Genomic DNA, 109,252 nt, shown 5'->3' with positions numbered 1-109,252 from the left:
GAGGACGAGGCTGGTGCCTTCGCGGAGCGCCTCGCGCATCTCGAAGAAGGCGGGAATGGCGCGTTTGGTCTTGATCTTGAGGGGGCTCTGTGCGCCCGAGCCGCGAATGGCGCGGAAGCCCGCCCGTTCCACCACCGAGGCGACCACCGTCCCGTCGAAGTGCAGCGACGTCAGGATCGCGACCTCGGCCGCGCCGTCGAGCGCCGCGAGGCTCAGCATCTGCTGGCCGTGCCAGGTCAGGGCGATGAAGGGCTCGCGGCTGCGCTCCCACGGCCTGACGCCGGGGATCGCCGGCTTGAAGCGCGTCGTTCGCTGGACGAAGGCGAGATAGGCGTGCAGGGCGCGGCCGGCGAACGCCGCAGATTGCTCGTTGCCGAATCGCATGATTCGATCTCCACGGTGGTTCCCGTGGAGGGATCGGCGCGTCGGCTTGCTCCAACATTGCGCGGCCCTGCGGCCGCAGCGCGTGTTCCGTGCGATCGAGCGGAAAAAACGCGCGCAGCAGCGAAAAATGCCTCAGCGCATCATGAACTTGACGATGCGGGCGACGAATTCCTCGTCCTGCCCGGCGAAACCGTGATGCCCGCTGGCGCGGCAGGGATTGCCCTCGTCGGCCTGCCCGCCGCTCATCCATTCGACCTGGACGCGCCCGCCTGCCCAGGCCTGGAACGGAGCAACGCCGGCGGGTTGCGTCCAGCGGCAGCGATCCTCGCGATGATGCAGCGCGAGCGTGCGCGGCAGCCGGTTCGGCGTCCCCATGATGCTCTGGACGGTATCGTCGGGACCCGATGCCTTGCTCAGGAATCCCGAGGTCAGCACCAGCCGGTCCGGCATGGCGCCGCCCACGATTCCCTCTGCGGCGCGCTGTGTGCCCTTGCTGGTCGCGATCACGATGACCGGGCGCTTGATCGCTGCCATGTGGTCGACCGCAGCCGAGAGGTTGGTGCCGATCTCGGCGAGCAGCACATTGTAGCCCTGCGCGACGAAGGCATCCCGGTTGCGGATGAGGATGTTGTCGCCGGCCTTGCCGAAGCGCGCGCCGCTGCCGACCTCGAGACGGCCATCGCCGCCGGTCAGGAGGATTACGCTGCCCTTGGGATGCGGAGCGCGGATGAGGATGCTGCGGACACCGGCGATCGTGATGGTCTCGCCGCCCTTGACCGTGATCGGCGTCTCCGCCCGGCCAGGTGACGGGATCGCGAACGACCATAGGACCGCAAGCACGCCGAGGGCGCGCAGGACACGCTGCTGATATCCGATCATGTTGTTAAGTCACCCATTCACCTGAAAGCGGCGCAGAACTGCGCGCGCCACCGTCACCGTGTCGCGCCTGCGCCTGCCGCCTAGGATTCGGTGGCTACATTGCACGAGATGTGCAGCCGGTTTCATGGCCATTCGTCAGGGGAGCGGAGATTTGATCGCCCGGCGATAATCAGGGTTGCCCAACAGGATCCGACGGCCGAGGCCGGCGAGGAAGTCGACCTCCTCGGCCTTCAGTGTCAGCTTGTTGTGCAACTGCAGGATGCGGCTTCTTTCCGCTGGCGATTGAAGGTCGGACAGGGACAGGCGCACGATCGTGACTTGCAGCTGTCTGCACGGCGGCTGCGATGCCGCAAGGGCGCAGCGCCAGCGGACCAGCCGCTCTTGCCAGCTCGCAGCCTCGCGATCCAGCGCGTCGAGGCTGCCCCTGCTCGCATTGTCGATCATGGCGTCGACCGAGGCCGTGATCGTCTCCGGTGCGTCCGGACCGTCGATCGCCTGGGAGATCTCGCCGCCGACCCGCATCGACGCGTCGGCCACGATGACGACGACGCGGCGCAGCCGCTGTGCGGCCGTCGCCGACATGAGCGCTGGTGCCGGCCGGTTCATGGCCCGGATCAGGTTGCGCACTGCGAGATTGTCGACGAGGCCGCCATCGAGCAGCTTGAGATAATGCAGCTCCGGCTCGCGCGCATAGCGCGCCTGCGACGCGCCGAGATGCCGGGCGAAGGCGGAGCGCCCGGCCGATGGCGCGCGGTTGCCGCCGGCAGCCGGGCAGGTCGGATTGAAGTTCTCGAGCACGACCGGCGCGAACAGCACCGGCACCGCCGACGAGGCCACGACGGCATGGGCGAGCGGAAACGCGTCATAGTCGCTGCAGATCGCCTGGAAGCTGTCGCGATCGAAGGGAAAGGGCGCGCGATTGTAGAGTTCCGTCGCATGCAGCAGCAGCCTTGGCCGCCCGGCCTGATCGAGGTCGCCGAGCGTCGCGCCATGATAGAGATGTGCGTCGAGCCAGTCGGCGAGGCCCGAGAGATCGTTGATACCGCCGCGATAGCCGCGCAGCAGGTTTACCGGCGTGAAGCTGGTGCGCAGTGCGCCTTCCGGATCCTGGTCGAGGAAGTCGCGCCGGAAGGCCGGCAGGCCCTGCGGGCCATGCAGGGCAAAATGCGCGGCGAGGATGCCGCCGCCGGAGACGCCCGCGACCGCGACGATCTCGTCGGCGAGCGTACGGTCGGCATGGCCGGGAGCGCGCTGCTCCGCCAACGCCGACAGAACGCCATATCCGAAAGCGGCTGAGCGCGCGCCGCCGCCGGAAAGGGCGACCATGACGGCCGTGGAGCCACCTTCGTTCGCCGAGGCAAACGAGCGGGCAGCCGATGTCGTCAGGGGGCGACGCAGGTTCGAAGGCGGGTTGGCTGGGCTGGCGCAGGCGGCGAGATAGAGGCTTAGCAGCGCGAGAACGAACAGATTTGCCACCGCTTGCCGGGGCGGCGAGCCGATAGGGCTTGTCCTCTGCGTCGGGGCAACCGCCATGTCGCGCGCTTTCCGCCGCGCGACGCCGAATCGCCTGATGTCCCGCGAGCGCAGGACGTCTCGTCAATGCTCATTGTCCGAGCATTGCCTCTGCCGGTTCAGAAAACACGGGGATGCGGCCGATGCACAACGGCCGGCCCCGCGCATGATAGCGCAGCTTATTGCAGGACAGTTTTGGGGAAATGGTGGGCGGCACAGGGATCGAACCTGTGACCCCTCCCGTGTGAAGGGAGTGCTCTACCGCTGAGCTAGCCGCCCGGACCGCGCTGTTCCTAGTGGGGTGCGCCGCCGCCGTCAAGAATGAGTAGCGAGGGCTGGTTCGCCGCTGGCCAGCCGCCGCACCGCCTGTGGCAATTCGCTGAAGTGCTGGATCACCAGGTCGGGCGCGAGCGCCTCGACCGGCACGTCGGTATAGCCGAACGGCACACAGACCACCGGGATGCCGGCGGCGCGCGCCGTGTCCACGTCGGTGCGCGAATCGCCGATCATCACCGCGCGGGCCGGATCGGCGCCGGCCTGTGCGATCGTCTGCGTGAGATGGCGCGGGTCGGGCTTGCAGAAGGCGAAGCTGTCGCGCCCGGCAATCGCAGCGAAACGCCCGGTCAGGCCGACCGCATCGAGGAAGAGCTTCGTGTGCAGGATCGGCTTGTTGGTGCAGACGGCGAAGACGAAACCATCGGCAGCGAGCGCGTCGAGCGCGGCGACGACGCCGTCATGGACATAGCTATGGTTGGCGGTCCCGCCGGCATAGATCGTCAGGAACTCCTGGAACAACTGCTCCAGCTTCTCGGGATCGAGCGGCCGGCCGCTGACCTTGAAGCCGCGCTCGATCAGCGCCCGCGCCCCGGCGCCGACCAACTCGCGCGCCCGCTCGACCGGAAGGGCTGCCAGGCCCTCCTGCTCGAGGATGACGTTGAGCGTGCGCATGATGTCGGGGGCGGTCTCGGCGAGCGTGCCGTCGAGATCGAAGACGACGATCGGGGGAAGCGACATGATCCATCCTGTGACGTGGCCATCCGCATAAAGGCCGGCCGGCGCGGCTTGGCAAGGCCTACCGGCGGGGCGCTTGCGCAACAGCGATGTCATCTCGTCGTGACCCTGCCGCAATCGCGATGATACGGCTCGGCCGGCATGATAGGGTGCGGACGAATCGTCAAAGGGGATCGTAGCGGTGCCGAAACTGTCGAGCTGTTCCAGAAGCTCCATTGGCCGTTCCTTGGCCCGGGCGCTGGGCGCCGGCCTGTTCCTCTCGCCGGCTTTCGGCGCGGCGCTTGCCGCGCCCTTCGAGTTCGCGCCTGCACCGCAGACAGACCTCAACCGCGTCTATCGCATCGACAAGGCGACCGGCGAGGTCGGAGCCTGTCAGTTCCAGCTCAAGGAGGGCGGTGTCGGCGTCACCGTCTGCTTCCCGGCGGGCGAGGGGGCCGGCCCGCAGGCGCCGAGCGACTATGTACTCGTGCCCTCGCGCCATGAGCGTGAAGGCGGCATCTTCCGCGCCAATGTCCGTACCGGCGAGCTCAGTGTCTGCTACGTCTTCGACGACAAGGTCGTCTGCACGCCGATGGTGAAGTAGCGCCGCCGCCGGGCTGGTGGCGAAACGGTAACTGCAATTTATTCACGGCGGCGATGCGGCGTTTGCTATCGGCAAGCGCTTGCGCCGCGTGCTAGAGCCCCGGCGACCCGCTCATCACGCCGGAGGCTCGCATGCTGACGCTCAAGGATCCCACGCTGCTGCGCACGCAGTGCCATGTCGACGGCGCCTGGATCGGCGAGGGCGTCGATGTGGTCGACAATCCGGCGACCGGTGAGGTTCTGGCCAAGGTGCCGCGCTTCGGCGCTGACGAGACCACCGTTGCGGTCGAGGCCGCCTCGCGCGCCTTCAAGCCCTGGGCGAAGAAATCGGCCAAGGAGCGCTCGCTCATCCTGCGCAAATGGTTCGAGCTGATCATGGCGAACCAGGAGGACCTGGCGCAGATCATGACGGCCGAGCAGGGCAAGCCGCTGGCCGAGGCCCGCGGGGAGGTCGCCTATGCCGCCTCCTTCGTCGAGTTCTACGCCGAGGAAGCCAAGCGCATCTATGGCGAGACCATTCCCTCGCCCTTCCCGAATTCGCGTATCATCGTCGCCAAGCAGCCGGTCGGCGTCTGCGCCGCTATCACGCCCTGGAACTTCCCGGCGGCGATGATCACCCGCAAATGCGCGCCGGGCCTGGCCGTGGGCTGCACTTTCGTGGTCAAGCCGGCGCCGGACACCCCGCTGACCGCGCTGGCGCTGGTTGCGCTCGCCGAGCAGGCGGGCTTCCCCAAGGGCGTGATCAACATCGTCACCGGCGATGCCCAGGCGATCGGCGGCGTGATGACATCGCATCCGGCGGTGCGCTTCATCGGCTTCACCGGCTCGACCCCGGTCGGCAAGCTCTTGATGCAGCAGGCGGCCACGACGGTGAAGAAGGTCGGGCTCGAGCTCGGCGGCAATGCGCCTTTCATCGTCTTCGACGATGCCGATCTCGACAAGGCGGTCGAGGGCGCGATCATCGCCAAGTTCCGCAACATGGGCCAGACCTGCGTCTGCACCAACCGGCTCTTCGTCCAGGACGGCATCCATGACGACTTCGTCGCCAAGTTCGCCGGCGAGGTCGCCAAGATGAAGGTCGGCAACGGCGTCGAGGTCGGCGTCGTGCAGGGCCCACTGATCAACGAGCGCGCGATCGAGAAGGTCGAGCGCCATGTCGCCGATGCGGTCGCCAATGGCGCCAAGGTGATGGTCGGTGGCCGTCGCCATGCGCTCGGGCGCACCTTCTACGAGCCGACGGTGATCTCCGGCGTGACCACCAAGATGCTGGTCACCACCGAGGAGACCTTCGGGCCGATCGCGCCGATCTATCGCTTCAAGAGCGAGGACGAGGTCGTGGCCATGGCGAACGATACGCCTTTCGGTCTCGCCGCCTATTTCTACACCAGGGATCTCGGCCGGGCCTTCCGCGTCGCCGAGGAGCTCGAATACGGCATGGTCGGCATCAACTCGGCCATTCTCGGCACCGAGGTCGCGCCCTTCGGCGGCGTCAAGGAATCGGGCCTCGGCCGCGAGGGCTCCCTCCACGGCATCGAGGAGTTCGTCGAGATCAAGTACATGCTGATGGGTGGGCTCGGCGCGTGAGCGAGGATCTGAAGAAGGCCGCCGCGCTCGCGGCGCTGGAGCTGGTGCGTCCGGGCATGCGGCTCGGCCTCGGCACCGGCTCGACCGCCAAGCACTTCGTCGACGGCCTCGGCGCCAAGGTCGCGGCCGGGCTCCAGGTGATCTGCGTCGCGACCTCCGAAGTGACGCAGGCGCAGGCGCTGAGCCTGTCGATCCCGATGTCGACGCTCGACCAGACGCCCGAACTCGACCTCACCATCGACGGCGCCGACGAGCTCGACAGCGCCTTGCAGCTGATCAAGGGCGGCGGCGCTGCGCTGCTGCGCGAGAAGATCGTCGCTGCCGCCTCGAAGCGCATGATCGTGATCGCCGACACCGGCAAGCAGGTCGAGACGCTCGGCCGCTTCCCGCTGCCGATCGAGGTCGTGCCCTTCGGTTTGGAGGCGACGCGCCGGGCCGTCGCGGCCGCAATCGCCTCGTCGGGCGCGCATGGCGAGCTCAAGCTGCGCAAGCGTCCCGATGGTTCGACGCTGCTGACCGATGGCGGCCATTACATTCTTGACGCGCATCTTAGCCGGATCGAGCTTCCGGAGGTGTTGGCGCTGGCGCTGAACCAGGTCCCCGGCGTCGTCGAGCACGGCCTCTTTCTCGGCCTGGCCACCGCAGCTTTCCTCGCCGGCAGCGATGGCGTGCGCGTCCTCGGCGATCCGGCTGCGGAGCGTCGCTGACGGACCATATCGGGGTATGCTCCGACCGCAAAAGTGGTTTCCACTTTGGCTGCACATGTTCTAAGAGCGGCCGGCGGCTGCGCCCGGTCAGGGTCGTTGCCGCACCGGAACACAGGGACATCGCCGCCTGGCGTGCGATCGACGAAGGGGTAACCGCATGATCCGTCACAGCCTGGCAGGCGCGCTTTTGTCGCTGGCTTTGTTCGCCGTGCCCGTGCTGGCGCAGCAGGCGCCGACGCCGGAGCATATCAAGGCCGCCCGCGAGGTCGTGGTCTCCTCCGGCCTGTCGCAGTCGATCGAGTCGATCTATGGCGAGTTCGTCGCCGGCATTCGGCAGACCTATGCGACTCGCCCCGAGCTCAAGAAGGACATGGAAGAGGTCCTGACCGCGCTCAAGGCGGAGTCGGATTTGCGCCGCGACGAGATGGTCGACTCCTCCGCCCGGATCTTCGCCAGCAAGATGACGGAAGCCGATCTCAAGGAGGTCGCCGCCTTCTTCAACTCGCCGGTCGGCCAGCGCTACAACTCCTATCGTGCGCAGGCGCTCGGTGAGGTTTACGCGCTGCTGGAGCCTTGGAGCATGGCGACCAGCAACCGGCTCTTCGACCTGTTCAACGCCGAGATGCGCAAGCGCGGCCACCAGCTCTGAGCCTGGAAAGCTTCCTCATTGAAAAAAAAGGCTGCCGGTGAGAGCCGGCGGCCTTTTTTTTGTATCGGTCGGCGGCGTAGCCCTCAGTCCTCCGCCGCCTTGAACTTGTTCAGCCCATTCATCACGAAGGGCGCGACGAGGGCGATGAAGGCAATGCCGAGCAGGGTGGCCGAGATCGGGTTCTCCAGCAGGATCATCGGGTCGCCCAGGCTGATCTGCAGGGCGCGGCGCAATTGCTGTTCCGCCATCGGCCCGAGGATCAGCCCGACCACCATCGGCGCGACGGGATAGTCGTAGCGCCGCATCAGATAGCCGAGATAGCCGAAGGCGAAGAGCATCATGAGCTCGACCGGGGAGCCGTTGACCGCGAGCGTGCCCATGGTCGCGAAGACCAGGATGCCGGCATAGAGCCAGGGCTGCGGCACGGCGAGCAGCTTCACCCACAGCCCGATCAGCGGCAGGTTCAGGATCACCAGCAGGACGTTGGCGACGAAGAGCGAGGCGATCAGGCCCCAGACCAGGTCGGGTTTCTCGGCGAAGAGCAGCGGGCCGGGGTTGAGCCCGTATTGCTGGAAGCCGGCGAGCATGATCGCGGCGGTCGCCGAGGTCGGCAGGCCGAGCGTCAGGAGCGGCACCAGCGTGCCGGCGGCCGAGGCGTTGTTGGCGGCCTCGGGACCGGCGACGCCCTCGATCGCGCCCTTGCCGAACTCCTCCGGGTATTTGCACAGCCTCTTCTCGGTCGAATAGCTGAGGAAGGTCGGCACCTCGGCGCCGCCGGCCGGCAGGGCGCCGATCGGGAAGCCGAAGGCGGTGCCGCGCAGCCAGGGCGCCCAGGAGCGCTTCCAGTCCTCCTTGCTCATCCAGAGCGAACCCTTGATCGGGATGATCTCCTCAGGTTCGCGGAAGCGCTTGGAGGCGACGTAGAAGGCTTCGCCCACCGCGAACAGGCCGACGGCGAGCGTCGTCACCTCGATGCCGTTGAGCAGTTCCGGCACGCCGAAGGTCAGGCGCGCCTGGCCGGTCAGCTTGTCGATGCCGACCAGGCCGAGCGTGATGCCGAGGAACAGGCTGGTCAGGCCGCGCAGGGGCGAGTCGCCGAAGGTCGCCGACACCGTGACGAAGGCGACGATCATCAGCGCGAAATAGTCCCACGGCCCGAATTTGACCGCGACCTCGACCAGCCAGGGCGCCAGGAAGGCGAGGCCGATCGTGGCGATCAGGCCGGCGACGAAGGAGCCGATCGCCGACGTTGCGAGGGCCGGGCCGCCGCGGCCGGCCTTGGCCATTTTCGAGCCTTCGAGCGCGGTTGCGAGCGAGGCGCTCTCGCCCGGGGCATTGAGCAGGATCGCCGTGGTCGAGCCGCCATACATGCCGCCATAGTAGATGCCGGCGAACATGATCAGCGAGCCGGCGGGGTCGAGCTTGAAGGTGACCGGCAGCAGGAGTGCGACGGTCAGCGCCGGACCGATGCCGGGCAGCACGCCGACGGCAGTGCCGAGGAAGACGCCGACCAGGCAGAACAGCAGCTTCGAGGGCGCGAGAGCGACGGAGAAGCCGTTCAGCAGGGAAAGGAGAGTGTCCATGATTTACCCGCCTTCGGCGTCAGAGGAAGAGCTGCTCGAACGGACCCGACGGCAGGATCAGCGTCAGCAGCTTGGCGAAGACCAGGAAGATGATGAGCCCGAGCACGAAACCGATGACCGCATCGACGAGGAAGGCGCGGCGGCCGAAGCCGCGAGCGGTGCAGGCGAAGACCAGCGTGGTCGCCAGCACGAAGCCGCCGCCGAGGCCGATCGAGGCGATCAGCCCGACAAGGCCCGCCGCGATCCAGAGCAGGGCGCTCTTGTCGGCCGCTTCCGGCTTGGGCAGCCCCTCGCGGAAGGCGACGAACAGATGCGCCAGACCGAGAAGGACGAGCCCTCCGCAGATCACATAGGGCATCGCCGTCGGCCCGAGGCCGTAATTCGAGGTGATCGTCTGGGTCGAGGCGTCATGGCCGACGATCGCCGCGACGGCGAGCAGTAGCACGCCGACCAGGAGGGCCGGCTTGTCCGGTCGGTGCGCGAGAGGCTCCTGGCTCATCGGATGATCCGTCGTTGCCCGGCATGTCGGCAGCCGGGGAGGGCGAGTGGTAACGAGAGGTAAAAAGGGGCCGGTTTCCCGGCCCCGCATTCAGCTGTGCCGCGGCCGGCTCACTTGACCAGGCCGACCTCGGTCATGACCTTGGAGACGCGGCTGATTTCTTCCTTGAGGAAGCTGTCGAAAGCCGGGCCGGCGAGATAGGCGTCGTCCCAGCCGCGGGCCTTGAGAATGTCCTGCCACTCCTTCGACTTGACCATCTTGTCGGTGGCGTCGATCAGCGCCTTGGTCTGGTCGGCCGACAGGCCGGGAGGGGCCACGACCGAGCGCCAGTTGATCAGGTCGAGATCGATGCCTTGCTCCTTCAGCGTCGGCGCGTCCGGCGCGTTCTCGAGGCGCTTGGAGGAGGAGACGGCGAGCACGCGCAGTTTGCCGGCCTTGATCTGGCCTTCGAACTCGCCATAGCCGGAGACGCCGGCTGTGACGCGCCCGCCGAGCATCGCGGCCAGCGCCTCGCCGCCACCCGAGAACGGGATGTAGTTGATCTTCTTGGCGTCGGCGCCGACGGCCTGGGCGAACAGGGCCGCCAGGATGTGGTCGGTGCCGCCGGCCGAGCCACCGGCCCAGGTCACCTTGGCCGGGTCGGCCTTGAGGCGCTCGGCGAGGTCCTTGGCGGACTTCAGCGGGGAATCGGTCGGGACGACGATGACCTCGGCTTCAGCGGTCAGGCGCGCGATCGGGGTCACCTGGGTCAGGTTCACCGGCGACTTGTTGAGCAGGATGGCGCCGACCATGACGAAGCCGTTGACCATCAGCTGGTGACCGTCGCCCTTGGCGCCGATCAGCTGGGCGAGGCCGATCGTGCCGCCGGCGCCGGTGACGTTGTTGACCTGGACGCTCTTGGAGATGCCTGCAGCCATCAGCGCCTGCTGCATCGAGCGCGCCGTGCCGTCCCAGCCGCCGCCGGGCGCAGCCGGGGCCATGATCTTCAGTTCCATCTGCGCGAAGGCGGCCGTGGTGAGGCCGGCGAGAGCGACGGCGGCCACGGCCCCGCGCTTGAAGAAGGACGTGAGCATAGTTACCTCCCGAGTGGCGCGCTTGGCACGCCGATTATCGACGCTCGCCCTGTGGATCGCATCGGACCGCGGATCAATTGCGCCTGATTGCATAATCACAAGTCAAGATGTTTCGCTTCAGGGGCCTGTGCACGCAGGAAAATTCGATGACAGGCGGCTGGTGAGATCGCCAAAGGTCGTAGGTCCGATGGAGTTGGAGCGGCTTGGGCCGGGTGAGGACGATCTCGTCCAAGTTATGTCCGGCTGCCTCCTTCAGCCTCTAGAGACCGTTTTACCGATCAGGTTGATTCAACCTGATCGGATCCGGCTCTAGGCGACACTTCCCGCATCGCGTAAGCCGCAGCGCATGAGTCAAAACTCTCCGCCAGCCAGTTCGACTGCCTCGAATGCGCTGCCTGCTGCTCCGTCCGCGCGAGCAAGCGAGCCCGCGGCGGTTCGGGCCCTTCGCATCGCCGGTGCGGTCTGCTTGGTCTTGCTGCCGCTCGCCATGTGGTTGGCGAACCGCTCGGCCCCGCTCATGCTGGGCCTTGCCGCCGCCGCTTTCCTGGGGGCGGGGCTGCTGGCCGAGCCGGCGGCGGCGAGTATCGCCCGCCTGCGCCGCCTGCTGACGGCGCCCCTGGCTCTGGCGATCGCCGCATTCCTCGCCTGGGCGCTGGTCTCGATCGGCTGGAGCAACAAGGCCTCCGTCTCCCTGCAGGCCTGGGCGGAATTGGTCTTGCCGATCGTGTTCGCGCTGGCGATCGCGGCCTCCGGGCAATGGCGGCCGACGCCGCTGCTCCTGCGCGCGCTCGCCCTGATGATTCTCGCTGCGGCCATCCTCTCGATGATCGAGCTCGCCTCCGGCCTCTCCCAGCGTGCCGCGCTGGGCACCGGCAAGATGATGGCCTTCGTCTTCAATCGTCCGGCGATCACCTGCTTCCTCCTCGCGGTGCCGACGGTCTACGCGCTCTGGTCGCGACCGGGCGCTCATTGGGCTGACCGGCTGCTGGCCGTGCTGCTCATGCTCGTGGTCGCGGTCTTCGCCGTCCGCTCGGAGAGCGCCTCGGTACGGCTCGGCCTCGCGATCCTGGTGCTGTGCTGGGCTTGCGCCGCGCTCGCCCCGCGCCTTGCACTGACGGCGGCGGCGCTCGCCTTCGTCGCCACCATGGCGCTCGCCCCCGTGCTGGGCGTGACGGCGCAGCGCTGGTTGCCCTCCATCATTCTCGATCGCTTCAACAGCATGACCGGGCAGGCGCGCATCGATATCTGGCAGAGCTTTGGCGAGGTGGTGCGGGTCCGGCCGGTTGCCGGCGCCGGCTTCGGCACGTCCGCTATCATGCGTGACCACCCCGTCGCGGCTGAGGTTCCCGCTGCGGAGCGGGAGCTGCTGGGGGTCGGGCATCCCCACGACATGCCGCTGCAGGCCTGGGCCGAGACCGGCGTGATCGGCGCCGGCCTACTGACGCTTGCCGGGCTGCTGCTGCTTGCGCGACTGCGGCGCCTGCCGCCGGCTGAGCTGGCGCCGCGCCTCGCTTTGTTTGCGGCCGCCTTCTCGATTGCCACGGTCGGGCATGGCGCCTGGCAAGGCTGGTGGATCGCCGCGCTCGGCGCCGCCATTCTCTGGTTTGGAATAAATGCCGCCTCGCGGCAGGGAGAAAGCCATGGCTGAGTTCGACGTCGATCTCTTCGTCATCGGAGCGGGGTCGGGTGGCACGCGCGCCGCCCGCATCGCCGCAGGCCATGGCGCCCGCGTGATGATCGCCGAGGAGGACCGCATCGGCGGCACCTGCGTCATCCGCGGCTGCGTGCCCAAGAAGCTCTTCGTCTATGCCAGCCGCTTCGCCGACGAGTTCGAGGATGCCGCCGGCTTCGGCTGGAGCGTCGGCAAGCCGGAATTCGACTGGCCGACCCTGCGCGATGCCGTCGCCAGGGAGGTGACGCGGCTCTCCGGCCTCTATCGCAAGGGCCTCGACGGCGCCGGCGTCGAAATCCGCGAGGAGCGGGCCGTCGTCACCGGGCCGCACGAGGTCAAGCTGCTAAAGAGCGGGCAGACGATCCGGGCCCGCCATATCCTGGTCGCAACCGGCGGCCATCCCGCCTTCGATCCGCCGATCCCCGGCGGCGAGCTCGGCATCTCCTCGAACGAGGTCTTCCATCTGCCGAGCCTGCCCAGGCGCATGCTCGTCATCGGCGGCGGCTATATCGCGCTCGAATTCGCCAGCGTCTTCGCCCGGCTCGGCGTCGCCGTCACGCTGCTGCATCGCGGCGACAATGTCCTGCGCGGCTTCGACGAGGATCTGCGCACCCGCCTGCGCGATGCGCTCGGCCATGCCGGGATCAGCTTGCGCCTCGGCTGTACGGTCAATCGCATCGAACTGCTGCCGGACGGCACGCGCCGGGCTCATTGTGCCCATGGTGCGCCGATCGACGCCGATGTCGTGCTGGTCGCGACCGGCCGCCGCCCGAACACGGCCGGGCTCGGCCTCGAAGCCGCCGGCGTCAAGCTCGGCCCGGCCGGCCAGGTTCTGGTCGACGCCGCCTCGCTCTCCAATGTCCCGTCGATCGCCGCGGTCGGCGACGTCACCGATCGCGTCAACCTGACCCCGGTCGCGATCCGCGAAGGCCACGCCTTCGCCGACTCAACCTTCGGCGGCAAGCCGTGGACGGTCGATCACGCGCTCGTCGCCTCCGCCGTGTTCACCACACCGGAACTCGGCAGCGTCGGCCTCACCGAACAGCAGGCCCTTGCGACGGGCCGCGAACTGCGCATCTTCGAGACCGGCTTCCGGCCGATGAAGGCGACGATCTCCGGCCGCGACGAGCGCATCTACATGAAGCTCGTTGTCGACGCGCAGACCGATCGGGTGATCGGCGTCCACGTCCTCGGTCACGATGCCGGCGAGATCGTCCAGTCGGTCGCCATCGCCGTCACCATGGGTGCGACCAAGGCCGATTTCGACCGCACCGTCGCCTTGCATCCGAGCGCGGCCGAAGAGCTCGTCACCATGCGCACGCCGCGCAAGAGCGCGCTCTAACTGGCATCAGCTGCCGCGGTCGGCGCGGCGGCTGTCATAAGTCAGGCTTGCGTCACGGAGCCCGACGTCGCGCGCCATATGGGGGCTCAGGCCCTCCTGGTCGAGGCGGTTGTCGAGTGCGACCAGGCGATTGCGCCGGAACTGACGAATGCGGGCGAGAACGGCGCGCAGCGCTGGTATAAGGCTGACATATCCATTATTTCTGCTAACTTCGGCCGACATGATGCGGCTCCCGGGGTCAGTGTCGATTGCGCCAAGGGATGCTCTCGATCGGCTTCGCGGACAAACTGGATTTGACGCCCCATACATAAGGTCAGCTGATGAATGATCTGGCGACCGGCCTGCCGCCGCTCAGCGCGGTCCGCGCCTTCGAGGCGGCGGCGCGCCATGGCAACTTCACCCGCGCCGCGGCCGAACTCGGCATGACGCAGGCTGCGGTGAGCTATCAGGTCAAGCTGCTGGAGGAGCGGCTCGGTCTGCCGCTGTTCCAGCGCCAGGCGCGACGCGTCGCCCTGACCGAGGCGGGCGAGCGCCTTGCGTCGTCGGTGATGGATTCCTTTGACGGCCTACGCGCGGCCTTCGCCGCCGTAACCGAGACGGCCGAAGGCGTGCTCTCGATCCAGGCGCTGCCGACCATCGCCTCGAATTGGCTGGTGCCGCGCCTCGGTCTGTTCCAATGCGCCAATCCGGGGCTGGCGGTGCGAATGGTCACGCAGGTCGGCCCGCACGATCCGCAGCGCGACGATTGCGATGTCGCCATCCACCGAGGTGGCGGCCAGTGGCCGGGGCTCGAGGCGCACTGGCTGATGAAGAGCGAGTTCACGCCGCTATGCGGGCCGAACCTGTTCCGCGATCTTGGCCGGCCGCCGCAACCCTCGGACCTCTTGCACGTGAAGCGCATCGGCAAGACCGAGGCCTGGGATCGCTGGTTCGCCGCCGCGGGGGTCAATTCCGAGGCGACGCCGGTGGAGGCAGGCTTCGACCTCGCCGTGCAGCAGCTCGAAGTCACGGCCGCGCTGGCCAGCAACGGCGCGGCCATGTGCTCGCCGATCTTCTTCCTGCGCGAGCTCTGCGAAGGGCTGTTGGTCCAGCCCTTCGACCTGATGCTTCCCGGCGGCAACGACTACTGGCTGACCTACCCGGCAAGGCGCCGGACCGCGCGCAAGATCAGCCTGTTCCGCGACTGGCTGCTGGAGCAGGCGCGCGAGCCCGCGCCTATTTCGTCAGCCCCTTCTTCGCCAGCCAGTCCTGGATCAGCTGAGCGACAGCCAGATTATTCTTGTCCATCATGAGCATGTGCGAATTGCCGGTGATGCCGACGGCGGGCAGGTTGACCACATCGACAGAGCCGCCGGCCGCGGTGATCTTGTCGCCGAAATCGGTCGCGGTCTTGCGGATGGTCGGCCAGCGCGCGTCCTGCTCGATATAGTCGCCGAACACCATCAGCACCGGGATGTCCTTCAGTGCCGCCGCCTTGACCGGATCGCCGATGCCGGCGGGCTCGACCGCGATCAGCGCCTTGACCTTGTCGGGTCGCGCCTGCGCCACCTTGAAGCCGAACTGGCCGGACTGGCTGTGGAACGAGATCACGCAGGGGCAGACCTTGTCGACCTCGGCGATATAGGCGTCGATGATCATCTGGTCGGTCGAGGTCCAGCGCGGCACGATCTGCTTGACGAAATTGTCGTAGCCCTCGGCCGGGAACTGGCTGCCCGGCAGGTATTTGCGCTTGGCCGGGTCGGCGTCATAGCCGCCGCCGGCGCCGATGCGGAAGCGCTCGAACGGGTTCGCCGTGGTCAGGAACAGCGGCTCGCCGGGGATGACGTCGGGATACATCGCCCAGCTCGAGCGCCCGCGCTCGACCGCGTCGGAATTGTAGACCGACCAGCCCTTGCGCAGGAAGAATTCGAGCCAGCCCTGGCGGCCGTCCGGTGTCGACTCGTAGTTGACGCCGGTCATGCCGCCGCCATGCCAGAGCAGAAGCGGGACGGAGCCGCGCTCGTTCTGCGGCAGGAAATACTGCACATACATCTGCCCGGTCTGGTAGGTGCCGTTCGGGTCGACGCGGGCGGGCGTGCCGCCCGGCGTGAACACCACATCCTTCACCGGCCGGCCCGAGATCTCGACCAGCTTGCCGCCGACATGGAAGGAGCCCATGCCGCGCAGGGTGATCGGCTCCTGCGCCGGCTGGGCCTGCGCCGCCCCGAGGCCGCAGGCCAGGCCGAAAGCGGCCGCCAGAATGTGACGTCTCATGGTTCCTCCCGTCGCCGCGACCGGCGTTGTTGGTTGCGTGGCCATCTTCGGCCGCGCCGCGCGAGGGAGACAATGGCCTTTGCGGGCAGGTGTGAAATGCAAATGCCGGGGAGATTGATGCAGGCAGTGCATCAATACTCGAACTTCGCCGAGGAGCCGATGCGATGCGCGCGGCGCGGGGGTCCGCTCCCTTCACCGGCAAAGGTTTAATCCGGCCAGCGCCTCAGCGCTTCGATGCGGCGGCTGCGGCGCTGCTCGAGCGGTGTCGCGATGATTGCGTTCGAGCGGAGAGCCGTATCGAGCTCCTCCCCTAGTCGCTGTGCGACGATGGCCTCCTCGCCGGGATGGAGATTGCACGGATCCAGCTCGACATATCCGAAGTCGACCTCGTCATCCCTCACGATCACCGGCCTTTCGCCACGCGCCAACGCGTCGGCGAGATCCCAGGCCGTGATATGGGCCTCGTCGGGGCGGAGCGCGATGCGCAGGCGGTCGACGGGGTTTCCTGTCGGGTCGGGCTCGATCGTCGCGGTCACGCCGGGGCGGCCTTGCAACGCCTGTTGCCAGAGGGCGAGATGGCCCCGCTCGCGGGCGCGAATGCTGGCATGGTCGCGCCTCTCCCATGCTTCGAGCGCGGCGATCGCGCCGTGGATGCTTTCCTTGCCGGCCTTCATGCCGCGCCCGATGCCTCGGTTCTGCAGGAAGGCGGCGCGGACCAGATCCTTGCGCCCGGCAACGAGGCCGCCCGTCGGTCCGCCGAGGAATTTGTGCGCTGAGTAGATCGCGAGATCGGCGCCTTCGGCCAGGAAACCGCGCAAGTCGTATTCGGACGCCGCATCGACGATGACTGGTACATCGGCGGCATGGCAGGTCTCGCAGAAAGTCCGGAGCGATATCAGCCCATACTGAACTGTATGATGCGAGACGACGTAGAGCGCTGCCGCTGTCCGCTGACCCAGCATGGCTTCCAGCTGGTAGCGCTCGGCCGATGTGGCTTGACCGATCAGGACCGGCACTGCTCCGGCGAGACGTATGGCTTGCTCGACGGGCGCGCCGTAGTTGACGGCATGGCCCGTCATCAGTGCGACTTCGTTCTTCAGGCCTGCCGTATCGGGGAGGCGCTCGATCGTCGCGATATCCGGTCCCGTCATCGCGCCAGCGACCGCCAATGTCATTCCTGCAGCGCAAGAAGCAGTAACGAAGCCGGCCTCTCCGCCGGTCAGCCTTGCGATCACGCGGCTGGCCTGCCGTTGCAAGTCGTCGATCTCGACGAAATGCGGGAGGATGGCCGTCATCGCAGCGATGGCATCCGGCTCCACGCTCGCCGCACCGAGCGCCGTCATCGTGCCCGAGACATTGATGATTGGCCGCAATCCGGCGCCGGGCCGGAAATCGGGCGCCGTAGCAATAGGTCCAGCCATCAGGTAGTTCCTGAAACGAATGCAGGGAAGGGCTTCACATGCCGCTTTTTCGCATGATTCAAAATATCAGCCGGTTGAATCGATAGGCCAGCGTGTTGAATCGTGATGGCAAGCTGCTGAGTCCGGATCGTAGCCGACGGCGCGATCACTTTGATCGGACTCTCGTTTTTCGCTCGGTGGCCCGAACCGAGCCACATCAGTCTTGCCGTAACGGTGGCCAGCGGCCATCTGCAGGTGTATAGGCCCCCTTCGCGCCAAGATGAGGTTAACGCAGGCGCGATGCGTGAAATCAGGAGCAAGACCCATGTCCGAGCGGTGGACGCCCGAGAGCTGGAGGGCAAAGCCCGTCCAGCAGATGCCGGAATATCCGGATCAGGCAGCCTTGAAGGCGGTTGAGCAGCAGCTCGCCGGCTTTCCGCCGCTGGTTTTTGCAGGCGAGGCGCGCAAGCTCAAACGGGCGTTGAGCAAGGTCGCGGCCGGCGAGGCCTTCCTGCTTCAGGGTGGCGATTGCGCGGAGAGCTTCGCCGAGCACTCGGCCGACAATATCCGCGACTTCTTCCGGCTGTTCCTGCAGATGGCGGTGGTGCTGACCTTCGCCGGCGGCTCGCCGGTGGTGAAGGTCGGCCGTATCGCCGGCCAGTTCGCCAAGCCGCGCTCGGCGCCGAACGAGAAGATCGGCGATGTCGAGCTGCCGAGCTACAAGGGCGACATCATCAACGACAACGAGTTCACGGCAGAGTCGCGGATTCCCGACCCGCGCCGGCAGCTCGAGGCTTACCGGCAGTCGGCGGCGACGCTCAACCTGATCCGCGCCTTCGCCACCGGCGGCTATGCCAATCTCGACAACGCGCATCGCTGGATGCTCGGCTTCGTCAAGGATAGCCCGCAATCGCATCGCTACCAGGAGCTGGGCGACCGTATCACCGAGTCGCTCGACTTCATGCGCGCCATCGGCGTCGATCCCGAGACGCATCCCGAGATGCGTACGACGGATTTCTACACCAGCCACGAGGCGCTGCTGCTCGGCTACGAGCAGGCGATGACGCGCACCGACTCGACGACCGGCGACTGGTACGCCACCTCCGGTCACATGGTCTGGATCGGCGACCGCACCCGTCAGCTCGACCACGCCCATGTCGAGTACTTCCGCGGCATCAAGAACCCGATCGGCCTGAAATGCGGCCCGTCCCTGAAGCCGGACGAGCTGCTCAAGCTGATCGACGCGCTCGATCCGCAGAACCAGGCCGGTCGCCTCGTCCTGATCGGACGCTTCGGCGCCGACAAGGTCTTCGACCACCTGCCGGCTCTGGTGCGCGCCACCAAGCGGGAAGGGCGCAACGTTGTCTGGTCCTGCGACCCGATGCACGGTAACACGGTCAAGGCGGCGAGTGGCTACAAGACCCGGCCGTTCGACCTGATCCTGACCGAGGTGAAGAACTTCTTCGCCGTCCATCAGGCCGAAGGCACGCATGCCGGCGGCCTGCATCTCGAGATGACCGGCAAGAACGTCACCGAGTGCACCGGCGGCGCCCGCGGCATGACGGACGCCGATCTCAACGACCGCTACCACACGGTCTGCGATCCGCGCCTCAATGCCGAGCAGGCGCTGGAGCTGGCCTTCCTCGTCGCCGAACTGGTCAAGCGCGAGCGCTCCGGCCGCACCCGGCCTGAGGTCGAAGCGGCCGAGTGAACGATAGGGTGACGGGCCGGCTTCATCGGCCCGTCACCTTGACCGCCCAGCCCCCGCCTCCCATGGTCGATGCCGAGAGCGGCTGAAGCCGACGAGGCGTGGGGAGAGGGCGATGAAGCTCAAGGTTGCGGCGGCGCTGGCCGCCTGTCTGGTCGCAGCTCCGGTGGTGGCGCAGGAAGCTGCCAAGAAGCCGACGGCCCCGAGCGGCCGTTTTGTCGAGATCTCCCGGTTCAAGGCCCCGGCCGCCCGCCAGGCGGCTGCGGTCGATGCCGGTCATGTCTACGCGATCACCGATCGGGCCATCGCCAAGCACGACAAGACGACCGGTGCCCTGGTCAAGGAATGGAAGGGCGCCGAGGACGGCCCGATCATCCATCTCGACAGCGGCGCGGTGGTCGACGGCAAGCTCTACGCCGCCCATTCCAACTACCCGGCCTCGCCGATGACGAGCTCGGTCGAGATCTGGGACGCCCAGACGCTCGAACATATCGGTTCGCACAGCTTCGGCATCCTGCTGGGATCGCTGACCTGGCTCGACAAGCACGATGGCGCCTGGTGGGGCGTCTTCGCCAACTACAGCCGCGTCTTCGGCCAGAGCCAGCAACCCTATGGCAATTCCTACTGGACGACGCTGGTGAAGTTCGACGAGGCCTGGAAGCCGGTCCAGGGCTGGACCTTCCCGGCTTCGGTGATCAAGCGGGCCGAGCCGATGAGCATGTCGGGCGGTAGCTGGGGCAAGGACGGGCTGCTCTACGCCACCGGCCATGACCACAAGGAAGTCTACGCCCTGCGCCTGCCGAAGATGGGCTCGGTGCTGGAGCTGGTCGCGACCTATCCGATCGAGGGCGAGGGCCAGGGCATTGCCTGGGATCGCAGCGGCGGCGCCGAGACGCTGTGGATGATCAGCCGGGCCAAGACCGAGCTGATCGGCCAGCGCTTCGAGCGCTGATCAGAACTTCAGCGCGGCGGCGATGCGGCCGGTGTTGACCGTCGTCGTCGTGCCCTCGACCTCGGCGAAGCGGACGATCTGGTACTCGGCCCGCAGGAACAAATTGTCGGTCAGGGCCCAATCGACGCCGACGCCGCCGGAAAGGCCGAAGGCGTAGGTGTTCTTGCGGAGGCTCCCGACGCGCAGCGGATAGCCAGAGGCGCGGTTGCGGGTTTCACTGGCCTGGCCGGCATTGTTGACGATCAGGATATCGGCGTCGATCGTCGAGGTCGTGTTGAAGCGGCCGAGAGCCGCACCGATCGTGGCGAAAGGCATGATCCGGCCATAGGCCCAGCCCATGCGCAGCCGCAGCGTGGCGTAGTCGTTGAGCTTGGCCGCCTGGTCGGTCGCCATCGCCCAATCATAGACGCGGCCGCTCGACATGGTGCTGCGCCGGGCGATGTAGTCGGTCACCCGGTATTCGTGTCCCGAGCGGGTGTAGTCGGCCTCGAGACCGAGGACGACATCGTCGAAGAGATAATTGTAGCCGGCGATGCCGAAGAACTGCGTGCCGCTGTCGCGCTTGTCCGGCAGGTCGTTGATGAACGACCCCATGTCGCGTTCGGCGACGAGATCGGTGTTGCGGAAGGCGGAGTTGGCGAGAGCACGCAGGCCTTCGCCCGGCTTGAACTTGGTCTCGCTCACGCCCGCACCGCCGCCGAAATAGAAGCCGGACCAGTCGAAGCGTCCGCCGCCGAACATCGGCGGGGCCTCCACCGGCTGCTCGATCTGCGAGCCCCTGAGATAGTCGGCGCCCAGCGCCGCCTGCGGCAGAGCCAGCGTGCAGGCCATCGCGACGACGGGGGCGAGGGCGGCGATAGATGCAGCACGCATCGCGTGTCTCTCCGAGCAGCGGCCGAAGCAGCGGTTGCATCGGCCCGGAGACGATTCATGCGCGGTTAACCCTAATACGCGGTTAATGCGGTTGCCGATCGGGCATGTCTCTGAAAAGGGTGCCTTGCGATGGACCTGCCGATTCCGGCTCGGGGCCGGAGGAGGGCGGATGATCCGGCATATCGTGTTCTTCACGGCCAAGCGCGCCGAGGATGTCGGCATGATCCAGCGCCTTCTGAGCCGACTGGGCGAAATCCCGCATGCGCTCGCCTTCGAGGTCGCTGCCAACGCCAGGATCGATCCGATCGGCGATGCCGCCGATATCGTCGTCTACGGCGAGTTCGCCGATGAGGCCGCGCTCGCCGCCTGGAAGGCGCATCCGATCTATGACGAGACGACGCAGGTCGTGCGGCCTTTGCGCGAACTGCGCTGCTCCGCCGATTTCCGCTCGTCGCTGAGCTGATCTGACCTTGCGAAAACGCAGGGGCGAGCCGGGCGCGGCACCGTTGCTGGCGCGCGGGCCGCAAGCTACATCCAGATCATGACCGCGACCTCTCTCCGCCTGGCGCTCGCCCAGCTCAACCCGATCGTCGGCGATGTCGCCGGCAATGCCGAGAAGGTGCGCGCCGCCCGCCGCGAGGCGGCTGCCGGCGGCGCCGAGCTCGTGATGTTCCCAGAGCTCTTCCTCTCGGCCTATCCGCCGGAGGACCTGGTGTTGAAGCCGGCCTTTCAGGACGCCTGCCGCAAGGCCTGCGAGGACCTCGCCCGCGAGACCGCTGACGGCGGCCCGGCCGTGCTCGTCGGACTGCCCTGGCTCGAGGACGGCAAGCTCTACAACGCCTATGCGCTGCTCGACGGCGGCCTGATCCAGTCCGTGCGCTTCAAGGTCGACCTGCCCAATTACGGCGTCTTCGACGAGAAGCGTGTGTTCGAGCCCGGCCCGCTGCCCGGCCCGGTCGTCTTCCGCAACCATGTCCGCCTCGGCATTCCGATCTGCGAGGACATCTGGGGCGAGGAGGTCGTCGAATGCATCGCCGAGACCGGCGGCGAGATCCTGCTGGTGCCGAACGGCTCGCCCTTCCGCCGCGGCGTGATCGAGGAGCGGCTCAACGTCGCCGTCGCCCGCGTCGTCGAGAGCGGCCTGCCCATGGTCTATCTCAACCAGCTCGGCGGCCAGGACGAGCTCGTCTTCGAAGGCGCCTCCTTCGTCCTCAATGCCGACCGCAGCTTCGCCCATCAATTGCCGGCCTTTCGTGAGGCGATCACGATCACGCACTGGGAGCGTGGGCCCGATGGCTGGCGCTGCCTGCCGGGTGAGGTCACCGCCATCGAGAGCGGCGACGAGGCCGACTATGCCGCCTGCGTGCTCGGCCTGCGCGACTATGTTGAGAAGAATCGCTTCCCGGGCGTCGTGCTCGGCCTCTCCGGCGGCATCGACTCCGCCATCTGCGCCGCCATGGCGGTCGATGCGCTGGGCGCTGAGCGCGTGCGCTGCGTGATGATGCCTTATCGCTTCACCTCGCAGGAGAGCCTCGATGACGCCAAGAAATGCGCTGACGCGCTCGGCGTGCGCTATGAGATCGTGCCGATCGCCGAGCCGGTCGAGGGCTTCGAGCACGCTTTGGCCGAGCTCTTCGCCGGCACCAATCGCGGCATCACCGAGGAGAACCTGCAGAGCCGCGTGCGCGGCACGCTCTTGATGTCGATCTCGAACAAGTTCGGGCCGATGGTGGTGACGACCGGCAACAAGTCGGAGATGTCCTGCGGCTACGCCACGCTCTATGGCGACATGAACGGCGGCTACAACCCGATCAAGGACCTCTACAAGACCGAGGTCTTCCGCCTCTCGGCCCTGCGCAATCGCTGGAAGCCGGCCGGCGCGCTCGGGCCGGATGGCGAGGTGATCCCCGAGAACATCATCGTCAAGCCGCCTTCAGCCGAACTGCGCGAGAACCAGAAGGATCAGGATTCGCTGCCGGCCTATGAGGTGCTCGACGATATCCTCGCCTGCCTGATCGAGCACGAGATGCGCCTTTCCGACATCGTCGCCCGCGGCCATGACCTGGAGACCGTGCAGAAGGTCGAGCGGCTGCTCTATCTCGCCGAGTACAAGCGCCGGCAGGCGGCGCCGGGCGTCAAGGTCACCCGCAAGAACTTCGGCCGCGACCGGCGCTATCCGATCGTCAACCGCTTCCGCGATCCCGGCGAGCCGGCGCATGAGCCGGATCGATCACTGGTCAAGGGTGTCGGCAAGGCCGGTGGCGAGAGCTTCGATTTTTAGAGCGAGAACCTCGCTCGTCATTCCGGGGCGCCGCGCAGCGGCGAGCCCGGAACCCATGAACACCGCCTTTTCCGTCATGGTCGGGCTTGTCCCGGCCATCCACGTCTTTGCTGGTCGAAGGCGGTGTTCAAGACGTGGATGCTCGCCACAAGGGCGAGCATGACGGACTGGAGCAGTGTCGTGTTCATGGGTTCCGGGCTCAAGCCTGCGGCCTGCCCCGGAATGACGGCGGAGTGCCGCTACAGCCAGAACCCGCCGATCTGGTTCGCTGCCGGATTGGCGATGCAGGCAGTCATCCGGTCGAGCCAGATGCGCTGGTACTTGGCATTGGCGCCATGCTGGGTGTCGACGTCGTAGCGGCGCTGGATCAGTTTGACGCGGCGCTTGATGTGCAGGTCGACGAGGCTGGTGAGCTGCGTGATCAGCCCGCCGATCGTCGGAGCGCGCGCGATGGTGAGCTGGTGCGCCAGAGCGCGGCAGACCACGAAGCCGACATCGTAATGGAACTGCTCATGAGCGAGCAGGCCCGCATCCAGCGTCACGCCGATCCGGACCTGCGCGTTCGGCCAGACCTCGATGTCGTTGGGCACGCCGAAGGCATAGTCGGTCCCGACCATGCGGGCGCCCTTGTCGAAGATCTCGTACTCGAAGGCGGTGTAGGCGTCCTGAACCGTGCCGTCGGCCGGATCGATCACCACCGGCACCTGCAGGAAATCGCCGGCCTTGAGCTTGATCGGCAGGCGCGAGGCGCTGACCACGACGCCGGCAGGCGCCGGATTGTTGGCCATGTGCAGGAAGGTCTTGCCACCCGGGTCGACCTTGGAATCCGGGCTGGTCATCTTCAGGAAGACCTGCTGGTAGCGCTTGATCCCGCCTCGGGTCAGCGGCCCGCAATCGCCGTCGACATCGAGCAGATCGATGCCGAGCGCCGCCGTGTGCGGGTTGATCATCGCCTGGACCAGGCGCGTGTCGGGAACCGTGTTCTTGCCGCCAAGCCCGACTGAAGCCGTGATGCTCATCCTCGCCTCCCAGCGCAGATATCGACCGTCCCGTCGTCTCTAACCTTGCGTCAATCTGGGCGCTTGTCGATCTGCTTCCGCCAGTGCCGTGAGATGCCCTTGCCCTCGGGCTCGTCCCGCGCGACAAGCGGCCGGTCATGACCACACCCTTCGTCCGTACCGCCCCGTCGCCGACCGGCTATCTGCATATCGGCAATGCCCGCTCGCTGATGTTCAACTGGCTCTTTGCCAAGCGGCATGTCGGGCGTTTCCTGTTGCGCTATGACGACACCGACCAGGCGCGCTCGAAGCCGGAGTTCGCCGAGGCGATCGCAGAGGATCTCGCCTGGCTCGGTGTCGTCCCCGATGCCAGCATCAAGCAGTCTGAACGGATCGCGCTCTATGATGCCGCGGCAGACAAGCTGCGCGCCGCTGGCCGCCTCTATCCCTGTTATGAGAGCGCCGACGAGCTCGATCGCAAGCGCAAGCGCCAGCTCGCCCGCGGTCTGCCCCCCGTCTACGACCGCGCCGGCCTGAAGCTGACCGCCGAGGAGCGTGCCAGGCTGGAGGCCGAGGGCCGTAAAGCCCATTGGCGCTTCCTGCTCGATTGGGAGGAGGTCGGCTGGGACGATCTTGTCCGCGGCCCGTCCCATGTCGATTGCGCCTCGCTCTCCGATCCGGTGCTGGTGCGCGAGGACGGCACCTATCCCTATACGCTGCCCTCGGTCGTCGACGATCTCGACGTCGGGATAACCCATGTCATCCGCGGCGAAGACCACGTCACCAACACCGCCGTGCAGATCCAGATCATGCAGGCATTGGGCGGGACGCTGCCGGCCTTCGGCCACCACAACCTGCTGACCACCGCGAGCGGCGAGGGGCTGTCGAAGCGCCTCGGCCATCTCTCTTTGCGAGGCCTGCGCGAATCCGGGATCGAATCGCTGGCGGTGGCGGCGCTCGCCGTGCTCACGGGCTCGTCGGATGCGGTCCGCCCGGTGTCGAGCCTCGACGAGCTCGCCGGGCTGGTCGACCTCGCCCATGTCTCGCGCGCTCCGGCCAAGTTCGACGAGCATGAGCTGGAGACGCTCTCGGCCCGTACCCTGCACCAGCTCGACTTCTCAGCGGTCGAGGAACGGCTGAGAGAGCTCGGGATTCCCGCCAGCGAGCCGTTCTGGCTCGCCGTGCGCGGCAATCTCGGCCGGCTCTCGGCTGCCAAGGACTGGTGGAAGATCGTCGAGGGGCCGATCGAGACGGATATCGTCGACACGGGGTTCGCAGCCGCCGCGGCTGCGCTGCTGCCGGCCGAACCGTTCGATCAGACGACCTGGAAGAGCTGGACCCAAGCCGTGGCCGCCGCGACCGGCACTAAGGGCAAGGCGCTGTTCATGCCGCTGCGCCAGGCGTTGACCGGCCTCGACCATGGCCCCGAGCTGGCGGCGCTGCTGCCGCTGATCGGACGCGAGAAGGCGCTGAAGCGACTCGCCGGCGAAGCGGCGTAGGTCTCAAGAAAAACGCGCCGCCGGTCTGACCGGCGGCGCGTGCTCTCATACAGGCTCAGGCCGCGGCGTAGCCGACCGTGCCCTTGATTTCGAGGAACTCCTCGAGGCCGAAATCGGCGTATTCGCGGCCGTTGCCGGACTGCTTGTAGCCGCCGAAGGGCGCGCCGGCGTCCCAGGCCGGGTAGTTGATGTAGACATTGCCCGAGCGCATCTGCGCCGCGACCTTGCGCGCCCGCTCCAGCGAGCCGGACTGGATATAGGAGGCGAGGCCGTAGGGCGTGTCGTTCGCCCGCGCGATCACATCCGCTTCGCTGTCATAAGGCAGGATCGAGAGCACCGGACCGAAGATCTCTTCCCTGGCGATCGTCATCTCGTCAGTCACACCGCCGAACACCGTCGGGCGGACATAATAGCCGCGGTTGAGGTCCTCCGGCCGGCCCGGCCCGCCGGTGACGAGCGTTGCGCCTTCCTTGATGCCGCTCTCGATCAGGCGCTGGATCTTGTCGTATTGCACCTCGCTGACGACCGGGCCGAGGAAGACGCTCTCCGCCGAGGGCGCCCCGACCTTGAGCGGTTCCGCTGTCTCCCTGGCGATGGCGAGCGCGTCCTCGTGCAGCTCAGCCGGCACGAACATCCGCGTCGGCGCGTTGCAGGACTGGCCGGAGTTGCGCATCACGCTCTCGACGCCGAGCTTCACCGCCCGCTTCAGGTCGACATCGTCGAGCAGGATGTTGGCCGACTTGCCGCCGAGCTCCTGATGAACGCGCTTGACGGTGTCGGCCGCTGCCTTGGCGACGAGGATGCCGGCGCGCGTCGAGCCGGTGAAGGAGACCATGTCGACGCCGGGATGCCGGGCGATCGCCTCGCCGACCGTGGGCCCATCGCCATTGATGAGGTTGAACACGCCCTTGGGCACGCCGGCCTCGTGCATCGCCTCGGCGAAGATGATGGCGTTGAGCGGCGCGATTTCGGAGGGCTTCAGCACCATGGTGCAGCCGGCGGCGAGCGCGGGTGCGACCTTGCACATGATCTGGTTGATCGGCCAGTTCCACGGCGTGATCATGCCGACGACGCCGATCGCCTCCTTCGAGATCAGGGTCGAGCCGCGCAGCTCCTCGAACTCGAAATTCTCCAGCGTCTCGATCATCTTCGACAGATGGGCCGTGCCCATGCCCGCCTGCGCCCGGTGGGCCAGCTCCTTCGGCGCGCCCATCTCGCGCGATAGCGTATCAGCGACTTCGGCGTAGCGGGCCTTGTAGGCTTCGAGCAGGCGCCGCATCAACGCCAGGCGCTCTTCCTTCGAGGTCGCGGCGAAGGCGGGGAAGGCGGCGCGTGCTGCAGCGACCGCCCGGTCGACATCCGCCTGGCTGCCGAGCGCGATCTGCGCGAACGCCTCCTCGGTCGAGGGATCGATCACGTCGAGCGTCTTGAGCCCGCTGGCGGGGTCGACCCAGGCTCCGTCGATATAGAATTGAAGGGCGTGGGACATTGGCTTTTCCTCGCTGGCTGCGGGCAATCGCTTTGCGTGCGGGCGGACACCGACCCGTCTGGTTGCGATCGCTATGTCGAGAGGGATACAGCGTAGCAGTCCCGGACGACGAATGTCACCGCCCGGCTGGGAATAGGGGGAATGCGGGGCGCGGGGAGGCTGCGGTGGCAAATGCCTGCGGATCAGGGAGCGGTCTTCGCCTCCTGCTTGTCGGTCCATTCGGGCGGCGCACCGAACTTGCCGCCGATCACGCCCTTCAGCCCCGGCGCCCGGCCATAGGCTTCGCAGGTCGCATATTTGTGCTCGCCGCCGAACCAGGACTTGACGCTCTGGCGGGAGGGCAGGGAGAGGTCGATCCCATCCTGCTCCTCGCCCGCCACCAGGATGCGCGAGAACTCACTGCCGAATTTCGTGGCCAGGCCATAGGCATCGGCGACCTCGGATACCAGCGGCGTGTTCTGGATCGAGTTGGCGCCGCGCCCCCAGACCATCGCCGCGCGCTGGACTCCCTTGCGATCGATCGCCTCCGCTTCGACCGACAACCCGCCCAGCCCGACCGGAAGACGCGGAATGCTCACCGGCAAGGCGAAACCGCTTCCCAGGGTCACGGCAGTCGAGACTCCCGCCATCGTCTTGTCCGTCAGCACGATGTCGGTGATCACGGCCCGGACGGTGAGGTCGGCCGGCTGTGTCGGTGGCACCATCTCGTATTTGTCGCTCAGCGCGATGCAGAGCGCCCGGTCGAGTACATTGGTGACCAGCGCCCGGTCCGCCGGCATCTTCACGGCCTGGCGAGCGCTTGCGGAAAAGCTCGTCGGTACGATCCGGGCGGTCTTCGCCGCGACGAGGGCGAGGCCGTCGACATAGGCGCGGGATTTCGACAGCTTGCCCTTCTCCTCGCCGAGATTCCCATAGGTCGAGAGGGTGCCGGCCTGCTTCGGCGGGACGGAGGCGCAACCGGCGGCTGCCAGCGCCAGCGACAGGGAGAGGCATGGCGCCCTATGACCGAGGATCGCCGAGCGCCATGTAGCGCGAGGGAATGTGGCAACCGGCAAACAGCTCGTCACGGTCATCGACCTCGCCGTCAATATCTGTGCCGGCGAAGCTGGGGACGCGGCGTTGCCGCAGCATTGCGCCGCTATTGGCGGCCGATGCGATCCTGAAGGCGGAGCGTTGTAATCACTCGTGCCGATCCATCGCCGTCTCGTGCTTGGTGTCGCGCATGGTCGAATAGACCAGGAGCGAGATGAAGATCACGCCTGAGAGGTAGTAGTAGAACCACTGCTCGTGGCCCTGCTGCTTGAAGAACAGGGCGATCGCCGGGGCGGTGCCGCCGAAGATCGAGACGGTCAGCGCATAGGGCACGGCGACGCCGGTGGCGCGGATCGAGGTCGGGAACAGTTCCGCCTTCACCACCGCGTTGATCGAGGTGTAGCCGGCGACGAAGATCCAGGCGCCGGAGATCAGCAGGAAGGCGACGAAGGGCGACTTGGTCTGCGCCAGCGTCGTCAGGATCGGCACGGTCAGCAGCGTCCCGGCGACGCCGAAGAAGATCAGCAACGGCTTGCGGCCGATCCGGTCGGAGATCAGGCCGTAGATCGGCTGCAGGAGCGAGGCGAAGATCAGCGAGCCCGCGATCACATAGGTGGTGGTGATGTCGGAAAGGCCGACGGTCTGCTTCACGAAGGTCTGCATATAGGTGGTGAAGGTGTAGAAGGCGGCGGTGCCGCCGGCGGTCAGCCCGACCACGATCGCGACCTCACGCGGATATTTCAGCAGGCCGCGCAGCGAGCTTTCCTTCGCCGGGCCGGCTTTCTTGGCCTCGGCGAAGGCCTCTGTCTCATGCATATGCCGACGCATGAACATGGCGGTGACCGCCAGCATCGCGCCGATCACGAAGGGGATGCGCCAGCCCCAGTCGACCAGCTGCTCATGCGTCAGGAAGACGTTCTGCAGGAGCAGCAGCACCAGGATGGCGGTAAGCTGCCCGCCGATCAGCGTCACGTACTGGAAGCTCGAATAGAAGCCGCGATGATCGGGATGGGCGATCTCGGTCAGGTAAGTCGCGCTCGCCCCATATTCGCCGCCGAGGCTCAGGCCCTCGATGATCCGGGCCAGCGCCAGCAGCACCGGCGCGGCGAAGCCGATCGTCTCATAGGTCGGCGTCAGCGCGATGATCAGCGAGCCGAAGCACATCATCAGCACCGAGACCGTCAGCGACAGCCGCCGTCCGTAGCGATCGGCGATATGGCCGAACAGCCAGCCGCCGATCGGCCGCACGATGAAGCCGGCGGCGAACAGCGTCGCGGCGTTGAGCTGCACCACCACGGGATCATGCGAGGGGAAGAACTTCGGCGCGAAATAGAGCGCGAAGGCGGTGTAGGCGTAGAAATCGTACCACTCGACGAGGTTGCCGACCGAGCCGATGAAGATCGCCTTCAGGCGCCGCGCCGTATCGGCGACATCCATGCCATGAGGGGCAGGCGTGGCAATTGCTGGATCGGACATGGCTCGCTCCGCGTTCTGAAGGCGGCGCGAGCAGCAGCGGGCGCCGGCAACAATACGCTGGTCTACGCCTTGCGCTCTGCGCCGGTCAGCGAGGAGAGATTTGGTCTGAGTTGCTTCTGGTGCATGGCCTGCGCGGGAACTTTATGGTCACGGGCATCCGGCTGTCGGGAAAAGGGGGCGGTGGTCTGCGGCGACCACAGATCAATCGGCGTCGATGGAGGCCCGTATTGACGCGTGCATGAGCCTGCGGCAATCACCCGAGCCCATAAGATCGGTCTCCGCGATGCCTGCGTTCTCTCTTGCGATCTTCGACTATGACGGAACGCTGGCCGACAGCTTTCCGTGGTTCTGTACGGTGCTCAACCAGACCGCACGGCAGTTCGGCTTCCGCGAGGTTGCCGAGGGCGAGGCTGACGAGCTTCGCGGGCTCGATTCGCGCCAGATCATTGCCCGCCTCGGCGTTCCCTTATGGAAGATGCCGACGATTGCGATGCACATGCGCAAGCTGAGCGCCGAAGCCGGTGATGCGGTGGCGCTCTTTCCGGGGGCTGAGTCGATGCTTGCGCGCCTGGCTGCGAGCGATGTCGCGATCGCGATCGCCAGCTCGAACAGCGAAGCGGTCATTCGTCGTACGCTCGGCCGGGCCTCGGCTCATGTGAGCCATTTCGGCTGCGGCGCGTCGCTCTGGGGCAAGAGCGCCAAGTTCGAGGCCATCATCCGGCGGGCCGGAGTTCACCGGCGGCGGACGATCGCGATCGGCGATGAAATCCGTGACATCGACGCGGCACGGCGAGCCGGCATCGTCTCCGCTGCGGTGACCTTCGGCTACAACACCGGAGCGTCCTTGCGAGCGCGCGGGCCTGACCTGATCTTCGACGACTATGGGCAGCTGCTGGCGAAGCTGACGGCCTGAGCCGAGGCGATCACGGCCGTGCGGTTGCTCCGACGCCGAGATTGGGCGCGAGGTTCGGCGCGACGATCCGCACGGTGCGCCGTTCGCCGGTGACGCTCTTGCTCTCGCGCTTCAGGCCGTCGCCCTGCTGCAGCGTCTTCTCGCCGTCGATCCGCTGCGGGCCGACGCCGGCGGATTCGGTGCTGGCGGTCGGGACGTTGGCATCCGGCGTCGGCTCGTCGCCCGGGGCAGCCTGGAGCGTGGTCGGCGCTGGGGTTGGCGGTGTATTCGGCTTGGCCTCAGCCGCATTGGCAGCGCCCTTCTTGCCGCGCTGCGGCTGCTCGGGCTTGGGCCGCGACATTTCCTGCGAGCGCTGTTCGGTGACGATGATGTCGCCTTTGCGCTGCTCGAGCATCTGCTCGGCGTTCTGCAGCGTCTGGGCCCAGCTCTGGCCCTGGGCCCGGCAGGTGCAGGAGGCGTCGAAGCTGCGGGTGTATTTCAGCGCGTTCGGCAGGGACGAGTAGGGCTGTCCGCTGCTGCGCGCCACCGCGTTCTGGATGTCGCCGCCGGTGCTCATGCCATAGGCCAGCGTCTCGGTGCCGGGGCAGAGCGACTGGCACATCTCGTCCTGGCTCTCGCGGCCGCCCGGGCTGTTGGCGAGCGGGAAGAAGTAGCCGTCGCAGCTGCGCACGCAGACCGAATAAGGCCCGCCCTGACGCGCTCCGCCCTCGGTCGGCTCGCGCGGCTCGTCGGGGTCGAGCTCGGGCAAGGTGGAATCGATCTCGCCGCGGCGCGGCTCGATGCCGAAGATCGTCTCGAAGAAGCCGCGCGGCTGCGCACGGCAGTTGTTGTTGATCAGCGCAGCGAGCTGGGCGCGGCGCTGCTCGATGCCGCCGCCCTGAGCCTGCTGCTGAAGCTGCGCATATTGCGACTGCAGCGCGCCCAGCTGGGCACGGATGCCGCCGCATTGCGGTGGAGGGGCGTCGCCGAAGAAGAGGAAACCGCCGCGATCGCAGCCCATCGCCCGGTATTGGTTGGAGAGCTGCCCCAGCTGGCCGGCGACGCGTTGCGCCGCCTGGGCGGCGCGGGCATCGCCGCCGCGCTGGCCCTGCAGGCTGGAGAGCTCGGCGCGCCAGTTGTCGCAAGCCGGCGACTGCGCCGCGGCTGCGCTCGTCAGCGCGGCGAAAGCCAGCGCCGGAGCGAGCGCGCGTCGGAGCGAAGCGAAAATCATCGAAGGCAGAGTGCTATCCCTGTGACTCGTCCGGTGCCGGCAATGACCGCCTGCACCACCAGAGCACATGCCAGAAACGCGACGGAACTAAGGAGGCGCGCGTCAGCCGGGTCGAAACGGCGATTCGACGCACCGTCTATTCGCCTCAGCGCATCGCATATCGCGCCCCGGGCGGCAAATCAGGCCTCGATAACGCTTGCGCGATCAGGCTTCCTCGGTCTGGTAAGCGCCGGCGAGATGGCGGCCGCGCTCGGTCAGCACCGCCAGCACGCGCTCGAAGACGCGCAGCTCCTCCGGCGCGATCCCCTCGATCCAGCGTTCTTCGAAGGCGAGTGCCAGCGGCACGATCTGGGCGTAGATGCGCTGGCCGGCGGCAGTGAGGGCGATGAAGGCCTCGCGCCGGTCGGCCCGGTTCTCAGCTCGCGTCACCAGCCCGCGCTTGTCGAGTTCCGAGACGGCCCGCGAGACCTTGGTCTTGTGCATCTGCGAGAGCTCGCCGATGTCGCGCGAGGTCAATTGCCCGAATTCGCCGAGCTGGGCGATCACCCGCCATTCCGGGATGCCGATGCCGAAGCGCGTGCCGTAGACGCGGCCGAGCGCGCGGCTGGCGAAAAAGCCGACGACGTTGAGCCGATAGGGCAGGAACTGCTCGAGATGCAGGGCGCGGTCGGCAGGCTTTTGCTTCGTTGACATTAGTTGCACTTGTAACTAACTGGAGTGAAAGAAAGCCGCAGCGGCTGCGGCACGATCATTACCGAACGGCAGCGCCTGTCAAAGCCGCCGCCATGGGAGGAATAACGATGAGCTTGCAGGCCGCGGTTCGTCCAAGTTTCTGCCGGCGGATCGGGACTGCGCCTGTCCATGCGTGAGCCGGGTGTCTCCGGGCGAGGCCATCGGCCCCGGAAGCGCGCCGCCGGCACGCACCGGAGCGATTGCTGGCGGTCAGCGCGAACGCAGCCGGTTCATGAAGGCGTCGTAGGACAGCTCCGCGACCTGCCACCAGAGCAGGTTCTCGCCGCGGAAGGCGACCATCGACTCATAGCCCTTCTTGAAGGCTTCGCTCTTGGCCGAGGTCTCCGCGTAGTACTCCTCGGCCGCCTTGAGCGAGGCTTCCATGATCGGCTGCGGGAAGGCCTTGAGCTGCGCGCCCTGGGCGATCAGCTTGCGCAGGCCGCCCGGATTGACGAAGTCGTACTTGGCCAGCATCCAGTTGTTGGCGGCCTCGCAGGCGTTGCGCAGGATAGCCTGGTAGTGCTTGGGAAGCTTGTTCCACTGTTCCTGGTTGATGACGAGGTGGAGCATGGCGCCGCCCTCCCACCAGCCGGGGTAGTAGTAATAGGGCGCGACCTTCACGAAGCCGAGCTTCTCGTCGTCATAAGGGCCGACGAACTCGGCCGCGTCGATCGTGCCGCGCTCCAGCGCCGGGTAGACGTCGCCCGCCGCGATCTGCGTCGGCACCACGCCGAGCTTGGCCAGCACCGCCCCGCCCATCCCGCCGATCCGGAACTTCAGGCCCTTGAGGTCGTCGATCGTCTTGAGCTCCTTGCGGAAGAAGCCGCCCATCTGGCAGCCGGAATTGCCGCAGGGGATCGAGTAGGCGTTGAACTTGGCCAGCGCCCCGTTCACGATCTCCTCGCCGCCGCCGAAGAACCACCAGCTGTGCTGCTGGCGGGCGTTGAGGCCGAAGGGGATGCCGGTGCCGAGACCGAGCGCCGGCTCCTTGCCGACGTAGAAATAGGTCGGCGTATGCGCGCATTCGACCGTGCCGGAGGTGACGGCGTCGAGCGCCTGCAGGCCGGGTACGATCTCGCCGGCGGAGAAGGTCTGGATCTGGAACTTGCCGTCGGTAGCGTCCGACATGAACTTCGCGAACTGCTGGGCGGTGCCGTAGATCGTGTCGAGCTGCTTCGGGAAGCTCGAGGTCAGCCGCCATTTCACTTCGGGCATCGATTGCGCGATCGCGGGCATCGCGATCGGCGCGGCGGCCGCGGCGAGCGCACCCGTCTTCAAAAACGTACGGCGTTGCATGGACTTTCCTCCCGGGGACAGATTTGCTGCCATCATCACTGTTCGGCGAGGATTGAAAAGAGATGAAACTAGCATCCCTCATGCACGGCCGGGATGGCCGCCTCGTCATCGTCTCCGGCGACCTGACCCGCGCCACCGACGCTTTCCCGGTCGTCGCGACGCTGCAGGGGGCCCTCGACGACTGGAGCCGCTGTGCGCCGCGCCTCGCCGATCTCGCCGAGAGCCTGGAGCACGGCTCGGTGCCGTCCTTCCGTTTCCACGAGCATCACTGCGCCTCGCCTCTGCCGCGCGCCTATCAATGGGTCGACGGCTCGGCCTATGTGAACCATGTCGAGCTGGTCCGGAAGGCAAGGGGCGCTGAGATGCCCGAGAGCTTCTGGACCGATCCGCTGATGTACCAGGGCGGTTCCGATTCCTTCCTCGGTCCGCGTGAGGCGGTGAAGCTTGCCAGCGAGGATTACGGCATCGATCTCGAAGCCGAGATCGCGGTCGTCACCGGCGACGTGCCGATGGGCGTCACGCCCGAGGAGGCGAGGAGGCTGATCCGCCTCGTCATGCTCGTCAATGACGTGAGCTTGCGGAATCTGATTCCCAACGAATTGGCCAAAGGCTTTGGTTTCCTTCAGGCAAAGCCGTCCTCGGCCTTCTCGCCGGCGGCGGTGACGCCGGATGAGCTCGGCCCGGCCTGGAAGGACGGCAAGCTCAGCCTGCCGCTGCTCGCCCAGGTCAACGGCAAGCCCTTCGGCAAGCCGCAGGCCGGCGTCGACATGACCTTCGACTTCGGCGTGCTGATCGCCCATGCGGCGAAGACCCGCCCGCTCGTCGCCGGCACCATCGTCGGCTCCGGCACGGTCTCGAACCGCGACGCCGATGGCGGGCCGGGCAGGCCGGTCGCGGAAGGCGGGCTCGGCTATGCCTGCATCGCCGAGCAGCGCATGGTCGAGACGATCCGGCACGGCGCGCCGAAGACGCCGTTCCTGCGCTTCGGCGACAGTGTCCGCATCGAGATGAAGGACGCCGCCGGCCATTCGATCTTCGGCGCGATCGAGCAGGAAATCCTGCCGCATGCGGGGTGAAGCCGCGCCGTCATGTTCGCCTTGGCCGTTAGGGCGCGGGAGCCCTCCCCCCGTGGGGAGGGTTGGGAGGGGGGTATCGCACCCGCAATCCTGTCCGCGCCAGGCGTGGCCCGTGTCGAGGGTAGCATAACCCCCCTCTCTATCTCTCCCCCACAAGGGGGGAGAGCACAGGTCGCGGTTCCGAGATTCAATCAATGAGGTTCTGACGATGTCCGATGGCCCCGCTTTCGCCTCCACCGCCGATCTCGGCGAGAAGACCGTCTCCTTCGATGAGATCGGCAAGGGCGTCTACGCCTATACCGCCGAGGGCGACCCCAATAGCGGTATCGTCGTCGGCGATGACAGCGTGCTCGTCTTCGACGCGCAGGCGACGCCGACCATGGCCGAGCGCGTCATCGCGCGGGTACGCGAGGTCACCGACAAGCCGGTCAGCCATGTCGTGCTCTCGCATTACCATGCCGTGCGCGTGCTCGGCGCCCCGGCCTATAATGCCAAAGAGATCGTCTGCTCGGATGCGGCGCGGGCGATGATCGTCGAGCGCGGCGAGGAGGACAAGGCGAGCGAGATCGGCCGCTTCCCGCGGCTCTTTCAGGGCGCGGATTCGATCCGCCCGGGCCTGACCTGGCCGACCACGACCTTCTCGCACAACGCTTCGATCTGGCTCGGCAGCCGCGAGGTCCGGCTGATGAAGCTCGGCCGCGGCCACACCGCCGGCGACATTGTCGCCTGGACGCCGGACACCAATGTGATCTTTGCCGGCGACCTCGTCGAATACGGCGCGACGCCTTATTGTGGCGACGCGCATTTCACCGACTGGCCGACGACGCTCGATGCGCTCGCGGCCTTCGCACCCGCTGCGATGGTGCCGGGCCGCGGTGCGGCGCTGACCAATCGCGGCATGGTCGCCGACGGCATCAAGGGCACACGCGCCTTCCTCACTGACCTCTACGAGGCGGTGAAGAGCCATGTCGCCGCCGGCCGCTCCCTGCGCGAGACCTTCGAGCGTGTCCACGAGACATTGAAGCCATCCTATGGCGACTGGGTGATCTTCGAGCACTGCCTGCCCTTCAACGTCACCCGCGCCTATGACGAGGCCGGCGGCCTCGACCATCCGCGCATCTGGACCGATGAGCGCGACCGCCAGATGTGGCTGGACCTGCGGGGCTAGAACGATCAGGCGGCGTGGGGATGGATCGCGGAGTAGTCCTGCTCGGTCTCGGCTTTGGACAGGTCGTGGGCGGTTTGCAGGTTGAGCCAGAAGCGCGGATCGGTTCCGAAAAAGCGGCCGAGCCGGATCGCGGTATCGGCGGAGACGTCACGCCGCTGGCGCAGGATGTCGCTGATCCGATTGCCGGGCACGTCGAGCGCCTTGGCGAGCGCCCGTGCGCTCATTCCGAGTGGCTCCAGATACTCCTCGCGCAGGATTTCGCCGGGATGGGTTCTGATCCGTGCCATCGCCATCTCTCCTCAATGATAGTCGACGATCTGGACCGCCTCAGGGCCGTCGCCGGCCCAGCGGAAGCAGAGCCGCCATTGGTCGTTGATCCGGATGCTCCACTGTCCCTTGCGGTCGCCTTTCAGCGCCTCCAGCCGATTGCCCGGCGGCGAGCGCAGATCGTCGACCGTCACGGCAGCATCGAGCATATCGAGCTTGCGCAGTGCGATCCTTTCGATCGCTCGCCAGCGGACGGCGCAGGCTTCGCCGCGAAACAAGCGCTCCGTATCCCTGTCGGCAAAGCCCAGGATCATAATTCAATATATGATACGTATCGCGTAGCGGTCAAGGAGTTGGCTTGATGCAACCCTTTCGCCAGTTCGCCTATCGCCGCAGCGCCGATCAGGATGCGGCCGTGCCGGCCCGGCATCCCGTCGTCATCGTCGGCGCCGGCCCGGTCGGGCTGACGCTGGCGCTCGATCTGGCGCGCCGGCAGGTTCCTGTCGTGCTGATCGACGATGCCGACCGGATCGGCGAGGGCTCGCGCGCCATCTGCTTCGCCAAGCGCACGCTCGAGATCTTCGATCGGCTCGGGCTGGCCCAGGCGATGGTCGAGAAAGGCGTCACCTGGCAGAAAGGCAGGGTCTTCCGCGGGCAGGCCGAGCTCTATGAATTCGACCTCCTGCCCGAGGGCGGCCACAAGCAGCCGGCCTTCATCAATCTCCAGCAGTTCCATGTCGAGGCGGCGCTGGTCGACGCGGTATTGGCCGAGCCGCTGGTCGATCTACGCTGGAGCAACCGGCTCGCCGGCCTCGAAAACCGCGATGACGGCGCCAGGCTGACGATCGCGACGCCGGACGGAAATTATTCTCTCGAAGCGGATTGGCTCGTCGCCTGCGACGGCGCCCGCTCGCCGACGCGCGGCCTGCTCGGCCTGGAGTTCCGCGGCGAGGCCTTCGAGGATCGTTTCCTTATCGCCGATGTGAAGATGACCGCGCCGTTCCCGACCGAGCGCTGGTTCTGGTTCGATCCGCCCTTCCATTCCGGCCAGTCGGCGCTGCTGCACAAGCAGCCGGACGATATCTGGCGCATCGACCTCCAGCTCGGTCCCGATGCCGATCCTGAGCATGAGAAGCAGCCGGAGATCGTACGGCCACGGATCGAGCGCATGCTCGGCCATGCTGACTTCGCACTGGAATGGGTCTCGGTCTACCGCTTCCAGTGCCGTCGGCTCGATCGCTTCCTGAATGGGCGCGTGGTCTTCGCCGGCGACGCCGCCCATCAGGTCTCGCCCTTCGGCGCGCGCGGCGCCAATTCCGGCATCCAGGACGCCGACAATCTCGGCTGGAAGCTGGCGCTGGTCACGCAGGGCCAGAGCCCGGCCTCGTTGCTCGCCAGCTATGACAGCGAGCGCGTCGCAGCCGCCGACGAGAACATCCTGAACTCGACGCGTGCAACCGATTTCATCGCGCCGCGCTCGCCGGGCGAGCGCCTCTTGCGTGAAGCGGCGCTGTCGTTGGCGCCGCTGACCGGATTCGCCAAGCGCTTCGTCAATTCCGGCCGGCTTTCGGTGGCCAGCGCCTATGCTGGCTCGCCGCTCTCGGTCGATGACGATGGCTGGGAAGGCGGTCTGCTGCCGGGCGCGCCCTTTCTCGACGCGCCGCTGGCCGGTGCTCTTCATAGCTGGTTGAGCGAGGCCTTCGCGGCGGGGCGGGCGATCCTGATCGGCGAGGGCGCGGCGGAGATTGCTCCTACCGGCGTCCTCGCGATCGAACCGGCTGCGGGCGACGGCACTCTGCGTCAGCGCTATGCTTTGGAAAGCGGCGCAGCCGTGCTGCTGCGGCCGGACGGGCATGTCGCCGCTCGGTTCCGCGAGCCGAATCGGGCCGCGATCGAAGCCGCGATCGCGCGGATGGAGGGCAGGGGATGAATGCAGCGGCCACCACGTCGCCTGCGAGCAAGCTCGCGCGCGAATCGCGCTTCGCCGATCCCGACGCCGCCTTCCGCTTGCTCGCCCAGGCGCATCGCGACCTCGATGAGCGCGCAAGCGCCGCGCTCAATGCCCGTCTTGTCCTGATCCTCGCCAATCATATCGGCGACGAAGAGGTGCTGCGCGAAGCCGTGGCGCTGGCGCACGAGGCAGGCTAGGGTCGGCGCACGACGCCTCCGGAGCCCTCCGCCCGATGGAAGACCTTCCGACCTTCTACTCCACCCTGATTCCGCTCGGCTTCTTCTTCTGGGGGCCGGCGCTGGTGGTGCTGACGCTGCTGCTCTCCTGGCTCTGGGCGCGTAGCCTCAAGGTCGATCGGGCCTTGGAGAGTGATTTCGACGGCTTCACCAAGGCGGATGTCGAGAAGCTGTTCTCGCTCTATGGCCCCGAGCGCCGGGCGATCTACCGCAACAAGCTGCTGCCGGCCGATCTCGCCTTCGCGCTGGTCTATACGGTCGTCGGCGCGCTGATCGTCACCGGCCTGTCGATGCGCGGCTATCCCTGGTGGGTGGCAGCCTTGTGCGGCGGCGGCTGGCTCTTCGGCGGGCTCTGCGACATCGTCGAAAACCTCGCCATCGCGCGTCTCCTCGATCGGTTCCCGACCCTCGACGACGGCACCGTCGCCATCGCCAGCGGTTTCACCCGGCTGAAGCTCGTCCTGACCGGGCTCGGCTTCATCGGCGCGATCGCAGCCTATTACCTCGCATTCAAGCCGATCGCGGCCTGAGCGGTTTTTCGCCAGGCGGCGCGAGTCTGGCGGAAGCAGGCGGCCGGTACCGGCGGATCGCCAATGGTCGGCGCGCGCCGCATCGTGTCGGCTTCGAAGCCGAGCCGAGCCGCGAGTTGCAGCGATGCGACGTTCTGCGGATGCGTCACGACGAGGGTCTCGGGCAGGTCGAGCGTCTCGAAGGCATGGCGGAGCAGCTCGCCGACCGCCTCGCGCGCGAAACCCTGTCCCCAATGGCGCGTGGCGAAACGATAGCTGACTTGGGCTTGTTCCAGGTCGTCGCCATCGGGAATGAGCCCGACATAGCCGATCGCTTCGCGTTCGTCGGCTCGGGCGAACACTGTCCAGTAGCCGAGCCCGCGCGCGACATGCAGGAAGCTGCGCGCCGCGACGCCCTCGCGCCCCATCGCGGGATCTCCGACCGCCGCGATATGACGCATCACCTGCGGATCGGCATTGAGCGTGGCGATGAAGTCGAGATCGGCCTCTGTCCGTGGCTTCAGGAGCAGGCGCTCGGTTTCCAGCTCGGGCAGCATGGTCGTCACTCTGTTGCGTGGTTTGCCCATCGAGCGTCGCATGCACTGGTGCGGCCGGGCTCGCCATCCCATATCCTGCCCGCTGTCCCTCGGGAACGCTTTGGGAGAATCTGGATGAGCTTTCGTCGTTGTCTTCTCGCCGCCTCGGCGGTGCTTGCCGGTGTCGCTGTGCCGGCCGCAGCGCAGGAGGACCTGATCTTCAAGAAGTCGACGGTCTGGAAGATGCTGACCCCGGACGACAAGCTCGCCGTCTACGGCGTCGACGATCCCGTCGTCGAGGGGGTCGCCTGCCATTACACCGTGCCCGAGAAGGGTGGCGTTTCCGGCATGTTCGGCGTCGCCGAGGAGGTCTCCGACGTCTCGCTCGCCTGCCGGCAGATCGGGCCGATCCGCTTCAAGGAAAAGGCCTCGCAGGGCGACGTCGTCTTCCGTGAGCGCCGCTCGCTGATCTGGAAGAAGATGCAGATCGTGCGCGGCTGCGACGCCAAGCGCAACGTGCTGATCTACATGGTTTACACCGACAAGCTGATCGACGGTTCGCCGCAGAACTCCACCTCGAGCGTGCCGATCATGCCATGGGGCAGCAGCGGCGACGTGCCGAGATGCTCGGAATGGGTGAGGTGAGGCGCGTTCGGGCTGCCTGATCCTAGCGAGGCGTATAGCTGCCGGTGTAGTTGCAGTTCGCGCCGTGGAACGGCGTGCAGCTGCCGCTTTCCGTCACCGTGAGGGCGCGGCCCCTGCGGCGAATCTCGAGGCGGCAGATTTCACCATATTCCGTGGCTTCGGCGACGAGCAGGTCGCCTTGGACCCGGCCGCGGGCTGAAATGACGCCGACGCAGCTCCTGCTGCCGATCTCGGCATCGACCTTGAGCAAGCCGGCGCCTGCAGGGCGGATCGTCATGCTGCCGCCAAGCGTCCGATAGCGGCCTTCGAAAGCTTCGGCCGGCAGGAGTGTCGTCAAGGCGAAGGCGGCGACGAGCGCTGGACGGGTCATGGGCCGGTGATCCCCGATGCAACCGGGGAACATCCGCGGCGGCCCAAGGATACGGCTTGCGTCGATCCGGGAAAATCTCGCCCGTCGGGGTTAGCCCCCGCAGGTGATCGCCAGCGGCTGTTCGGTTGCGGCCACATTGGCCTGGCGCGGGGTCGAGCCGGTGAAATCTTCCGGCTTGGCGAGCCCATAGGCGGTGGCGATGCGGTGTCCCTGCGCTTCGCACCAGGCGTCGGCGACGGTCTGGCCGCATTCGGATTTGCTGGCGATGCAGTCGGCGACGCCGTAGCCGTCTCCGGCCGGGATCAGATAGGTGCGCTCGGCCTTGGGGGCGGCGACGGTTCCGGTTGCGGGCAGCAGCGCCAGCGACATTCCGGCGCCGATGATTCCGAACAGCCCGACCAGAGCGACGGCGCGGCGCATGATGATGTCCCTGAGCTTCGGCCGGTTTTGAACCTGCGGCATCTCAAATTGCTTCCAATTGGTTAAGACTGCGTGAACCCACGGCAATCTTCGTTGCGCGCAAACCGTCTTCCGCTTGTGGCGGCATTGCGGCGGCGAGAGCGGAAATCGCGGGAGGGCAGGGCGATGGCGCGCGAGCGTTGCCAAGCTGCCACTTGACGTAAGCGCACATGACAGGCATCACGGCAGGATGACGCGAGCCCTCGCCATTACCTGCATTATTTGCCGCTAGCTTTCGCTGGCCGGCTGCTCACGTCCTCGTCCCAACGAAAAGACAGACAGCGCCCCGGCCAGCGGCCAGGATAAGCCGTTTTTCTCGCTTTCTCGTCAGGACACCGCTTCGATGCAGCCGACCCTCAGGCTTTACAACACGCTGACGCGGACGAAGGAGGTCTTTACCCCCGTCGATCCCCAGAACGTGCGCATGTATGTCTGCGGCCCGACGGTCTACGACTATGCCCATATCGGCAATGCCCGGCCGGTCATCGTCTTCGACGTGCTCTACCGGTTGCTGCGGCAGCTCTATGGCGAGGGCCATGTTCGCTATGCGCGCAACCTCACCGACGTCGACGATAAGATCAACGCCCGCGCCGCGCGCGATTTTCCCGATTTGCCGCTGAACGAGGCGATCGCGAAGGTCACGCAGGCGACGACGGCGCAGTTCCACGCCGATGTCGACGCGCTCGGCAACCTGCGTCCCGATGACGAGCCGCGCGCCACCGGCCATATCGAGGAGATGAAGGCGATCATCGAGCGCCTGATCGCCCGCGGCGTCGCCTATGTCGCCGAGGAGCACGTGCTCTTCCACGTGCCGGCCGTCGCCGGCCTGAAAGACGCGCCGCGCTACGGCTCGCTCGCCCGGCGCTCGCTCGACGAGATGATCTCGGGCGCCCGCGTCGACGTCGCGCCCTACAAGCGCGACCCGATGGATTTCGTGCTCTGGAAGCCGAGCCGCGCCGGCATCGATCCGGGCTGGCCGTCGCCGGCCGGCATTGCCACGCCCGGTCGCCCCGGTTGGCACATCGAATGCTCGGCCATGTCGATGAAGACGCTGCTCGAGCCCTTCGGCGGTGGCCTCACATGCGACGATCCCGCCAGGAACGTCTTCGACATCCATGGCGGCGGCATCGATCTCGTCTTCCCGCATCATGAGAACGAGCTGGCCCAGAGCTGCTGCGCCTTCGGTGCGGCCGGCGGTGCGCCGCGCATGGCGAACTACTGGATGCACAACGGCTTCCTGCAGGTCGAAGGCGAGAAGATGTCGAAATCGCTCGGCAACTTCGTCACCATCAATGAGCTGCTGGCGACCGACACGTTCGGCGGGCGGACATGGCCCGGCGAGGTGCTGCGCCTTGCGATGCTCAAGACCCATTACCGCCAGCCGATCGACTGGACGGTGAAGGCGCTGGAGGAGGCGGAGAAGACGCTGACAGATTGGGCTGCTGCTGCCGGAGAGGCGGCGGCCGGGCAGGTCCCTGCCGGCGTGATCGAAGCGCTGGCTGATGATCTCAACACCTCGCAGGTGCTTGCCGAGCTGCACGCCCTGCGCAAGGCCGGCGATCATGCCAGCCTGAAGGCGAGCCTTGCCTTGCTCGGCATCGCCCTGCCGGAGGTGCCCGTGGCCGAGATCGATGATGCCCTGCGGGCAAAGGTCGAGGCGTTGATCGCCGCCCGTCTCGCTGCCCGCAAGGCGAAGAATTTCGCCGAATCCGATCGCCTCCGCGACGAGCTCGTCGCGATGGGCATCGTGCTCATGGACGGCAAGGACCCGGCTACCGGCGAACTGATTACCAGCTGGGAGGTGAAGCGATGAGCTTTCATCTCCCAGCGAATGCCCTTCTGTGAACCTGTTGCCGTGTCGCGGCGTTGCCTTAGCCCGTTGAAAGAAGACCAAGAACAATGACCACTCAGACCCCGAAGATCCGCAAGCGTGGTTCGCTCTCGATCGCGATGAAGCTCGTCATGCTCGCCATGGTGATGCCGAAGGTGTTGCGTTATCGGCTGCGGGTGAGGCGATGAGCGCCGGGGCTCCTGCCACGCTGGCCGAGGCTGCGCCGCGCAAAGGCGGCGAAGCGGCGCTCGCCCGCATCCACCTCTTCGATACGACGTTGCGCGACGGCGCCCAGACCACCGGCGTCGACTTCTCGCTCGACGACAAGCGCGCGGTTGCGGCCCTGCTCGACAAGCTCGGGATCGACTATGTCGAGGGCGGCTATCCCGGCGCCAACCCGCTCGATACGGCCTTCTTCGCGCAGAAGCCGACGCAGCGGGCGAAGTTCGCCGCCTTCGGCATGACCAAGCGGGCAGGGCGCTCGGCCTCGAACGACCCCGGCATCGCTGCGTTGCTCGACGCGAAGGCCGACGCCATCGTCTTCGTCGCCAAGAGCTGGGACTACCATGTCCATGTCGCGCTCGAGATCTCGCTGGAGGACAATCTCGACGGCATCCGCGACAGCATCGCCACCGCCAAGGCCGCCGGCCGCGAGGTGATGCTCGATTGCGAGCACTTCTTCGACGGCTTCAAGGCCAATCCCGACTACGCGCTCGCCTGCGCCCGCACCGCCTATGAGGCCGGCGCCCGCTGGGTCGTGCTCTGCGACACCAATGGCGGCACGCTGCCGGACGAGGTCGGGAGGATCGTCGCCGAAGTCTCGAAGGTTGTGCCCGGCGATAATCTCGGCATCCACGCCCATGACGATTGCGGCTGCGCTGTCGCCAATTCGCTGGCGGCGGTCGAGGCCGGCGTCCGCCAGATCCAGGGCACGCTGAACGGGCTTGGCGAGCGCTGCGGCAATGCCAATCTCGTCACGCTGATCGGCGCTCTCAAGCTCAAGGACCGTTACAACCGCCGCTTCTCGCTAGGCGTCGGCGAGGCCGAGCTCGGCGAGCTCACCCATGTCTCGCGCGCGCTCGATGAGATGCTGAACCGGGCGCCGAACCGCCACGCGCCCTTCGTCGGCGCTTCCGCCTTCGCCACCAAGGCCGGCATCCACGCCTCGGCCATGCTGAAGGATCCGCGCACCTACGAGCATGTCGCGCCCGATCTGGTCGGCAATGTCCGCAAAGTCCTGGTTTCCGACCAGGGCGGCAAGTCTAATCTGGTCGCCGAGCTGGAACGCATCGGCGTCACCATCGGTCGTGACGATCCGCGCCTGTCACGCGTGCTGGAGGAGCTGAAGGAGAAGGAGGCGCAGGGTTATGCCTTCGAGGGCGCCGATGCCTCGTTCTACCTGCTCGCCAAGCGCATCCTCGGCGAATTGCCTGCTTACTTCGAGATCGAGCGCTTCACCGCCAATGTCGAGCGCCGCTACAATGCGCTGGGCGAACTCGTCACGTTCTCCGAGGCGATCGTCAAGGTGAAGGTCGGCGAGGAGACGCTGATCTCGGTCGCCGAAAGCGCGCTCGGCCCGGTCAATGCGCTCGATCTCGCCTTGCGCAAGGATCTCGGCCGCTACCAGTCGCTGATCGGGGGCTTGAGGCTGGTGGACTACAAGGTCCGCGTTTTCCAGGGCGGCACCGACGCGGTCACCCGCGTCCTGATCGAATCGGCCGACGAGACCGGCGAGCGCTGGACCACGGTCGGCGTCAGCGCCAACATCATCGACGCCTCGTTCCAGGCGCTGGTCGACTCGATCACTTACAAGCTGATGCGCGAGGGCGCGACGGCGTAATCGGCCTCCTTCTCCCACCTATCTCGGGCTTGCCCGAGATAGGCACTCTAAGTGGTGCATGTCGGAAACATCCGACATGCACGGGGGAGAAGGTCCGGCCGGGGATGAGGGCGGGTACGACTGGGTGAGCCGGTTGTCGCTTGCCCTTCCTTCCCTCATCCGTCAGCGCTTCGCGCTGCCGCCTTCTCCCGCCGCATGTCGGATGTTTCCGACATGCGCATCCAAAGGTGCCAATCTCGGGCAGGCCCGAGATTGGTGGGGAGAAGGAAAAGCCTCACTCCGTCAGGCGCAGCGACTTCTCCTTGCAGAGGTCGATGCCGTCATTGTCGCTCTCGCTCTCGTCGCTGAACTTGCCGAGCAGGTAGTAGCTGCAGCCGGCCGGCTTGTTGAGTTTGATCATGATGCTTTTGCCGGGCGCCAGCGGCTTGGCGAGCTTGCCGACGAGCCGGGCCTGCTCGCCCGTGGTGGTGATCTCCAGCGACTCGAGCGGCACGGTGCGGGCATTGGTGATCTTGATCTGCGCCGGCGGGCGCGATTGCGCGAGGGCCGGCACGACAGGCAGCAGCGCGAGTGCGCAAGCGGCGGGGAGGGTGCGTCGAAGGATCATGGGCGTCTTCTCCAGGCCTCAGCCTTTAAAGGCTTTAAGCCAGTCTGACATTGCAGTTGCGACCAGAACAAGGCCTGATCGGCGCCGCTTGATGGCGCAAACATCCGGTTGCGGGCGTCGTGGCCAGCGCCGATATCACTGCGCGATGTGAAGAATCCCAGGCTCATGCAGACTACCGAAAGCATCGCCGCCCGGATCGTCGAGCAGGCGCGTGATGGGCAGCGTATCGTTATCGCTCTCGCCGGGCCTCCGGGGGCCGGTAAATCGACGTTGAGCGAGCGGCTTATCGCAGCGCTGCCGGCTGGCATGGCAGCGCTGGTGCCGATGGACGGCTTCCATTTCGACAATGCAGTGCTCGGTGCGATGGGGCTGCGCCATCGCAAGGGCGCCCCGCAAACCTTCGACTGCGCCGGGCTCAAAGCGACGCTGCGGCGCATTCGGTCGGGCGAGGGGGATGTGGCGGTGCCGCTCTTTGATCGGCAGGCCGATCTTGCTCGCGCCGGTGCGGCGATCATCTCGGCCGATGCGCGTTTCGTGCTGGTCGAGGGCAACTACCTCTTGCTCGACCGGGCGCCCTGGTCGGAGCTCGCACCACTCTTCGACCTGACGATCTTCATCGATGTGCCGATGGCCGAATTGGAGCGCCGGCTGCTGACGCGCTGGATCGATCTCGGCCGCAGCGAGACGGCAGCGCGGGCCTGGGTCGAGGGCAACGATCTGCCCAATGCGCGGCTGGTGGTCGAGAACAGCCGGCGGGCCGATATCATTTGGCAGAATGGCGCCGCCGCGCCCTGATCGGCTTCAAAATTAAGCGCGAGTCATCCCGGGCGACCGAAGGGAGACCCGGGACCCATTCCGGAATCTCTTTCGGAAAGGCTCGGGAATGGATCCCAGATCTCCGCTGCGCTGCGTCCGGGATGACAAGGTTGTTCTCGCTGTCGCCGTCATCGCACAAGCAACTTTGGCAATTTCTCCTCCCACCCCCTGCATTCCCCGGAGAATCCGCCTATATCGGCGGTTCCATTTGGAAGCATTTCAATGTCATCGCCTGCCACGCCGGTCCCGGCGCCCCTCGCGCGCGCCGCCGTGCTCCAGCCCGGCTCCGGCTTCATCGCCACGTTCCAGGCGCTTTGGCCCTATCTCTGGCCGCCGGAGCGGGCCGATCTGCGCCAGCGTGTCGTCGCCGCCTTCGTGCTGCTGGTGATCGGCCGGCTGGTGCTGATGGGCGTGCCCTTCACCTTCAAATGGGCGACGGATGCGCTCGCCAACAACCCGACCTCGCTGTCGAACTGGTTGCCCTTCCTGGTCGGGGCGCCGCTTGCGCTGACCGTGATCTACGGCTTCGCCCGTGTCGGCTCGGCCGCCTTCGTGCAGTTGCGCGACGCGATCTTCGCGCCGGTCTTCATGCATGCGGTCAGGACGCTGGCGCTGCAGACCTTCGGCCATCTCCACCATCTCTCGCTGCGCTTCCATCTCGAGCGCAAGACCGGCGGGCTCACCCGCGTGCTTGAGCGCGGCCGCAACGGCATCGAGGAGATGGTCCGCCTCGGCCTCAACCAGCTCGTGCCGGTGATCATCGAGGTCACGCTGATCATCAGCGTGCTGCTCTGGCTGTTCGACTGGCGCTATGTTGTGGTGCTGGTCGTGATGGTGGTCGGCTACATGGCCTACACCATCAAGGCCACCGAATGGCGCATCGCCATCCGCGCCCAGATGAATGAGTCCGACACTGACGCCAACGCCAAGGCGATCGACTCGCTGCTCAATTACGAGACGGTGAAGTATTTCGGCGCCGAGGCGCGCGAGACCGCCCGCTACGATGTCTCGATGGCGCGCTATGAGCGCAACTCGATCAAGGCCTACACCTCGCTCGCCTGGCTGAATTTCGGCCAGGCTGCGATCTTCGCGGCGGGCCTCACCATCTCGATGGTGATGTGCGTGCGCGGCTTCCAGGCCGGCACCAACACCGTCGGCGACTTCGTGCTGATCAACGCCATGCTGATCCAGCTCTACATCCCCCTGAATTTCATGGGCACCGTCTATCGCGAGATCAAGCAGGCGACGCTCGACATCGAGCAGATGTTCTCGCTGATCGGCCGCGATCCGGAGATCCAGGACAAGCCGGGTGCTCTCCCGCTCGACGTCCGCGCCGGCACCGTCACCTTCGAGGATGTCCATTTCGCCTATGTGCCGGAGCGGCCGATCCTGCGCGGCATCTCCTTCGAAGTACCGGCCGGCAGGACTGTCGCGATCGTTGGCCCGTCGGGCGCCGGCAAGTCGACGATCTCGCGCCTGCTTTTCCGCTTCTACGAGCCGCAAGCCGGCCGCATCCTGATCGACGGCCAGGATATCGCCGAGGTCCAGCAGGTCAGCCTGCGCTCGGCGATCGGCATGGTCCCGCAGGACACGGTGCTGTTCAACGACACCATCGAATACAATCTGCGCTATGGCCGCCCCGAAGCGACGCAGGCCGAGATCGAGGACGCAGCGCGCCTCGCCCAGATCGACCGCTTCATCAAATCGCTGCCGGAAGGCTACCAGACCTCGGTCGGTGAGCGCGGCCTGAAGCTCTCGGGCGGCGAGAAGCAGCGCGTCGCCATCGCCCGGACAATCCTGAAGGGGCCGCCGGTGCTGGTGCTGGACGAGGCGACCTCGGCGCTCGATTCCTTCACCGAGAAGGAGATCCAGGATGCCCTCGACCGGGTCAGCGAGGGCCGCACCACGCTGGTGATCGCCCACAGGCTTTCGACCGTGGTCAATGCCGACGAGATCATTGTGCTCGACAAGGGTTTGATCGTCGAGCGCGGCCATCATCGCGAGCTGCTCGCCGCCGCCGGCGTCTACGCCGCGCTCTGGAACCGCCAGCGCCAGGTTGACGAGGCCAAGGCGACGCTGCAGCGGGCGACGCAGGAGGAGGGCGAGAGCGTCAGGGTCAGCTTGACGCAGTGATCGCCTCGCTGCTCACGCCGCTTTGCGCTGCTCTGCCATCATCAGCATCGGTCGGCGTGGCCTCAGCGTGATCTTGAGTGAGGGCTCGGGCGCGGCGTCGGATATCGGCGAGAGCTTCAGCGCCGGCAGGAGAACGGCCAGGATCGCGACCGCTTCCATCGTGGCGAAGGCGCTGCCGATGCAGATGCGCGGGCCGGCGCCGAAGGGCAGATAGGCGTAGCGATGCCGCGTACGGGCGGCCTCGGGCAGGAAGCGGCGGGGATCGAACCGCTCCGGCTCGTCCCACAGCCGTTCGTGCCGATGGACAGCCTGGATCGGGACATACAGAACCGTGCCTTCGCCAAGCGAGAGCCCGCCGAGACGGAAGGGCTTCACGACCTGCCGGGTGATCACCGGCGCCGGTGGATAAAGCCGCATCGCTTCCTGGAAGACGGCCTTGGTGAAGCTCAGTTGCGTGACATGCGAGGGCGTTAGCGGCCCGCCTTGCGTCACCGCCGCGATTTCGTCCCGCACCTGCTGCTCGACCTCGCGATGCGCGCTGAGCAGATGCAGTGTCCAGGCGAGGCCTAGTGCCGTCGTCTCGTGGCCGGCGGTGATGAAGGTGAGCAGGTTGTCGACGACTTCGGAATCGCGCATGGCGCGGCCCGTCTCGGGATCGCTCGCCTCGAGCAGCATATCGAGAAGGTCACTGTGGCGGGCGCCTGCGGCACGCCGCGCGGCGACGAGATCGCCGATACTTTCGCGCAGATAGGTGATGGCGGCCCGAGCTCGGGCGCGGCCCGGATAGGGAACCCAGTTCGGCAGGCCGAAAACGCTGTAGGCGAAGACGAAACTCGTCGGTTCCAGATAATCGGAGATGGCGCGCTCGATCTTGCCGACATCGAGGCCGGCGTGCCCCGATAGCATCGTATCGACGATGATCTCGAAGGTGGTGCGCATCATCTCATGGCCGATGTCGAGCGGCTTGCTCGCCATGTGCCAGCGTGCGCAGGTCGCCTCGGCTGCGCCAATCATCGCCGGCAGGAAGCCCAGAAGCTTTTCATGCTGGAAGCCTGTGGCGACCGACTGCCGCTGCCAGCGCCAATGCGCTCCTTCCGCCGTGAGCAGGCCGTCGCCGAGTGCCGGCCCCAGCACCTTGCGGGCAATCTCGCCTTTGTCGAGCGAGGCGGCGTTCTTTACGAGCGCCTCCTGGATCAGTGGCGGGTCGCAGACGTAGAGGCTCTGCCGTCCCGCAACGCTGGACAGCACGAGACGCTCCCGGAAGATCTCCGGCGGTAGCGCCGTCAGCGGATTGCGCAGGATCGCGGCGAACAGCCTCAAGGGCGATTGGCGCGTCTCAGCGAGGCCTTCGGTTGCGAGCTCGGCATGATCTATGGCGATGTTCATGACGGTCCTTTGGCTGCACGACGCCCCGCCTTCAGCTGGTTGCTGAATTGCGGCAAGAAAAGAGGGGCGCGCGGTAGCTGTCCCAGCTGTCGGTTGTGGACGATCGATCAAGCGATCGGCTGAAGCGGATGATATGCACGGGGCTCTCAGGGGAGGAGCCGGGGCATGTCGCTTGCCGACAAGGCGCTTTGGGTGATGGAGCGCAATTCCAGCCGGGAACTGACGCTGGGCTCGATCGCGGCGGCCTGCAACGTCTCGCGCTCGCACCTCGCCAATGCCTTCGGAACGGCGAGCGGCCGGCCGGTGATGGCCTATCTGCGGGCACGGCGGCTGAGCGAGGCCGCCAAGCGCTTAGCCGCCGGAGCTCCCGACATCCTCTCGGTCGCGCTCGAATTCGGCTACGGCTCGCACGAAGCCTTCACCCGCGCCTTTCGCGATCAGTTCGGCACCACGCCGGAGGAGGTGCGCAACAGCGGCAGTACCGACAGGCTCGGCCTCGTCGCACCGCTGCGATTGACGAACGGACGCGCGCGAACGCCGGTTCCGACCGTACGGGAGCTCGGTCGGCTGCGTCTCGTCGGCCTGTCCGCCCCATGTTCCTACGAATCGGCGATCGGCATACCCGCGCAGTGGCAGGCGTTCATGTGCGACCACTATGCCGACATCGCCGACAAGGCTCCGGGCATACCGATTGGTGTCTGCCGCGCGCCCGATGAGGATGGCTGCTTCGAATATATGTGCGCCACCGAGGTGCTCTCGGCCGCTCCGCCGCGAAAGCCGCTGGCCTATCTGGAGACCGAACCTCGGACTTATGCCGTTTTCGACCACCGCGACCACGTCTCGACGATCTTCGACACCTACACGGCGATCTGGAACGAGGCGCTGCCCGCCGCCGGGCTCGATGCGGCGAACGGCCCCGTGCTCGAATTCCACAACGACGCCTTCGATCCGGGCACCGGGCTCGGTGGCCTGCAGATCTGGATTCCGCTGGAGCGCAACGGCAATGGGAGCGGGGCATGACTGCAGCGGATGCGCCCAGGCAGGGGGGAGAAGCGAGCCGCTCGGCTTCCAACAGCTCGACCCTCGCCGGCTATGAGGGCTGCGCCGACGACTATGCGGACACGACGGCGCCCAAGCCGGAGGCGGACGATCAGCCTGCGCTGGTCGAGCTGCTGAAGCTCGTCCCGCCGGGCAGTCATCTGCTCGAGATCGGCTCCGGCCCGGGTTGGGATGCCGACTGGCTCGAGGAGAGGGGGCTCGCCGTCAGGCGCACCGACGGAGCGGAGTCCTTCGTGCAGTTGCAGGCAGGGCGCGGCCGCCGAGCCGAGCTCCTCGACGTCATCCGTGATCCGCTCGGCGGCCCCTATGACGGCGTCGTGGCCCTGCACGTGCTCCAGCACGTCGAGCGCGAAATCCTGCCTTCGGTCTTCGCCAGGATCGCCGAGGCGATCCGCGATGGCGGCGTCTTCCTGCTCGCGCTTCGGGAAGGGCAGGGCGAGAGCGCCGAAATCGGCTCGAAGGGCAACGCGTATTACGTCGCCCTGTGGCCGCGTTCCGAGATCGTCGCCATTCTCGCCGCACTCGGCCTCGGCTTGCACTGGTCGCATTCGTTCGAGGGCCGCGACGGCCGCTGGCTGACCGCGCTGTTCCGGAAAGGCACGCTGGCATGAGCCGGAAAGCCTGGCTCCTGTTCCTCGCCCTCGGCGTGATCTGGGGCGTGCCCTATCTGCTGATCCGGATCGCCGTCGCCGATTATCATCCGGTCATCGTCGCCTTCGGCCGCGCCGCCATCGGCGCACTGGTGCTGCTGCCTTTCGCTTTGCGCGGCAAGGGCATCATGGCGGGTTTCCGCAAGCCGGGTTGGCTGATCCTGTTCACCCTCGCCGAGATCAGCGGGCCCTGGTTCCTGATCGGCTTCGCCGAGACGCAGGTCACGAGCTCGCTCGCCGGCCTGATCATCGCGCTGACGCCGATCATCGCGGCGATCCTCGGCGTCGTTCTCTCGCAGGAGCGGCTCGGGGCGGGGCGGCTCATCGGCCTTGGGCTCGGCCTTGCCGGGGTCGTCGCGCTGCTCGGCTTCGACGAGCGGCCGGTCCAGCTCTGGCCGGTGCTGGCCTTGGCCGCGAGCGCGCTCGGCTATGCAGCCGGCCCGATCATCGTGGCGCGCAAGCTCGCCGACGCGGACGATGGTGCCGTGGTCGTCGCCTCGCTCATAGTCGCTTCCGTGATCTATCTGCCTTTCGTTCCGGCCTATTGGCCGGCGCGTTTTCCGCTGGATGCATCGCTCGCCGTGATCGCCCTGGCCGTCTTCTGCACGGCCCTGGCCTTCCAGTTGCTGTTTGCGCTCATCGCCGAGGTCGGCGCCGCGCGAGCGACCGTGATCGCCTATCTCAATCCCGCCGTGGCAGTGTTGCTCGGAGTGCTCGTGCTCGGCGAGCCGCTCTCTTCGGCCCTGCTCGTCGGCTTCCTGCTGATCCTCGCCGGCTCCTACTTCGCTACAGCCCGGCAGCAGCGCTCTCCTGCACCTGCCGCGCAGGCCGCGGCTGCGGAGCCGTTCAGTTGAGAACTTTTCCATAAGCCTCTCGCCAGCACGCCCCGCGATTGGCAGTATGGCTTGCAGAGCCTGGCTGTGGGCTCGCTGCGGTTGAAGCGGGGGGCTTTGCCATGTTCGTGCTCGATCCAACCACACTGGTTGGCTTCCATACCTGGCTGAGCCTGATCGCGATCGTCGCCGGCTTTCCGATGACGATGGCCTTGCTGAAGGGTCATCTCAGCCCGCGCTGGAACGGCATCTATCTCTCGACCGCCTTCGCGGCGAGCGCCACCGGTTACGCCTTCCCCTTCGACAGGGTGCTGCCCTCGCATATCGTCGGCGCAGTCTCGCTGGTGCTGCTCGCGCTTGCGGGGCTGGCGCTTTACGCCTTCGCCCTGCGCGATGTCTGGCGGCGGATCTACGCGATCACCGCGGTGCTCTCGTTCTACCTGCTGATCTTCGTGCTGATCGCCCAGCTCTTCCTCAAGGTGAACGTCCTGCACGATCTGGCTCCGACGCAGAGCGAGCCGCCCTTCGCGATCGCCCAGGTGCTGGCGCTGATCGTCTTCCTGATCCTGACCCTGCTCGCGGCGCGGCGTTTTGGCGCCGGCGTGACGGTGGCGAGGGCGGCATAAAAAAGGGCGGCCCGAAGGTCGCCCAGGTTCTCACCATGTTGGTCTTCTGATCCCTGCCTCAGTTGCGGTCGATATCGACCACTTCGCCGCGCCGGTTGATCTCGACGCGGAGGTCATCGCCGCGCCTGTCGGCGCCATCGATCACCCAGGCATTACCACTCCAGCGTGCCTGCTCCACCTCGGCGACACCATTGCGCCGCGCGATCCGAATCGCTTCACGCTGGGTGATCGCGTCGTAGCGAACGCCGTCATAGCCGCGCCGGTCATAGCCCTGGCGATAATCGTCCGGCTTGTAGGTACCGCCGCGATAGGGCGCGTTGTCGTTGCTTGTCGGCCCGCGCTCATATTTCGGAATGCTGTTCTCCGGCCGCAGGTCGACGCCCTGCGCCACAGCCGCGACCGACGACAGTGCGAGCGCACCAGCGACCAAGCCAATCTTCAGCGGGTTCATCCTCATCCTCCTTGGATTGATGATGTGTCCTGGGGATTCAACCGCTGCGGAGGCGAAGCGTTCCGAAGTCTTTCGTGACCATTTCGCGGCAAATATTTAGGAGTTTCAGCGGACAGGCGCGCGATCTCCTTAAGACGGCGGCCATTTCGCGGGGGCCCGGATCGTCGATCGAACGGCGCCCTTGCGGTCCGGCGATTTCTCGGCAAGCTCAACCGCAACGGGAATCCGGCGGCGGGGAGGGGCATGGCGCTCGAGGCGGATGTGGTCATCGTCGGCGCGGGCCTTGCCGGCCTCGTCGCTGCCGCTGAGCTGGCCGATGCCGGCCGGAAGGTGGTCATCGTCGAGCAGGAGCCGCGGGCTTGCCTCGGCGGGCAGGCGCATTGGTCCTTCGGCGGGCTCTTCCTGATCGATTCCCCCGAGCAGCGCCGGCTGCGTATCCGGGATTCGCTCGACCTCGCCCGACAGGACTGGTTCGGCTCGGCCGGCTTCGACCGGCAGAAAGACCATTGGCCGAAGGCATGGGCCGACGCCTATCTCGATTTCGCCGCGGGCGAGAAGCGCAGCTGGCTCTATGCGCAGGGCATGCGCTGGTTCCCGGTTGTCGGCTGGGCCGAGCGCGGCGGCTATCTCGCCACCGGCCATGGCAATTCGGTGCCGCGCTTCCACGTCACCTGGGGTACGGGCCCGGGCGTGCTCGAGCCCTTCCTGCGCCGCGTCGCGGAGGCTGAGGCGAAAGGGCTGATCGAGTTGCGCTTCCGCCATCGCGTCACCAGCCTGACGCGCAGCGGCGGCGCCATCGATAGCGTTGAGGGCGAGGTGCTGGAGGACAGCGCAATCGATCGCGGGCAGGCGAGCTCGCGCGCTGTGACCGGCAGCTTCGCCATCAAGGCGCAGGCGGTGATCGTCGCCTCCGGCGGCATCGGCGGCAATCACGAGCTTGTCCGCCGCAACTGGCCACAGCGTCTCGGCGAGCCACCTAGGCGGATGCTGTCCGGCGTGCCGGCCCATGTCGACGGCGCCATGCTCGCCATTGCCGAGACCGCTGGCGGCCAGCTGATCAATGGCGACCGGATGTGGCACTATGTCGAGGGCATCGCCAACTGGGCGCCGATCTGGCCGGCGCATGCGATCCGCATCCTGCCCGGTCCGTCCTCGCTCTGGTTTGATGCCCGCGGCAACCGCCTGCCGGTGCCGCTCTTTCCCGGCTTCGACACGCTGGGAACACTGGAGCATCTGCGCAAGACCGGCTTCGACCATTCCTGGTTCGTCACCAGTCGCAGCGTCGTCGCCAAGGAGTTCGCGCTGTCGGGCTCCGAGCAGAACCCCGACCTCACCGGCAAGAGCTGGCGCCAGGTGATCCAGCGCGCCCGGGCCGGCATGCCGGCGCCGGTCCAGGCCTTCTTGGACAAGGGCGAGGATTTCATCGTCGAGACTGATTTTTCGCGGCTGGTCTCCCGGATGAACGCGCTCGGCGGTGCCGGTTTGATCGACGAAGCACATCTGCGGGCGCAGATCGAAGCGCGTGACCGCGATGCCGACAATCCCTATGGCAAGGACTTGCAGGTCACCGCGCTGCGCGGCGCCCGCGCCTATATCGGCGACCGGCTAATCCGCACGGCCAAGCCGCATCGCATCCTCGATCCGGCTCATGGCCCGCTGGTGGCAGTCCGCCTCAACATCCTGACGCGCAAATCGCTGGGCGGACTGATGACCGATCTCTCGGCCCGCGTGCTGGGGCAGGACGGCGAGCCGGTGCCCGGGCTCTACGCGGTCGGCGAGGCCGCCGGCTTCGGCGGCGGCGGCTTGCACGGCTATCGTGCGCTGGAGGGCACCTTCCTCGGCGGCTGCATCTTCTCGGGGCGGGTCGCGGGCAGGGCAGCGGCGCAAGTAGTGGGCTAGGGCAACCGCCATCGGCAAAGTGCACGGGGATTGATTGTCGCGCCATCCCTGCGCCTCTTTCGCAAAAGCCCGCAAAAGCCTAAAAGCTTCGCCGTCTTGCGGCCTCAACCCGGCCGCGAAGGCGCTGCCAGATGCGCGCGCCGCGCCAACAAGAGCAACAGGACTAACGCCCATGTCTCTCGTCGACTCCGTCCGCCGGACGATCGTACCGATCCACAAGGAAGGCTATGTCTTCATCGCCATCGGCGTGGTGGCGACGCTCGTGCTCGGCCAGCTCTGGGGGCCCTTCGGCTGGATCGGCACGCTGATCACGCTGTGGATCTGCTATTTCTTCCGCGATCCCGTGCGTATCGTGCCGCAGCGCGAGGGGCTGGTGATCTCGCCGGCTGATGGCCGCATCAGCCAGATCGCCACCGCCGTGCCGCCGCCGGAGCTGGAGTTGCCGGCCGAGCCGATGACGCGCATCTCGGTGTTCATGAACGTCTTCGACTGCCATGTGAACCGCAGCCCGGTCGCCGGCCGCCTGCTCAAGATGGCCTATACGCCGGGCCTCTTCCTCAACGCCGAACTCGACAAGGCGAGCGAGGACAATGAGCGCAACGCGCTGGCAATCGAGACGCCGGCCGGCACCATCGCGGTCGTCCAGATCGCCGGGCTGATCGCTCGCCGCATCGTGCCCTTCGTCAAGGAGGGCGATCCGCTTGGGCAGGGCGAGCGCTTCGGCCTGATCCGCTTCGGCTCGCGCGTCGACGTCTACCTGCCGCAGGGCGTCGTCCCGCTGGTCGGCGAGGGCCAGACCGCGATCGCCGGCGAGACCGTGCTGGCGGATTTCTCGGGCAACGACATCGGCCGGGCGTTCCGGGGGATTTGATAGGCTCTGCCCAACGGTCATGACAACGCTTGAAAGCTGGATATCACAAGCCTGCGAAGCACTTGGACTTCACGCGGATTTCGCGTTTGTTGTCGATGTTGGGGGGGGCATCGCGTTGTGACCGTTGCGCGTATCCGCAATCTTGGCGATCAGAATGGAATGCTGATCTTTCGAGATTCTAACGATTTAGGACAGTATGGACAGCGTCTTGTTCAATACGGGTATGGTTACTCGCTCTTGGGCGAGCCGCGAGCTGACGAGACGTTTGATTTGGACTCATATAGAGAGATGTTCCGCGATTGGGGATGGTCCGGTCCCGACGCGGAGCGTCCTCAAAGTTTGTTTTGATTGGCCTTGTCTGCGAGCGCCGACTGCCCGGTAGAGCTAGGGCCAACGTTTTCAGTCCGAACACCTCACCCCTGCCCCTCTCCTTCCAGGAGAGGGGTTCTGCGTCGTGCAGCACACCTAGCCTCCCACCTGAAAACCGCGTATTCCCGCTGATATGAGCGACCTCTTTCCGCCTTTCGAACCCGAGCGCGTCGAATCGAAGCGCACCCGCTTCAAGGCGATCCCGTTCCGGCTGATCGCGCCCAATGTCGTGACGCTGATCGCCCTCTGCCTCGGCCTGACCGCGATGCGTCTCGCCGTCGACGGCAAGTTCGAATCGGCGACGATCTGCATCCTCGTCGCAGCCCTGCTCGATGGCATCGACGGGCGCCTCGCGCGCCTGCTCAAGGGCACCTCGCGGTTTGGTGCCGAGCTCGATTCGCTCTCGGATTTCGTCTGCTTCGGCGTCGCCACCGGTTTCGTGCTCTGGACCTTCGTTCTGCACGATCTGCGCTCCTTCGGCTGGATCATCGTGCTGACGCTGGCCTGCGCCATGGCGCTCAGGCTGGCGCGCTTCAACGTGATGATCGACGATCCGAACCGGCCGGAATGGCAGAAGAACTTCTTCGTCGGCATGCCGGCCCCGGCCGGCGCGATCACCGCCATGCTGCCGTTCTATCTGGAGTTCGTCGGCATGCCGGTGAGGGAGTATGGCGCTCCCTTCGTCGGCCTCTACATCCTGTTCATCGCTTTCCTGACGATCTCGCGCATCCCCTGCTATGCCGGCAAGACGCTCGGCACCCGCGTTCCACGCGACCAGGTGCTACCGATCTTCGTCGCCGTCGTCGTCGTCGCCGGCCTGCTCTTCGCCTATCCGTTCGAGATGCTGGCGCTGGTCGTCGCCGCCTATCTCGCGCTGATCCCGGTCAGCGTCGCGCGCTATCGCAAGCTGGAGCGCGAGTACGACGCCACGGCAGCGCTGCCGACGGTTGCCGAGCCGGTGCTTGGGACGGGCTTCGAACCTAAGGCTTAACGGCGCTTCGACAGCCGGCTGGCATTGGCGCGGGTACGCCGCGAGAACGGCTCCAGCGTGCTGTGGACGGCCTTGGCCGTCGCTTCGCCGAGCCCGTTCGGGGTCAGCGGGTTGAACGCCATGCTCCACCAGAACAGCGTTGCGGCGTGGCCGATGGCGAAGCCGCTCTCGGCCATGGCCGCGGCCTTCTCGACCACGGCCTTGCTGGCCTCGCGCTGGCCCCTGGCGTCGCCGAGCGCGCCCTTGGCCAGGATCGGCATCCGCATGGCGATGGTGAGCCCGGCATCGACCTGCATCGCGACCATCTGGGCGAGGACGCTTTGCGCGTCCGCCGCCAGCGCGACGGTCGAGGCAGATCCAGTTCGTGACGCCATGGCGAAAGCTCTCCGGTGACGAGAAGGGGGCCGTGTAGGCCGAGCCTTGCGGGTCGCCGCCACGCCCGCTTGTCTGATGTGGCAAGCTAAACGGATTAGTGCAATCCGGAACCATGCATTGCGACGCTCAAATTCTACGCATTGCACAGGAGATGCAGCCACCCCATGCGCGAACGGCAGGACAACCGGGGGGCCGGCTCCCGAGGAGAGGGCTTGGGATATTCCGCAACTGGCTCTAAAGCCTTGCGGGAAACCGTCCCGGACGCGCAGCGAGCCGACACTTGAATCTCTTCAGCTCCCAGAAGCCGCCGGGCTGGCGCCCGAAACTGGTCCTGGCCTCGGCCTCGCCGCGGCGCCTGGCCCTGCTCGAACAGGCCGGCCTCAAGCCCGACGCGCTGCTGCCCTCCGATCTTGACGAGAGCCCGCTCAAGAGCGAGCGCCCGCGTGACCTCGCCCGCCGGCTCGCCCGCGCCAAGGCCGAGGCCGGGCTCGCCGGGCTGAAAGGTCGGCCCGATCTCGAAGGCGCCTATATCCTCGCTGCCGACACCGTTGTCGCGGTCGGCCGGCGCATCCTGCCCAAGGCCGAGATCGTCGACGAGGCGGCCGCCTGCCTGCGCCTGCTCTCCGGCCGGGCGCACCGCGTCTATACCGGTGTCGCGCTAGCGACGCCGTCCGGCACGATCCGCGAGCGCATCGTCGAGACGCGGCTGCGCTTCAAGCGGCTCTCGAACGAGGATATCGAGAACTACCTAGCCTCGGGCGAATGGCGCGGCAAGGCCGGGGCCTATGCCATCCAGGGGATTGCCGGCTCCTTCGTGGTCAAGCTCGTCGGCTCCTATACCGGCGTGGTCGGCCTGCCGCTCTACGAGACCGTCAACCTGCTCGGCGGCGAAGGCTTCCCGGTCCGCCTCGGCTGGCTGAATGTCGGCTGAGCGAGCGCAAGCCGGACGATCATGGTTCTGATCTGGCTCTCGCCGCTGATCCTCTTCCTCGGCTTGATCCTGTCCGGTCGCTCGGCGCTCACCGCCGGCGCGCTCGGCACTATCTGTGCCGCGCTCGTCGCCTTCTTCGCTGGCCCCAACCACCCGGACGCCGCTGCGATCATCCGGCATTTCGCCGCCGGAGCCTGGATCGGCCTGCCGGCGACACTGGTCATCGTCGCCGGGCTCGCCTTCTCGCTCAGCCTGGAGAAGGCGAGCGATAACACTGACCCAGCCCAGCCCGAGCACGGCGCGCTCGCCGAGGCCTGCCTGCTGCGCGGACCCTTCCTGGAAACCGCGACCGGCTTCGGCGTCGGCTATGTCGTCGCCGTTTCCGGTGCCCGCCGCCTCGGCGTCGACAAGGCGCCGGCACTGGCGCTCGCCACCTTCAGCCAGATCCTGGTGCCATGGGGCGCGCTCGGCATCGGCACCAGGATCAGCGCCGATATCGCCGGCGTCTCGCTCACGGCGCTGATCTGGCGGATCGCGGTCGTGACAGCGCTGCTCGGCGCTGTGCTGTTGCCGCTGTTCTGGCGCCTGTCGCGCCGGGCCGGGCTTTCGCCTGCACTTGCCGACCGCCTCGAATGGGCAGGCCTCATCGCATTGCTGATGGCCCTGCTCGTCGCCGCCAATCTCACTCTGCCGCTGGAGCTGGCCGCGATCGCGGCGCTGGCGCCGGTGATGCTGCTGCGCTTCCTGCGGGTGAAGGGCTGGGCCGGGCTCGACCGGGCGCTGCTCGTGCGCCTGGCACCCTATATCGCCCTTGTCGTCGCGCTGGCGCTGATGCGGCTGGTGCGGGCGATCCATGACTGGCTGGAGACCCCATCTTTCAAGCCGTTCGCCGACGCCTCGGCTTTCGCGCCGCTGCTCTCGCCGGCCTTGCCGCTCATCGCCATCGCGCTCGTCGTCGCCCTGCGCCGGGGCGGGGCGCGGCAGGTGTCGGCGTTGCTGAAACTGACGCTGCAGCGCTCAGGGCGTGCGGCGCTGCTGACCTTCCTGCTTGTCGGCATGGCCTGGATCATGGTCGGCTCCGGCCTTGCCGGCGGCATTGGCCTTGCGGTCAGCGACGTGCTCGGCTCCTGGTCGGCCGGCATCGTGCCGGTCGCCGGCGCGCTCGGCGGCTATCTCACCGGCTCGAACACCGGCGCTGGCGCCGTCTCCATGCCGCTCGCGACCGCGCTCGTCCCGGCCGGCGAAGCCCGGCTTCTGGTGATCGCTGCCGCGGTTGTCGCCGGCAGCCTGCTCACGGCGGTCAGCCCGGTCCGCGTCACCATGGGCCAGGTCCTGATCAAGGCGACGACAGCCGAGACCGGGCAGGCAATGCGCGCGCTCTGGCCCTGGTTCGTGCTGGTCGTCGGCCTCACCACCGCCATCGCGCTCGCGGCCGCACAACTCGCCTGAGCGCTTTCCAGGCGCATGCCGGCTTGCATGCCATGCGCTTGCTCAGGTCGCTGCGAGTGCCGATGGTGGCGCCAACGGCAAGCAAGCGCCTAGGGCAGGGAACAACGCCATGACGAAACGTCTCGAAGGCAAGGTCGCGATCGTAGCCGGTGCGGGCTCGATCGGCCCGGGCTGGGGCAATGGCAAGGCGACGGCGACGGTGTTCGCCCGCGAGGGCGCCAGGGTCGTCTGCGCCGACCGCAATCTCGACGCTGCCGAGGAGACCGCGAGCATCATCAAGGGCGAGGGCGGCGAGGTCTTCGCGATCCGCACCGATGTCACCAGCGAGGACGATCTGCGTGCTCTCGTCGAGGCGACGCTCAAGGCCTATGGCCGCATCGACGTGCTCGACAACAATGTCGGCATCGCCGAGGTCGGCAGCGTCGTCGATCTGCCGCTGGAGACCTGGGAGCGCGTCTTCAAGGTCAACCTGACCGGCTGCTTCCTGGCGATGAAACACGTCATCCCGGTGATGCAGCGCCAGTTCGCCGAGGGCGGGCAGGGCGGCTCGATCATCAACATCTCTTCGATCGCCTCGATCCGCCACACCGGCGTGCCCTATGCCAGCTATGGCGCCAGCAAGGCGGCCATGAACCAGCTCACCCGCACGACCGCGGCGCAATACGCGCCCGAGAAGATCCGCGTGAACGCGGTGCTGCCCGGGCTGATGAAGACGCCGATGGTCGAGCATTCGGCCGGGCTCGCCCAGACCTATGGCAAGGGCGATGTCGCGGCGATGTGGGCCAAGCGCGACTCGCAGGTTCCGATGGGCCATATGGGCGAGGCCTGGGACGTCGCCTGGGCAGCGCTCTTTCTCGCCAGCGACGAAGCGCGCTATGTCACCGGCATCGAGCTTCCAGTCGATGGCGGAGTGACCTTGCAATATGGCGCCTGAACAACCCGAGAATCCTGCCCCGCCTGCGCGGCCTTGTCCGATCTGCGGCAAGCCGGCCGTGCAGCGCTTCAAGCCGTTCTGCTCGGCCCGCTGCTCCGACATCGACCTCGGTCGCTGGCTCAAGGGCAATTACGTGATTCCGGGCGAGCCGCTGGACGAGACCGAGGAAGCGCCGATGCGGCGCGACGAGGACGTCTGACATGGAAAGGCCCGGCGTTTCCCTTTCGGGAGGACGCCGGGCCATTCGCTGACCGGCCGCGCGACGGGTCAGGACTATCCGGAGGGCGCCAGCGCCCGAATTCCGCCTCCCGCGCGATCGAACTGCCGGTACATCCGCGGCTTGCTCGAGATCGGCGGCAGGCACGGCGCCATCGCTGGCGCCGCCGCATCAACCCGATTACCGCGCTTTGGTTCCAGGGCTTGTCAGGATCTGCGTTGCCGCGCTCGCGGCCAGCCTGGGCTGAGGCGGCATTCGCGCCGGGCGCAGCAAAAAGGGCCGCCTCGGCTCGGATTTTCATCTCCTTGCCGGTCAGGTCGAAATTTTCCCACCGGCAGGATCGTTTGTCGGCTGGACAGCCCGTGCCCAGCCCTCTATATCGCCTCCCACCAACCGAAGCGCCGAGCGCTTCGCGGGAATGCCCAGGTAGCTCAGTTGGTAGAGCATGCGACTGAAAATCGCAGTGTCGCTGGTTCGATTCCAGCCCTGGGCACCATTTCTTTTTACAGTAATTGAAAAGATTGCGGAATTTCCCCTGATTTTTCTCGCCGGGCACAGCCGGTCGGAAAAGCGGGAAAATCTGTTCTGGCCTCATCTTCGTTGGCGGTCTCTCCATTTCCCGAACGAAGCGCCCGACTCATCTATTACGGGGTCGATATGACGGCGCGATCGAAGACACGATCGCGCAAACGGTAGCTGCCCGCATTGGGTTTTCTTGTGCGCCGAATGCAACAATTCGTCCGAAAGTGGTGGTTAACCGGGCGCTGGCGCTGGTCTATGGGCGAATTTGACCGAATTCTTGTTTTGTTCCAATTGACAAAATAAAAACATGATAGCGGAGTTAGGTGTGGGTTGTAGTTTGTCATTGAAAAGAGTCGGTGCGCAGCGAAGCGCGCGTCGCTGAGGTCGACTGATGGCCCTCCAATTCCAGCCCAACTTGGCGAAGATCGTCGAGCTGCTGCTGTATCTGGCGCATAAGATGCCGGGTGCGGACAAGTATCAGGCTGTGAAGTTTTTCTATCTCGCTGACCGGGAACACCTCGCTCGGTACGGGCGTCCGATCACGTCGGAGCGTTATTTTGCGCTCAAGTATGGGCCAGTTGCCTCGAACGCCAAGGATTTGCTGGAAGGCGACCGCTTTACAATGCGGAAAGCGGGAATCAACGAGCTGCCGTTTGAGGTCAAGCAGGTTGATCGACCAGGGCCGGATCGCGCGCCGCTTGTTGTAATCGGCGCGCCTAAGCGCGAAATTGACCGCGATCTCTTTTCAAGAAGCGACCTCAAAGTGTTTGATGAGGTTCTTGAGCGGCATGGCAATCTCGACTTCGATGCTCTCTTTAACCTGACGCACGACCACCAAGCATATAAGCGTGCATGGGCGCGTCGAGGGGAGGCCCAGCGCGGGGAGATGACTTACGACGAGATGATCGATTCAGATGAAAAGCGCGCAGCGCTAGTCAGCGATATTGGTCCGGTTTCTCGCCATATCTGAAAATGAAGGTCGGGTCCGTCCTCCGGTTCACGTCAGACCAGGCGGTCGGTCACGATCTGCGTGAAAAGATGCACGTTTTTATCTGTCAGACAGATGATCATCGGGCACTGGCTGAGTATGCATTTCTTTTTATAAGCAGCGCGGATTATGGAGGTTGTTTTCAGATCAAGCAGTCTGATTATGGCTTCTTGAAATGGGACAGTTATATTTCTTGTGGCGCTATGGTTTTCTATTCGAGAGAATTTTTGGTTAGAGCAAGGATCGAACCAATTGGAGAAATTGCAGCGACGCATTTGGTCGCACTTCGAAACCATCTCGCTGACCATGAGGTGATGCCGATCTGGCAGACAAAAGTCGCGTGTGCGAGTTTACCGGCTATCATTTAGTGTGCGTGTGAATTCACGAGCTTACTCCTCCACGTGATCTTCGCCCGCGAGGCCGCCTCGCCCCCTCATCCCAACCGCCGATCGCGCTCCTCAACAATCCGCTCCACGATCTCCTGATACTCCGCCAGCAACTCCTGCAACGGTCCGATATCCCGGAAAGCCTGCTGGTCCTGCTCTTCCTCGCCTTGCTCGTCCCAGGCGGCGATCGCCTCGTCGGCGGCGGCGAGGTGATCGGCTGACGGGGAGGGCGGCGGCGCGGCGCCTGCCTCCTCGACAATGCGCAGGGCGATCTGGCGGCGCAGCTCGTCCGCGCGTTGGAGCATCGGCCCGAGCGGGTCGGTGTAGGGCATCTGTCGAACCTTGCTTCGCCAATCCGGGCCGGACAAGCCGCTCGCGGCAGTACCTCGCTTCTTCGCGCGTTCACGTTCGCCGGACGATCGTTGCGGGGAGAGGGGGCATGAGCCTCGGCAACTGGCCGAGATGATCGACCTTTCGATTGTTGCTCATTTGTCCCGTGAGCGCCCAAATTAGTGAAGCCGACTCCCGACCAACCCTCATCGCCCACTCGCTGGCGCCGGCGTCGCCGGGCGCGCCGGATCGGTCGCAAGTGGCGCGGTGTGGTGGCCGGGCAGCACGACAGTGTTGCCGGCCGCGTAGAGCAAGCAGGAGCCGGTCGCCCCGTCGCGGGCCGGGTCGTCGTTGCAGACCTTCAAGGCCTCGGTCTCGGCCGCGAAGGCGCTGGCCGCCCCGATCTTGACGAAGATGCGGCCGAGCGGGTGGATCGCCATCGCCTTCGGTTCGCGCGCCCGGCCATAGCCGGCAATGTCGGTTTCCTTGCGCCGTTCCGCCGTGATCGCCGGCACCTTGTCGGGGCGATAGGGCCCCTCATGGCGCAGCCGCTCCATCTCCCGGCGCGGCCACTCGCCGCTCTGTTGCGGCGTGCGGAACGCCTCGTTCAGGGCGAAGAGGACGCAAGGTTCGTCATTGCGAAGCTGGCAGCGCTCCAGGACCAGTTCCTCGGCCGCCGCGGCGGAGGGGCTGTCGGAGACGCGAAAGCTCCGCTGCTGCTTCGGCGAGATGGCAATGGCGCGGTGCTGCTTGCTCTCCTGGTAGGCCTGCAAGGCGCGCACTTGCGCTTCGAGGCGCCCGCGGGGAACCGGATGGTCCAGGCTCAGGACGCTCAGCAGCAGCGCCTCGCGCCCCTCGGGCGTTGCCGGATCGAGCGCCGTTGCGCTGTTCGCGTCGGGGCGGCGCAGCTCGGGCGAGCGGTTGCGCTCCATCTCCTCCAGCCGGTTGCGCGCCAGCGAGGCGAAGACGCCGCTCGGGAAGCGCGTCAGATAGGCGCGCAGATCGGCCGGGTTGCGGCTGCCGCGCACGCTTTCCCAGAACACCGTCTCGGCGCCGGGTGACGAGGCGCCAGGGGCAGACGCGGCCGCAGCGGGAGGGGTTGCCGCCGCTGGAGCCGGCGCAGAGGCGGCGGCGGCGCGGAAATAGAAGCTGCCTTCCAGCGCCGAGTTCTCCCAGGGCACCTGGCGCCCCTGCGTCGCCTCGCGGACCTCGCGCCTGACCTCGGCCATCAGCTGGCGGATCTCCAGCCCCGGCGTCTCGATACGCTTCAGCAGCGCGGTGGTGAAGGGGCTGTTCCGGCCGCGGCCGTCATCGGCCACCGTGCCCGGCGCCGTGGCGAAGGCGAGCAGCGTCCCGACCGTGGCGCTCGCCTGGCCGAGCCCTGATGCAGCTGGCGCGCCGCGACCCGAGGCCTGCAGGCGCTTGCGGAAGGGATTGTCGCGACAGGCGTCGAGGACGAGGATCGAAAGCCGGGCCGCGCCATCGAGCTGTTCGAGCACGCTGTCGAGGTCGAGCGCCTCGAAGCGCAAATCGCGGTCGCTGCGGATTTCCGCGGGCGCGGGCAGGAGCCAGTTGCGCCCGGAGGCCTCGAGCCCGTGGCCGGCGAAGAAGAAGAACGCCGCATCGGCGCCGCGGGCGCGCTGGCCGAGGCGCCTGACCCCCGCTTCCAGCGCCAGCCGGTCGGGATCGACCAGCGTTTCCGTCTCGAAGCCGAGGCGATCGAGCACCGCGCCGAGGTCCCGCGCATCGTTTGGCGGATTGGCGAGTGCGGGCACGTTGCGATAGCCGCCGACACCGACGATCAGGGCGACACGACGCTCTTGCTGCGCGAGGGCGGCAGAGGCCGCGAGAAGCAATCCGAAGACGAGCAGAAACAGCCGGCGCTCGGCCCTCCGGCGGCGCCACAGTCCCGTCAGCACATTGCCGAACCGCATGGCGCGACCCCAGCTCGCAACCTTTCCGCCAGAGTCGCATTTCGGCAGGCAGGTCGCAACACGCGATGTCCTAGGCTGTCAGGAGAGGCGCCTGTCCTGCAGCTCGGCGATGCGCTCGATCATGTCCCGGTGCTCGGCCAGCAGTTCCTGCAGCGGACCGATCGGCCGGAACGCTCGCTGGTCCTGCTCCTCATCGCCTTGCTCGGCCCAGGCGGCGATCGCCTCGTCGGCGGCGGCGAGGTGGTCGGCCGACAGGGTGGGCGGCACGGCGCCTGCCTCCTCGGCGAGGCGTCTCGCGATCTGATGGCGCAGCTCTTCCTCGCGTTTGAGCATCGGCTCGAGCGGGTCGGTATAGGGCATCTGTCGAACCTGACTTCGTTCCGGCACTCTGGGGCGCGAAGGCCGTTGGGGGCAATACCGCGCTTCCTCGCGCGTTCACACCCTACTGACAACCGCCCTGGGAGCGCGCCTTTCGGCTGTTAAATCAGTCCGTTGAGGCAAAATACTCACCTCGCGCGCCATGGCGCGCGTCGCAAATTCTGTTGACGGGGCGCCTTCAGCCTTGCTTCGGCCGCCCGAATCTCCCGTCATTTCTCATCACAGAATTGCCTTCTTTCTTAAGCAAAGGCGCCCATCCTTCCGACTGCCGATCGCGCGCTCACCTCCTTAGCAAGGCGGACCATGACGATGTGGTTTCGACCATGACGATGCCTGCCTTCATCACGGCGTGGGCGCTCGGTGTCGCGCTGCTCGCCGGAAATCTGCCGAGTGCCGCCAGGGCCGATCAGCTCGCGGCGCGGACCCGTGGGCCGGCGTCGCCGCCACCGGCATTCCTCGACTTCTGCGCCAGGAACCCGGTGGAATGCCGCCGATCCGGCGTTCTGACGCGGCAGGTTGTGCTGACGCCGGAGCGCCAGCGCGACCTGCAGGAGGTCAATGCGCGGGTGAACTCCGCGATATCGGAAATCTCCGACCGGGAGCATCATGGCCGTGAGGATGTCTGGAGCATCCCGGCCGACGGGCAGGGCGATTGCGAGGATTTCGCGCTGCTGAAGCGCAAGCACCTGATCGAGCGGGGCTGGCCGTCATCAGCCCTGCTGATCGCAGTCGTCGGCACGCCGGCCGGCGAGGGACACGCGGTGCTGATGGCGACCACCTCCGAGGGGGATCTCGTTCTCGACAACAAGACCTCCCGCCTGCTGCCCTGGACGCAGACCGGGTATCTGTTCTTCACCCGCATGTCGCAGTCCAATCCCCGCGCCTGGGAAGCGATCGATGGCGGCAATATCGCCGTGACCGCTGCGACTCGACGCTCATATCGTCCCTGAGCGGGCCGCTCGCCGAGAATGCCCCGTCCGGTAAGGCGGGGCATGTCATGACGTGTTCGCTCAGATCTGCGCCGGCTGCCGGCCGGAGGTGCGCCCATTATCCGCTTGGGAACGCCCGCGATCCGGCCGGGCTGGCACATAGCCCGGCCGGATAGAGCTGCTCCCTCAGCGGCCATGGCCACCGCCGCCACCGCCGTGGCCGCCGCCACCACCAAGGCCGCCGCCGCCGTTGCCGCCGTGGCCTCCGCCACCGCCGTGGCCTCCGCCGCCGCCAAGGCCGCCGCCGCCGTTGCCGCCGTGACCTCCACCTCCGCCATTGCCGCCGTGGCCGCCACCGCCACCGCCGTGGCCTCCGCCGCCGTGGCCTCCGCCACCGTGACCGCCCCCGCCATTACCGCCGTGGCCACCGCCACCGTTACCGCCGCCGTGACCTCCACCTCCGCCATTGCCGCCGTGGCCGCCACCGCCATTGCCTCCGTTCCCGCCGCCGCCATGGCCACCGCCACCGCCGTGGCCTCCGCCGCCATGGCCGCCACCGTGACCACCCCCGCCATTACCGCCGTGGCCGCCACCACCATTGCCCCCGTTGCCGCCGTCGCCATGGCCGCCGCCACCGTGACCGCCACCTCCGTGGCCGCCGCCACCGTGACCGCCGCCACCGTGACCGCCACCGCCGTGACCGCCACCTCCGTGGCCGCCGCCTCCGTGGCCGCCGCCACCATGACCGCCACCGCCGTGACCACCACCGCCGTGACCACCGCCACCATGACCGCCACCGCCGTGACCGCCACCTCCGTGGCCGCCGCCTCCGTGGCCGCCACCGCCGTGACCACCACCGCCGTGACCACCGCCACCATGACCGCCACCGCCGTGACCGCCACCTCCGTGGCCGCCGCCTCCGTGGCCGCCGCCACCATGACCGCCACCGCCGTGACCACCACCGCCGTGACCACCGCCACCATGACCGCCGCCGCCATTGCCGCCGCCGCCTTGGCCGCCGCCGTGACCACCGCCACCACCGTGGCCGCCACCGCCGCCATGACCGCCGCTGCCGCCACCGCTGCCTCCGCTGCCGCCGCCGCTACCGCCACTGCCGCCGCCGCTGCCACCGCTGCCGCCGCCGCCGCCGCTACCGCCGCCACTGCCGCCGCCGCTGCCACCACCGCTGCCACCGCTGCCGCCGCCGCCGCCGCCGCCGTTGCTTGCCGAACCGCTTYCCGATCCGCCGCTGCCGGAGTTTCCATCTCCACTGCCGGCCGAGCCGTCATTTCCGTTGCGGCCATTGCCTCCGGAGTTCGAATCGCCGCTCGGCCCTCCCGAAGACAAGGCTCCCGTCGTCAGCGGCGGGCAGGCCCAGTATTGGTTGCCGCCCTGCTGGACCACGGTGCAACCGGGGCCGGGTGCGCGCGTGCGCCTCCCGTTGGCGGCGACGACATTGTAGTATTGGACATTGCCGGCCGCGGTGCCCTGGGGGGCTGTGGCCGTGGCGCCGATCGACGCGGTGGCAAGCGGCGGGCAGGCCCACAGCAGGTCGCGTTCGGACTGCACGACGACGCAATCCCGGCTCGGTGCCCGGGTCCTGCGGCCGGTCGGGGAGACAGCGTTGTAATATCGCACGCCACCTGCATCCGACGCGCTTGGGCCGGACCCGGCTGCGCTCGCGCGGAACGGGTTGTCGCGTGCCGCCGAATTGCATTCCCAAAGCCAATTGTCTCTGATGAGCTTGCGGTCGCAGCCGCTGCGGGGCTGCGGTGTCGGGCTGCCGTTGACCGTGAAGCCCTCATGGTACTCCGGCCATGAGCCGGCCCCTTGGGCATAAGCAAAGGTCGACGTGGTCGCGAGAAGTCCCGCAATAAAGATTTTGCTCTGCAGGTATCGCATGACGTGCCTCCCGCCCGGGCGGTCTAGTGGCCGCTCGGCGCAAAAAAGAGATGTATTCGGGATGGCTTGTTCCAGATGAACACGGCCAGGCCGGCGCGTTAAGCAATAGCATGCGGTATTGGCTTGATTTTATTCTATTCGAGTGAAAGCTTTAGGTCGCTCGAACTAATCCGATAGAGTTACTGCCAGGCGAGGCGGTCGGAAGGAAGGCGAGAGATGATGACGTATTGGAAATGGCTGGTGCCGGCACTGGCCGCAGTGCTGCTCGCCCATCCGGCGCTCGCCCAGATCGGCACGCCGGGCAATGCGCCGCTGATCCCGGGCGGTCCGAGCCAAGGCCTGGGCCCGCCCTCGATCTTCGACAACCAGCCCGATATCAGGCTGCACGCGCCAGGTGCCGGCGGCATCCCCGGCGCCGGCCCGCCGGTCGACTATGGCGGCACGCCGCGGGGCGCGCCGCGCTCGTCGAACCCGATCTATATGCCGCGCTACGGGTCGGCGAGCGATCCTGCGCTGCGCAGTGTCGGTACAGCCTATTGCAGGACGTCGCGCCGGGCCTGCGCGGCGCCAAGCCGCGCCCGGGCCGGTGCGGCCTGCTCCTGCCGCCTGCCGAACGGGACGCGACAGCGCGGGCGCGTCGTCCGCTGACCTGACTCAGCGCCGGGCCACCGCCCTGACTACGCCGTTCTTGCCGCCGCCGCCGCAATAGAAGCGGTCGCCGCCTGCTTCCATGCCGGCGACGAAGGTGCCTTCCGGCATGCGCATGGCGTCGAGCACCTCGCCGCTTTCGGGATCGAGCCGGCGGATTTCGCTCTCTTCGTTCTCCCAGGTCGCGTGCCAGAGCTCGCCATCGCTCCAGGTCACGCCGGTGACGAAGCGGTTGGATTGCAGCGTGCGCAGCACCTTGCCGGTCTGCGGATCGATCTGGTGGATCTGGCGCTCGCGGTAATGCCCGACCCAGAGCGTGCCCTCCGCCCAGGCGAGGCCGGAATCGCCGCCGCCGGCCGGTGCCGGAATGGTCGAGAGCACCTTTCCGCTATCCGGATCGATCTTCTGGATGCGGTCCTCGGCGATCTGGTAGAGGTGCTTGCCGTCGAAGGCGGTGCCGGCATGGGCAGGGATGTCGAGGCTGCGGACGGTTTCGCCGCTCTCCGGATCGAACGCATTGAGCTTGTCGCCCGAGGCGAACCAGACATTTTTTCCGTCATAGCTGACGCCGTGCACGGCCTCGATGCCGGGGAAGGGGCCGTATTCGCGGACGATCCTGGCTGTCCTGGTCATGAGAATATCTCCTCTGTTCGGTTGGACCGTCACAGGGTCTAGCCATCCGGCAGCGGGGCCGGGAGTAACAAGGCTGTCGGGAAACCCGGCACCGGCGGGGTCAGCCAGCGCCGCGCCCGCGCCTTGCCGAAGAATTGGATCTTGCCGGCCTGCGCCAGCGTCTCGAGCGCGCGCTGCATGTTGCGCTGGCTCGTGCCGAGCGCCAGCGCCAGCGCCGAGCTCGACCAGGCCTCGCCATCGGCGAGGAGGGCGAGCACGTCGGCATGCGCCTCCTCCAAAGGCTGCGCCAGCACCGCGACCTCGCGCGCCCGGTGCGGCTTCAAGGCAAAGCCGCGTTTCGTCGCGTTGATCTCGGCGATCCCGTGCAATTCGGCGCGCAGCCGCCCGATCTCGACCCGCAGGCGGGCGCGATGCGATTCATCTGCCTCCTTCGCCCGGAAGGCCTGTTTCAGCAGATCTTCGCGCGAGACATCGGCCGGCCAGGCCTCGGCGAGGGCGCGGGCGAGGGCGAACAGCACGGGGCGGGTGGCGAGCGGCACGGCCGTACCCGCCTCGCGCACGACATTGCGGCAGGCGTCGACGACGAAGCTGCCCGAGGCGAGCAGCGCTGCAACCTCGCCCAGCAGCAGCGGGCGCTCCGTGCCGCGCAGGATCAATCGCGCCGCCGGGGCCTCCAGCACGCGCGCCGCCGCCTCGACCTCGGCCGCGAGCGCCGGGATGCGAGCACGCTGGGCAGCCTCCGCCGCTCGCGCGAATGCCGCGCGGGCCGACTCCGCCTGCAGTCGGCGCAGCGCGATGCCGCCGATGGCGAGCGCACGCGCCGCCTCCAGCGCCGGTGGCAGCGGGCTCTCGTCGAAGCCGGCGAGCACGCGCTCGGCCTCGCCGAGCCGGCCGATCAGGAGCAGCCGACGCACCTCGATCGTGCGGGCATGGGCGGCGTTGAGGCGGTCGCCATGGGCTTCGAGCACCGCGCGCGCCGCATCGAGCGCCTTGGCCGGCCAGCCGAGATCGCGCGAGACCAGGGCGATTTCGGCCTCGGCCAGAATGCAGCGGGCCCGCGCCAGCGGCTCCTTGGCGCCAAAACCCTGGCTGGCGCGCTTGAGCAGTGCCTTGGCCCTGGCGAGGTCGCCGAGCTGCGCCATGGCGATGCCGCGCAGCGCCAGCGCCGGCGCATCCTCGCGCAGCGCGACGCGATTGAGCGCCCCGAACGGATCGCCCGCCGCCAGGGCCCGCCCGGCCGCCGTGATCAGCGAATCCATGCCTGAGCCCGAAATCCCGCCAAACTTGTCACTCCCGCTTCCTGTCGCCTCGACCTTACTCCTGATCGCGACGCCGCATCGCGAAACGGCGGGCGGCGAATGTCAACCGAAGACAGGAGCAAGCATCATGATGGCTCATCTCACCGGCACCCGGGAGGACTGGCTCAAGGCGAGACTCGACCTGCTCGCGGCCGAGAAGGCGCTGACGCGGCAGAGCGATGCCGTGGCGCTGCAGCGCCAGGCTCTGCCCTGGGTCAAGGTCGACAAGGACTATCGCTTTACCACCGAAGCGGGGCAGGTCGGGCTCGAGGACCTCTTCGCCGGGCGCTCGCAGCTCCTGATCTACCACTTCATGTTCGGGCCGGATTTTTCCGCCGGCTGCCCGTCCTGCTCGCTGATCGCCGACGGCTTCAACGGCATCCATGTCCATCTCGCCAATCATGACGTGACGCTGACTGCGGTATCGCTGGCCTCGCTCGACAAGCTCGTCGCCTTCAAGCGACGCATGGGCTGGAATTTCCCCTGGGCCTCTTCGGCGACGGGCGATTTCAACTTCGACTTCAGCGCCTCCTTCACGGAGGAGCAGGAGCGGCGGGGCGCGGTCGATTACAATTTCCAGCGCGAGCCGCAGATCGACTGGGCCAGCAACGGCATCGTCTCCGGGCTCGCCGTGCAGAGCGGCACGACGCTGGGAGGCTATATGCGCGAGCGGCCCGGGATGAGCGCCTTCATCCGCGAGGACGGCGCGATCTATCACACCTATTCCAGCTATGCCCGCGGCATGGACGCGATCTGGAGCATGTATCCCTGGCTCGATCGCGCCCCGAAGGGCCGCAATGAACCCACCGGACCCTGGTGGCGCCTCCGCGACGCCTACCCGGCATCGGCTGCCGCGGTGGCCCAAGCATGCTGTGCCTGAGCCCCCGGGCGCAAAGTGATCGCGGAGCGCCGGACATTATGTCCGGCGTCTCAGTCGCCGATGCGGGCCGCATCTTCCGCGTTGTCTGCGTGCTGCTGTTCCTCACCAGCGCGAGTGCGACCGTCCTGATCGGCCATGCAATGGCCGAGATGGGCGAGGTGCCGATGGCCGGCGGCTGGTCGATGTCGACGGCCTGGACGCCGCTCTGCGGCGGCTCCTGGATCGCCGCAGCGGGAGCCTTCCTCGGCATGTGGGCGGTCATGATGACCGCGATGATGCTGCTCTCGCTCACGCCGGTGCTCTGGCGGTTTCGCGAGCGCGCCGCAGCAGCGGGTGTCGCTCACCCAAGCCTCTTCGCCGCACGGGCCGGCCTTGCCTACCTCCTTGTCTGGACGGGGCTTGGCCTGGCGGTTTTCACCGGCGGCGCTCTCCTGCTGGAGGCCGCGCTGCGCTGGCCGCTTCTGGCTCGCGCCGTGCCGTTCATTGCCGGTCTTGCGGTGATCGCCGCTGGCCTCTTCCAGCTGTCCCACTGGAAGCTGGCCATGCTCGCTCATTGCTCGGATGTCGCCGGGCAAGATACCGGCGCAGCAGCCGCAATGGGGCAGGGGCTGCGGCTCGGCCTTGCCTGCTGCGCCTCCTGCGCCGGGTTCACGGTGCTGCTGCTCGTCGGCGGCGCGATGGACCCGCGCAGCATGGCCGTCGTCGCACTCGCGATCACCGCCGAGCGGCTTGCATCGGCCGGGGAGCGCGTCGCCTGCGGCATCGGCGGCCTGATGCTCGGCGCGGGCGCGGTCCAGCTGATACAGGCGCTCTGGCAACTCTGAACCGGGCCGGTGCGCGGCCGCCATGTCTGCCATGCATTTTTGCATCTGCTCAGAAACGCGCCACGCAGTGCCGCGATGCCTCGCTCTGGCCTATACAGGTGGCAGGCGATCCATGGGTCGGGTCGCACGCAAAAATTGTACGGTTCACGAGGAGACGCACATGACGCTCAAAGCCCAGTTTCTGATCGGAGCGGCGTTCGCCACGGCGATGTTTGCCGGGGCGCCGGCGCGCGCCGACATCACCATCGGGCTGCTCGCGCCGCTGACCGGTGCGGTCGCAGCCTATGGCGAGCAGGTCAAGAACGGCGCCCAGGCCGCCGTCGACGCGATTAACAAGAAGGGCGGCATCGGCGGCGAGAAGGTCGTCCTGAAGCTCGCCGACGATGCCGGCGATCCCAAGCAGGGCGTTTCGGCTGCCAACCTGCTGGTCGGCGACAAGGTCCGCTTCGTCGTCGGCCCGGTGACCTCGGGCGTCGCCATGGCAGCCTCCGACGTCTTCGCCGAGAGCGGCGTCCTGATGGTGACGCCGACCGCGACCTCGCCGGCCCTGACCAGCCGCGGCCTCGGCAACGTCTTCCGCACCTGCGGCCGCGACGACCAGCAGGCCGAGGTCGCAGCCAGCTACGTCCTGAAGAACCTGAAGAGCAAGAAGGTCGCCATCGTCCACGACAAGGGCACCTATGGCAAAGGCCTCGCCGATTCCTTCAAGAAGGGCATCAATGCCGGCGGCATCACCGAAGTCGCCTATCTCACGCTGAACCCGGGCGACAAGGATCTCGCGGCGGTGATCACCCGGCTGAAGTCGGGCGGTGCCGAGCTGATCTATTTCGGCGGCTACCATCCCGAGGGCGGCCTGCTCGCCCGCCAGTTGCACGATGCCGGCGTCAAGGCGACGATCATCGGCGGCGAGGGCCTGTCCAACACCGAGCTCTGGGCGATCGGCGGCGACACCGCGACCGGCACGCTCTTCACCAACGCGACCGACGCGCTGAAGAACCCGGCCTCGGCCGAGGCGGTGGCGGTGCTGAAGGAGAAGGGCATCCCGCCGGAGGCCTTCACGCTCAACGCCTACGCCGCCGTTGAGGTGCTGAAGGCCGGCATCGAGAAGGTCGGCAAGGACGCCAAGGCCGATGCGGTCGCCAAGGCTCTGAAGGCTGGCCTCGAGGCCAAGACCGCGATCGGCACGCTGACCTATGGCAAGACCGGCGATCTGAGCTCGCCGAGCTTCTCCATGTACAAGTGGGAAGCCGGCAAGATCGTCGCTGCCGACTGACGAACGCGTCTAGAGAGGCAAGGGAAGGGGCTTGCGGCATGCCGCAGGCCCCTTTCGTTTGGGAGTGAGCGAAGCGCTGCGCGTCCCTGAACGCGCCGTTCGGGAACCGTTCAGGCGCCGGGCCGTTCAGTCCGGCGACCGAACGGGAACTGCCCATGTCTGCTGCCGAAGCCTTCGCTGCCGCCAAGCCCCACACCAGGCCATCTCTGATCGCGATTCGGCGCGAGGTGGACGGCTATGGCATCCGCTTTGGCCTGAGCGAGGCCGAGGATGCGCAGATGCCGGGTCCGGTCTTCCCGACGCTCGACGAGGCGATGGCCTGGATCGAGCGCGTCGACAGCGCCCGCAGCTACTGAAACGGCCGGGATCGGGGCAATCTGCGGGATGTCTGTCGATCGCTTGTCCTGACGGCTTGTCAAAGCGGGTCGCGATCGGGCATAGAGCCTTTTAACGGAGACGTGGCCGAGAGGCTGAAGGCACTCGTTTGCTAAATGAGCATACCCCACAAGGGTATCGAGGGTTCGAATCCCTCCGTCTCCGCCACTCTGCCTTTCGCTCCGCGAAACTGCTCTAACATCTTGAACGGCATAGTGATCTCCGGGGTTCGAAATCCCGTTTCCGGGCAATTTTCAGGTGGCAGCCGCCAAGATTGCGCGGCTTGACGATCACCTTGTCCAGCGCTGACATCGCCTGGCGGATCGCCAGCCGATAATCGCCCGCGAGATATGCGCCGAGCTGGCTCGGATCGATCGCGAGCGCATCGCGATAAGCCGCTGGTGTCAGAAGCTTGTTTCGCAAGCGCCGAAGCCGACGCCGCAGTTTGCGTGGAAACGCGGCGTCAACCGATGTATAGTTCTGTCCTTCCGAATGAATGATCTTCGTAGGTCCCCACGCCAACCCGAGTCACAATTGTGAGGCGGGCACGCTAGATGTCAGCGCGAGCAATGCGACTGGCAAGGCTGGCGCTGATGACGTGCTTCCCTGAATTCCGGCCAAGGATAAGTTGGATCCTTCGATCAGGAGAAGGACCATGCCGCGGATAGGCTTCCGGCTTAATTAACCAGAGCAACGCCCAAAGTAGACTGACCGAGATCGGACATTTCTAGGGGCAGCTAGGGGGCGAAAGTCGCCATCCACCTCGCGAGCGCGGAAGGTCCGCTTTCCGGCAGGCCTCGAATGTCCGGAGTTGGCGCCACACAGAACAGCCCGCATGTGGCCGCACGAGGTCCTCGGTTGAAATCGAGGTCGAGGGTTCCCCGGCTGCCTCGGTCATGCCTCCGGCGTCCGACAATCACGCACCGATCGAAACGAGCCGTGCTGCTGCGCAACCCGCGCACGCTGCCGCTCGATGATCTCAGCCTCAAGCTGCCTCGGCCGGATTGGCGTGACGCCCTCGACCCCGCATTGGAGGGAGGCCGGCAATGGTGTAAATATGATGCGAAAGGTTGTGCGGCTCGGCCGCCCGTCCGGCGGAAAGGTCGCCTCCGAGTTCGAGGGAGTACCTTCGATGCTGCGTTGGACCTTGATGGCCTCGTTGATGTTTGCGGCCCTGCCTCATCCTGCCAACGCGGTCGGCGATCCCGCCGCGGGTGAGAAGGTTTTCCAGAAATGCCGCGCCTGCCACCAGATCGGGGAGACGGCCAGGAACGCCGTCGGACCGAAGCTGAATGGCCTTTTCGGCCGGTCGGCGGGTTCGATCGAGGGCTACACCTACTCGCCCGCCAACAAGAACTCCGGCATCACATGGGATGAGCCCACGTTCCGGGACTACATCAAGGGGCCGCAAGCCAAGATCCCAAATACGAAGATGGTGTTTCCAGGTCTCAAGTCGGACCAGGAAATCGACGATATCGTCGCCTTTCTCAAGCAATTTGAGGCTGACGGTAAGAAAAAATAGCCGGATCGATCTCCAATTGCAGCCGCGACGAAGGTAGGCTGCGAGGCGGGTTTGATTGACAACTCGCTCGTACAGGGCGACAACATGAGAGCAACTTTGGACCGAAGGCGCGAATGCCCCGCGGTCCCGCTGAGAGTTTGTGCGTCAGATGCTGGCGCGGTCATCCAGGCGAACCAAAGGTTCGAAGATGGCGAGCAGGAAACAGAACTTGCAGCCTAACGGCACGCTCGGCCGGGCCCGCGTCTTGCGGCGGCCATGTGCTGTCACCGACTTCGTCGGCCTCGATCGTTTTAAGCAATGGGCCCGTTCTGTTTCGGGCCCCGGCACAGTTTTCATGGCGAAAGCGAGTTTGTTGACGTAGGGCCGCGGCGCGTGACCGCGCTGCGGCATGGCTTGGTTCCTGGCCTGCTTCCTGTTCGTTGCCGCCCTCGGCAAGGATGAAGGGGATGGGTGTCGCAGTCGTCCTGGCTCTGGTCGTGATCGGCTCGGTGGTGTTCCACTTCCTGAGTCCCTGGTGGTGGACGCCGATCGCCTCCAATTGGGGCTATATCGACGACACCATCATCATCACGTTCTGGATCACCGGCGTCGTCTTCGCGGCCGTCGTCCTGTTCATGGCCTATTGCGCCCTCCGCTTCCGCCATCGCGAGGGCAACCGCGCGGCCTACGAGCCGGAGAACAAGCGGCTCGAATGGTGGCTCGCGATCGGCACCGGTGTCGGCGTCGCCGCCATGCTCGCACCCGGCCTCGTCGTCTGGCACCAGTTCATTACCGTCCCGAAAGACGCGACCATTGTCGAGGTCGTCGCCCAGCAATGGCAGTGGGCCTACCGGCTGCCGGGCGGCGACGGCCGGCTCGGTGCCTCCGATGTCGCCCACATAACCCCCGAGAATCCGCTCGGCATCGATCCCAAGGATCCGCATGGGCAGGACGACGTCGTCATCCAGGGCGACAACCTCCATCTCCCACTCGGCAAGCCGGTGAAGATGCTGCTGCGCGCGGTCGATGTCCTGCACAATTTCTATGTGCCGGAGTTCCGCGCCAAGATGGACATGATCCCCGGCAGCGTCACCTATTACTGGTTCACGCCAACGCGGGCCGGCACCTTCGACGTGCTGTGCGCCGAGCTCTGCGGCACCGGCCACACCTTTATGCGCGGCAATGTCGTGGTCGAGCCGGAGAGCAATTACCAAGCCTGGCTGCAGCAACAAAAAACCTTCGCCCAACTCCAGGCGCCGGTGAGGACGCAGGCGAAGAACTAGGGATCGATACGGGATCGCGCCCCGGAACAGGGGCCGCGTCCGAAAGGAGTGGGAGATGCTCCGATGGCCGACGTGACGCATGACGCAGCCGGACCGCTGTCGGCGGCCGAAGTCGACGATGTCGAGCTCTATCACCCGCATAGCTGGATCACGACATACGTCTTCTCACAGGATGCCAAGGTCATCGCCATCCAGTATTCCATGGTGGCGCTGGCGATCGGGCTGGTCGCCCTGGTCCTGTCCTGGCTGATGCGGCTGCAGCTCGGCTTCCCCGGCGTGTTCTCCTTCATCGACCCTGACCGCTACTATCAGTTCATCACCATGCACGGGATGATCATGGTGATCTACCTGCTGACGGCGCTGTTCCTCGGCGGCTTCGGCAACTACCTGATCCCGTTGATGCTCGGCGCGCGGGACATGGTGTTCCCCTACGTGAACATGCTGAGCTTCTGGATCTATTTCCTCGCCGTGCTGGTTCTCGTCGCAGGCTTCTTCCTGCCTGGCGGCCCGACGGGGGCAGGGTGGACGCTCTATCCGCCGCAGGCGATCCTCGCCAACACGCCCGGCCAGCAATGGGGCATCCTCGTGATGCTCGTCTCGCTGATCCTGTTCATCATCGGTTTCACCATGGGCGGGCTGAACTATGTCGTGACCGTGCTGCAAGGGCGGGCCAGAGGCATGACGCTGATGCGCATGCCGTTGACGATCTGGGGCATCTTCACGGCGACCGTGATGGCGCTGCTCGCCTTCCCCGCGCTCTTCGTCGGCGCCGTGATGATGCTGCTCGACCGGCTGATCGGCACGAGCTTCTTCATGCCGGCCATCGTCATGATGGGAGAACGGCTGGCCCATAAGGGCGGCAGCCCGATCCTGTTCCAGCACCTGTTCTGGTTCTTCGGCCATCCCGAGGTCTACATCGTCGCGCTACCGGCCTTCGGCATCGTCTCCGACCTGATCAGCACCCATGCCCGCAAGAACATCTTCGGCTACCGCATGATGGTCTGGGCGCTGGTGGCGATCGGCGCGCTCAGCTTCGTCGTCTGGGCGCACCACATGTATGTCAGCGGCATGCACCCGGCCTTCGGGTTCTTCTTCGCCACCACGACGCTGATCATCGCGATCCCGACCGCGATCAAGGTCTATAACTGGGTGCTGACGCTCTGGCGCGGCGACATCCACTTCACCGTGCCGATGCTGTTTGCGCTCGGCTTCATCGTCACCTTCGTGAATGGCGGGCTCACCGGCTTGTTCCTCGGCAATGTCGTCGTCGATGTGCCGCTCTCCGACACGATGTTCGTCGTCGCCCATTTCCACATGGTGATGGGCGTCGCGCCGATCCTCGTGATCTTCGGGGCGATCTACCATTGGTATCCGAAGGTCACCGGGCGGATGCTCGACGACGCGCTCGGGAAACTGCATTTCTGGGTGACCTTCCTCGGGGCCTACCTGATCTTCTTCCCGATGCACTATATCGGGCTGATGGGCGTGCCTCGCCGCTATCACGAGATCAGCGGGATGGCCTTCGTCCCGCCCTCGGCGGCGACGCTGAACGCCTTCATCACGATCGTTGCCCTCATCGTCGGCGCGGCCCAGCTCATCTTCCTGTTCAACCTCGTTTGGAGCGTCAGGCACGGCCGGCCGGCCGGCGGCAACCCCTGGCGCGCGACCACGCTGGAATGGCAGACGCCTCAGACGCCACCCGCCCATGGCAATTGGGGCAAGACCCTGCCGGTGGTCTATCGCTGGGCCTATGATTACAGCGTGCCTGGCGCCGCGCAGGACTTCCTGCCGCAGAACCAGCCGCCGGCCCCGCGGACCGCGTGACGAGGTGCCGCCATGGTCGTGATCGTCCTCTTCATGGTCCTGATGGCAATCCTCGCCGGCTGGTGGCTGTCGCGCCAGGGGCTGGCCGACAAGCCGTGGCTGGAGGTCGGGGTGGGCAACGAAGCCGTCGGTGCGGAGCTGCCGTCTACCCCGACCGCGAAGGTCGGTCTCGGCACCTTCCTCGTCGTGGCCGGCTCGCTGTTCTCGCTTCTGGTCAGCGCCTATTCGATGCGGATGGACATGGGGGACTGGCGCGCGCTGCCGATGCCGACGATCCTGTGGTTCAGTACGGGACTGCTGATCCTCGCAAGCATCGCCCTGCACATGGCGGTGATCGCCGCGCGCTGCGACGAGCTCGCCCATCTCCGCTCCAGCCTGCTTGCCGCCGGCGCGTGCTCGTTAGCCTTCCTTGCAGCCCAGATGCTGGCCTGGCGCGAGCTTGCTGCCACCGGCTATTTCACCGCCGCCAATCCCGCCAGCGCCTTCTTCTATCTGGTCACGGCGATTCACGGCGCGCACATGCTGGGCGGGCTCGTGGCGCTTTGCCGAACCAGCGTCAGGGCGTTCGCCCTATCGGCGACGAGCCCTCCACGGGCGGTTGGCGGGCTCACGCTCAGCGTCGAGCTCTGCGCCCTCTACTGGCACTTCCTGCTGCTGGTCTGGCTCGTCCTGTTCAGCCTCCTCATGCGCTGGACGGATGATCTCATCGCGATCTGCCGGGGATTGCTGACTTAGAGGCTCCAAGTGAGGTCGGAACGATGAATGAGGTCGCGCCACACACCCTGAACCCCAAGATCGGTCGCGCGCCCGGCTGGCAAGGGATCGTGGCGGATTGGTCGTCCGATCAGCGGGCCTTCAAGAACGTCTCCTGGGGGAAGGCCATGATGTGGATCTTCCTGCTCAGCGACACCTTCATCTTCGGCACGTTCCTGATTTCCTACATGACGGTCAGGATGTCGACGACCGTGCCCTGGCCCAATCCGAGCGAGGTCTTTGCGCTCGAGATCGGCGGCCACCACCTGCCGCTCATCCTGATCGCGATCATGACCTTCGTCCTGATCAGCAGCAGCGGCACGATGGCGATGGCGGTCAATTTCGGTTACCGCCGCGACCGCAGGAAGACGGCGGTCCTGATGCTCGTTACCGCCGTGCTCGGCGCGACCTTCGTCGGCATGCAGGCCTTCGAATGGACGAAGCTGATCTCGGAAGGCGTCCGCCCCTGGGGCAATCCCTGGGGTGCGGAGCAGTTCGGCTCCAGCTTCTTCATGATCACCGGCTTCCACGGCACCCATGTCACGATCGGCGTGATCTTCCTGATCATCATCGCCCGCAAGGTCTGGCGCGGCGATTTTGACGATGGACGACGCGGCTTCTTCACGAGCCGGACGGGGCGTTATGAGATCGTCGAGATCACTGGCCTCTACTGGCACTTCGTCGATCTCGTCTGGGTCTTCATCTTCGCGCTGTTCTATCTCTGGTGAGGGATCGACATGGCACAGGCCGCAGCTCATACCGACGCCCAGCAGCATCCGATCAAGCTTTATCTCGTGGTCTGGGGCTGGCTGTTCATCCTCAGCGCCTGCTCCTACCTGGTCGATTATTTCGGCCTCGTCGGTTACCTGCGCTGGTCGCTGATCCTGATCTTCATGATGCTGAAGGCAGGCCTGATCGTCGCGGTCTTCATGCACATGGCCTGGGAGCGATTGGCCCTGGCCTATGCCATCCTCGCTCCGCCGCTGGCGCTCCTGGTCTTCGTCGGCATCATGGTCTTCGAATCGAACTACACGCTCTTCACCCGGCTGGCGTTCTTCGTTGCCGGCTCATGACAGGCGATCCGGGGGCTCTCGATCCAGTAAAGGGAGGCGCTCATGAGAACCTATTACTTGTTCCAGGCGATCAATTCTCCCGACCTGCGTGGTTTCGCCGAGGAGCCCGCCGGCGCCAACCTGCCCGCGGATCTCGGGCCGTGGACGCTTGCGCGACAAATCCGACCGAACGACGAATGGACCCTGGCCGTCAGCAGGGCGGTCGTGGCGGCCGGCCTCATCGAGAACGGGTTTTATCTCTGGGGTCCGGCCGAGCAACAGGCGGCATCGCACCTGATCATCGAAAGCGATCGCGTCGAAGGGACCGCCGTATTCGACAGCAAGAACGATCAGATCGGCACCATCAAGCGGCTGCTGATCGAGAAGATCAGCGGCCGCGTTTCCTTCGTCGATGTGACGTTCGGAGGATTTCTCGGCATCGGCAGTCACCATGTGACGATCCCCTGGGACAAACTCGCCTATGACAAGGAGCTCGAGGGCTATCGCACCGACATCAGCGAGGCCCAGATCCGAGGCGCCGCGACCCTGTATGGGGACAAAGGCGTTTTGCCGGACCAGAAGCGCCAGCAGGACATGAGCGACTACTGGAACGACCTACCCAAATGACCAGTCCGAACACGCTCCGAAGCTGCGTCACATCTGGGCGATCAGGAGACGGCTGCAGCACGAACGCCGTGTGCGAGATCTGGCGATGTTCAATCTCGCGATCGGCAGCAAGCTGCGTGGCTGTGACCTTGTCCGGCTTCGCATGGGTGATGTCGTGCTCGGCGGAACCGCGAGGTGGGAGCCGACCTCCTGGCCGGAGTCTTCCTCCTTAGAACCTTATGGCGAGGTTTGCCTTGAAGGCATGGTCCTGGGCGTCCTGCGCGAGCTGTCCACTATAGGCCAAACCGAGGGTCGCGCTTGGGCCAATTGTGAACCGCCCCGGGTTCGCCGGAGGCCGTTTGGTTTGAGTCACGCCGCCATGGCTGGCTCATCCAGCATGGCGTAGTAGCGCTCCGACTGGCGTGACATCGATGCGATTCTTCTCCCCGACGGGTTCTTTCGTAGCCATTCGCCGATCGGCCGCTTGGTGACCGGGGCTCGCGTCGCGGCGTTGGCCGGGCGTTGCCCTCGTGCTGGGTATCGATCGCGAGTCGATCGATCGCCGGCGTGCCGCGATCAATCGCGGCAAGCGCGAGTTCATCCAGGTGCTGCGGCGGTGCCGCAGATCCTGCTGACGACACCAGGGTCCATCAGGCCGATGCCGGCCTCGTTGTTGGCTGATGCAAGCTCCGACTCTTGGTCAGACTGTGGCGCCGCAGGCACAGCGATCCGGGCCTCGACATGCAATACAGCTGAAAAATCTGGAAATCTGCGGTCAGGCTCCGGAAACGTGCGCGCAATCTTCCGGGCGAGAGGTAGAAGATTCGGCAGATGACCTTGATGGATGTCCCGCCTCGGCTCTTGCGGCAAGTGGGCGAAGCTATTTGGAGGCTGGAGACGAAACATGCCGAGTGATCTCAAATCTGCGGCAATCAACAATTTGCGTCGGGCCTTCGGATACAACCACACCATGGCGCGACTGAACGCCATGGACGACAAGCTCGGCCAGATCGCCAATCTGATCCGGCAGTTGCCGCAGCGGCCGGGGGGCTCGTCCGCGGGCGCGGGCCTCGTGCAGAACGCGCTCGACATCCCCCCGAACCCCATCGAATCTAATTCATCCGGAACGACGCCCATGCATGAAGCCCCCAACAGCTTTCCCATCCCTCAGTTCTGGGAGCCGAACTTCTGGGAGGCGATGGTGCAGATCGCCTTGCGCGACTACTGCAAGCCCGGCGACATCGCCTTCGACGTCGGCGCCAATGCGGGCGCGCTGGCCGCGATCATGTCGCGGCATGTCGGCCCGCGCGGCATTGTCTGCGCCTTCGAGGCGTCGCCGCGCATCATCAACAAGACGCACTACAATCTCGTCCAAGGCGGCTACACCAACGTCTCGCTCTATTACCGGGCGGTCTACCACACCTCGAACGAGGTCGTGACGCTCTATCCCGGCGACCATCTCAACGACTCCATCTACAACAATCTCGGCGCCGAGGGCGGCGCGAGCTATCGGGTCGAGACGCTGGCGCTCGACGATTTCGTCGCGGCGACGGGCCTGATGCCCCGCATCATCAAGATGGATATCGAAGGCGCCGAACTCGACGCTCTCAAGGGGGCCACCAGGATTTTGGCGGAGGGCAAGCCGCTCCTCATCCTCGAGCAGAGCCCCAGCGACATGAGCTGCCACGAGCTGCTCACCAAGGCCGGCTATGTCGCAGTCGATCTGTCGAATTACCGGCGCATCCGCTCGGCCGCCGATTTCGATGCCGGCATCAGCATCGCCAACATCCTGTTCATCCATGAAAGCCAGGCAGCCGACGACCGCTACTACAACGCTGGCGAACCGGTCGAGATCGCGCGTCTGACTCCGGACATGTTCGGGATTGCGCCCGGCGGCAACCTGTCGCTCAAGAAGCCGCTAGACCTGCCGGCCGGGCGTTATGTCTGCCGGACGGAGTTCACGGCCAGCGGCCGCGACAACGAGATCTTCGCCGGCATCGACACGGATCGCGGCCGCGTCCAGCGCTATCACACCTATACGGCACTGATGGCCGAGACCTATCGCGAATGGGCCTTCAACCTGCGGGTCGCGGGGCAGGTGACACCCTATATCGAGTTTATCCGGGGCAGCGATCCGAGCTTCCGCTGGAACGGCGCGACGATCTATCGCTATGCCGGCTTCGACGGAATGCAGCCGCCGGTCGTGTTCTAGGACCGGCCTGTATAGCCGTCTTGGGCAGGATCGTCGCCAGATCGAGGCCGGGAGCTTCAAGGGCGAGGTCCTGCCGGGCGCCCGCGGGATGCTGAAGCGTTTAGGCGTTCCCGCCGTTCGACATTCATGCCCATCCGGGCTTGACCAAGCTGACAACTGGATTTGCGACACAAACTTGGAATGGCCGGGCGCAGCGTGAATAGGCATCACATGATGCTGGCGCTTGCCCGCTGACAGAATGACGTTTGCCGGCGCAGCGCGCCGGGAGGGGGCGGGATATGCTGCGGCGTCTCAAAAGCTGGTTCGTACTTAAGATCCAGCAGATTGCGAGGAACGAGGCGCAACAGGTCGCGAGGAGCGAGGCACAACAGGTCGCGAAAGGAGAGGCGCGGCAGGTCGCCTCTTCGGTCGTCAGGCAAATCTCGGCGGAGTTCGGGCAATCGATTCCGGATGGAGTTCCGGCGGACGACCCGATTTCATTGGTCGATATCCGCGCGGCTTTTGCCGCCCACGAAGTCGCCCGCGAGCATGCAATCATCAATCGAACGCTGACCATGACCCGCTCCGAATACACGGTCATGCCGCGCTTCGCCTTCCATCAGCCGCTCGATTATCTCTGGGACACACTCCCGCCGGATTTCGGCGGTCCGGCGGTGCTCGTCGAGGGCGAGGACCTGCCTCTGCCGCCGCCCGGCATGCGTGGAGGGTATTCGGCCGACGATGGCGAGTATCTCGCGACGGGTCGGAATCATCAAGCTATCTATCTGGAGCAGATCGAGAAACACCTCGGACTGAACCAAAACGCCACCATCATGGAATTCGGCTGTGCGACCGGCCGTGTGCTCAGACACTTCAACAAGCAGAGGAACGAACTCGGCTGGTCGATGATCGGCTGCGACGTTCAAGCCGACCACGTCGAATGGCTGCGTCAGAACTGGCCCGACGACATCTGCGTCTATGTCGGATCGGTGTTCCCCAAGCTACCGTTCGAGGACAATTCGATTGACGTCATCTACGGGATGAGCGTCTTCACCCATATCAAATATCACTGGGACTTCTGGCTGCTGGAGCTTCGGAGAGTTCTGAAGCCTGGAGGGCTTCTCTTGCAAACCATTCATGCCGAGAGAGCTTGGAGCTTCTATCACGCCAACCAGGAACTCGACTGGGTCAAAGCGGCCATCTCCCCGCGAGTATTCCAGGCGAAGGAGATGGACGTCGACTTCCTGCTCTCCGGCGACATAGCCGTGAGCCAGGTGTTCTTCAAGCAGGAGGTCGCCCGCAAGTACTGGGGACGATATTTCAATGTACTCGACATTGTCTCCCCGGATGACCGCTATTGGTTCCAGGATATGATGGTGTGCAGAAAATGATGTAGTCGGGCTTGTCCGAAGCAGCCCGACTACAAAAGCGGTGTGGGCTTTCCCAGATGCTGGGTCACGCCTTGTGCGTGAACCACATGGCGCCGCCGCCGCGCCAGCCATCATTGTATTTGCCGAGGTCGATGAAGGGATTGGCCAGCTCGCTCTCGAAGGCGCCGTCGCGGCAGATATAGCCGGTCGGCATCAGCGGCGTGATGCGGTGCTGGTTGCCCATCATGTAGACCGCCAGCATATAGGCCTCGTTCCAGTACCAGTTCTTGAAGTAGGTGTCGTAGTCCCAAGGCAGGGCGATGTCGTGGATGTGCACGATCACGCCCGGCTTGATGCGCGGCAGGATGTCGATGAAGAACACTGTCACGTCCGAGTTCATGAAGGTGCGGTGCGAGCCGTCGAAGAACAGGATGTCGCCGGCCTCGAGCACGTCGAACACCGACAGGTCGCAGGTCTCGAGCCCGTAGCGGACGATCTCGTCGCAGATGGCGTCGATCTTGGCTCGCGGTTCCGGGTCGATCGAGGTGATCTTGGTGGAAAGCGCTCCGTCCTGCACGGCCATCTTGGCGAAGCAAGTCGTGATCCCCGAGCCGATCTCCAGATAGCGCTTGGGCTTGTGGGTCCGGATCATGGTGTAGAGCGTCAACGCGTCGAAGGCGCAATAGGGCACGCCGGCCCAGGCCGGAAGCGGCAGCTTCGCCTCGTCGAACTCCAGCGGAACCCGCGCGAGCTCTGGCGCGAACCTGCGCATCGATCCGAGGAAGGCGTTGAAATCGCTGGTGTGGGCGCGGAACCAGCTGTCGAGCGAGGGAATACGCGGCTGGCTGTACCCCCAGCGCGGCGCGAAATCGCGCGAGGGAAGATATTCGATCGGCACACCGTAGCGCGAATAGGGTGTTCCCTCCAGTATCTGGAGGCCGGACGTCGACTGGGCCGGTTGCGCCGTCGCGCCGCTTCGCAGGAGCGCCAGCTCGGAGCGAGCGCTTTCCAGCTCGGCTCGGGCCTGGTCACGTTCGCTGTAGAGGCGGCGGACTTCGGGAATAGCGAGGGCCGCAGCCTTCAGGAACTGACGCATGGAGGAAGCCTTTTCAAGCGATAGCAGATAATCGCCGACGGCCAGTTGACGATAGGGCCGGGACGCTCGGTCGCGGCGAGTTAACCCGCGATGCGGCCGAAGGCAAGTCCACCCCTTTTGGCCGCTTCCTGTGCCTGTCGGACGGGCCGCGGCCTGGCCGGATTCAATCGAATATCACCGTACCTGTTTCGGCGCGGCGGATCGAGCCATCGGCAATCCCGCGGCGAAGGCGGTCTATGAAATCCTGTACGCGCGAATAGTCGCGTACCGGTCCCAATGCGCCCAGATCCCAATCCCACCATGCCAGCTCCAGCAGAGCCTCGCATTGGTCCTGGGGCAGCCTGTAGCGCAGGTGACGTGCAGGCACCCCCGCCACGATGGCATAGGGTTCGACATTCCCCGTGACCACGGCACCAGCGGCGATCACTGCGCCGTGGCCGATGGTGACGCCGCCAAGGATGACCGCGCGCGTCCCGATCCAAACGTCATGACCGATGACGACCCGCTCGTTGCGCACGTCGCGTTCGCCGACCAGTTCGGTGACCGCAATGGCCTGATAGGGTGAGAAATCGGCCATGCCGGCAGCGATGCCACTCGGATCGCTGGCGAAAGGATGGGTCGATACGAAGTTGACCGGGTGGTTGCCGGGGTTGATGACCACGTCTTCGCCTATCGAGCAGAAGCGGCCGATGCGTGCGCGCGCGAGCTTGAGCGAGCCGTTGACATAGCTGAACATGCCGATTTCGCAGTCGCCTTCGACGTCGATATCGTGTGCCTTCAAGCGCGACGGCGTTTCCAGGACGAGGCGCCCCGAGGCCGTCAGGATGACGGGAAGGCCGGCCAGCCGGCGCAACCTCCTCGCAATGGACGTCAAGATGCTCACGAAGGCCCTTCCAAGTGTGCCTTGCGACCCTGTCCGGATCGACTCGCCGGAACAGGCAGGAAGCCGGGCGTTCTAAAGCGGCAGAATCAGACGGCGACGACGCCCGGACCATCCACTTCCTGCCGGTAGAGGGCGCACATCTCTCCGACGTCGCCATAGCCGATCAGTTCACCGCCCTTCATGAACATCGCCTTGTTGCACCATTGCCGGATGATCTCTTCCGAATGTGATGCGAGGACCAGAATCTTGGAACGCTCCACGAAGCGCTCCATGCGGTTGCGCGCCTTGGTCACGAAGGTCGCGTCGCCCGCCATCATCCATTCGTCGAGGAGCAGGATGTCGGGCTCGATGGCGGTGGCGATGGCGAAGGCCAGCCGCAGCAGCATGCCGGAGGAATAGGTCCGCGTCGGCATGTCGAGATAGTCGCCGAGTTCGGTAAATTCGGCGATCTCGGGGGCGAGCGCATCGATCTCCTGGGCGGTCATGCCGAGATAGCGGCCGCGCAGACGGATGTTTTCGCGCCCGCTGATGTCGTGGTTCATGCCGAGGCTGAGGTCGAGCAGGGCCATGACCCGGCCTTCCGTATAGACCGAACCGCGCGTCGGCTCGTAGATTTCCGCGATCGCGCGCAAAAGCGTGGTCTTGCCGGCCCCGTTCGGGCCGATCAGCGCGACGCGTTCGCCCGCCGCCATGTCGACGGTGATGTCGGACAGGGCGCGCACGACCGGCGCGGCGCGCGCGCCCGTCAGGATCTTGCCTCCGGTCGCGCGCGCGAGCACCGTTTTCTTGAAGGAGCGATGGCCCGCATGCATGATCGGGAATTCGATCGACAACCGGTCGAGGTGCACAAGGGACATTGGTCAGATCCAGTAGACAATCTGCTTACGTGCACGCACAAACAGCCAGGTGGTCGCCGCCCCTCCTACGACCAGGCACAGCAGCGCCATCGCGGCAACCTTCCAGCTGATCATCTCGGACAGCAACGGCGCCCGCAGCAACTGGATAAATGCGTAGAATGGGTTGAGGTCGACCACCCAGGACGGCGCATGCTGGGTCGCTGGATTCCAGATGATCGGCGTCACGAAGAAGCTGAGCTGGATGATACTGCCGACGATCTGTGTGACATCGCGAAAGCGCGCGCAAACGATCGACAGGAAAAGCGCTATCCAGAACATGTTGAGGAGCAACAGGATCACGCCGGGAAAGAACAACAACATATTGGCGCTTAGATGCAGATCGCAATACCAGAATACAACAAGGTAAACAGGGATCGTATGCAGGAAAATGATGAAGTTTCGCGCGACGATCTGGAAAATGAACAACGTCCGAGGCAACTTGACCTGCTTCATCACCGAAGCGTTGTCGAGCATCGCGCGGCAGGATTCGTTGATGACGCCCGTCAGGAAGCCCCAGATCAGCAAGCCTACCGCCATGAAAGGCAGGTATTTCTTCACTTCGAGGTTGAACAGGGACGCGTAGAGCGGACCGAGCCCGAAGATGAACACGCCGGAGCTGATCGTCAGCCAGAATGGCCCGATCAGTGACCCGCGATAGCGCTGGAGGATGTCGCTCCACGCCAGGGTCATCCAGAAAGATGTCGAGCGCAGGGACGCCGCGAGATCCGCGAGAGCCAAAGCGTTGAGCGTCGGGTAGCTGCGCCGTTCCATCACATCATGAGCCAGTTTTTCGTCTCGGCCGTCCATCAGCCGCTTAAGGCGAGCCCTCCATTTCCCGGAGCCTGAAGCCTTGTCCAGTTCGCTCGATATGCGGGCCTTCAAGCATGGAACGCCCGAGTCTGTCCAGAGCGGGCAGCTGCGGTATGGCGGGCTCGTCCCTAGCCGAGCCCGTAGTCGCTGGCGAGCACCTTGCGCACGCCTTCGACGAGCGAGGTCTTGGGCTTCCAGCCGGTCTTGCCGAGGAACAGGCCGGCATCCAGCGTCTTGTACGACGCGCCCTTGAAGGTTCCTGGCGGATAGGTGATCTCAGCCTGCCAGCCAAGCGCCTCGACCACGGCCCGGGCCGACTGGTCGATCGTCACGGGGGCGTTGGACGAGCAGTTCAGCATCGTATTGTCGAAAGTCGCATCGGCGGCGAAGATCGCCTCGATCTGGTCGTCGACATAGAGCAGGTCGCGCACCGTGTCGGGCTCGCCCCAGACCGTGAAAGCCGTCGCGCCGCCGCGCATCTCCTTCACTGCCCGATCGATCATGCCGGTCATGAAATGCGTCCGTTCGGGCGCCTTGTGATCCTGCGGGCCATAGACCGTCGCCAGGAACAGATGGAGATAGCGAAGGCCGTATTGCGAGGCGTAGGTCTCGCTGCCGACGGCCAGTAACTGCTTGGCCAGGCCATAGCCTCGCACGCTGGGATGCATCGGCCCCGACTGGAACTCGCCTTCGACGATCGGCTTGTCGCTTTCCGGAAATGCGCAGGAACTGCCGGTCGAGATCAGCTTGGCCTGGGGCTGATGCAGCCGCCAGGCTTCGAGGACGTTGAGATGGATGCGGGCGTTGATCGCGATCAGTTCACCCTGAATGCCGTATTGGATCTGCCCGGTGCGCTGGCGCGTGACCAGATGGAGAATCCGGGCGGCCTTCGGCGCTTCGGCGAAAACACGCTGCGAAACGGCTGGGTCGCTCAAATCACCGGCATCTCGGCCGATCGCGTGAAAGGGCAGGCCACGCTCGCCCATGTAGCGCGCGAAATTGCGGCCGAGGAAGCCGTCGCTGCCGAGAATGATGGTCAGATCATCCTTAGGATTTGAAGCCATGGCGCAGCCACTCCTCGCGATACCATTCCACGGTCGGCTTCATGCCCGCCTCAAGATTGGTGAACTCCAGCCCGAGGGCGTCCCGGACACGCTGTGACGTCGAGATCCGCTTGGCGGGGCCGAAGGCGCCTGGTGCCCCGGCCTCGATCGGCTTCGTGGAGCCCGCGACCCTCAGTACTGTCTCGGCCAGCGTCTGCAGGGTCGTCGTGGCGCCGGTGCAGAGATTGTAGGTCTCGTTGCGCCCTCGCCAGGCCAGGGACCGTACGAAGGCCTCGGCTACGTCGCCGGCATAGATGAAGTCGCGTTCGACCGTGGGGTCCCCCTTGATCGCGAAGACCGGATCGTCGTTCAGCGCCTTCATCACGAAGGCCGGCGCGACATGGGCCTTGGTCAGCGTCACGCTGTCGTAGGCGCCATATGGGTTCGAGAGGCGGAAGACGACACTGTTGACGCCGAAGCGCTGTGCATAGAGACCGGCGATGATCTCCGCCCAGCGCTTCGACCAGGCGTAGAACGCCTCGTTGGCATTGGGGCCGGCATTCAGGTCGATGGGAACCGCGTCGTCCATGACCGCCAGGCCGGCCTCGTAGACGGCGACCGAGCTGGCGAGGCGAACTTCACGGATCTTCCGCTCGGCGCAGAAATGGTAGACGCGCGTATTCAGGTCGACATTGTTCAGGACGATGTCGCTCTGGGCCAGATCGAAACGGCTCGAATCGTAACGGAACGCGCCGAGATGGATCACGATCGTGTCTGCCGGCAGTTCCGGCAGCGAAGACAGTTCCGCGAGCGGGACGACACGGCTGCAGCCGGGAACCGAGCGCGATTGCCCGGTCACTCCGATCAGCGTTTCGACGCGGCCGGCGAGCGCCTGGGCGACATGGCGGCCGACAAAGCCGCTCGCGCCGAACAGCACGACGGCGGCAGGCAGGGTGCTCATGACGCCGCTTGGTTTTTCAGAGCGTCCTTGCCGATCACCTGCAGCTTGGGCACGGGGACGATAAACTCGCCGCCGCCTGCGAAGTAGGCCTGCTCCTTGGCGATGAACTCCGACAGGAAGTTCCAGGCGAGCACCAGATACGCATCCGGCCGCTTCTCGCCCTCGGCGATGATCGGGATGCGCGATCCCGGCATCATGTAGCCGACCTTCATCGGGTTCTTCTCGGTCGCCTGCTGCACGAGCTCCGGGCCGATGCCGAAGCTGTTGACCAGGGTCGCACCCTTGGCCGGCGCGCCATAGGCGTAGACGCTCTTGCCTTCGGCCTTGTAGCCCTGCAGCAGGGCGACGAGTTCGTCGCGCAGCTTCCAGACATTGTTCGCGAAGGCCTCGTAGGTCTCGAACTCGCCGAACTTCTTGGCCGCCTCGTCGGCGCGCATGGTCATGACCGAATTGCCGACCGGACGCTTGCCCTTCGGCGCGACATGGATCTCCAGCGAGCCGCCATGGATGTCGACGACGCCCGCCTCGAAGACTTCGAGCCCGTGCTGAGCGAAGAGTGCCTCGATGGATTTGAGCGTGTAATAGACGAGATGCTCGTGATAGACCTGATCGAAGGCGAGGTTCTCGAGCATGCCGCCGAGATAGATCGCCTGCACAACGAAGACGCCATCGTCGGTGAGAAGCTTCTTCACGCCCTTGATGACGCTGTGCAGCTCCTCGAGATGGAAGAACACGCCGGCGGCGGTGACGAGCGACGCCTTGCCCTCCTTCGCCACGATCTCCTCGGCTGTGGTCTCGTTGAAGAACCGGGCCCAGGTCGGCACCCCGCGCTTCAGCGCCAGCTCGACGACATTGGCGGCCGGGTCGATGCCGAGCACGCGCAGCCCCAGCGGTTGGTATTGGGCGAGCCAGGAACCATCATTGGAGCCGATGTCGACGACCAGTTCGCCGGGCTTCAGCCCATATGTCGCCGTCAGCCGCTCGGCCGTCTCCTTGAAATGCGCGACCAGCGTCTTGGTCGTGCCAGAGACATAAGGATAGTCGGTGAACATGCTCTCCTTGGGGATCGTATGGTCGATCTGAACAAGGGTGCAGGCCCGGCAGAAGCCGACCCGAAGCGGATAATAGGGCTCGCGCTGGCCGGCGAGCGCCGGCGGGATCAGGCGATTGCAGTGCGGCTGGTCACCGAGATCCAGAAACATCTCGACATCGGTCGAACCACAACTGCGGCAGGCGATTCCTAGTTTCGTCATCGGTCTAACTTCATCCATTCATGCGATTCATACCGTTCCGCTCTGTCTTCGAGCGAAATCAGGCGCTCCAGGACCACCAATGCTGCTCGTGGCGGTTGTCGTTGAAGATGTCGTAGTGCGGGGTCTGAGCAAGGCCAAGCGCGGTATGGTCTTCGCTCTGCCATCCCTTCGCGTCGAGCAAAGTGCGCAGCGTGCCCCACTGGCGAACGCGCCGGCGTAGTTGCAGGTCGAGCGCATCCACCCCCTCCACGGCGGAGAGCAAGCGGCCGCTGGCATGCTGCGCCGCGCGGGCGAAATCCGGAGTCTCGCCGCGCCGCTGCAGATAGGCGGCCGTCGCCGAGGCGAGATCGAAATCGGTGCTGTAATGCCCGCAGAACGATTTGCGATAGCTCAGGGACTGGCGGAAAAGGTCGACGGCCTCCGCCACCGAATGTGCGTCGTAGCTATAGGCGACGCCAGCCTCTGTGCGGTGCAGGTACCAGGCGCGGAGATCCTCGATCTCGGCGCGCGGGTTCTGCGTGGTCCGCTCCTCCGGATAGTTGTTGAAGACCCCGAGACGCTTCGGCACGTGAAGCGTCTTGATATGGGTCAGCAGCCGGCCCTTGAACTCGGTGTCGCCGGCAGCCCGGAAATTCTCGTCGTAATAGCCGAAGCGGTCGTGGATGCTCTTGCGATAGAGCCCGGCGACCCAGCTGAGATAGCAGGTCTCGAGCCTGATCAGGGCGGGATTGAAGCCGGTCCGATCATAGACCATCACGTCATGGTCGAAGACGCCGGCCTTGTCGACTTCGGTCACGATCGAATCCGCCATGGCCCAGTCGACTTGCGGATTGGCGTCCAGCGCCTTGGCCAATTCGGCAAGGCAATCGGGATGCATGCCCTCGTCGGCGCCAAGGAAGGTGAGATAGGGAGCACGCGCCAGCTTGATGCCGCGGTTCCAGGCGGCCTGGATGGTCTCGCGCGCGGCCGAGCGGGCAAAGACGATCGGGAGCGCGCTCTGAGCCGCATAGGCCTTGAAGACGTCGTATTCCCGCGTCGGCGAGTTGCTGTCGACCAGCACGACCTCGACGCGGCCCTCTCGGGCGTAGGACTGGGCCGCGATATTGTCCAGCAGCGTCCGTAGCTTGGTCTCCGCATTGTAGAGCGAGACGATGACCGAAACGCGCGGGGCGCTGTCAGCCGGCCGGAGGTCGTCGAGGATGGCCAGCGGCAGATCTGGCTTGGAGAGATTGCGGCGGTATTGCTCGTCCAGAAGCGCGCGCGAACGCTCGAAGACGTCGTCTCCGGGCGCGAACATTGCCTCCGCAGCTTCGGCCTCGCGCAGATAGCCGGCGCTGCGCAGTGCTCCGGTCACGAAGTCCAGATCACCGAACTTGTCGCCCCCCATCCAGCGCATGGCGCGCAAGCAGTAGGTCGCGGCGATGACATCGTTGTCGCGCTTCCGCTCGAGCCGGGCCATGTCGCGGAAGACCTGGACGCGCGCGACCCGGATATGGCCGAGTTCGGCCGAGACCCGTTCGAGCTTGTGCGTGACTTCCTTCTGGGATCGTTCGGGAAGCGTCAGCAGCTGGGCGCGCGTCGCATCGACGGCTGCCGCCGACCGGATCTGCGCGACGCTCGACTGCTCGAGACCACGATACTTGACCAGGTTGTTGCCCAAAACCTTGTACACGGGCCGCAATGATGGCCGCCAGTGCCTGGCCTCCCGCAGCGCACCCTTGACGGTCCGTAGCTGGGCCTTGACCTTGCGCAAGCTCGCCTTGGCATCGGGCGACAGATTTCGACCCACTGCGCGCTTCGTCCGATAGACGACCCCGTTCTCGTTGGGCCGGCGCGGCTTGTTGAAGCTGTCGAAGCGATGACGGATTTCGGCGACACTCTGGATCGCGGACTGATCACGTGGGCCAAACGGCTCATACATTGCGGCAAGATCGGCGGTATCGACTTTCGACGGAGCCCTGCCCAGAGAGGCGACGATCCGCGCGCGCAAGCTGTCGTAGTCGTCCAGGCCCGCGCGAATGCGCGCCGCCGCGGAACGGCTGCAATCGATGTCGATCACCAGGTCGGAGAGGGCCGGATGGTGCTTGCCGAGCCACTGGGCGACACCCGCGCGACCTGAAACGAAGGCCGGGCAGCCGAGACGCAGGGCTTCCAGCGCGACCAGGTTGAACTGGTCATAGCGGGACGGCAGCACCACGACACTTCGACCGAGGAACAGTTGCGTCAAATCGGCCGGAGTTCGGTGCTGTTCATAGTCGAGATCGATCTGGCGCAGCCGCTTCATCATGTCGAGCGTCGGCTGCGAACCGATGCCACTGCCGCCGGTCGACTCCGATCCGATCACCATCGCCTTGTTGAACGAAGCCGGATCCAGGCACCAGACGATGTCAGCGAAGAGATCCGGCCCCTTGCGGCGCTCGCGGCGGCCGATGAATGCGATATCCGGCCGTCCGCCATTGCGCGGAGCCATGACCGGCGCCAGCCCGCCCGTGATGTGAAGCGGATCGATCAGGCGCGATTCGATGCCGGACCGGCCGCGCCATTCTTCCGCGTAAGCTTCGCTCAGCGCATAGCGGACATCGGCACTGCGGAACTGGAGATGCTCGCTCGCCCGCAACTCGGCCTGCCTGCGGCTCGAAATGGAGCCATGCGGCCAGATATCGGCCAAGGCGCTGGAGATCGTTCCATGCAAGGCCAGCGCGTGAACCCCGACCCGGATGCCCTGCGCCTCCAGCGCCCCGCGGATGAACAGCCCGACCGTGTCGTAGTCGGGCGTGTCGACGACATCGAAAGCTGTGTCTCCCAGGCTACGCTGGACGGAGGAAGCGAAATGCCACGCGTTGAGATAGCTCTGATAGAAGTGCTTAACTTCCGCCGGAAGCAGATTCGTGTTGCCCACATAGAACTGCTCGTAACGTATCCCGATCGCATTGGCCGGGCGCGGCGCGTCGGCGGGCTCACGTCTCAAAAAATAGAAGTATGTATTGTCCGGGCGCTGCTCGATCAGCTTGCGGTAAGCCGACTGACCACCGCCGACGGTGTCGTACAGGTCGCTTTCGACGATGAGCACGCGCTGACCACGCCCTGACAACGTCTGGAACGCTGGCGTGACCGCCTGACCAACCTCGACTGTCTCGCGCCTTGTCATTCCGCTCGCTTCACTTTTTACAGCATTGGGCAGGCATGCCCGGGCAGGCTGAGTGACATCGGACGGCGCCGGCAGCCCCATTCCGGACGCCGGGCCTTGTGACGCGCCTCTCGCGACATTGCAAGCCCGGCCGTCGACGGATGAGATGCCGGCCAAACTCGCCGCGGCCGCCATGCACGGCATGGCTCGACCCGGCGGGCAGCGGTCAGTTCTGCAGGATCGCCGAACCCTGCCTGTCCATGTCGATTGGGATCAGGAACGCCTTCTGCATTCTCTCGTTGAACGCGGCCCTGCGCTCGGGCGGAATAACCATCAGCAGGAAGCCGCCCCCGCCCGCTCCGCAGAGCTTGCCGCCATAGGCTCCGGCCTCGATCGCGGCGTCATAGAGTTCGTTGATCTCGGGCGTCGAAACCTTGGTCGAAAGGCTGCGCTTGATCATCCAGCCCTCATGCATCATGGCGCCGAAAGTCGCGAGCATTCGCTCCGGATCGCTCCCTTCGAGCACCTCGACCGCCTGCGTCGTCAACGCCAGAAGCTCACCGAGCTCGCGATCGACCTTGCGCTCGCGCGTCGCCTCGATCTGCTCCTTCACCGTGGCCGAGGCCGAACGCTGAATGCCCGTATAGATCAGGACGAGCGAGGACAGCAGCATGTTCTGACTGTCGGAATGCATCTGGACGGGCGATATGCGAATCCGGCCATCGACGAAATCGAAGCGGTTGAGCCCGCCGAAGGCCGCATGCAGCTGGTCCTGGACGCCGACGCTGTCGTTGAGCAGCTCGCGCTCGGCGTGGATGGCGGCAAGCCCCAGATCGAGCCTGGTCATCTGCTCGGCCTTGAGTGCCTTGACCAGATTGATCAAACCGACCGTGAAGGCCGACGAGCTTCCGAGGCCGCTACTGGCCGGGAGATCGGCGATCACACTCATATCGAGTGCCTCGTCGACCTTATAGTACTTCAACACCTCGCGAATGACCGGATGCTGAATATCGTCAATCCGGGTCGTATTCTCCAGACGGCTGTAGCTCAGTCGATACTTGTAATCGATGAAAGTCGCGAGACGCAGCGCACTGATATAGATATACTTGTTGATCGCCATACCGACGACCGCACCCGGAAAACGGGAAAAGTACTCGGGATAGTCAGTGCCGCCGCCGAAGAAGCTGACGCGCAATGGAGTTCGCGAGGTGATGAGCATTGTGCATTCCTGGCACGGCGGCACCTCCCGCGGGAGGTGCCTTGTCCCGAGGCCTTGAGATCAGACGTTCGAGAACTTGCTGTTCCGGATCATGCGATAGCCGCGGATCAGCTCCTGGATGCCGGCGTCCAGCGAATGGTCCGGGCTCCAGCCCGAAGCTTCGATCTTGGCGTTCGAGACGATGTAGTCGCGCTTGTCCGGATCCTCGCCGATCGGCGATTCCAGATAGGAGAACTCGGGGATGAAGCGCTTGATGCGCTCGCACAGCTCCAGCTTCGACAGGTTCGCATCGGACAGGCCGACGTTGAAAGCGTTGTTGTTGAGCTTGTCGTAATTCGCCAGCATGTGACGAAACGCCTTCGAGACGTCGCGCACATGGATGTAGTTGCGCTTGAAATTACCCTCGAAGATCACGACGGCACGGTCGGTGACGGCACGGTAGGTAAAATCGTTCACGAGCAGGTCGACGCGCATGCGCGGCGCCATGCCGAACACCGTGGCGAGGCGCAAGGTGATGCCATTGCCGTTGTCGAGAACGGCCTTCTCCGCATCGCACTTCGTCGTCCCGTAAAGCGAGATCGGGTTGAGCGGCGTCTCCTCGGTGCACATCTCGCCCTTGGTGCCGACTCCATAACCCGAGTTCGTCGTCGGATAGACGATCCGCTGGCTCGGGTTGAGGAGCTTCACGGCCATACGCACGGCGTCGAGATTGGTCGTCACCGCGCTGATCGGATCCTGCTTGCACAGCGGTGCACCGACCAATGCAGCGAGCGGAATCACCACGTCGGCGCGCGCGACCAGCGACTTCATCAGGGACTCGTCGCGGGCGTCGCCCCGCACCGGCTCGAAATTGGGATCGGCACAGAGGTGGGCCAGCACAGTGTCGTTGCGATTATAAGTATCGAGCGCAATGACCTGGTGCCCCTCGCGAAGCAGATCGGGAATCAGGATGCAGCCAATGTAGCCGGCTGCACCGGTCACCAGAATACGCTGTGCCATCTTGAAAAAAGCCCCGCTCGGAATCGTTTCGGGCCGCCATGTTTCTGGACGCATATGGCGAGCAGTGGCTCTTTAGACAAACTGGGAAAGCACCACAACCCCTCGTGCGGCCGCCGCCGCGCTCCCCTTGACGCTGCGGTCGAAGGCCGATTAAACCACGCCTTCCCGGCGGACCGGCCGTATTCGGGGCCCACGCGAAAGCTCAAACCTTGAGTATATTGTCCTATCTGGAAGAGTCGCGCCGTGTCATAGCGGCCAGCGAAACCCACCCCGGCATCGCCCGCACCGACGCAGCCGTCGCGATCATCAGCGAAGCGCTCTCCGCTGGCAAGCCGCTGCTCGTCTGCGGCAATGGCGGCTCGGCTTCGGACGCGATGCACATCACCGGCGAACTGGTCGGCCGCTTCTTGAAAGAGCGCAAGGCGCTGAACTGCATCTGCCTGTCGAGCAACCCGAGCGTACTGACCGCTTGGTCGAACGACTATTCCTTCGAGACCGTGTTCTCCCGCCAGGTCGAGGCGTACGGACAAGAGGGAGGCGTTGTCCTCGGCATCAGCACGTCCGGCAATTCCGCCAACATCGTCAAAGCGTTCGAGACTGCCCACGCTCTCGGCATGAAGACGGTCGCCCTGACGGGACAAGGCGGCGGCGCCATGGCCGCCCATAGCGACGTCCTGATCGACGTGCCGTCGCGTTCGACGCCGCTGATCCAGCAGGTCCACATCGTCCTGTACCACTATATCTGCGAGCACGTTGAAGCCGCCACGATGGGACGCTGACGCTGGCCTCCCTTTCGCAACAGAGCGCCGCGCGGAACGCGCCGATCGATGATGTGACCGCCGTCATCCTGGCCGGCGGACAGGGCACCCGTATCCGCACGCTCTTTCCGGACGTTCCGAAGCCTCTGATCCCGGTGGCCGGCCGGCCCTTCCTGGATTGGCTGACCCTCTATCTGGCAGCTGCGGGACTGCGGTCCTTCGTCTATTCCACCGGGTACAAGGGCAGTCAGATCGACGACTGGTGCCGTGATGACGCGTTTCCCGGCTGCCGGCGCATCAGCGTCCACGAGCGTGAGGCACTGGGCACCGGCGGTGGCCTGCTGAACTGTCTCGACGAAGCCGGCGACTGGATTCTCGTCGCCAACGGCGACGGGGTCTGCATGACCGGCATCGACCAACTGTTGGCCTTGCGGCACGTGCCAGGGGTCGACGGCGGGCTGATCGGCGTCCATGTGCCGGACACGTCGGCCTATGGCAGCCTCGACAGCGACGACGACGGCAAGCTGGTGCGGTTTCGCGAGAAGCAGCCTGGCATCGGCTACGTCAACAGCGGCATCTATCTGTTTCGCAAAGCCGCGCTGATGCCGCTGCGACGGCAGGGGGTCTTGAGTCTCGAGCGGGACCTGATTCCGGAGATGCTCGCGGCCGGCCGCAATCTGAAGGTTGTGCATTGCGCGCAAGCGCCCTTCATCGACATCGGCACTCCCGAAGCGATGATGCGTGCCAACGACTTCGTCACGACCCATCTCGCCCATTTGGCACCCTGTTAAGAAGGCACAGCCGGCCGCGCGGCCCGGCAACGCCCCCGAAAAGGCCGGGATGAAAAGCGCTATCTGGTATTGGGGTACAGGCGGGGCGGGATCGCGCGTGATGATGCGGATCGCGGACCGCCTGTCCGACGCCTATGGCGCCGGACAGGTCGCGCTGTTGATGCATGCGCAAAGCGATTTCGTCGATGCGGCGCGCCAGCGCGGCCACCGCGTCTTCACCGTCGGCGGCGCGGCGGGACATCGCGCCAAGTTGGGGCTTCTGCTCGCGGCGCCCCGGCGTGCAGGCCAATTGCTCGCCGCGTTGCTTCGTCACCGCCCCAAGGTGGTCATCATCCCGATGAACTTCGCCTTGGCGTGCCCGCTGGCCTTGCTTGTCAAAGCCCTGGGCGGCCGGCTGGTCTATGTGGTCCACGACGCGGAGCCCCACTCCGGTGATTTCGCGCCAGCCTATCAGCGCGCGACGCAGCGCTGGCTGGTCGGTCAGGCGCATGCGGTCGTGGCGATGTCGCAAGGCGTCGCAGCGCGCATGCGCGAGCTTCAGCCGGAACTGCCTGCCGATGCGATCGATGTCGTGCCACTGCACATGTTGGCGCGGGAGCCGCGACGCGGCGGACGTCCAAACCCGGAAGGGCCGCTGCGTCTCTTGTTCATGGGGCGGCTGCTGCCCTACAAGGGCCTCGACTTATTAGCGCAGGCGCTTTCGCAGCTTTCACAGCGAACGGACTGGCGGCTGACCATTGCCGGCGACGGTCCCGAGCGAGAGCAAGTGCAGCGCTGGTTCGGCGGTATGCCGCAGGTCGATCTCACGCGCCTGAGGCCTTTCGAGGAAGCCGAGGTCGAAGAATTGATCGACAGCCATGATATCATGCTCTGCCCCTATCGCGACGCCAGCCAGTCCGGCTCCGTGGCGGAGGCGCTCTATGGCGCGATGCCGAGCCTGGTGACGCCGTCGGGCGCTCTCGCCGAGCAGATCGGGTACGGTGCCGCGGGCTGGATCACAGCGGCTGCGACCCCCGAGGCGATCGCAGCGACGGTCGCCGATTGTCTCGACAACCGCGACACCTACGCTGCGCGCTCGGCATCGACGGCCGCCTTCGCCCGGGCCGAGCTGGCCTTCAACGCGTGGCCAGCCATTCTCGCCAAAGCGACCGCTTGATTCAGACGCATGACGCGGCGCTTTCCACAGACTATGTACGAAAATCCGGCAGCAGGAATCGCATAGTGAGTTTCGAGGGATTGATCGACGGTGTCGGGCTTTGGGCCGAAAGCCTGACGCGGCGTGAACTCGCGGGACGACCGGCGCTGTTTCTCGATCGCGACGGCGTCATCGTCGAGGAAACCCACTATCTTTCGCGCGCCGAGGACATGGTCATGATCCCCGGCGTCGCGGAGGCTATCGCCAAGGCCAATGCCCGCGAGATTCCCGTGATCGTCGTGACGAATCAGGCGGGGATTGCGCGCGGATATTACGGCTGGGAGGATTTCGCCAAGGTCCAGGCAGCCATCATTGCCGCGCTGGCCGCGGCCGGGGCGACCTTGGACGTCGTTCTGGCCTGCGGCTATCACGGGGTCGGAACGGGACCCCTTGCCGTGGCGGACCATGCCTGGCGGAAACCGAATTGCGGCATGCTCGACTATGCTGCCGAGCGCCACGGCATTGATCTGGGCCGGTCCTGGATCGTCGGCGACAAGGTTTCGGATCTTGAGGCCGGGTTGAAAGCTGGTTTGACCGGCGGTTTCCTGGTCAAGACAGGGCATGGCGAAGCCGAAGCCCGATCGATGCCCTTGGCCCGGGCGCCGTTTCTAGGCGGAACGTTTGCTGCCGGCGTCCGCGACAATGCCGGCATCGCTATTGGCGAACTTCTGCACGATCATCGACTTGGATAGAAATTCCGAGCTCCTGCGACATGCCATGCTCCGATGTGAATCTGCGAATGGGGAACAGTCTGGAGTTGTTCCCAATTGCGCCCCCAAAGTGCGCTCCGGTTTAATAGGCCGTCGCCGATGTCCCTGAACGGCAAAGCCCGCCTCCTGATCGTCGACCAGTCGCTTCGCGACATGGTCGGCCATCACTTCGAGTATGATCTCGCGGTCGGCGACAGCGCCGCAGAGCACGGCCTCTCGGCCTCGGTGCTGGCCCATGCGAGCTTCAAGGACCTGACGCTTTTCGGCGACATACCGGCGACACCCTGGTTCACGCAGACCTATTACAGCGTCGACCGTTCCAGGAGCATCCAGCTCGCGCGTCACCTGTTGCAGAAGCTCCCAATCTCGCTGCGCGCGCCGCTCATCCGGGTCGCCGCCTCGGTGCTGGGTCGCCTGAGGGCCAGGGAAGGAGCAACCTCGCAAGCGAAGACGGCGCCCCTACCGGTTTTTGGCGCCGAGCTCGGGCGATATCTCGATGCCCAAGGCTTCGGATCGCAGGACCATGTCCTGATTCACACGATCAACATGTCCGAGCTGCATTCGGCTATCGCAGCGTTCGCGGACGTCGCAGGCGGACCGATGCTGCATGTCGTCCTGCGGCGCGACGCCGATGAGCCCGGCATCCGCTCGGGCCCGTGGGGCGGGGCGCCGGGCGCATTCGAGCGCCTCGCCGCCGCACCCGCGCTGGCCCGGCGCGTCGCGTTCTATACCGACAGCGCGGGGCTGGCCCGGCAGTATCACGAGATGGCGCCCGATCTGCTCTTCCGGGTGCTGCCCGTGCCCTATCCCGTTCCCGCAGATCACCCGGTCGGCCGGTCGCGCCAAGCCGGCCCGCTGAGGCTGACCTATGTCGGCGATGCCCGCGTCGAAAAAGGATACGATCACCTGCCGCAACTCATGAGCGAGCTCGGCGAGACGCTGATCGACGGACGGACGGCCAGGCTTGTCGCGCAATCCAATGCCGCGATGAGCCTGGAGGATGATGTCATCGCCCGCGCGCGCGATACCTTGAAGCGGTATCCGACCACTCAGGTCGAGCTGCTGACACAAGTGCTCGCCGTTGACGAGTTCAATACGCTGCTGTCGGATGCCGATATCGTCATCCTGCCTTATGACGCCCAGAACTATCGCAACCGCAGCTCGGGCATCCTCGTGCAGGCGATCGCAGCCGGAAAGCCAGTCGTGATCCCGTCCCGCACCTGGCTGTCGGACACTGCGCCTGCCGGAACCAATGTCCAGTTCGATACCCCGAAGCAATTGGGCCAGGCCGTTGCTACCGCGATCCGGTCCTTCGACGCCCTTTCGGAGGAGGCGGCGCGGAACGCGCCGGCATGGCGCGCCTTCCACAATGGCTCGAATCTCGTCGGCATCCTGAAGAACGCGCTCGAAATGGCTGGCCGGGATACGTGACGGAGATCGATTTCAGCGAACCGCCCGCGCCAGGACGGCCCCGCGCCAGGGTCGCTATCATATTTCCCGCACAGCATCTGCGCGATGCGGCGGGAGCCGCAGAAGTCCTCCGCCAGCAACATGAATGGCTGACCGAGCAAGGCTATGCCAGCCATCTCGTGCTGACCGCGCCGAGCCTGTCGCCTTTGCGAAGCTGGCGCTCCAAGCAAGACGAACAGGCGCTTTCGCAGGCGCGGGCACTGGGCTTCGACAAGATCACGGTGGTCGGGGTGGGCTGGCGACGCCCCCGCCGCTGGCCCGCGATCCTGCGGCTCGCGATCGCGGTCCTGCGGCAAGACTGGTCCCTGGATACCGATCTCGCGACCTCGGACGTGCTCGATACGGAAGCCATCCGGCTCCGGTTGCGAAACGAGACCGATTTCGTCATCTGCAATTATCTGTCGGGCATATCGGTTGCCAACGATCTGGCGCCCCCGGAAGGGCAGCTGGTGATCCTCCATGACTGGATCGACACGGCACCATCGCCCGGCATCGCCCGGATCCTGCGGGAGAATCGCGGCAGGCTCGCGCTGAACGCCGAGGAAGCAAAGCGGATCACGCTCGCGGCGCCGGGGCATCCATGCCTTGTCGGCATCCCCGTGAGGCTCTCCAAGGATGGCACGGCTGCGCTTCGCTCCCGACCGTTGCACCTCGCCGATGCGCTCGCCGCATCCGGCCCGGAAGCTCCGGCCGCGGCACAATCGCCAGCGACAGCCTCCCTCGAGGGTAATCAGGCTATCGACCTTCTGTTCGTCGGCGGCGCGCATGTTCCCAATCGGGAAGGCATCACCGCTTTCGTGCGCGATTGCTTCGGTCCTTTCCTGTCCACTCGCGGCATCAATCTCGTCATTGCCGGCGCCGTCGGGCAGCATCTCGATCTCGCCCCGCTTCCCGGCCTCCACATCGTCGGGCGAGTCCGAGATCTGCGGCCGCTTTACGATGCGGCCCGTCTCGTGATCGTGCCGCTACTCACCGGCACCGGAATCTCGATCAAGACGCTGGAAGCCATTGGCATGGACAAGCCGGTTCTCGCCACGCCGGTCGGCCTGCGCGGGTTAGGAGACGCCGCAGACCTCGCCCATCCGCCCCCGTTCGACCAAAGGTGGGCCAACCGGATCCTCGAACTCCTCGAAAGCCCCGAACGTCTCGAACGGAACCGGGCGGAGCTGAAACGTTTGGCGCGCGGACAATCGCTCGGCGAGGCGCTGGCCAGGGCTTTGGCCTCCCTCTGAACGGGCAACGCGCGCTAGCATCGAGGCCAGCCGTCCATTGGCAATCACCTAGGTCCAACTTGCGGGGGGAGGGCGGATCAGTCCCCGAATTCGCGGCCGGGTAGCGCTTTGAGCTCGCCTCGCTGAAGCCGGCCGAGGAATATCGCGAGGCCAAGGCGCTCGGTTACGAGACCCGGCCGGTACCTACCCACCCGGTGCCCGAAATCAGAAAACAGACCATTGCCAACGCGATCAACATCCCAAGCCGAGATCAGCGTGGCATTCGGCCCGCACAAGCGATAGTAGGATGATCGCGCTCGAGGATTCAGGATGGTCGCCGAAAGACAGCCTTTTCCGAAAGTCATCGATGCGCGGAACGGATCAGATGATTTTCGTTGGCTTGAGCTCAATCGATGCCACGAATGCCGCTTCGTCGATAATGAGCTTGCGCCTTTATCGCACACTAGAGGGGGGATGCGATGAAACGCAAGCTCGTCGTTTTCGGCACTGGCCAGATCGCGGAGGTCGTCGCCTTCTATTTCGATCGCGATAGCGAATACGAGATCGTTGCCTTCACGGTCGACAGCGCGTTCCTGGAAAAGGACACGTTCTGCGGACGCCCGGTCTTCCCCTTTGAAACCATTGCCGAGCGTTGCCCACCTGACGCGCATGAGCTCTTCATTGCCGTCAGCTACCAGAAAATGAACGCTGTGCGAGCGGCCAAGATCGAGGCGGCACGGCAGAGCGGGTATCAGTTGGCGCGTTATGTGAGTTCCAGGGCGGTCACCTGGGACGGCTTCCAGCCTGGCGAAAACTCGTTCGTCATGGAGGCGAACGTCATACAGCCATTCGCTCGCGTCGGCGCCGGTGTCATCCTGTGGTCAGGGAACCATATCGGTCATCATTCGACGATCGGGGATTGTTGCTTTCTTGCCTCCCATATCGTCGTTTCCGGCAATGTCAGGATTGGGGAACGCTGCTTCATCGGGGTCAACTCGACGCTGCGGGAAGGTATCGAGATCGGAGCTCAGAACCTGATCGGCGCCGGAAGCCTGATCATGCAGGATACCAAGCCGGGCGAGGTCTATATGCCAAAGTCGACACCGGTCTCGCCCGTACCGAGCCACAGGGTTAGAATGTGAGCGCTCACACCCTGTCAGCAGCCAGCCCGAACGCTTGATTTCTATCGGTCAAGCCGCGTAAGGTCAAAGCTCGCACGACCAAAATCATTCCTAGCATAGAGCATATATATCGCTCGCCGGCATGATCGAACCGCCAGGACGCGGACCGTGCTGTTCTCGTCCAGCGCGGCCAATACCTCCCGACCATCGGCTGTAGGATCTGCAATGCTGCGGGCGTTCTCGAAAGCACCCGAGAACATGTCGAGCGCGGCGCTGCATCGCCGCGCTCGAGGGTGAGCTAGCCGAGCGTACAAAGCGATTCGGCCGCTGAATCGATGGGGCTTTCGACCTCGATGCGATGATTGATACCGCAGCTTTTTTGACGATGGCAGGCGTGGGCAGCTTTCCGTCAAGGACCGATCAAGCGCAGTTTGGTCAGCAAATGACAACGACCAACCACGATCACGCGGCGAGTTCGAAGATGCCGATCAACTTGTAGCCAAGCCCGAGTTCAAGCAGGCGCGCGGCGCTGAGCGCACCATTCTCATCCGGCCAGTTCGTTGTCTGCTGGTTGGGGCGCAATCTCGCAATGGCAGCGTTTTTCTCGTCGTCAGAGAATGCGGCGATGCGATCGATCTCACTGACCACCGTCTCGATATGCAGGGTGCGATATCCTGCCCGGGCCAGAAGCGCGGGCAGGCTCGCGGGCGTGAAATAGCTCCAGTGTCCTGGGCAGATGACCGAGCTCGCCGTGCCCTCGAGCTGGACCAGCAGGCTCTCCCAATTGGGTACTTGCACGAACAACCGGCCGCCTGGCGAAATATGCCCGCTGATCATCCGCAGAAACGCGATCGGGTCGGCGAAATGCTCCAGCACATCCAGAATCGCGATGGCATCGAAGCTCTGCCTAGCCTTGGGCAAATCCTGCGGAAAATAACCTTTGATGACAAGATCGCGGCTTGCCTCGCCGACCCGGTCGCGAGCTACTGCAACGGCAGCCGCACCGGGCTCGACCCCCAGGATGTCCCAACCCCTGGCCCGCGCCTCGACCAGCATCGTGCCGGTGCCGCAGCCGATTTCGAGAAGTGAACCAGCTTGGGTGCATTGCTCGCCGATGCGATCGAGATAATAGCGGGCGCGGGCGCTTTCCAGCTCCAGGTAGGGCCCGGAACAGCGCAGGCGCATCGCCTCGATATCGAGGTCCGAGACCTGATAGCGTTCCGCATCGGCGCTCTCGTCCATCACCTGCCGTGAATAGGTGAAGCCGCAGGCGTCGCATGTCACGACGTCGATGCCGTGATTGCGCAGCACCGCCTTTTCAGGGGAGGCCGCGCCACAGGAGGGGCAATCTCGCACATGATACTGGCCCGTCTGACCTCCGGACTCGGGCGGGGAGATCCGGTTCACGGCGCGCGCTTCGGCTGCACGAAATCGCGAATAACCCTCCGCGAGGCGCGCGCGCATGCCCGGGATCAGCGCCGCGTCAAAGCTAATGCGGGGATCGATCGCTGCCATTCATGCCTGCCCGGAGCGCAAGGCGCTCTTCAATCTGGTAAAAAGCCGCCGGGCGCGAGAGCGTCGGACGCGCGCATCCCGGACAGCCAGTCTCATATCCACATCAAGTTCTTTTTCAAAGATGCTTGCATTGCTCATGCGGTGCGCCAGCGTACCTGCCCGGGCCGATGCAGCGGCATAAGCGCTACTGTCTTGCAGGAGATTCACGGCTGTCTCGACGAAGCCGCTCCAGTCCTTAGCCACCAGTGCTGGGTCGCGCTGCAACTCGATCGCCGGCATTTCCTGGCTGTGCATCATCACCACCGGTCTCGATTTGGCGAGCATCTCGCGGGCCGACTCGCCGCCAGTAACCGGCCAGGTGTCGAGCAGCAGTTCGAGGATATGCCCCCAGACATGCCCGGCGACATAGCGCTCCTCCACTTGCATGCGCGTGCCCACAGGACTGCCGGCGATGAAGGACTTGATGAAGCTGGCATCGCCAGTGCCACCCAGGATGAAGGCGACATCCGGGCACCGCAGCAAAATCTGCTCTGCCGCTTTCAGGTACGGCGCCGTGACCTTGGAAAGCCGGCCATAGCTGCCGATCAGTCGCATATTGGCTGGCAGCAGGGCGCGCTCGGCGGCAATATCCGCGTCGGCCACCGCCGGGCTGAGCCCGGAGACGTCCCACGTCGGGTTGAAGCGCAGCATGGTGGCGTTACCCCACCCGGCTTTCAGGCTATCAAATCCGAAGCTGTTGAACACGGCATCCAGATTCTGGACCGGCCAGGCCGGCATGCCGGCTTGCAGGAAGATTTGAACAGGGGCGAGCTTCCGCGAAAACAGCGCTGTCGGGATGCCATTGTTCATGTCGGACACGACGATATCGGGCCTGTCGCGCCGGGCCTGCGCCTCGACAGCCAGAATCGTGTCATTCGGCGTGTCGCGAGCCAGATCATGCAGGCGCACGCCCTTTGCCTCGAGAAAGGCGCTGAACGCCTCGTCTCTGAAACGCCAGGAATAGACATCAAGCCGATGACCGGCGGCGAGCAAGGCCGGCACGACCTCGCGCAAGCCAACGCTCATCGGATTGCCGGTCTGTGCGTACATCGCAAGCCAGGCGACGCGATATGATCCGGCGTTAGCCGGCAACGGTAGATCGCGCGCGGGAACCGTCCTGGCGAAACTCAGCGATGCGGCATGCAGTGGCGCCAGTAGCCGCTCGCTTTGCCGAGAGCTGGAATCCTCGAAACACCAGACCAGAAAGAAGATGAAATCGACCAGATCACACAACAGCCCGACATGCGGCGCAGGCACGGCGCCCCAGCGCTCAATCGCCCGGTTCACCGGCTCGTAGAGATCCAGGGCGCGAGAATCCCATTTCCAGTAGTAGTAGGAGAAGCCGTGATTCAAAGCGGCATGGTAGGTTTCGAACTGGGTGACGGATTGCGGCTCGGCAAGTAGCAGGGTTTCAAGGCATTGCGAGAAATCGTGGTAGCGATCGCTGACGGCGTCGCCACCCAGGCTGGTCAACGTTGAAATCGCTTCTTCAATCGTTCTAGACATGCGTGGGCTCGTCAGTGATGGCTCAGCTTATCAGCAGGGTTTTTATCGGCAGGGTTTCCGCGCGACAAAGCCGGACGTTATGATATCTGCCTGTCAAAGCGGCAAAAAATACCGAGAGAGCAGCAAGATGAATAACAAGTCCGCTTTTGCCGAGCCCCATCGCGCCCACGCTGCCGCATCCAAAATCCCATTTGGCCGCCCCGCTATCGTCGGAAATGAGCTGGGCTATATAGCCGAGGCAATTGCAAATGGAACGATTGCGGGCGGCGGCCCCTTCATGCAGCGTTGCGAGAAGTGGCTCGAGCAGCATCTGCCCGCGCGCCGCGCCTTGATGACGCATTCCTGCACGGCGGCGCTCGAGATGGCGGCTATGTTGTCAGGTGTCGGACCGGGCGACGAAGTGATCATGCCGTCCTTCACGTTTTCGGCAACGGCGACGGCCTTCGTGCTGCGTGGCGCCACACCTGTCTTCGTCGACATCAGGCGGGACACGCTGAACATCGACGAAAACCTGATCGAAGCCGCCATCACGCCTAGGACACGTGCCGTCGTACCAGTGCATTATGCTGGCCTCGCTTGCGAGATGGATACAATTCTCGCCATCGCAGCGCACCACAAGCTGCTCGTCATCGAGGATGCCGCGCAGGCCCACCTGTCTTTCTATAAGGGGCGCGCATTGGGAACCATTGGCGATCTGGGTTGCTTGTCGTTCCACGAAACCAAGAACATCATCTCCGGTGAGGGCGGCGCGCTGATCGTCAACAATGAGCGCTTTCTGGAGCGCGCCGAGATCATTCGCGAGAAAGGCACCGATCGCAGCCGGTTTTTCCGCGGCCAAGTCGACAAGTACACGTGGCAGGATATCGGATCGTCCTACTGCCCTGGCGAAATCGTCAGCGCGTTTCTTTTCGCGCAGCTTGAGCATGTCGAGGCCATCTGTGCCCGCCGCCGCGCCTTGTACGATCTCTATCGTGAACACCTGCAGTTGCTGGCCAAGCGCGGCGATATCGTGATTCCCGAGGCGACAGGGACCGATGCCAATGGCCATATCTTCTGGCTCTTGCTCAAGGACGAGCCTACGCGGGCCGCACTCATCAAGCATCTGGCAGCTCATGATATTAACGCCGTGTTTCACTATATTCCGCTGCATTCGGCACCGGCGGGCCGCAAATTTGGCCGGACCGATGGTGATCTGACCGTGACCGATTCCGTCAGCAATTCGCTGCTGCGACTGCCGCTCTATCTTGAGCTCACCGACGACGACGTACACCGCATCATCGACACGATCAGCGGCTTCTTCGGGCAAAAATCCTGATCATGCCGAGCTCCGTCAACGTTTCACTATCGAAGGGCTGTCGCGTCGGCATCATCCAGTCGAGCTATATTCCCTGGCGGGGATATTTTGACATGATCGAGCGCTGCGACGTGTTCGTATTTCTCGACAGCGTCCAGTTTACACGCCGCGACTGGCGAACGCGCAACGCCATCAAGACGCCGAACGGCTCGTCCTGGCTGTCGATCCCGGTGAAGCAGAAGGGCAATTTTCACGCCTCGATCGATTCCGTCGTCATCAGTGACCCGAGCTGGGCGGCCACGCACCTGCGTAGCATTCAAGGTGCCTACCGTCGGGCCGAGGCTTATGATGCGGTTTACCCCGTCTTGGCCGATGCGTTTGCCGCGATTGCGCATCAGAAC

Annotated in this window: 107 protein-coding genes and 3 tRNA genes (2 of these 110 only partly in view); 62 read left to right on the top strand and 48 right to left on the bottom strand. The window is 65.7% G+C overall.

Features of this window, described 5'->3' with window-relative positions; all coding sequences use genetic code 11:
* From AC1DS0_RS16200 to AC1DS0_RS16180, 5 genes are all read right to left on the bottom strand, one after another.
* Positions 1–384, bottom strand: the 5' portion of a protein-coding gene (locus tag AC1DS0_RS16200; protein ID WP_476815326.1) for a lysophospholipid acyltransferase family protein. Its footprint begins 300 nt before the window's first position; the window shows 384 of its 684 coding nt (coding positions 1–384); its start codon is at positions 382–384; its stop codon lies beyond the left edge, outside the window.
* Between the two features lie 132 nt (positions 385–516).
* On the bottom strand, positions 517–1,263 hold the full coding sequence (locus tag AC1DS0_RS16195) for an alpha/beta hydrolase (RefSeq protein WP_476815325.1): 747 nt from the start codon (positions 1,261–1,263) through the stop codon (positions 517–519).
* Between the two features lie 135 nt (positions 1,264–1,398).
* A complete protein-coding gene (locus tag AC1DS0_RS16190) occupies positions 1,399–2,589 on the bottom strand; it encodes a patatin-like phospholipase family protein (RefSeq protein ID WP_476815324.1) in 1,191 nt (396 codons plus the stop codon).
* A 390-nt stretch (positions 2,590–2,979) separates the two neighbouring features.
* Positions 2,980–3,054: transfer RNA gene (locus AC1DS0_RS16185), tRNA-Val, on the bottom strand.
* Between the two features lie 36 nt (positions 3,055–3,090).
* Positions 3,091–3,789 (bottom strand): HAD-IA family hydrolase, encoded by a 699-nt coding sequence (locus AC1DS0_RS16180; RefSeq protein ID WP_476815323.1) that lies wholly within the window; start codon positions 3,787–3,789, stop codon positions 3,091–3,093.
* Between the two features lie 223 nt (positions 3,790–4,012).
* Here AC1DS0_RS16180 and AC1DS0_RS16175 point away from each other — a divergent pair, with 223 nt between their 5' ends.
* The 4 genes from AC1DS0_RS16175 (at position 4,013) to AC1DS0_RS16160 (ending at position 7,308) form a co-directional block, all read left to right on the top strand.
* Positions 4,013–4,369, top strand: a complete 357-nt coding sequence (locus AC1DS0_RS16175; RefSeq protein WP_476815322.1) for a hypothetical protein — start codon at positions 4,013–4,015, stop codon at positions 4,367–4,369.
* Between the two features lie 131 nt (positions 4,370–4,500).
* Entirely contained in the window at positions 4,501–5,952 is a 1,452-nt protein-coding gene (locus AC1DS0_RS16170; protein WP_476815321.1) for an NAD-dependent succinate-semialdehyde dehydrogenase, read from the top strand.
* Positions 5,949–6,659, top strand: a complete 711-nt coding sequence (gene rpiA, locus AC1DS0_RS16165; RefSeq protein WP_476815320.1) for a ribose-5-phosphate isomerase RpiA — start codon at positions 5,949–5,951, stop codon at positions 6,657–6,659. The genes AC1DS0_RS16170 and rpiA overlap by 4 nt, the downstream gene beginning before the upstream one ends.
* A gap of 157 nt (positions 6,660–6,816) precedes the next feature.
* Complete coding sequence (locus AC1DS0_RS16160) at positions 6,817–7,308, top strand: DUF2059 domain-containing protein (RefSeq protein ID WP_476815319.1); 492 nt, start codon at positions 6,817–6,819, stop codon at positions 7,306–7,308.
* Positions 7,309–7,391: 83 nt separating this feature from the next.
* Here the strand turns inward: AC1DS0_RS16160 and AC1DS0_RS16155 are convergent, their stop codons facing one another.
* The 3 genes from AC1DS0_RS16155 to AC1DS0_RS16145 form a co-directional block, all read right to left on the bottom strand.
* Positions 7,392–8,891, bottom strand: a complete 1,500-nt coding sequence (locus tag AC1DS0_RS16155; protein ID WP_476815318.1) for a tripartite tricarboxylate transporter permease — start codon at positions 8,889–8,891, stop codon at positions 7,392–7,394.
* Between the two features lie 19 nt (positions 8,892–8,910).
* Positions 8,911–9,390 (bottom strand): tripartite tricarboxylate transporter TctB family protein, encoded by a 480-nt coding sequence (locus AC1DS0_RS16150; protein ID WP_476815317.1) that lies wholly within the window; start codon positions 9,388–9,390, stop codon positions 8,911–8,913.
* Positions 9,391–9,500: 110 nt separating this feature from the next.
* Positions 9,501–10,463 carry a Bug family tripartite tricarboxylate transporter substrate binding protein gene (locus tag AC1DS0_RS16145; protein WP_476815316.1) on the bottom strand — a complete coding sequence of 321 codons (963 nt, stop codon included), beginning with the start codon at positions 10,461–10,463 and terminating at the stop codon, positions 9,501–9,503.
* A gap of 466 nt (positions 10,464–10,929) precedes the next feature.
* Between AC1DS0_RS16145 and AC1DS0_RS16140 the strand changes: the two genes are divergently transcribed.
* Both AC1DS0_RS16140 and gor read left to right on the top strand, forming a co-directional pair.
* On the top strand, positions 10,930–12,111 hold the full coding sequence (locus tag AC1DS0_RS16140; protein WP_476815315.1) for an O-antigen ligase family protein: 1,182 nt from the start codon (positions 10,930–10,932) through the stop codon (positions 12,109–12,111).
* The gene (gene gor, locus AC1DS0_RS16135; RefSeq protein ID WP_476815314.1) at positions 12,104–13,477 is read left to right on the top strand and encodes a glutathione-disulfide reductase; all 1,374 of its coding nucleotides are present in this window, start codon (positions 12,104–12,106) and stop codon (positions 13,475–13,477) included. The genes AC1DS0_RS16140 and gor overlap by 8 nt, the downstream gene beginning before the upstream one ends.
* 6 nt (positions 13,478–13,483) lie before the next feature.
* Here the strand turns inward: gor and AC1DS0_RS16130 are convergent, their stop codons facing one another.
* Positions 13,484–13,699 (bottom strand): hypothetical protein, encoded by a 216-nt coding sequence (locus tag AC1DS0_RS16130; protein ID WP_476815313.1) that lies wholly within the window; start codon positions 13,697–13,699, stop codon positions 13,484–13,486.
* 98 nt (positions 13,700–13,797) lie between these two features.
* On the opposite strand from AC1DS0_RS16130, the gene AC1DS0_RS16125 reads away from it, so the two are divergent.
* The gene (locus tag AC1DS0_RS16125) at positions 13,798–14,769 is read left to right on the top strand and encodes a LysR family transcriptional regulator (protein WP_476815312.1); all 972 of its coding nucleotides are present in this window, start codon (positions 13,798–13,800) and stop codon (positions 14,767–14,769) included.
* Here AC1DS0_RS16125 and AC1DS0_RS16120 read toward each other — a convergent pair.
* Positions 14,693–15,730 (bottom strand): alpha/beta hydrolase, encoded by a 1,038-nt coding sequence (locus AC1DS0_RS16120; RefSeq protein ID WP_476815311.1) that lies wholly within the window; start codon positions 15,728–15,730, stop codon positions 14,693–14,695. The genes AC1DS0_RS16125 and AC1DS0_RS16120 overlap by 77 nt on opposite strands.
* 206 nt (positions 15,731–15,936) lie before the next feature.
* Complete coding sequence (locus tag AC1DS0_RS16115; protein WP_476815310.1) at positions 15,937–17,151, bottom strand: PLP-dependent aminotransferase family protein; 1,215 nt, start codon at positions 17,149–17,151, stop codon at positions 15,937–15,939.
* A 304-nt stretch (positions 17,152–17,455) separates the two neighbouring features.
* On the opposite strand from AC1DS0_RS16115, the gene AC1DS0_RS16110 reads away from it, so the two are divergent.
* Positions 17,456–18,841, top strand: a complete 1,386-nt coding sequence (locus tag AC1DS0_RS16110; RefSeq protein ID WP_152017425.1) for a class II 3-deoxy-7-phosphoheptulonate synthase — start codon at positions 17,456–17,458, stop codon at positions 18,839–18,841.
* Positions 18,842–18,953: 112 nt separating this feature from the next.
* Positions 18,954–19,790, top strand: a complete 837-nt coding sequence (locus AC1DS0_RS16105; protein WP_476815309.1) for a cycloisomerase — start codon at positions 18,954–18,956, stop codon at positions 19,788–19,790.
* Here the strand turns inward: AC1DS0_RS16105 and AC1DS0_RS16100 are convergent, their stop codons facing one another.
* On the bottom strand, positions 19,791–20,663 hold the full coding sequence (locus AC1DS0_RS16100; RefSeq protein ID WP_476815308.1) for an outer membrane protein: 873 nt from the start codon (positions 20,661–20,663) through the stop codon (positions 19,791–19,793). It lies immediately after the preceding gene.
* Positions 20,664–20,832: 169 nt separating this feature from the next.
* Here AC1DS0_RS16100 and AC1DS0_RS16095 point away from each other — a divergent pair, with 169 nt between their 5' ends.
* Together AC1DS0_RS16095 and AC1DS0_RS16090 are read left to right on the top strand one after the other, a co-directional pair.
* The gene (locus AC1DS0_RS16095) at positions 20,833–21,126 is read left to right on the top strand and encodes a Dabb family protein (RefSeq protein ID WP_476815307.1); all 294 of its coding nucleotides are present in this window, start codon (positions 20,833–20,835) and stop codon (positions 21,124–21,126) included.
* A gap of 78 nt (positions 21,127–21,204) precedes the next feature.
* Positions 21,205–22,944 carry an NAD+ synthase gene (locus tag AC1DS0_RS16090; protein WP_476815306.1) on the top strand — a complete coding sequence of 580 codons (1,740 nt, stop codon included), beginning with the start codon at positions 21,205–21,207 and terminating at the stop codon, positions 22,942–22,944.
* A gap of 239 nt (positions 22,945–23,183) precedes the next feature.
* Here AC1DS0_RS16090 and AC1DS0_RS16085 read toward each other — a convergent pair whose 3' ends face one another.
* On the bottom strand, positions 23,184–23,963 hold the full coding sequence (locus AC1DS0_RS16085) for a hypothetical protein (RefSeq protein ID WP_152017429.1): 780 nt from the start codon (positions 23,961–23,963) through the stop codon (positions 23,184–23,186).
* Between the two features lie 137 nt (positions 23,964–24,100).
* Between AC1DS0_RS16085 and gltX the strand changes: the two genes are divergently transcribed.
* Complete coding sequence (gltX, locus tag AC1DS0_RS16080) at positions 24,101–25,441, top strand: glutamate--tRNA ligase (RefSeq protein WP_476815305.1); 1,341 nt, start codon at positions 24,101–24,103, stop codon at positions 25,439–25,441.
* 55 nt (positions 25,442–25,496) lie between these two features.
* Here the strand turns inward: gltX and AC1DS0_RS16075 are convergent, their stop codons facing one another.
* The 3 genes from AC1DS0_RS16075 to AC1DS0_RS16065 form a co-directional block, all read right to left on the bottom strand.
* The gene (locus AC1DS0_RS16075; RefSeq protein ID WP_476815304.1) at positions 25,497–26,930 is read right to left on the bottom strand and encodes an aldehyde dehydrogenase family protein; all 1,434 of its coding nucleotides are present in this window, start codon (positions 26,928–26,930) and stop codon (positions 25,497–25,499) included.
* A gap of 182 nt (positions 26,931–27,112) precedes the next feature.
* Positions 27,113–28,003 carry a DUF3313 domain-containing protein gene (locus tag AC1DS0_RS16070; protein ID WP_476815303.1) on the bottom strand — a complete coding sequence of 297 codons (891 nt, stop codon included), beginning with the start codon at positions 28,001–28,003 and terminating at the stop codon, positions 27,113–27,115.
* Between the two features lie 106 nt (positions 28,004–28,109).
* Entirely contained in the window at positions 28,110–29,438 is a 1,329-nt protein-coding gene (locus tag AC1DS0_RS16065) for an MFS transporter (protein WP_476815302.1), read from the bottom strand.
* A 283-nt stretch (positions 29,439–29,721) separates the two neighbouring features.
* On the opposite strand from AC1DS0_RS16065, the gene AC1DS0_RS16060 reads away from it, so the two are divergent.
* Positions 29,722–30,351, top strand: coding sequence for an HAD hydrolase-like protein (locus AC1DS0_RS16060; protein ID WP_476815301.1), 630 nt, complete (start codon positions 29,722–29,724; stop codon positions 30,349–30,351).
* A gap of 10 nt (positions 30,352–30,361) precedes the next feature.
* On the opposite strand, the gene AC1DS0_RS16055 is transcribed toward AC1DS0_RS16060, so the two are convergent.
* The 3 genes from AC1DS0_RS16055 to AC1DS0_RS16045 form a co-directional block, all read right to left on the bottom strand.
* Positions 30,362–31,561: a DUF2865 domain-containing protein gene (locus AC1DS0_RS16055; RefSeq protein WP_476815300.1), complete on the bottom strand. Its 1,200-nt coding sequence runs from the start codon at positions 31,559–31,561 to the stop codon at positions 30,362–30,364.
* Between the two features lie 204 nt (positions 31,562–31,765).
* Positions 31,766–32,254: a MarR family winged helix-turn-helix transcriptional regulator gene (locus AC1DS0_RS16050; protein WP_476815299.1), complete on the bottom strand. Its 489-nt coding sequence runs from the start codon at positions 32,252–32,254 to the stop codon at positions 31,766–31,768.
* A gap of 249 nt (positions 32,255–32,503) precedes the next feature.
* Complete coding sequence (locus tag AC1DS0_RS16045; protein ID WP_476815298.1) at positions 32,504–33,589, bottom strand: TRAP transporter substrate-binding protein; 1,086 nt, start codon at positions 33,587–33,589, stop codon at positions 32,504–32,506.
* A 62-nt stretch (positions 33,590–33,651) separates the two neighbouring features.
* Between AC1DS0_RS16045 and AC1DS0_RS16040 the strand changes: the two genes are divergently transcribed.
* Together AC1DS0_RS16040 and AC1DS0_RS16035 are read left to right on the top strand one after the other, a co-directional pair.
* A complete protein-coding gene (locus AC1DS0_RS16040) occupies positions 33,652–34,665 on the top strand; it encodes a fumarylacetoacetate hydrolase family protein (RefSeq protein ID WP_476815297.1) in 1,014 nt (337 codons plus the stop codon).
* 208 nt (positions 34,666–34,873) lie between these two features.
* Positions 34,874–35,833 carry an MBL fold metallo-hydrolase gene (locus AC1DS0_RS16035; RefSeq protein WP_476815296.1) on the top strand — a complete coding sequence of 320 codons (960 nt, stop codon included), beginning with the start codon at positions 34,874–34,876 and terminating at the stop codon, positions 35,831–35,833.
* 5 nt (positions 35,834–35,838) lie between these two features.
* Here AC1DS0_RS16035 and AC1DS0_RS16030 read toward each other — a convergent pair whose 3' ends face one another.
* Positions 35,839–36,120, bottom strand: a complete 282-nt coding sequence (locus AC1DS0_RS16030; RefSeq protein WP_476815295.1) for a HigA family addiction module antitoxin — start codon at positions 36,118–36,120, stop codon at positions 35,839–35,841.
* 12 nt (positions 36,121–36,132) lie between these two features.
* Positions 36,133–36,414, bottom strand: a complete 282-nt coding sequence (locus tag AC1DS0_RS16025) for a type II toxin-antitoxin system RelE/ParE family toxin (RefSeq protein WP_476815294.1) — start codon at positions 36,412–36,414, stop codon at positions 36,133–36,135.
* Between the two features lie 47 nt (positions 36,415–36,461).
* On the opposite strand from AC1DS0_RS16025, the gene AC1DS0_RS16020 reads away from it, so the two are divergent.
* The 3 genes from AC1DS0_RS16020 to AC1DS0_RS16010 are packed head-to-tail and all read left to right on the top strand — an operon-like array spanning position 36,462 to position 38,817.
* Complete coding sequence (locus tag AC1DS0_RS16020; RefSeq protein WP_476815293.1) at positions 36,462–38,030, top strand: FAD-dependent oxidoreductase; 1,569 nt, start codon at positions 36,462–36,464, stop codon at positions 38,028–38,030.
* Positions 38,027–38,248, top strand: coding sequence for a DUF2783 domain-containing protein (locus AC1DS0_RS16015; RefSeq protein WP_476815292.1), 222 nt, complete (start codon positions 38,027–38,029; stop codon positions 38,246–38,248). Before AC1DS0_RS16020 ends, AC1DS0_RS16015 begins: the two co-directional genes overlap by 4 nt.
* Positions 38,249–38,283: 35 nt before the next feature.
* Positions 38,284–38,817, top strand: coding sequence for a hypothetical protein (locus AC1DS0_RS16010; RefSeq protein ID WP_476815291.1), 534 nt, complete (start codon positions 38,284–38,286; stop codon positions 38,815–38,817).
* Here the strand turns inward: AC1DS0_RS16010 and AC1DS0_RS16005 are convergent.
* Complete coding sequence (locus tag AC1DS0_RS16005; protein ID WP_476815290.1) at positions 38,787–39,383, bottom strand: GNAT family N-acetyltransferase; 597 nt, start codon at positions 39,381–39,383, stop codon at positions 38,787–38,789. The genes AC1DS0_RS16010 and AC1DS0_RS16005 overlap by 31 nt on opposite strands.
* Positions 39,384–39,467: 84 nt before the next feature.
* Between AC1DS0_RS16005 and AC1DS0_RS16000 the strand changes: the two genes are divergently transcribed.
* Positions 39,468–39,977 (top strand): CreA family protein, encoded by a 510-nt coding sequence (locus AC1DS0_RS16000; RefSeq protein ID WP_476815289.1) that lies wholly within the window; start codon positions 39,468–39,470, stop codon positions 39,975–39,977.
* A 22-nt stretch (positions 39,978–39,999) separates the two neighbouring features.
* Here AC1DS0_RS16000 and AC1DS0_RS15995 read toward each other — a convergent pair whose 3' ends face one another.
* Together AC1DS0_RS15995 and AC1DS0_RS15990 are read right to left on the bottom strand one after the other, a co-directional pair.
* Complete coding sequence (locus AC1DS0_RS15995; protein ID WP_476815288.1) at positions 40,000–40,347, bottom strand: hypothetical protein; 348 nt, start codon at positions 40,345–40,347, stop codon at positions 40,000–40,002.
* 90 nt (positions 40,348–40,437) lie between these two features.
* Entirely contained in the window at positions 40,438–40,809 is a 372-nt protein-coding gene (locus tag AC1DS0_RS15990; RefSeq protein ID WP_476815287.1) for a hypothetical protein, read from the bottom strand.
* A 340-nt stretch (positions 40,810–41,149) separates the two neighbouring features.
* Here AC1DS0_RS15990 and cysS point away from each other — a divergent pair, with 340 nt between their 5' ends.
* Both cysS and cimA read left to right on the top strand, forming a co-directional pair.
* The gene (gene cysS / locus AC1DS0_RS15985; RefSeq protein ID WP_476815286.1) at positions 41,150–42,619 is read left to right on the top strand and encodes a cysteine--tRNA ligase; all 1,470 of its coding nucleotides are present in this window, start codon (positions 41,150–41,152) and stop codon (positions 42,617–42,619) included.
* Positions 42,620–42,821: 202 nt separating this feature from the next.
* Positions 42,822–44,477, top strand: coding sequence for a citramalate synthase (gene cimA / locus AC1DS0_RS15980; protein ID WP_476815285.1), 1,656 nt, complete (start codon positions 42,822–42,824; stop codon positions 44,475–44,477).
* Positions 44,478–44,751: 274 nt separating this feature from the next.
* On the opposite strand, the gene AC1DS0_RS15975 is transcribed toward cimA, so the two are convergent.
* A complete protein-coding gene (locus AC1DS0_RS15975; protein WP_476815284.1) occupies positions 44,752–45,084 on the bottom strand; it encodes a hypothetical protein in 333 nt (110 codons plus the stop codon).
* 165 nt (positions 45,085–45,249) lie between these two features.
* Here AC1DS0_RS15975 and AC1DS0_RS15970 point away from each other — a divergent pair, with 165 nt between their 5' ends.
* Both AC1DS0_RS15970 and AC1DS0_RS15965 read left to right on the top strand, forming a co-directional pair.
* Entirely contained in the window at positions 45,250–45,879 is a 630-nt protein-coding gene (locus tag AC1DS0_RS15970; RefSeq protein ID WP_476815283.1) for a nucleoside triphosphate hydrolase, read from the top strand.
* A gap of 243 nt (positions 45,880–46,122) precedes the next feature.
* Positions 46,123–48,033 (top strand): ABCB family ABC transporter ATP-binding protein/permease, encoded by a 1,911-nt coding sequence (locus tag AC1DS0_RS15965; protein WP_476815282.1) that lies wholly within the window; start codon positions 46,123–46,125, stop codon positions 48,031–48,033.
* 12 nt (positions 48,034–48,045) lie between these two features.
* On the opposite strand, the gene AC1DS0_RS15960 is transcribed toward AC1DS0_RS15965, so the two are convergent.
* The gene (locus tag AC1DS0_RS15960; RefSeq protein WP_476815281.1) at positions 48,046–49,419 is read right to left on the bottom strand and encodes a cytochrome P450; all 1,374 of its coding nucleotides are present in this window, start codon (positions 49,417–49,419) and stop codon (positions 48,046–48,048) included.
* A 165-nt stretch (positions 49,420–49,584) separates the two neighbouring features.
* Here AC1DS0_RS15960 and AC1DS0_RS15955 point away from each other — a divergent pair, with 165 nt between their 5' ends.
* The 4 genes from AC1DS0_RS15955 to AC1DS0_RS15940 all read left to right on the top strand — a co-directional run bounded on the left by AC1DS0_RS15955 (position 49,585) and on the right by AC1DS0_RS15940 (position 52,587).
* On the top strand, positions 49,585–50,439 hold the full coding sequence (locus AC1DS0_RS15955; protein ID WP_476815280.1) for an AraC family transcriptional regulator: 855 nt from the start codon (positions 49,585–49,587) through the stop codon (positions 50,437–50,439).
* Complete coding sequence (locus AC1DS0_RS15950; RefSeq protein WP_476815279.1) at positions 50,436–51,089, top strand: SAM-dependent methyltransferase; 654 nt, start codon at positions 50,436–50,438, stop codon at positions 51,087–51,089. Before AC1DS0_RS15955 ends, AC1DS0_RS15950 begins: the two co-directional genes overlap by 4 nt.
* Positions 51,086–51,982 (top strand): DMT family transporter, encoded by an 897-nt coding sequence (locus AC1DS0_RS15945; protein WP_476815278.1) that lies wholly within the window; start codon positions 51,086–51,088, stop codon positions 51,980–51,982. Before AC1DS0_RS15950 ends, AC1DS0_RS15945 begins: the two co-directional genes overlap by 4 nt.
* 101 nt (positions 51,983–52,083) lie before the next feature.
* Complete coding sequence (locus AC1DS0_RS15940) at positions 52,084–52,587, top strand: hypothetical protein (RefSeq protein ID WP_476815277.1); 504 nt, start codon at positions 52,084–52,086, stop codon at positions 52,585–52,587.
* Positions 52,588–52,645: 58 nt separating this feature from the next.
* Here the strand turns inward: AC1DS0_RS15940 and AC1DS0_RS15935 are convergent, their stop codons facing one another.
* Positions 52,646–53,038, bottom strand: coding sequence for a hypothetical protein (locus tag AC1DS0_RS15935; protein WP_476815276.1), 393 nt, complete (start codon positions 53,036–53,038; stop codon positions 52,646–52,648).
* Positions 53,039–53,281: 243 nt separating this feature from the next.
* Between AC1DS0_RS15935 and AC1DS0_RS15930 the strand changes: the two genes are divergently transcribed.
* From AC1DS0_RS15930 to AC1DS0_RS15920, 3 genes are all read left to right on the top strand, one after another.
* Positions 53,282–54,937, top strand: coding sequence for an FAD-binding dehydrogenase (locus tag AC1DS0_RS15930; RefSeq protein ID WP_476815275.1), 1,656 nt, complete (start codon positions 53,282–53,284; stop codon positions 54,935–54,937).
* 124 nt (positions 54,938–55,061) lie between these two features.
* Positions 55,062–55,808 (top strand): phosphatidylserine decarboxylase, encoded by a 747-nt coding sequence (locus AC1DS0_RS15925; protein ID WP_476815508.1) that lies wholly within the window; start codon positions 55,062–55,064, stop codon positions 55,806–55,808.
* Positions 55,809–56,310: 502 nt separating this feature from the next.
* Positions 56,311–57,168, top strand: a complete 858-nt coding sequence (locus tag AC1DS0_RS15920; RefSeq protein ID WP_476815274.1) for a CDP-alcohol phosphatidyltransferase family protein — start codon at positions 56,311–56,313, stop codon at positions 57,166–57,168.
* On the opposite strand, the gene AC1DS0_RS15915 is transcribed toward AC1DS0_RS15920, so the two are convergent.
* A complete protein-coding gene (locus tag AC1DS0_RS15915) occupies positions 57,165–57,542 on the bottom strand; it encodes a hypothetical protein (RefSeq protein ID WP_476815273.1) in 378 nt (125 codons plus the stop codon). The genes AC1DS0_RS15920 and AC1DS0_RS15915 overlap by 4 nt on opposite strands.
* 281 nt (positions 57,543–57,823) lie before the next feature.
* Between AC1DS0_RS15915 and AC1DS0_RS15910 the strand changes: the two genes are divergently transcribed.
* From AC1DS0_RS15910 to AC1DS0_RS15885, 6 genes are all read left to right on the top strand, one after another.
* Complete coding sequence (locus tag AC1DS0_RS15910) at positions 57,824–58,474, top strand: Maf-like protein (protein WP_476815272.1); 651 nt, start codon at positions 57,824–57,826, stop codon at positions 58,472–58,474.
* Between the two features lie 21 nt (positions 58,475–58,495).
* Complete coding sequence (locus AC1DS0_RS15905) at positions 58,496–59,923, top strand: hypothetical protein (RefSeq protein ID WP_476815271.1); 1,428 nt, start codon at positions 58,496–58,498, stop codon at positions 59,921–59,923.
* A 109-nt stretch (positions 59,924–60,032) separates the two neighbouring features.
* Entirely contained in the window at positions 60,033–60,857 is an 825-nt protein-coding gene (locus AC1DS0_RS15900; protein WP_476815270.1) for an SDR family NAD(P)-dependent oxidoreductase, read from the top strand.
* Positions 60,847–61,056, top strand: coding sequence for a DNA gyrase inhibitor YacG (yacG, locus tag AC1DS0_RS15895; protein WP_476815269.1), 210 nt, complete (start codon positions 60,847–60,849; stop codon positions 61,054–61,056). Before AC1DS0_RS15900 ends, yacG begins: the two co-directional genes overlap by 11 nt.
* 438 nt (positions 61,057–61,494) lie before the next feature.
* Positions 61,495–61,570, top strand: a tRNA-Phe gene (locus tag AC1DS0_RS15890).
* 417 nt (positions 61,571–61,987) lie between these two features.
* Positions 61,988–62,566 carry a Panacea domain-containing protein gene (locus AC1DS0_RS15885; RefSeq protein WP_476815268.1) on the top strand — a complete coding sequence of 193 codons (579 nt, stop codon included), beginning with the start codon at positions 61,988–61,990 and terminating at the stop codon, positions 62,564–62,566.
* 451 nt (positions 62,567–63,017) lie between these two features.
* Here the strand turns inward: AC1DS0_RS15885 and AC1DS0_RS15880 are convergent, their stop codons facing one another.
* From AC1DS0_RS15880 to AC1DS0_RS15870, 3 genes are all read right to left on the bottom strand, one after another.
* Positions 63,018–63,302 (bottom strand): hypothetical protein, encoded by a 285-nt coding sequence (locus tag AC1DS0_RS15880; RefSeq protein WP_476815267.1) that lies wholly within the window; start codon positions 63,300–63,302, stop codon positions 63,018–63,020.
* A gap of 204 nt (positions 63,303–63,506) precedes the next feature.
* A complete protein-coding gene (locus AC1DS0_RS15875) occupies positions 63,507–65,234 on the bottom strand; it encodes a caspase family protein (protein WP_476815266.1) in 1,728 nt (575 codons plus the stop codon).
* A 78-nt stretch (positions 65,235–65,312) separates the two neighbouring features.
* Positions 65,313–65,594, bottom strand: coding sequence for a hypothetical protein (locus AC1DS0_RS15870; protein ID WP_476815265.1), 282 nt, complete (start codon positions 65,592–65,594; stop codon positions 65,313–65,315).
* A 341-nt stretch (positions 65,595–65,935) separates the two neighbouring features.
* On the opposite strand from AC1DS0_RS15870, the gene AC1DS0_RS15865 reads away from it, so the two are divergent.
* The 3 genes from AC1DS0_RS15865 to AC1DS0_RS15855 all read left to right on the top strand — a co-directional run bounded on the left by AC1DS0_RS15865 (position 65,936) and on the right by AC1DS0_RS15855 (position 69,091).
* Positions 65,936–66,562: a transglutaminase-like cysteine peptidase gene (locus AC1DS0_RS15865; RefSeq protein ID WP_476815264.1), complete on the top strand. Its 627-nt coding sequence runs from the start codon at positions 65,936–65,938 to the stop codon at positions 66,560–66,562.
* 174 nt (positions 66,563–66,736) lie between these two features.
* Positions 66,737–68,362, top strand: a complete 1,626-nt coding sequence (locus AC1DS0_RS15860; RefSeq protein ID WP_476815263.1) for a hypothetical protein — start codon at positions 66,737–66,739, stop codon at positions 68,360–68,362.
* Between the two features lie 297 nt (positions 68,363–68,659).
* A complete protein-coding gene (locus AC1DS0_RS15855; protein ID WP_476815262.1) occupies positions 68,660–69,091 on the top strand; it encodes a hypothetical protein in 432 nt (143 codons plus the stop codon).
* Positions 69,092–69,097: 6 nt separating this feature from the next.
* Here AC1DS0_RS15855 and AC1DS0_RS15850 read toward each other — a convergent pair whose 3' ends face one another.
* Together AC1DS0_RS15850 and AC1DS0_RS15845 are read right to left on the bottom strand one after the other, a co-directional pair.
* On the bottom strand, positions 69,098–69,724 hold the full coding sequence (locus AC1DS0_RS15850; protein ID WP_476815261.1) for a Vgb family protein: 627 nt from the start codon (positions 69,722–69,724) through the stop codon (positions 69,098–69,100).
* Between the two features lie 38 nt (positions 69,725–69,762).
* Positions 69,763–70,983, bottom strand: coding sequence for a helix-turn-helix domain-containing protein (locus AC1DS0_RS15845; RefSeq protein ID WP_476815260.1), 1,221 nt, complete (start codon positions 70,981–70,983; stop codon positions 69,763–69,765).
* 127 nt (positions 70,984–71,110) lie between these two features.
* Between AC1DS0_RS15845 and AC1DS0_RS15840 the strand changes: the two genes are divergently transcribed.
* From AC1DS0_RS15840 to AC1DS0_RS15820, 5 genes are all read left to right on the top strand, one after another.
* A complete protein-coding gene (locus tag AC1DS0_RS15840) occupies positions 71,111–71,902 on the top strand; it encodes a DUF899 domain-containing protein (RefSeq protein ID WP_476815259.1) in 792 nt (263 codons plus the stop codon).
* A 38-nt stretch (positions 71,903–71,940) separates the two neighbouring features.
* The gene (locus tag AC1DS0_RS15835; RefSeq protein WP_476815258.1) at positions 71,941–72,726 is read left to right on the top strand and encodes a DUF2182 domain-containing protein; all 786 of its coding nucleotides are present in this window, start codon (positions 71,941–71,943) and stop codon (positions 72,724–72,726) included.
* Positions 72,727–72,886: 160 nt separating this feature from the next.
* Complete coding sequence (locus AC1DS0_RS15830) at positions 72,887–73,999, top strand: branched-chain amino acid ABC transporter substrate-binding protein (RefSeq protein WP_476815257.1); 1,113 nt, start codon at positions 72,887–72,889, stop codon at positions 73,997–73,999.
* A 155-nt stretch (positions 74,000–74,154) separates the two neighbouring features.
* Entirely contained in the window at positions 74,155–74,355 is a 201-nt protein-coding gene (locus AC1DS0_RS15825) for a hypothetical protein (RefSeq protein WP_476815256.1), read from the top strand.
* Between the two features lie 96 nt (positions 74,356–74,451).
* A tRNA-Ser gene (locus AC1DS0_RS15820) sits at positions 74,452–74,542 on the top strand.
* A gap of 27 nt (positions 74,543–74,569) precedes the next feature.
* Here AC1DS0_RS15820 and AC1DS0_RS15815 read toward each other — a convergent pair.
* Positions 74,570–74,797, bottom strand: a complete 228-nt coding sequence (locus tag AC1DS0_RS15815) for a hypothetical protein (protein WP_476815255.1) — start codon at positions 74,795–74,797, stop codon at positions 74,570–74,572.
* Between the two features lie 709 nt (positions 74,798–75,506).
* Here AC1DS0_RS15815 and AC1DS0_RS15810 point away from each other — a divergent pair.
* Positions 75,507–75,896, top strand: coding sequence for a c-type cytochrome (locus AC1DS0_RS15810; RefSeq protein ID WP_476815254.1), 390 nt, complete (start codon positions 75,507–75,509; stop codon positions 75,894–75,896).
* A 144-nt stretch (positions 75,897–76,040) separates the two neighbouring features.
* Here AC1DS0_RS15810 and AC1DS0_RS15805 read toward each other — a convergent pair whose 3' ends face one another.
* A complete protein-coding gene (locus AC1DS0_RS15805; protein WP_476815253.1) occupies positions 76,041–76,286 on the bottom strand; it encodes a hypothetical protein in 246 nt (81 codons plus the stop codon).
* Positions 76,287–76,342: 56 nt separating this feature from the next.
* Here AC1DS0_RS15805 and AC1DS0_RS15800 point away from each other — a divergent pair, with 56 nt between their 5' ends.
* From AC1DS0_RS15800 to AC1DS0_RS15775, 6 genes are all read left to right on the top strand, one after another.
* Positions 76,343–77,158 (top strand): cytochrome c oxidase subunit II, encoded by an 816-nt coding sequence (locus AC1DS0_RS15800; protein WP_476815252.1) that lies wholly within the window; start codon positions 76,343–76,345, stop codon positions 77,156–77,158.
* Between the two features lie 63 nt (positions 77,159–77,221).
* Positions 77,222–78,982: a cbb3-type cytochrome c oxidase subunit I gene (locus AC1DS0_RS15795; protein ID WP_476815251.1), complete on the top strand. Its 1,761-nt coding sequence runs from the start codon at positions 77,222–77,224 to the stop codon at positions 78,980–78,982.
* A 12-nt stretch (positions 78,983–78,994) separates the two neighbouring features.
* Positions 78,995–79,717 (top strand): cytochrome c oxidase subunit 3, encoded by a 723-nt coding sequence (locus tag AC1DS0_RS15790; RefSeq protein WP_476815250.1) that lies wholly within the window; start codon positions 78,995–78,997, stop codon positions 79,715–79,717.
* A gap of 23 nt (positions 79,718–79,740) precedes the next feature.
* Complete coding sequence (locus AC1DS0_RS15785; protein ID WP_476815249.1) at positions 79,741–80,463, top strand: heme-copper oxidase subunit III family protein; 723 nt, start codon at positions 79,741–79,743, stop codon at positions 80,461–80,463.
* Between the two features lie 9 nt (positions 80,464–80,472).
* A complete protein-coding gene (locus AC1DS0_RS15780) occupies positions 80,473–80,808 on the top strand; it encodes a cytochrome C oxidase subunit IV family protein (protein ID WP_476815248.1) in 336 nt (111 codons plus the stop codon).
* Between the two features lie 42 nt (positions 80,809–80,850).
* Positions 80,851–81,414: a PRC-barrel domain-containing protein gene (locus AC1DS0_RS15775; RefSeq protein ID WP_476815247.1), complete on the top strand. Its 564-nt coding sequence runs from the start codon at positions 80,851–80,853 to the stop codon at positions 81,412–81,414.
* A 576-nt stretch (positions 81,415–81,990) separates the two neighbouring features.
* Here AC1DS0_RS15775 and AC1DS0_RS15770 read toward each other — a convergent pair.
* The gene (locus AC1DS0_RS15770) at positions 81,991–82,383 is read right to left on the bottom strand and encodes a hypothetical protein (RefSeq protein ID WP_476815246.1); all 393 of its coding nucleotides are present in this window, start codon (positions 82,381–82,383) and stop codon (positions 81,991–81,993) included.
* Between AC1DS0_RS15770 and AC1DS0_RS15765 the strand changes: the two genes are divergently transcribed.
* Both AC1DS0_RS15765 and AC1DS0_RS15760 read left to right on the top strand, forming a co-directional pair.
* Positions 82,364–83,605, top strand: a complete 1,242-nt coding sequence (locus tag AC1DS0_RS15765) for an FkbM family methyltransferase (protein WP_476815245.1) — start codon at positions 82,364–82,366, stop codon at positions 83,603–83,605. The two genes, AC1DS0_RS15770 and AC1DS0_RS15765, sit on opposite strands and share 20 nt — an antisense overlap.
* A 278-nt stretch (positions 83,606–83,883) precedes the next feature.
* Positions 83,884–84,975 (top strand): class I SAM-dependent methyltransferase, encoded by a 1,092-nt coding sequence (locus AC1DS0_RS15760; protein ID WP_476815244.1) that lies wholly within the window; start codon positions 83,884–83,886, stop codon positions 84,973–84,975.
* A 64-nt stretch (positions 84,976–85,039) separates the two neighbouring features.
* Here the strand turns inward: AC1DS0_RS15760 and AC1DS0_RS15755 are convergent, their stop codons facing one another.
* The 10 genes from AC1DS0_RS15755 to AC1DS0_RS15710 all read right to left on the bottom strand — a co-directional run bounded on the left by AC1DS0_RS15755 (position 85,040) and on the right by AC1DS0_RS15710 (position 97,241).
* The gene (locus AC1DS0_RS15755) at positions 85,040–86,050 is read right to left on the bottom strand and encodes a class I SAM-dependent methyltransferase (protein WP_476815243.1); all 1,011 of its coding nucleotides are present in this window, start codon (positions 86,048–86,050) and stop codon (positions 85,040–85,042) included.
* Between the two features lie 163 nt (positions 86,051–86,213).
* A complete protein-coding gene (locus tag AC1DS0_RS15750) occupies positions 86,214–86,933 on the bottom strand; it encodes a CatB-related O-acetyltransferase (protein WP_476815242.1) in 720 nt (239 codons plus the stop codon).
* Between the two features lie 86 nt (positions 86,934–87,019).
* Positions 87,020–87,790, bottom strand: a complete 771-nt coding sequence (locus AC1DS0_RS15745) for an ABC transporter ATP-binding protein (protein WP_476815241.1) — start codon at positions 87,788–87,790, stop codon at positions 87,020–87,022.
* A gap of 3 nt (positions 87,791–87,793) precedes the next feature.
* Positions 87,794–88,711 carry an ABC transporter permease gene (locus AC1DS0_RS15740; protein WP_476815240.1) on the bottom strand — a complete coding sequence of 306 codons (918 nt, stop codon included), beginning with the start codon at positions 88,709–88,711 and terminating at the stop codon, positions 87,794–87,796.
* 56 nt (positions 88,712–88,767) lie between these two features.
* On the bottom strand, positions 88,768–89,703 hold the full coding sequence (locus AC1DS0_RS15735) for an NAD-dependent epimerase/dehydratase family protein (RefSeq protein ID WP_476815239.1): 936 nt from the start codon (positions 89,701–89,703) through the stop codon (positions 88,768–88,770).
* Entirely contained in the window at positions 89,687–90,643 is a 957-nt protein-coding gene (locus AC1DS0_RS15730) for an NAD-dependent epimerase/dehydratase family protein (protein ID WP_476815238.1), read from the bottom strand. The genes AC1DS0_RS15735 and AC1DS0_RS15730 overlap by 17 nt, the downstream gene beginning before the upstream one ends.
* Positions 90,640–91,896 (bottom strand): methyltransferase domain-containing protein, encoded by a 1,257-nt coding sequence (locus tag AC1DS0_RS15725; RefSeq protein WP_476815237.1) that lies wholly within the window; start codon positions 91,894–91,896, stop codon positions 90,640–90,642. The genes AC1DS0_RS15730 and AC1DS0_RS15725 overlap by 4 nt, the downstream gene beginning before the upstream one ends.
* A gap of 58 nt (positions 91,897–91,954) precedes the next feature.
* Entirely contained in the window at positions 91,955–95,218 is a 3,264-nt protein-coding gene (locus AC1DS0_RS15720) for a glycosyltransferase (RefSeq protein WP_476815236.1), read from the bottom strand.
* A gap of 31 nt (positions 95,219–95,249) precedes the next feature.
* A complete protein-coding gene (locus AC1DS0_RS15715; RefSeq protein WP_476815235.1) occupies positions 95,250–96,242 on the bottom strand; it encodes a GHMP family kinase ATP-binding protein in 993 nt (330 codons plus the stop codon).
* A gap of 60 nt (positions 96,243–96,302) precedes the next feature.
* Positions 96,303–97,241: an NAD-dependent epimerase/dehydratase family protein gene (locus AC1DS0_RS15710; protein ID WP_476815234.1), complete on the bottom strand. Its 939-nt coding sequence runs from the start codon at positions 97,239–97,241 to the stop codon at positions 96,303–96,305.
* A gap of 218 nt (positions 97,242–97,459) precedes the next feature.
* Here AC1DS0_RS15710 and AC1DS0_RS15705 point away from each other — a divergent pair, with 218 nt between their 5' ends.
* From AC1DS0_RS15705 to AC1DS0_RS15675, 7 genes are all read left to right on the top strand, one after another.
* Positions 97,460–98,020: a D-sedoheptulose-7-phosphate isomerase gene (locus tag AC1DS0_RS15705; RefSeq protein ID WP_476815233.1), complete on the top strand. Its 561-nt coding sequence runs from the start codon at positions 97,460–97,462 to the stop codon at positions 98,018–98,020.
* A 53-nt stretch (positions 98,021–98,073) separates the two neighbouring features.
* A complete protein-coding gene (locus tag AC1DS0_RS15700; protein WP_476815232.1) occupies positions 98,074–98,790 on the top strand; it encodes a sugar phosphate nucleotidyltransferase in 717 nt (238 codons plus the stop codon).
* A 100-nt stretch (positions 98,791–98,890) separates the two neighbouring features.
* On the top strand, positions 98,891–99,946 hold the full coding sequence (locus AC1DS0_RS15695; RefSeq protein ID WP_476815231.1) for a glycosyltransferase family 4 protein: 1,056 nt from the start codon (positions 98,891–98,893) through the stop codon (positions 99,944–99,946).
* Complete coding sequence (locus tag AC1DS0_RS15690; protein WP_476815230.1) at positions 99,943–100,677, top strand: D-glycero-alpha-D-manno-heptose-1,7-bisphosphate 7-phosphatase; 735 nt, start codon at positions 99,943–99,945, stop codon at positions 100,675–100,677. The genes AC1DS0_RS15695 and AC1DS0_RS15690 overlap by 4 nt, the downstream gene beginning before the upstream one ends.
* Positions 100,678–100,794: 117 nt before the next feature.
* Positions 100,795–102,126, top strand: coding sequence for a glycosyltransferase family protein (locus AC1DS0_RS15685; protein WP_476815229.1), 1,332 nt, complete (start codon positions 100,795–100,797; stop codon positions 102,124–102,126).
* A complete protein-coding gene (locus AC1DS0_RS15680) occupies positions 102,123–103,397 on the top strand; it encodes a glycosyltransferase family 4 protein (RefSeq protein ID WP_476815228.1) in 1,275 nt (424 codons plus the stop codon). Before AC1DS0_RS15685 ends, AC1DS0_RS15680 begins: the two co-directional genes overlap by 4 nt.
* Before the next feature lie 458 nt (positions 103,398–103,855).
* Complete coding sequence (locus AC1DS0_RS15675) at positions 103,856–104,518, top strand: acetyltransferase (RefSeq protein ID WP_476815227.1); 663 nt, start codon at positions 103,856–103,858, stop codon at positions 104,516–104,518.
* A 441-nt stretch (positions 104,519–104,959) separates the two neighbouring features.
* Here AC1DS0_RS15675 and AC1DS0_RS15670 read toward each other — a convergent pair whose 3' ends face one another.
* Positions 104,960–106,012, bottom strand: a complete 1,053-nt coding sequence (locus AC1DS0_RS15670) for a class I SAM-dependent methyltransferase (protein ID WP_476815226.1) — start codon at positions 106,010–106,012, stop codon at positions 104,960–104,962.
* Positions 106,013–107,557 carry a tetratricopeptide repeat protein gene (locus tag AC1DS0_RS15665; protein ID WP_476815225.1) on the bottom strand — a complete coding sequence of 515 codons (1,545 nt, stop codon included), beginning with the start codon at positions 107,555–107,557 and terminating at the stop codon, positions 106,013–106,015.
* 127 nt (positions 107,558–107,684) lie between these two features.
* On the opposite strand from AC1DS0_RS15665, the gene rffA reads away from it, so the two are divergent.
* Both rffA and AC1DS0_RS15655 read left to right on the top strand, forming a co-directional pair.
* Positions 107,685–108,872 (top strand): dTDP-4-amino-4,6-dideoxygalactose transaminase, encoded by a 1,188-nt coding sequence (gene rffA / locus AC1DS0_RS15660; RefSeq protein WP_476815224.1) that lies wholly within the window; start codon positions 107,685–107,687, stop codon positions 108,870–108,872.
* A 2-nt stretch (positions 108,873–108,874) separates the two neighbouring features.
* Positions 108,875–109,252, top strand: partial view of a WbqC family protein gene (locus AC1DS0_RS15655; RefSeq protein WP_476815223.1) — the 5' end (the start) only. Its footprint extends 381 nt past the window's final position; the window shows 378 of its 759 coding nt (coding positions 1–378); the start codon lies at positions 108,875–108,877; its stop codon lies off the right edge, out of view.

It is taken from the genome of Allobosea sp. P4_H5, assembly GCF_056400825.1.
Note: the sequence above shows the minus strand (reverse complement) of the source record. Positions and strands in the feature narration are given on the sequence as shown.

Excerpts from the sequence above, each read along its gene's own strand:
- AC1DS0_RS16195 (WP_476815325.1), bottom strand. The coding sequence starts at position 1,263 with ATGATCGGATATCAGCAGCGTGTCCTGCGCGCCCTCGGCGTGCTTGCG.
- AC1DS0_RS16190 (WP_476815324.1), bottom strand. The coding sequence starts at position 2,589 with ATGGTCGCCCTTTCCGGCGGCGGCGCGCGCTCAGCCGCTTTCGGATAT.
- AC1DS0_RS16180 (WP_476815323.1), bottom strand. The coding sequence starts at position 3,789 with ATGTCGCTTCCCCCGATCGTCGTCTTCGATCTCGACGGCACGCTCGCC.
- AC1DS0_RS16170 (WP_476815321.1), top strand. The coding sequence starts at position 4,501 with ATGCTGACGCTCAAGGATCCCACGCTGCTGCGCACGCAGTGCCATGTC.
- AC1DS0_RS16160 (WP_476815319.1), top strand. The coding sequence starts at position 6,817 with ATGATCCGTCACAGCCTGGCAGGCGCGCTTTTGTCGCTGGCTTTGTTC.
- AC1DS0_RS16155 (WP_476815318.1), bottom strand. The coding sequence starts at position 8,891 with ATGGACACTCTCCTTTCCCTGCTGAACGGCTTCTCCGTCGCTCTCGCG.
- AC1DS0_RS16150 (WP_476815317.1), bottom strand. The coding sequence starts at position 9,390 with ATGAGCCAGGAGCCTCTCGCGCACCGACCGGACAAGCCGGCCCTCCTG.
- AC1DS0_RS16145 (WP_476815316.1), bottom strand. The coding sequence starts at position 10,463 with ATGCTCACGTCCTTCTTCAAGCGCGGGGCCGTGGCCGCCGTCGCTCTC.
- gor (WP_476815314.1), top strand. The coding sequence starts at position 12,104 with ATGGCTGAGTTCGACGTCGATCTCTTCGTCATCGGAGCGGGGTCGGGT.
- AC1DS0_RS16130 (WP_476815313.1), bottom strand. The coding sequence starts at position 13,699 with ATGTCGGCCGAAGTTAGCAGAAATAATGGATATGTCAGCCTTATACCA.
- AC1DS0_RS16125 (WP_476815312.1), top strand. The coding sequence starts at position 13,798 with ATGAATGATCTGGCGACCGGCCTGCCGCCGCTCAGCGCGGTCCGCGCC.
- AC1DS0_RS16120 (WP_476815311.1), bottom strand. The coding sequence starts at position 15,730 with ATGAGACGTCACATTCTGGCGGCCGCTTTCGGCCTGGCCTGCGGCCTC.
- AC1DS0_RS16115 (WP_476815310.1), bottom strand. The coding sequence starts at position 17,151 with ATGGCTGGACCTATTGCTACGGCGCCCGATTTCCGGCCCGGCGCCGGA.
- AC1DS0_RS16110 (WP_152017425.1), top strand. The coding sequence starts at position 17,456 with ATGTCCGAGCGGTGGACGCCCGAGAGCTGGAGGGCAAAGCCCGTCCAG.
- AC1DS0_RS16105 (WP_476815309.1), top strand. The coding sequence starts at position 18,954 with ATGAAGCTCAAGGTTGCGGCGGCGCTGGCCGCCTGTCTGGTCGCAGCT.
- AC1DS0_RS16100 (WP_476815308.1), bottom strand. The coding sequence starts at position 20,663 with ATGCGTGCTGCATCTATCGCCGCCCTCGCCCCCGTCGTCGCGATGGCC.
- AC1DS0_RS16095 (WP_476815307.1), top strand. The coding sequence starts at position 20,833 with ATGATCCGGCATATCGTGTTCTTCACGGCCAAGCGCGCCGAGGATGTC.
- AC1DS0_RS16090 (WP_476815306.1), top strand. The coding sequence starts at position 21,205 with ATGACCGCGACCTCTCTCCGCCTGGCGCTCGCCCAGCTCAACCCGATC.
- AC1DS0_RS16085 (WP_152017429.1), bottom strand. The coding sequence starts at position 23,963 with ATGAGCATCACGGCTTCAGTCGGGCTTGGCGGCAAGAACACGGTTCCC.
- gltX (WP_476815305.1), top strand. The coding sequence starts at position 24,101 with ATGACCACACCCTTCGTCCGTACCGCCCCGTCGCCGACCGGCTATCTG.
- AC1DS0_RS16075 (WP_476815304.1), bottom strand. The coding sequence starts at position 26,930 with ATGTCCCACGCCCTTCAATTCTATATCGACGGAGCCTGGGTCGACCCC.
- AC1DS0_RS16070 (WP_476815303.1), bottom strand. The coding sequence starts at position 28,003 with ATGACCGTGACGAGCTGTTTGCCGGTTGCCACATTCCCTCGCGCTACA.
- AC1DS0_RS16065 (WP_476815302.1), bottom strand. The coding sequence starts at position 29,438 with ATGTCCGATCCAGCAATTGCCACGCCTGCCCCTCATGGCATGGATGTC.
- AC1DS0_RS16060 (WP_476815301.1), top strand. The coding sequence starts at position 29,722 with ATGCCTGCGTTCTCTCTTGCGATCTTCGACTATGACGGAACGCTGGCC.
- AC1DS0_RS16055 (WP_476815300.1), bottom strand. The coding sequence starts at position 31,561 with ATGATTTTCGCTTCGCTCCGACGCGCGCTCGCTCCGGCGCTGGCTTTC.
- AC1DS0_RS16050 (WP_476815299.1), bottom strand. The coding sequence starts at position 32,254 with ATGTCAACGAAGCAAAAGCCTGCCGACCGCGCCCTGCATCTCGAGCAG.
- AC1DS0_RS16045 (WP_476815298.1), bottom strand. The coding sequence starts at position 33,589 with ATGCAACGCCGTACGTTTTTGAAGACGGGTGCGCTCGCCGCGGCCGCC.
- AC1DS0_RS16040 (WP_476815297.1), top strand. The coding sequence starts at position 33,652 with ATGAAACTAGCATCCCTCATGCACGGCCGGGATGGCCGCCTCGTCATC.
- AC1DS0_RS16035 (WP_476815296.1), top strand. The coding sequence starts at position 34,874 with ATGTCCGATGGCCCCGCTTTCGCCTCCACCGCCGATCTCGGCGAGAAG.
- AC1DS0_RS16030 (WP_476815295.1), bottom strand. The coding sequence starts at position 36,120 with ATGGCACGGATCAGAACCCATCCCGGCGAAATCCTGCGCGAGGAGTAT.
- AC1DS0_RS16025 (WP_476815294.1), bottom strand. The coding sequence starts at position 36,414 with ATGATCCTGGGCTTTGCCGACAGGGATACGGAGCGCTTGTTTCGCGGC.
- AC1DS0_RS16020 (WP_476815293.1), top strand. The coding sequence starts at position 36,462 with ATGCAACCCTTTCGCCAGTTCGCCTATCGCCGCAGCGCCGATCAGGAT.
- AC1DS0_RS16015 (WP_476815292.1), top strand. The coding sequence starts at position 38,027 with ATGAATGCAGCGGCCACCACGTCGCCTGCGAGCAAGCTCGCGCGCGAA.
- AC1DS0_RS16010 (WP_476815291.1), top strand. The coding sequence starts at position 38,284 with ATGGAAGACCTTCCGACCTTCTACTCCACCCTGATTCCGCTCGGCTTC.
- AC1DS0_RS16005 (WP_476815290.1), bottom strand. The coding sequence starts at position 39,383 with ATGGGCAAACCACGCAACAGAGTGACGACCATGCTGCCCGAGCTGGAA.
- AC1DS0_RS16000 (WP_476815289.1), top strand. The coding sequence starts at position 39,468 with ATGAGCTTTCGTCGTTGTCTTCTCGCCGCCTCGGCGGTGCTTGCCGGT.
- AC1DS0_RS15995 (WP_476815288.1), bottom strand. The coding sequence starts at position 40,347 with ATGACCCGTCCAGCGCTCGTCGCCGCCTTCGCCTTGACGACACTCCTG.
- AC1DS0_RS15990 (WP_476815287.1), bottom strand. The coding sequence starts at position 40,809 with ATGCCGCAGGTTCAAAACCGGCCGAAGCTCAGGGACATCATCATGCGC.
- cysS (WP_476815286.1), top strand. The coding sequence starts at position 41,150 with ATGCAGCCGACCCTCAGGCTTTACAACACGCTGACGCGGACGAAGGAG.
- cimA (WP_476815285.1), top strand. The coding sequence starts at position 42,822 with ATGAGCGCCGGGGCTCCTGCCACGCTGGCCGAGGCTGCGCCGCGCAAA.
- AC1DS0_RS15975 (WP_476815284.1), bottom strand. The coding sequence starts at position 45,084 with ATGATCCTTCGACGCACCCTCCCCGCCGCTTGCGCACTCGCGCTGCTG.
- AC1DS0_RS15970 (WP_476815283.1), top strand. The coding sequence starts at position 45,250 with ATGCAGACTACCGAAAGCATCGCCGCCCGGATCGTCGAGCAGGCGCGT.
- AC1DS0_RS15965 (WP_476815282.1), top strand. The coding sequence starts at position 46,123 with ATGTCATCGCCTGCCACGCCGGTCCCGGCGCCCCTCGCGCGCGCCGCC.
- AC1DS0_RS15960 (WP_476815281.1), bottom strand. The coding sequence starts at position 49,419 with ATGAACATCGCCATAGATCATGCCGAGCTCGCAACCGAAGGCCTCGCT.
- AC1DS0_RS15955 (WP_476815280.1), top strand. The coding sequence starts at position 49,585 with ATGTCGCTTGCCGACAAGGCGCTTTGGGTGATGGAGCGCAATTCCAGC.
- AC1DS0_RS15950 (WP_476815279.1), top strand. The coding sequence starts at position 50,436 with ATGACTGCAGCGGATGCGCCCAGGCAGGGGGGAGAAGCGAGCCGCTCG.
- AC1DS0_RS15945 (WP_476815278.1), top strand. The coding sequence starts at position 51,086 with ATGAGCCGGAAAGCCTGGCTCCTGTTCCTCGCCCTCGGCGTGATCTGG.
- AC1DS0_RS15940 (WP_476815277.1), top strand. The coding sequence starts at position 52,084 with ATGTTCGTGCTCGATCCAACCACACTGGTTGGCTTCCATACCTGGCTG.
- AC1DS0_RS15935 (WP_476815276.1), bottom strand. The coding sequence starts at position 53,038 with ATGAACCCGCTGAAGATTGGCTTGGTCGCTGGTGCGCTCGCACTGTCG.
- AC1DS0_RS15930 (WP_476815275.1), top strand. The coding sequence starts at position 53,282 with ATGGCGCTCGAGGCGGATGTGGTCATCGTCGGCGCGGGCCTTGCCGGC.
- AC1DS0_RS15920 (WP_476815274.1), top strand. The coding sequence starts at position 56,311 with ATGAGCGACCTCTTTCCGCCTTTCGAACCCGAGCGCGTCGAATCGAAG.
- AC1DS0_RS15915 (WP_476815273.1), bottom strand. The coding sequence starts at position 57,542 with ATGGCGTCACGAACTGGATCTGCCTCGACCGTCGCGCTGGCGGCGGAC.
- AC1DS0_RS15905 (WP_476815271.1), top strand. The coding sequence starts at position 58,496 with ATGGTTCTGATCTGGCTCTCGCCGCTGATCCTCTTCCTCGGCTTGATC.
- AC1DS0_RS15900 (WP_476815270.1), top strand. The coding sequence starts at position 60,033 with ATGACGAAACGTCTCGAAGGCAAGGTCGCGATCGTAGCCGGTGCGGGC.
- yacG (WP_476815269.1), top strand. The coding sequence starts at position 60,847 with ATGGCGCCTGAACAACCCGAGAATCCTGCCCCGCCTGCGCGGCCTTGT.
- AC1DS0_RS15885 (WP_476815268.1), top strand. The coding sequence starts at position 61,988 with ATGGCCCTCCAATTCCAGCCCAACTTGGCGAAGATCGTCGAGCTGCTG.
- AC1DS0_RS15880 (WP_476815267.1), bottom strand. The coding sequence starts at position 63,302 with ATGCCCTACACCGACCCGCTCGGGCCGATGCTCCAACGCGCGGACGAG.
- AC1DS0_RS15875 (WP_476815266.1), bottom strand. The coding sequence starts at position 65,234 with ATGCGGTTCGGCAATGTGCTGACGGGACTGTGGCGCCGCCGGAGGGCC.
- AC1DS0_RS15870 (WP_476815265.1), bottom strand. The coding sequence starts at position 65,594 with ATGCCCTATACCGACCCGCTCGAGCCGATGCTCAAACGCGAGGAAGAG.
- AC1DS0_RS15865 (WP_476815264.1), top strand. The coding sequence starts at position 65,936 with ATGACGATGCCTGCCTTCATCACGGCGTGGGCGCTCGGTGTCGCGCTG.
- AC1DS0_RS15855 (WP_476815262.1), top strand. The coding sequence starts at position 68,660 with ATGATGACGTATTGGAAATGGCTGGTGCCGGCACTGGCCGCAGTGCTG.
- AC1DS0_RS15850 (WP_476815261.1), bottom strand. The coding sequence starts at position 69,724 with ATGACCAGGACAGCCAGGATCGTCCGCGAATACGGCCCCTTCCCCGGC.
- AC1DS0_RS15845 (WP_476815260.1), bottom strand. The coding sequence starts at position 70,983 with ATGGATTCGCTGATCACGGCGGCCGGGCGGGCCCTGGCGGCGGGCGAT.
- AC1DS0_RS15840 (WP_476815259.1), top strand. The coding sequence starts at position 71,111 with ATGATGGCTCATCTCACCGGCACCCGGGAGGACTGGCTCAAGGCGAGA.
- AC1DS0_RS15835 (WP_476815258.1), top strand. The coding sequence starts at position 71,941 with ATGTCCGGCGTCTCAGTCGCCGATGCGGGCCGCATCTTCCGCGTTGTC.
- AC1DS0_RS15830 (WP_476815257.1), top strand. The coding sequence starts at position 72,887 with ATGACGCTCAAAGCCCAGTTTCTGATCGGAGCGGCGTTCGCCACGGCG.
- AC1DS0_RS15825 (WP_476815256.1), top strand. The coding sequence starts at position 74,155 with ATGTCTGCTGCCGAAGCCTTCGCTGCCGCCAAGCCCCACACCAGGCCA.
- AC1DS0_RS15810 (WP_476815254.1), top strand. The coding sequence starts at position 75,507 with ATGCTGCGTTGGACCTTGATGGCCTCGTTGATGTTTGCGGCCCTGCCT.
- AC1DS0_RS15805 (WP_476815253.1), bottom strand. The coding sequence starts at position 76,286 with ATGCCGCAGCGCGGTCACGCGCCGCGGCCCTACGTCAACAAACTCGCT.
- AC1DS0_RS15800 (WP_476815252.1), top strand. The coding sequence starts at position 76,343 with ATGGGTGTCGCAGTCGTCCTGGCTCTGGTCGTGATCGGCTCGGTGGTG.
- AC1DS0_RS15795 (WP_476815251.1), top strand. The coding sequence starts at position 77,222 with ATGGCCGACGTGACGCATGACGCAGCCGGACCGCTGTCGGCGGCCGAA.
- AC1DS0_RS15790 (WP_476815250.1), top strand. The coding sequence starts at position 78,995 with ATGGTCGTGATCGTCCTCTTCATGGTCCTGATGGCAATCCTCGCCGGC.
- AC1DS0_RS15785 (WP_476815249.1), top strand. The coding sequence starts at position 79,741 with ATGAATGAGGTCGCGCCACACACCCTGAACCCCAAGATCGGTCGCGCG.
- AC1DS0_RS15780 (WP_476815248.1), top strand. The coding sequence starts at position 80,473 with ATGGCACAGGCCGCAGCTCATACCGACGCCCAGCAGCATCCGATCAAG.
- AC1DS0_RS15775 (WP_476815247.1), top strand. The coding sequence starts at position 80,851 with ATGAGAACCTATTACTTGTTCCAGGCGATCAATTCTCCCGACCTGCGT.
- AC1DS0_RS15765 (WP_476815245.1), top strand. The coding sequence starts at position 82,364 with ATGGCGCGACTGAACGCCATGGACGACAAGCTCGGCCAGATCGCCAAT.
- AC1DS0_RS15770 (WP_476815246.1), bottom strand. The coding sequence starts at position 82,383 with ATGGCGTTCAGTCGCGCCATGGTGTGGTTGTATCCGAAGGCCCGACGC.
- AC1DS0_RS15760 (WP_476815244.1), top strand. The coding sequence starts at position 83,884 with ATGCTGCGGCGTCTCAAAAGCTGGTTCGTACTTAAGATCCAGCAGATT.
- AC1DS0_RS15755 (WP_476815243.1), bottom strand. The coding sequence starts at position 86,050 with ATGCGTCAGTTCCTGAAGGCTGCGGCCCTCGCTATTCCCGAAGTCCGC.
- AC1DS0_RS15745 (WP_476815241.1), bottom strand. The coding sequence starts at position 87,790 with ATGTCCCTTGTGCACCTCGACCGGTTGTCGATCGAATTCCCGATCATG.
- AC1DS0_RS15735 (WP_476815239.1), bottom strand. The coding sequence starts at position 89,703 with ATGGCTTCAAATCCTAAGGATGATCTGACCATCATTCTCGGCAGCGAC.
- AC1DS0_RS15730 (WP_476815238.1), bottom strand. The coding sequence starts at position 90,643 with ATGAGCACCCTGCCTGCCGCCGTCGTGCTGTTCGGCGCGAGCGGCTTT.
- AC1DS0_RS15725 (WP_476815237.1), bottom strand. The coding sequence starts at position 91,896 with ATGACGAAACTAGGAATCGCCTGCCGCAGTTGTGGTTCGACCGATGTC.
- AC1DS0_RS15720 (WP_476815236.1), bottom strand. The coding sequence starts at position 95,218 with ATGGCGGCCGCGGCGAGTTTGGCCGGCATCTCATCCGTCGACGGCCGG.
- AC1DS0_RS15715 (WP_476815235.1), bottom strand. The coding sequence starts at position 96,242 with ATGCTCATCACCTCGCGAACTCCATTGCGCGTCAGCTTCTTCGGCGGC.
- AC1DS0_RS15710 (WP_476815234.1), bottom strand. The coding sequence starts at position 97,241 with ATGGCACAGCGTATTCTGGTGACCGGTGCAGCCGGCTACATTGGCTGC.
- AC1DS0_RS15695 (WP_476815231.1), top strand. The coding sequence starts at position 98,891 with ATGATGCGGATCGCGGACCGCCTGTCCGACGCCTATGGCGCCGGACAG.
- AC1DS0_RS15685 (WP_476815229.1), top strand. The coding sequence starts at position 100,795 with ATGTCCCTGAACGGCAAAGCCCGCCTCCTGATCGTCGACCAGTCGCTT.
- AC1DS0_RS15675 (WP_476815227.1), top strand. The coding sequence starts at position 103,856 with ATGAAACGCAAGCTCGTCGTTTTCGGCACTGGCCAGATCGCGGAGGTC.
- AC1DS0_RS15670 (WP_476815226.1), bottom strand. The coding sequence starts at position 106,012 with ATGGCAGCGATCGATCCCCGCATTAGCTTTGACGCGGCGCTGATCCCG.
- AC1DS0_RS15665 (WP_476815225.1), bottom strand. The coding sequence starts at position 107,557 with ATGTCTAGAACGATTGAAGAAGCGATTTCAACGTTGACCAGCCTGGGT.
- rffA (WP_476815224.1), top strand. The coding sequence starts at position 107,685 with ATGAATAACAAGTCCGCTTTTGCCGAGCCCCATCGCGCCCACGCTGCC.